The following is a 113976-nucleotide window of genomic DNA, read 5'->3' as shown; positions in this document are numbered from 1 at the left end:
GCGGCCGGACGCCCGCGGCGTCATCGCCGGTCTCACCCGCTACGTCACCAAGGCGCACATCGCCCGTGCCGTGCTGGAGGCCACCGCCTGGCAGACCCGCGAGATCAGCGACGCCATGACGAAGGACTCCGGCGTCGAGCTGACCGCGCTCAAGGTCGACGGCGGCATGACCTCCAACAACCTGCTGATGCAGACCCTCGCCGACTTCCTGGACGCACCCGTGGTGCGGCCCATGGTCGCCGAGACCACCTGCCTCGGCGCCGCCTACGCCGCCGGCCTCGCCGTCGGCTTCTGGCCGGACACCGACGCGCTGCGCGCCAACTGGCGCCGGGCCGCCGAGTGGACCCCCCGCATGGACGCGGACACCCGCGACCGTGAGTACAAGAGCTGGCTCAAGGCCGTGGAACGCACCATGGGCTGGCTCGAGGACGAGGAGTAGAAAGACAATGACCACCCTGCAGAGCGTCCCCGCCCTCGGGACGCATCCGGCCTCCGGCTCCCTTCCGAGCCGCGCCGAGACCCGGGAGCAGCTTTCCAAGGCGACGTACGACCTCCTGGTGATCGGCGGCGGAATCCTGGGCATCTCCACCGCCTGGCATGCCGCGCAGTCCGGACTGCGGGTGGCCCTGGTGGATGCCGGTGACTTCGCCGGCGCCACCTCCTCCGCCTCCTCCAAGCTGCTCCACGGCGGTCTGCGCTACCTGCAGACCGGCGCGGTGAAGCTGGTCGCGGAGAACCACTTCGAGCGGCGTGCGGTGTCCCGTCAGGTGGCCCCGCACCTGGCCAACCCGCTCACCTTCTACCTGCCGGTCTACAAGGGCGGGCCGCACGGCGCCGCCAAGCTCGGCGCGGGCGTGTTCGCGTACTCGGCGCTGTCCGCCTTCGGCGACGGCGTCGGCCATGTGATCAGCCCGGCGAAGGCACAGCGCGACGTGCCGGAGCTGCGTACGGACAACCTGAAGGCCGTCGCGGTCTACGGCGACGACCAGATGAACGACGCCCGGATGGCGCTGATGACGGTCCGTGCGGCCGTCGAGGCGGGGGCGACCGTCCTCAACCACGCGGCGGTGACCGGACTGCGGTTCACCCGGGGCAGGGTGACCGGCGCCGAGCTCCAGGACCGCACGGACGGCACGGAGTTCGGCGTCACCGCCCGGCTGGTGCTCAACGCCACCGGGCCGTGGGTCGACCACCTGCGGAAGATGGAGAACCCGGACGCGGCTCCGTCGATCCGGCTGTCCAAGGGCGCGCACCTGGTGCTCAGGCGCACCCGCCCCTGGAAGGCCGCGCTGGCCACACCGATCGACAAGTACCGCATCACGTTCGCCCTGCCGTGGGAGGACATGCTGCTGCTCGGCACGACGGACGAGGAGTACGAGGGCGATCCGGCGGATGTCGCGGTGACCGAGAAGGACACCGCGCAGATCCTGGACGAGGCGGCGTTCTCCATCCGGGACCAGCAGTTGTCGCGCGATCTGATCACGTACTCCTTCGCGGGGCTGCGGGTGCTGCCGGGCGGGCCCGGTGACACCTCGAAGGCGAAGCGCGAGACGGTGGTGACGGAGGGCCGCGGCGGGATGCTGTCGGTCGCGGGCGGCAAGTGGACGACGTTCCGCCACATCGGCCGCACGGTGATGAACAAGCTGGCCACGCTCCCCGGGCACCCGCTCGGCGAGGACATGGAGCCGGTCTCGCGGCTGCCGAGGAAGCTCCCGCTGCCCGGTATCGCCAACCCGAACGCGGTGGCGCACCGTCTGCTGATCGATGGCGGTACGCCGGGTCCGCGGATGTCGGCCGACACGGCACGGCACCTGGCCACGCACTACGGTTCGCTGTCGTTCGACATCGCGCGGCTGGCCAACGAGAGCCCCGCGCTCGCCGAGCGCATCCACCCCGACGCCCCGGAGATCTGGGCCCAGGTCGCCTACGCGCGCGACCACGAGTGGGCCGAGACCGCGGACGACGTGCTGCGCCGGCGGACCACGCTGACGATCCGGGGACTGGCCACGGACGAGATCCGGGCCGGTGTGGAGTCGGTGCTCGGCGACCGGAAGAGCTGACCTGTCACAAGGCCGGGGGCGGCGTCCGGGGGGACGCCGCCCCCGGCCTTGTGTGCCGATTCCGCCGATGGGCGCACGGGCCGTCGCCGGGGACGCATAATGGTGCGATACATCGGATGTCTGGAGGTCGCCCATGGCTGTCACTGACGAGGCCATCGAGAAGATCAAGGGAATGATCGTCTCGGGTGCGCTACGGCCCGGCGATCGTCTCCCCAAGGAGAGCGAACTCGCCGCGGAGCTCGGCCTGTCCCGCAACTCGCTGCGGGAAGCGGTGCGCGCCCTGTCGCTGATCCGCATTCTCGATGTGCGCCAGGGCGACGGCACGTATGTCACGAGCCTCGATCCGCAGCTGCTGCTGGAGGCGCTCAGCTTCGTCGTGGACTTCCACCGCGACGACACGGTGCTGGAGTTCCTGGCGGTCCGCCGGATCCTGGAGCCGGCCGCGACGGCGATGGCGGCGAGCCGGATCAGCGAGGAGCAGCTGGACGTGCTCAGCGCCCAGCTGGACGCGCTGGGCGAGCGCCCGTCGGTCGAGGAACTGGTCGCCTGCGACCTGGAGTTCCACCGCGGGATCGTCCAGTCCTCCGGCAATTCGGTGCTCTGCTCGCTGCTCGACGGGCTGTCGGGCCCGACGACCCGGGCCCGGGTCTGGCGCGGTCTGACGCAGGAGGACGCGGTGAGCCGCACCCTCCATGAGCACCGGGCGATCCTCTCGGCGCTGCGGGACGGCGACGCGGAGGCCGCGCGGGCGTGGGCGACGGTGCATGTGGCCAGCGTGGAGCAGTGGCTGCGCTCGACGCTCTAGCCGCGGGCGCGGGGCCTGCCGGGGCCCCGCCCCGCCCCGGACCGAGAACGCCGGACGGGCTGATGGGCCCGTCCGGCGTCCTGGGTGCGATGCGGCTGTCAGTCCTGTTCCTCGCGGCTGGCATAGCGCGAGGCGACCAGGGCGATGATGATGATGGCGCCGTTGAGGAACTTCTCCCACTGGCCCGGAACACCGGCCAGGGTCATCACATTGACGACCAGCCGAAGGGTGAGTACGCCGGTGAGCGCGCCGAATATGGTGCCGCGGCCCCCCTTCAGACCGATCCCGCCGATCACGGCGGCCGCCATGACGTCGAAGATCATGTCCTTGCCCTGCGTGGCCCCGACCGAACCGTAGTGGCCGGTGTAGAGGATGCCGGCGAAGGCGGCGAGCAGCCCGCCGACCGCCAGGACGATCCAGGTGACGCGGTCGACGCGGATACCCGCGGCGCGGGCGGCCTCCGGGTTGCCGCCGATCGCGTAGAGCGAGCGCCCGTGCCGCGTCCAGGCCAGCACCGCGCCGCCGACGGCGAACAGCGCCAGGCAGATCCAGACGGCCGCCGGCGCGCCGAGCCAGGAGGCCTTGCCCAGGTAGCTGAAGGAGGACGGGACGTCGATGATCGACTTGCCCTCGGTGATGCCGTTGTGGAGACCCCGCAGCATCATCAGCATGCCGAGCGTCGCGATGAACCCGTTGACGCGCAGTTTCAGCATCAGGAAGCCGTTGAAGGCGCCGATCACCACGCCCGCCAGCAGGCAGAGCGGGACCGCTGTCCAGCCCGGCATCACCCCGAGACCGGCGAACCGGTCGCCTCCGCCGGGCAGCACCAGCCACAGCGCGATGACCGGTGCGATACCGATCGTCGACTCCAGCGACAGGTCCATCCGTCCGCAGATCAGGATGAAGGCCTGGGCGAGCACCAGCAGGCTGAGCTCGGAGGACTGCTGGACGACGTTGATCAGGTTCTGGGAGGTCAGGAACACCGGCGAGACGATGAATCCGACCAGCATCACCACCAGGATCACCGGCACCAGCGAGAAGTCGCTCCACCGGATCAGCTTCAGCCGGTCCAGCGGGCGGTCGCCCGCGACCGGGCCCTTCAGCGCGCTCTCGATGTCTTCGGCCGCCGGAGGCCTTACCGTGCCGGTCATTCCCTTTCCCCCACACCTTCCATGGCGGCGACGAGTTCTCCGTCGGCCCACCCGCTTGCGAATGTCTCGACCACCCGTCCGTGGAACAGGGCGAGTACGCGGTCACAGACCCGTAGGTCGTCCAGCTCGTCGGAGATGATCACTGCGGCGTTCCCCTCGTCGGCGACCTGCCGTACGACCCCGAGGAGCGAGTCCTTGGACTTGACGTCCACGCCCGCGGTGGGCCGGACCGCCACCAGCACGCTGGGCTTGCGCGCCAGCGCGCGGGCGACCACCACCTTCTGCTGGTTGCCGCCGGAGAGCCCGGAGACGGGCTGCTCGGGCCCCTGGGTCTTGATGTCCAGCGAGCTGATCATCGTCCGGGCGAACTCCCTGGTGCGGGAGGGCAGTACGGTCCCCCACGGTCCCAGCTGGTCGGTGACCGTGAGGGTGGCGTTCTCGGCGACGCTGCGCCCGAGGACGAGGCCCTGGTCGTGCCGGTCCTCGGGTATGTAGCCGATCCCGGCGTCCAGGGCGTGCGGCACGCTGCCCGAGCGCACCGCCGTGCCGTGCACCCGGACCGTGCCGCCGTCCGCCTTGCGCATGCCCGCCAGCACCTCGCCCAGCGCGGTGTTGCCGCTGGCCGCGGAACCGGCCAGGCCGAGCACCTCACCGGGGCGCACCTGGAGGTCCAGCGGCTCGAACCAGTCCTCCAGGGCGAGCCCCTGGACGCTCAGGACGGGTTCGGCCGACGGGTCGGGCGGCGTGGCCGTGCCGGCCGCGTGCCAGGCGACGGCGCCGCCGGACTTCTCCCCCGTCATCGCCGACACGAGCTCGTTCTTCTCGATGTCGGCGACCGGGGCCGTCAGTACGTGGCGGGCGTCGCGGTAGACGGTGACCGCCGTGCACAGCTCGTACACCTCCTGCAGATGGTGGGAGATGAAGAGGAACGCCACCCCCTGGCTCTGCAGTGCGCGGAGCTTGTCGAAGAGCCGGCCGATGCCGCGGGCGTCGAGCTGGGCGGTCGGCTCGTCGAGGATGATCAGCCGGGCGCCGAAGGACAGCGCGCGGGCGATCTCGACGAACTGCCGCTGCTCGACGTCGAGATCGCGCGCCCGGGTGTTCGGGTCGACCTGGACGCCGTAGTCGGCGAGGAGCTGCTCCGCGCGTCTGCGCAGCCTCCCCCAGCTGATCCAGCGGGAGTTGTCGTCGAACCGGTTGAGGAAGAGGTTCTCGGCGACGGTCAGATCGGGCACGACCATGGACTTCTGGTAGACGCAGGCGACCTTCGACTGCCAGGCCGAGGTGTCCCCGAAGGCGGGCGCGGGCTGCCCGCCGAAGGTGACCGTGCCCGCGTCCGCCTTGTGGAGTCCGGTCAGCACGCTGACCAGCGTCGACTTGCCCGCGCCGTTGCGTCCGACGAGTGCGTGCGACTCACCCGGCAGCACGGTGAGCTTCACGCCGTCGAGCGCCACGGTCGGCCCGAAGCGTTTGACGACGCCTTCCGCCTGTACGGCAGGAGGGGGTGCCTGGTCCATGGCTAGCTCTTCTTCTCCAGCTGGTTGGCCCACAGCTTCGGGTCGTCGACGTTGTCCTTCGTCACCAGGGGCGCGGGGAGCTGGTCCTCGAAGCCGTTCGGGATCTTGATGATGGTGGAGTCGTGGTCGGTCGGGCCCGCCTTGAAGGTCTTCCCGTCCAGCGCCGCCTTCGCGTAGTACAGCGCGTACTTCGCGTACAGGTCGGCGGGCTGGGAGATCGTCGCGTCGATCTTCCCGGCCTTGATGGCGTCGAACTCCTCCGGGATGCCGTCGTTGGAGATGATCGTGATGTGGCCCGGCGTGCCGGCCGGCTTCAGCAGCTTCTTCTGCTCCAGGAGCGCGAGGGTGGGCTGCAGGAAGACACCGCCGGCCTGCATGTAGATGCCGTTGATGTCGGGGTGCGCTGCCAGGGTCGACTGGAGCTTCGCGGAGGCGACGTCGCCCTTCCAGTCGGTGGCCAGCTCGAAGACCTTGATGCCCGGGTAGTCCTTGTCCATGCAGGCCTTGAAGGCCTCGGACCGGTCGCGGCCGTTGATCGAGGAGAGGTCGCCCTGGAACTCGACGACCTTGCCCTTGCCCTTCAGCTGCTCGCCGAGGTACTTGCAGGCGTTCGTGCCGTACGCCTTGTTGTCGGCGCGCACCACCATGTAGATGCTGCCCTTGTCCGGGCGGGTGTCGACGCTGATGACGGGGATCTTCTTGTCGTTCAGCGTGTTGAGCGACTCGGCTATCGCACCGGTGTCCTGCGGGGCCATCACCACGGCCTTGGCGCCCTGGTCGGTGAAGGTCTGGACGTTGGCGACCAGCTTGCCGATGTCGTTCTGGGAGTTGGTCAGCGGCAGTGCCTTGACCTCGCCGCCCTTGACGCCCTTCTCGATGTAGTTCTGGTACGAGTTCCAGAAGTCGCTGTCGCTGCGCGGCAGGTCGATGCCGACCTTGCCGCTACCCGCACCGTCGTCCGATGATTCGCGGTTGCAGCCCGCGAGGGCAGTGACGGCCAGCAGTACGGCGCAGGCCGCCGCACTCGTCGTACGCACTCTCATTGGTGTCCCGTTCCTTTGTGGAGTACCGGCTCGAAGGATCTGATGGCATTGCGGGGGTGCGTGGTGCAGGTGGTGCAGATGGTGTGAGACATGCGGGCCGGACCGTCCGAGCCGGGGCCGCACCTCCCGGGTCAGCTGTCGGCGGGGCGCAGGCGCAGGCCCTGCATCCCCCCGTCGACGGCCAGTGCCGTGCCCGTCACGGAGGCCGCGGCGGGGCTGGCGAGGTAGAGGATCGCGGCGGCCACCTCGTCGGCCGAGACCAGCCGGCCCAGCGGCTGCCGGGCGTTGAGGGCCGCGCGTTCGGCGGCCGGGTCGTCGGCCTGGCCGAGCAGCCGGCCGATCCACGGGGTGTCCGCGGTGCCCGGGTTGACGCAGTTGACCCTGACCCCCTCGCGGACGTGGTCGGCGGCCATGGCGAGCGTCAGCGAGAGGACCGCGCCCTTGCTCGCGCTGTACAGGGCGCGCTGGGGCAGCCCCGCGGTCGCGGCGATCGAGCAGGTCTGGGTGATCGAGACGGCGCCGGGCCGCTCGGCGGCGGCCCGCCGCAGGTGCGGCAGGGCGTGCCGGGCGGTGCGGACCATGCCGAGGACGTTGATGTCCAGGACCCGGGTCCACTCGTCGTCGTCGTTGTCCTCGACGGAGCCGATGGAGCCGATGCCGGCGTTGGACACCAGGGTGTGCAGGGAGCCCAGTTCGGCGGCGGCCCGGTCGACGGCCTCGCGGACGGCGCCGTCGTCCGTGACGTCCGCCTTGACGGCGAGGGTGCCCTCGGGGGCGCCCGCGGTCTCCCGGTCCAGGACCGCGACGCGGGCCCCGCGGGCCAGCAGCATGGTCGCGACGGCGGCCCCGATGCCGGATGCGCCTCCCGTCACCAGTGCGTTCATGCCCTCGAAGTCGCGTGTGCCGGTCATCGGCCGTCCTCCTCGTTCGTGCGGCGGGCCTGCCAGACGGGGCCCTCGGGATAGCGGTGTGCGGCGATCGACTCGGGGTGCATCCGGGCCGAGAAGCCCGGCGCCGCCGGAGTGGTGTAGCGGCCGTTCTCGATCACCACGGGGTCGACGAAGTGTTCGTGGAGGTGGTCGACGTACTCGATCACCCGGTCGTCCCAGCTGCCGGAGACGGCCACGTAGTCGAACATCGAGAGGTGCTGGACCAGTTCGCACAGTCCGACGCCTCCGGCGTGCGGGCAGACCGGTACGCCGAACTTGGCGGCGAGCAGCAGGATCGCCAGGTTCTCGTTGACGCCCGCGACGCGCGCGGCGTCGATCTGGACGAAGTCGACGGCCCCGGCCTGGAGCAGCTGCTTGAACACGACCCGGTTGGCGACGTGCTCGCCGGTGGCGACCTTGACGGGCTGTCCGGCGCGCACGGCCGCGTGGCCGAGGACGTCGTCGGGGCTGGTCGGCTCCTCGATCCAGTGCGGCTCGTACGGTGCGAGCGCGGTCATCCACGCGACGGCGTCGGAGACGTCCCAGCGCTGGTTGGCGTCGACGGCGATCCGTACGTCGGTGCCGACGGCCTCACGGGCGAGTGCGAGCCGGCGGACGTCGTCGCCGACGTCACCGCCGACCTTCAGCTTGATCTGGGTGAAGCCGTCGGCGACGGCCTCCTTGGCCAGCCGGACCAGCTTGTCGTCGGAGTAGCCGAGCCAGCCGGGCGAGGTGGTGTAGGCGGGGTATCCCTCGGCGCGCAGCCGCTCGGCGCGGGCGGCCCGGCCCGGCTCGGCGGCTCGCAGGATGGCGAGCGCCTCGTCGGGGGTGAGGGCGTCGGTGAGGTAACGGAAGTCGACGAGGGAGACGAGCTCCTCCGGGGTCATCCCGGCCAGGAACTCCCAGACGGGTCTGCCCGCGTGTTTGGCCGCGAGGTCCCAGGCGGCGTTGACGACCGCGCCGGCCGCCATGTGCATCACACCCTTCTCGGGCCCCAGCCAGCGCAGTTGGGAGTCGTGGGTGAGATCGCGGTAGAGCGCGCCGAGGTCGGCGGCGGTACGGGGCACCGGCCGTCCGACCAGATAGGGCCGCAGCGCCTCGATGGCGGCCGCCATCACCTCGTTGCCGCGCCCGATGGTGAAACAGAAGCCATGTCCCTCGATGCCGCCGCCGTCCTCATGGTCCGCGGCGTCGGTACGCAGTACGACATAGGCAGCCGAGTAGTCGGGATCGGGGTTCATGGCGTCCGAGCCGTCCAGTTGTTCCGAGGTCGGAAACCGGATGTCGTGGACCTCGAAATCCGTGACGGTCTGACTCATGTGCGCCCCCAGGGGAAATAACATCGGACCTCTGCTCTGGTCATCCGATGTATAGCGCCCTGAAGGCCCCAACGTCCAGAGTTGAGCGGAAACTGTCCCCACACAGCTCGGATGTATCGTCCCGCAGACGCCCTGGTCGGGCCGATGATGCACCTGGCTCGCCCGGGATCACCCGGCCGTGCGCAGGGGCTGCGGCGAGAGGGGCCGGAAGCCGTAAGGTTGTTCCGTACGCAAGGGAACTTCGGAAGGAGGCCTGGGTGATCGAGCTCGAGGGGGTTCCCGAGCTGATCGACCCGGTCATGGTGGCCGCGTTCGAGGGGTGGAACGACGCAGGTGACGCCGCCTCCACGGCGGTGGCGCACCTGGACCGGGAGTGGAAGGGCGAGGTGTTCGCGGCGCTGGACGCCGAGGACTACTACGACTTCCAGGTCAACCGCCCGACGGTCTGGCTGGACGGCGGGGTGCGCAAGGTCACCTGGCCGACGACCCGGCTCTCCGTGGTCCGCATCGGCGGGGACAAGCCCCGCGATCTCGTCCTGGTCCGGGGCATCGAGCCGTCGATGCGCTGGCGCTCGTTCTGCAACGAGATCCTGGGCTTCGCCCATGAACTGGGCGTCGAGATGGTGGTGGTGCTCGGTGCGCTGCTCGGCGACACCCCGCACACCCGTCCGGTACCGGTCAGCGGTGTCACGTCCGATCCGGACCTGGCCAGGACCATGGACCTGGAGGAGACGCGCTACGAGGGGCCGACCGGCATCGTCGGCATCCTCCAGGAGGCCTGCACGCACGCGGGCGTGCCCGCGGTGAGCCTGTGGGCGGCGGTGCCGCACTACGTGTCGCAGCCGCCCAACCCGAAGGCCACGCTGGCGCTGCTGAACCGCCTGGAGGACCTCATCGGTCTGCGCATCCCGCTGGGCGAACTGCCCGAGGACGCCCGCGCCTGGCAGCTCGGGGTGGACCAACTGGCCGCCGACGACAGCGAGGTCGCGGAGTACGTGCAGACGCTGGAGGAGGCCCGGGACACCGCGGAGCTGCCCGAGGCGAGCGGCGAGGCCATCGCCCGGGAGTTCGAGCGCTATCTGCGGCGCCGGGACCCGGGGCCGGGCGGCGCACCGGGCGGGCACGCCACGGAGAGCGGGGACGGCTCGTATCTGCGGGACACGTCGAGCGGCCGGACCAGACCGCCGAAGCCGCCCCGTCCGGAGACCGGCCCCGGGCCCGTCCCCGGGAGCGGCGGCCCGCCGCCGGATTCGTCGGATGACTCCGGGGAGGATGCTCCGGAGGACGACTGATCCGGACACCAGGGGGGCCGGGCGGGTGCACACCCGCCCGGCCCCCCTGGTGCGTCACCGGCGTTCAGGAACAGATGAAGCGCGCCGCGCCCCAGTCCCCGTGGTCACCGGTCTTGGACCCGTTGGTGTCCGTGACCTTCAGGTGCACGTGCCGCGCCCCGTCGAGCGGGACGTCGACAGGGACGGTCGCCGACGCCCCCGTCACCTTCGGCGAGGTCCACAGCACCTTGCCGTCCGCCTCGACGGAGAACGCCACCTCGCCGTAGCCGTTGATCTCGTCGTCGATCCCGGCGTCGGCGGTGAACTTCGAGCAGTGTCCGCCGAGGTAGACCTCGATGTCGGAGTCGGCGTGGGTGCCGATCCCCTTCTCGTACACCGTTCCGGCCAGGGTCAGCGGGTGGCCGTCGGCCGCGCCGGACTCGCCGTTGCTGCGGTCGCGTTCGGCGGGGCCGTACCCGTTCGTCGAGGTCAGCCACTCCAGATCCCCGGCCCACACCTCACCGGTGGGGGGCGCCGGCATCACTGAGGCGGCGAACCGCCGGACCGCCGTGCGGGACTCGCCCGCCGACCGGTAGCGCGCGAGCGCGGTGATCCGCGCCTCCCCCACCGCGGCGTCCTTCGCCGGGGTGACCTGGACCTCCACCCGCCGGGTGGTGCCCGCCGGGATCCGGGCCACGGTCGCGGCCGGGGCGGCCTGCCAGCCCTCGGGGACGTCGAGCGAGACCGCCGCGTCCGTGACGTCTGCCTTGCCCGCGGTGACGTCGACGGTGACGGTGCCCGTGGCCCCGGCGCCGATCTCCTGCCCCTGGGGAGCGGAGACGGCGGCCGTCGCCTCGGCGTTCCGTCCGCCGACCGCGCTGGTCCGCTCCAGCTTCACGGAGAACTTCTTGCCGGTGGGGAGCGGAGCGGTCTTGATCTTCACCACGCCGCCGCGGTCGTCACGGTCGTACCACCAGCCCTGCTTCGCGGCGGCATAGGCGGCCGCCGATCCGAGCCGGGGCAGCTTGCCCGCGAGCTTCACCGCGCCCGGCTCCGAACCGGTGTGCACGCTGAACTCGTACGGGCGGCTGCTCTGCTTGCCCGTGAACGTCCCCTTGCTCGCGCCGATGTCCACGGTGATGTCGCCCGCGCCCCTGGCCGGTGCCCGGACGTCGGCCCGCTGCGTGGCGTACGCGCCGTCGCGGTGCTGACGGGTCACGCCGTCGTCCTCGTACAGGGTGAACGAGGACCTGCCCTGCGGGTAGATGTCCCAGGCGAGCGGGGAGGCGGCGGTGCGGTCCTTGTAGGAACGGATGCCCGGCCACATCGGCACACTGGCACCGGCCCTGACGAAGAGCGGCAGGGTGTCGAGCGGGGCGCTGTAGTCGTCGACCGTGACCGGCCCCTCGTACGTCCGCCCGCTCCAGTAGTCCGTCCAGGTGCCCTTCGGCAGGTAGATGCCGTCGCGCTCGGTGGTGTCCTGGTAGACGGGGGCGACGAGGAAGTCCTCGCCGGACATGAACTCGTACTTCGCCGCGTCCGTTGCAGCCTTCGGGTCGTCCGGGTACTCCAGCGCCAGCGGGCGGACCATGCCGACACCGGTCTCGGTGGCCTCGTGCGCGTAGGAGTACTGGTAGGGCAGCAGCGACTCCTTCAGCTTGAGGTAGTCGCGGTTGATGGAGGTGTACGGCTCCCCGTAGCGGAAGGGCTGCTTGTCGCTGGCCGCCCAGCCGTCCATGGTCATCGTGGTCCCGAGGAACATCTTCCACTGGAGGTCACGGGTGTACGTCTTGGCGCTGCCGCCGAAGATGCCGTCGACGTCGCCGGTGGTGTAGGCGAGTCCGGACATCGTGGCGCCGGCGTAGGTCGGGATCTGCCAGCGGATGTAGTCCCAGGTGCCGTACTGGTCGCCGGACCACTGGACCCCGCAGCGCTGCGCGCCCGACCAGCTCTCGGGGGCGTAGGTGAAGCCGCGGGCGTCGCTGTTGTCCTCGATGCCCTTGTAGGCGTCCTTGCAGCCGTCCAGGGCGAACTTGTAGCCCTCGCCGATCCAGGCGACGTCGAGCTTGGCGACGCGCTGGCCGGCCTTGACCTGGTCGGCGATCTTCTCGATGCCGTCCTGGGTCCAGAGGCCGAGCTGCATGTCGCGGTCCCGGAGCCCCTGGGAGGTCTCCGCGAGGTCCTCGTAGCCGCAGCCGTAGCCGTCGTTGACGAGCATCCAGCCGTTGGGCATGTCGTTCTCGACGTAGCCGTCGGCGACCTTCAGCGCGTCCAGGGTGTGGCGCTCGCCGCGGTTGGCGTTGTGCAGGTAGCAGTCGGCGTCGCCGATCTCCATGCCGTACACCGGCGGCAGGAAGGGCTTGCCGGTGAGCCGGGTGTACTGGCCGATGACGTCCTTGGCGCTGTCGCCCGCGAAGTAGTAGGCGTCGAAGCGCCGTTCCTGCTCGGTGGTGGTCACCGGGTCGGTGAAGGCGTAGGTGCCCGGCGCGAAGGTGTTGCGGAAGACGCCGTAGCCGGCCGACGAGAGGTAGAACGGCACCGAGTTGGGGTGGCCGCCGTCGTCCCAGTTGTAGTCGACGCCGACCTCGACGGTCTTGTCCCGGTGCGAGGTGTTGCCGCGGCCGTTCTGCATCCCGGCGCCGTAGAACTGCTCGTCGGCGCCGCGGGCCAGGGTCTGGGTGGTCTTGTCGGCGTCCCAGCTCAGCCCCTTCGCCTCGGACCAGACCTGGCTGCCGTCGGCCCGGTACAGGGCGAACCGCAGCGGCGACTTGTAGGCACGCAGCGTGACGCTCTTGGTGGAGAGCTCGTAGCGGTCGCTCCGCTCCTTCCACCGGGTGCGGGGCGGGGCGCCCTGCGGCAGGACGATGGCATCGCCCGCCGGGTCCTCGAACGTGCCGTCGGGGGCGAGTTCGATACGGAAGGTGTCCTCGGACACGAAGCTGACCCGGGCCTTCGCGGCCCCGGCACTCAGGCCGTAGACGGGTCCGTCGGCCGTGAAGCCAGTGAGATCGCCGACCGTCGTGCCGGCGGGTCCGGCCGGGTCGGCGGCCTGTGCGCTGCCCGGCCCCGAGAGCGCGGCGAGCAGTCCCAGCAGCGCTGCAACTACTGCCCCTCTGATGCGCGTTGATGATTGCATAGAGCGCTTTTAGCGCAGTACCGAGCATTTGACCATGGACAAAACGGAACCGGCCCCGAACTTCATCAAGAAGTTCGGGGCCGGTGAACGGACGTAATACGGCGGGCAGTTACAGCGCGACACCGAGCAGGGCGTCGACGGTGCGCGAGACGAGTCCCGGCGCCCCCTCGTCCGTCCCGCCCCCGGCGGTCTGCCGCTCGGCCCAGCGGTCCACGGCGGCCAGGGCCGCCGGAGCGTCCAGGTCGTCGGCGAGGGCCGCGCGGACCTCCTCGACCAGGGCGTCGGCTGACAGCCCGTCCGGCCGCGAGACGGCGGCGCGCCAGCGCGCGAGACGCGCCACGGCGTCGGCGAGCACCTGGTCGGTCCACTCCCAGTCGGCGCGGTAGTGGTGCGAGAGCAGGGCGAGCCGGATCGCCGCCGCGTCCACTCCGTCGCGGCGCAGCGCCGAGACGAAGACCAGGTTGCCCCGGGACTTGGACATCTTCTCGCCGTCCAGGCCGACCATGCCGGCGTGCACGTACGCCTGGGCGAACGGGTGCTCGCCGGTCAGCACCTGGGCGTGCGAGGCGCCCATCTCGTGGTGCGGGAAGGCGAGGTCGGAGCCGCCTCCCTGGACGTCGAAGCCCATGCCGAGGTGGTCCAGGGCGATGGCGACGCACTCGATGTGCCAGCCGGGCCGGCCGGCGCCGAGCGAGGCCCCGTCCCAGCTCGGCTCGCCCTCGCGGGCGGCCATCCAGAGCATCGGGTCGAGCGGGTTCTTCTTGCCCGGGCGCTCCGGGTCGCCGCCTCGTTCGGCGGAGAGCAGCCGCATCGCCTCGGTGTCGAGGTTCGACACCTCGCCGAAGTGCGGGTCGGTGTCGACGGAGAAGTACACATCGCCGTCGAGTTCGTAGGCGGCGCCCGCGTCCCGGAGCCGTTCGACGAGCGGCACGATGCCGGGTATCGCCTCGACGGCTCCGATGTAGTGCTGCGGCGGGAGCATGCGCAGGGCAGTCATGTCCTCGCGGAACAGGGCCGTCTCGCGCTCGGCGAGCTCGGTCCAGTCCTGACCGTCGCGCACGGCCCGCTCCAGCAGCGGGTCGTCCACGTCGGTCACGTTCTGGACATAGTGAACCTGCCGCTTGGTGTCGAGCCACACGCGCTGGACGAGGTCGAACGCGTTGTAGGTCGCCGCATGACCCATATGGGTCGCGTCGTACGGCGTGATGCCGCAGACATAGATGCGGGCGACGGGACCGGGGTCAAGGGTGATCCGTCCGCCGGTCGCGGTGTCGTGGATCCGAAGGTCGCGGCCCTTGCCAGGCAGGGCGGGGACCTCAGAAGCGGGCCAGGCATGCATGTCACGAGCGTAACCGGACGCGGCTTCCGGATACGAACCGGAGGGGGGATCCTGTCCGAAGAGGCGCTCTTGCGCCCGGGCCGGGAAGATGCAGGCCCCGGCGCATCCCCGGCCGCCGCGGCGGCCGGGGTGGCCTGATCACACCGGCGGCCACGGGATCGACGGCCACTCACCGCTCGGCTCCCGGTGCAGCCCGGTGCCCCGCAATCCGGCCACCCTGGCCCGCAGGGCCTCGATCTCGGCCGCGGTGATCAGTTCCCCCAGCCGGGTGACCAGCGGGGCCCCCGGCTCCAGCTCCGCGGCCAGCCGGTCCAGCACCTCGACGGCCTCGGCCGGCAGCGGTTCCCCGGCCCAGCCCCACAGCAGGGTGCGCAGCTTGTCGTCCGCGTTGAAGGTCACACCGTGGTCGATGCCGTAGAGCCGGCCGTCGGGTGCGGGCAGCAGATGGCCGCCCTTGCGGTCGCCGTTGTTGATCACCGCGTCGAGGACGGCGAGCCGGCGCAGCCGGGGGTCGTCCGCGTGCACCAGCAGGGCCGTCCTGCCCTCGCCCACCTCGGCGCGGACCACGGGTTTCCAGCCCTCGCCCGGCTCCTCGTCCTCGACGAGCGCGAGCAGCCCGGGGTCGTCCCCGTCCGTCCCGGCGGCCTCGATCCAGAGCTGGCACATGCCCTGGCCGTACGGCCCGTCCCGCAGCACGGTCGGGGGCACCAGGCCCCATCCCGTCGCCTCGGACACCTCGTAGGCGGCCACCTCGCGCTGGGCGAGGGTGCCGTCGGGGAAGTCCCACAGCGGCTGCTCGCCGGCCACCGGCTTGTAGACGCAGTGGACCTGGTCGCCCTCGTGGGCGACCGAGCAGTAGAGCACCGCGTTGGACGCGCCGCGGACCTGCCCGAGCACGGTGAGCTGCCCCTTGCCGAGCAGCGTGATGAGCTCGGCGTCGGTCAGGCGCCGCGTCGGTATCCGTTCTGGCGCGGGCATACGTGTCCTTCCGGATCGAGCGGCAGGCTGCACAGGGGGCAGGGCGGGCGGCCGGCGTTCACGACGTCCAGGGCACGCTTGGCGAAGGCCCTGGCCTGTGCGCCGCTGAGCCGGACCCGGAGCATCGGCGGGCCGTTCTCCTCGTCCTGGAGCAGCCGCTCCTCGGCCTCCGCGAGGTCCTCGACGGAGTCCGCGTCCAGCTCGACGAGGGCCTGCGCCTCGACGATCATGCGCTGTTCCTCACCGTCCCAGGCGAGCGCCATGGTGCCGACGCGGAACTCCTCCTCGACGGGGACGTCGAGCGGGGCGGTGTCGGTGACGTCCATCGGGGCCACGGCCGGCACCGGGGAGTTGCCGCCGGTGCGGCGGACCACCTCGTCGAGCAGTTCGTCGACCCGCTCGGCGAGCGCGGCGACTTGAGTCTTCTCCAGGGCCACGCTGGTGACACGTCCGCCTGAGGAAGCCTGCAGGAAGAACGTACGACGTCCAGGCAGCCCGACCGTACCGGCCACGAAACGGTCCGGGGGGTCGTAGAGGAACACCTGACGGGACACGTCCTGTCTCCCTTGAGAATTGACAGTGGATGAGGGTCGGCCGGGCCGGCCCGGGAGAGTCCCCCGGAAAGGCTCCTACGGCGCGTCCACCCTACTGCGCGGAGCGATCACGGCGCCCCAGCGCCGCCCCCGACCGCCGCGTCCCCTGCGCCGCCGGGCTCCGCGCCCGTCCCGGCGCTCGCGTCCGGGGCCGGTTCGCGGGGCGCCAGCGAGGCCAGGTCGCCGGTGTCCCCGAGCCGCAGCAGGAACGGACGCAGCCTGGTGTAGCGGATCGCGGTGACCGAACACGGGTCGGCCTGGACCCGCTGGAACAGGTCCAGATGCATGCCGAGCGCGTCGGCGACCAGGGACTTGATGATGTCCCCGTGGGAGCACATCACGTAGACGGCGCCCTCGCCGTGCTCCGCCTCGATCCGCGCGTTCCAGTCCCGTACCGCGTCGACGGCGCGTGCCTGCATCGCCCGCATCGACTCGCCGCCGGGGAACGCCGCAGCGGACGGGTGCTGCTGCACGACCGTCATCAGCGGCTCTCCGGTGAGCTCGGCGAGTTTGCGCCCCGACCAGTCGCCGTAGTCGCACTCGCTGATCCGGTCCTCGGTGTGCAGCGGGAGCTCCGGCCGGGCTTCGAGCAGCGGTGCCAGGGTCTCGTGGCACCGCTGCAGCGGGCTGCTGACGGCGGCGACGAGGGGCAGTGCGGCCAGCCGTCCGGGCAGCGCGGCGGCCTGCTCGGCGCCGCGCTCGTCGAGCGCGACACCCGGGGTGCGGCCGGCGAGTACTCCGGAGGTGTTGGCGGTGGAGCGTCCATGGCGTACGAGGATCAGGGTGGGCATGACGGCCAGCGTAGGCCGACACCCCCGCGAAGGTGCGCCAGGGCCCCGGGCAGGGGAGAATGCGCGCGTGATCGTGGACTGCGCCATTTACCGGGACGGACGCCGCACCGACGGCCCCGCCGACTTCTCCGACGCCCTCGACGAGGCGCGGGCCAGCGGCGACGCGTTCCTGTGGATCGGCCTGCACGAGCCCACGGAGAAGGAGTTCGCGCTGGTCAGCAGCGAGTTCGGACTGCACCCGCTGGCGGTCGAGGACGCGCTGGCCGCGCACCAGCGGCCCAAGCTGGAGGTGTACGACGACTCGCTCTTCGCGGTGATCAAACCGATCGTGTACGAGCACGAGAGCGACACGGTCAGCGCGGACGAGCTGATGGTGTTCATAGGCGACTCGTTCGTGGTGACGGTCCGCCACGGCGAGGGAGCTCCACTGGCCGCGGTCCGCCGCCGGCTGGAGGCCGAGGCCGATGTGCTCAAGCACGGACCCACGGCGGTCCTGTACGCGATCAGCGACGCCATCGTGGACCACTACATCGATGTCGCGGGCGAGCTCCAGGTCGACCTGGAGGAGCTGGAGACCCAGGTCTTCGCGCCGAACGGGGTGGGCAACTCCAAGAACACCGCGGCCCGCATCTACACCTTCAAGCGCCAGGTGCTGGAGTTCCGCCGGGCGGCGGTCCCGCTGGCGGCGCCGATGGCCCGGCTGGCGAGCGCCGGGGTGCCGTTCGTCCACGAGCACGCGCAGCCGTTCTTCCGGGACGTGCAGGACCACCTGACGCGCGCCACCGAGCAGGTGGAGGGCCTGGACCGGCTGCTGTCCGACATCCTGTCCGCGCATCTCGCGCAGATGGGGGTGCGGCAGAACGACGACATGCGCAAGATCTCGGCCTGGGCGGCGATGGCCGCCGTACCGACGATGGTCGCGGGCATCTACGGCATGAACTTCGACCACATGCCGGAGCTGCGCTGGGTCTGGGCCTATCCGGCGGTCGTGCTGCTGATGGCGGGGGCCGTCGTCGGCCTGTACCGCCAGTTCAAGCGCCGCGGCTGGCTCTGACAGCGGGCGGGGATCGCCCGCCCTCAGGCGAACTCGGGCGCCGGCACGGCGGGCCCGCCCAGCGCGTCACGCCGCTCGGGAGGCGCCAGGCCGACCATGCGCCGCCAGCCGACGAGCCGCTCGTACGCGTACACGGCGTGGATCCCCGCCGCCAGCGCCGCGGCCCTGGCCCGGGACCAGCCCAGCACCCGGCCCATGTGGTCCATCACGGCGAGGCTGACGTCGCGGTAGACCCGGATCTCGGCGAGCGCGCACTCGCGCAGGATGTGCTGGATCGTCCGGCCGTGCCCGGCGGCGGCGAAGCGCAGCAGCTCCTCGTGGCAGTAGGCGAGGTGGTTGTCCTCGTCGTTCGAGATCATCTTCACCGCGCGGCCCAGGTCGGGGTGGTCGGCGAAGTACTTGCGCAGGAGCCGCATCTGCTCGGACGCGCGCTGTTCGGTCACCCGGCTGTGGGCCAGGTACGTGATGATGTCGCGCTCGGTGAGCGGCTCCTCGCGCCCCAGCTGCTCATGGGCGAGGCCGATGCCGTGCTTCTCCAGCAGCATCGTGTAGTCGGTCTCGTGCGGGACCGGGACCGGCGTCAGACCGCGCTTCCTCAGCAGGGCGTTGAAGATCCGCCCGTGCTTGTCCTCGTCGGCGCCGTGCCGGGCGATCTTCGGGGCCAGCGCACGCTGGCTCGCGGGCACGAGGGCCGCGATACGGCCGTTCTCCCAGCCGCCCTGGGACTCCCCGCTGGCGGCGATGGAGCAGAACAGCCGGAACGACTCGTCGTCGTCGAGAATCTCCTGGAACAGGTTCCTTGCCGAGAGCATCACTGCCACCTCCGTGCCGGCGTTCGCCGAAGGACAGTCAAGTGCGCCGTTCCGGCAGGGGCAACAGGAGGGCTGCGGGACTGGGCCGAACGGGCGTCCGCCCGGGGCCCCGGCGAACCGTTTCCGCTCAGCCCCCGTAACCCGGCCGCCCCGCACGCGTTGTTCCGCGTGACGGCCGTGGCGGGGAGGACCCCCCGAGCCCCCACCACGGCCGCAGATCCTTACGCGAGTCCGGACCGCTCCAGCGCGTCCGTGCCGGCCCGCAGGGCGGCGATCCGCTCGTCGAGCGTGAAACCGGCCGGGGCCAGGGTCAGGGTGGTGACGCCGACGGCCGCGTAGGCCTGCATCCGCTCGGCGATCCGCTCCACCGAGCCCAGCAGGGTGGTCCGGTCGATCAGGTCGTGCGGGACGGCGGCGGCCGCCCCGGTCTTGTCGCCGGAGAGGTACTTCTCCTGGATCTCGGCGGCTTCCTTCTCGTAGCCCATGCGCTGGGCCAGCTGGTTGTAGAAGTTCTGCTTGGGGCTGCCCATGCCGCCGACGTACAGGGCGGTGTAGGGCCGGAACATGTCGGCGAGGCCCTTGATGTCGTCGCCGACGGCGAGCGGCAGCGTCGGGCAGACGTCGAAGCCCTCCATGGTCCGGCCGGCCTTCTCGCGGCCCGCCCGCAGGTACTTCATCGCGGTGTCCTCGAGGTGGTCGGCCGACGGGAAGATCAGCAGGGCGCCGTCGGCGATCTCACCGGTCTGCTCCAGGTTCTTCGGCCCGATCGCGGCGATGTACAGCGGGATGTGCTCGCGCTGCGGGTGCACGGTCAGCTTGATCGGCTTGCCCGGGCCGTCCGGCAGCGGGAGCGTCCAGTGCTGCCCCTCGTACGACAGCCGCTCCCGGGCCATCGCCTTGCGGACGATCTCGACGTACTCCCGGGTGCGGGCCAGCGGCTTGTCGAACTTGACGCCGTACCAGCCCTCGGAGACCTGCGGTCCCGACACCCCGAGGCCGAGACGGAAACGCCCGCCGGAGAGCGAGTCGAGGGTGGCCGCGGTCATCGCCGTCATGGCGGGCTGACGGGCCGGGATCTGCATGATGGCCGAGCCGACGTCGATGGACTCGGTCTGCGCGGCGACCCAGGACAGCACGGTCGGCGCGTCGGAGCCGTACGCCTCGGCCGCCCAGCAGACGTCGTAGCCGAGCCGGTCGGCCTCCTGCGCGACGGCGAGGTTGTCCCCGTCCATACCCGCGCCCCAGTAACCGAGATTGATGCCGAGCCGCATAGCCGCTCCCCTTACTGATCAGTAACGTCCCTGTGCTCCGGACTCTAGCGCGCGGGAACGCGATCCGGCAGGGGCCACCCGGGCCCCGGTTGTCCACAGGGCTGCACCGAGTGGAGCCATGGCCAGTAATCTCAGCGCCCATGGAGCAGAGGCATCTCGGCCGCACCGGCCTTCGAGTGTCCCGGATCGGGCTCGGCACCCTCACCTGGGGCCGGGACACCGACGAGCACGACGCTGCCGCGCAGTTGAAGGCCTTCTGGGAGGTGGGCGGCACCCTGGTCGACACCGCCGACGTCTACGGCGGGGGCGAGTCCGAGTACCTCCTCGGGCGCCTGGTCGAGGGTCTGGTGCCGCGGCGCGATCTGGTCATCGCGACCAAGGCCGGCAGCGTGGCCGATCCGTACCGCCGGTTCAACGGCTCCCGCGGGCATCTGCTGGCCGCCCTGGACGCCTCGCTGGAACGGCTCGGCACGGACTACGTGGACCTGTGGCAGGTCCACGCCTTCGACCCCATGACCCCGCTGGACGAGACCCTCCAGGCCCTGGACCTGGCGGTGGCCAGCGGACGCGCCCGCTACGCGGGGGTGGCCGGCTTCTGCGGCTGGCAGCTGGCCAAGGCCGCGACCTGGCAGCTCGCCTCGCCCGGGGTGCGTACCCGGCTGGCGAGTACGCAGATGGAGTACTCGCTGCTGCAGCGGGGGGTGGAGCGCGAGGTGCTGCCGGCCGCGCTCGACCTCGGGGTGGGGCTGCTGCCGTCGTCGCCGCTGGGCCGCGGTGTGCTGACCGGCAAGTACCGCACCGGCACCCCGGCGGACTCGCGCGGGGCCTCCGAGCTGCTGGCCCCGTTCGTCGAGCCGTATCTCGACGACCCGGCGAGCCGCATCGTGGACGCGGTGGCGACCGCCGCCGACGGACTGGCCACCACACCCCTCCAGGTGGCCCTCGCCTGGGTCAGGGACCGGCCCGGGGTGGTGGCCCCGATCGTCGGCGCGCGCAACGCGCAGCAGCTCACGGAGGCATTGTCAGTGGAGGCGCTTAGTCTTCCTGACGAGATCTGCCAGGCGCTCGACGACGTGTCGGCGCCCGTGCACCGCTATCCGGACCAGGACTGGAGCACGCTGTGACTGCGCTTCCCCGGGGGGAATCCCCCGGCCCCTCGGCCACCGACGACGACAGCGTCGGCACGGACGAGTCCGCCACCGCACCGGCATCCGCCGAGGACGCGGACGCCGTCGCGGACGAAGGCGAGGGCGAGGACGAGGCCGGGACCGCCGAGGGCGGAACCCCGGCGGGTGATGACGACGCCGCCCCGGCCCTCTCCGAGGCCGAGGCGGAGCTGGCCGCCCAGCGCGAGCTGCGGGAGCGGATCGAGAAGCGCAAGGCCGAGAAGGAGGGCCCCATCCCCGCCGGTACGAAGCTGAGCGGCCCGGCGGCCGATCTGCTGGCTGCCGTGCGGGCCGTGGAGAGCGGCGAGAAGCCCGGCGACGCGTTCTTCGACTCCCCCGCCCCGTCCCCGGCCCGCCGGAGCGTCCCCGCACCGGCGCCGGTGCGCGAGCGCGCCGCCGAGCCCGTCCGGGTGGCCCAGGGGGCGTCCGCGGAGGCCGTGGCCGCCGTGGCGGCCGTCCTGGCCGAGGGAGGGGCTCCGGAGGCCCTGGCGGGCCCGGCGGCGGGCACCCTGGGCGCGCAGGCCGCCGAGACGCTGCGCGCGGACCCGTGGCTGCTGCTGTCCCTCCCCGGCGTCACCCCCGAGCACGCCGACGGCTTCGCCCGGGCGCTGCTGGGCGACGGCTGCGGCCCCGACGACGAGCGGCGCACCGCCGCCCTCGTCGGCTGGCTGCTGGAGCGCGCCGCCCTGCAGGGCCACACCGCGCTGGACGCGGTGCAGGTGCGCGCCGCGCTCGCCACGCGGGCGGTGACCGACCCCGAAGAGGCCGTGCAGCACGCGATCGCCGAGGGCGTCGTCCTGGTCTTCCAGGACGGTCCGGAGGACGAGGAGACCCCCGGAGCCGACGCAGCCCACGCAGCCGACGCAGCCGACGGGACGGCCGAAGACGCGGACGGGGGCGCCGAGCGGGAGCCGGTGCAGGTGCTGCTCGGGCTCGACCGGTACGCCCTGGCCGAGGAGAGCCTCGCCGACGGGCTGGCCCGCCTGGTCAACGCCTGCGAGAAGGACGCCGACTGGTCGGACGCCGCCGCCGCGGCCCCCTCCCCCTCGGCCGCCGAACTGATCCGTACGGCCGCGGCCCACGGCCTCGTCGCGCACACGGGCGGCGAGGCGGCGCGGGCCGAACCCGCCGCGCTGATCGCCGCGGCGAACGGGCTCGGACTGCGCGCCCTGGGCGCCACGCACAGCGCGGACGGCCGGCAGCGGCTGGCCGCGGCTGTGGGCGAGCACGGGGCGGCCGTCACCCTGGCCGGGCTGCTGTCCGGCTCCGAGGGCCCCGGCCGGGACGACGAGGGTGCGCTCTCCGTCGACCTGATCGTCGTGCTGGACGCCCCGCAGCTGGACGTCGAGACCGGCGCGATGCTGGTGGAGTCCCTGGCCGACGGCACCCGCCTGGTGCTGAGCGGCGATCCCGGCGTGCTGGGGTCGGCGGGCGCGGGACGGGTGTTCGCCGACGTGCTGGCCGCCCGGGCCTGCCCCCAGGTCGTCTCCCGCACCCCGGACCCCGGACCGATCGGGGAGCTGGTCTCCGGCATCGGTATCGGTGAGCTGAACCAGGTGGAGGCCCCGGGCAAGGAGGTCGTGATCGTCCCCGTGCGCGACGCGGGCGAGGCGGTGCACCGCACGGTGCAGCTGGTCGCCGACTCGGTGCCCCGTGTCATCGGGGTACCGGCATCGGACACCCAGGTCATCACCGTCGGACACGGCGGCTCCGCGGGAACGCGGGCGTTGAACGAGGCGCTGAAGCAGCGGCTCAACCCGGGCCCCGGCCGCTTCGGCGGCTTCGACCCCGGGGACCGGGTGGCCCATGTCCCGGCGCCGGGCAGGACCGTGCCCGGCGTGGTCGTCTCGGCCGACGCCGAGGGCCTGCACCTGGACTGCGCGGGGTCCCCCGTCGTCGTACCGCAGGAGCGGGTAGCCGCTTCCGTCCGGCACGCCTGGGCGCTCAGCGCCCACCAGGCGGCGGGCATGCGCTGGCCCGCGGCCGTCGTCGTGCTGCCGGGTGACGCGGCGCAGGGGCTGAGCCGCCCCTGGGTCTACACCGCGTTCAGCCGCGGCGAGCGGCATCTGTCGGTGGTGCACGGCGTCGACCAGGCCCTGCCGCGTGCGGTCGCCCAGTCCCCCGCCCAGGACCGCACCACCCGGCTGCGCGCGCTGCTGGAGGCGTCCGGGGGCTGACGGCCGGAGGGCCGGGCGGACGCTTCGCGCGTCCGCCCGGCCCTCCGGTACAGCTCCCGCGGGAGCCCCGGGATCAGCTCCTGCCCTTGGCCAGTCCGTCCAGTTCCTCGTCCAGATCGTCCTCGTCGAAGACGGCGCTGACGTCGAAGCGGCAGACCACCAGCTGCGGGTCCGCGTCGTCGAACGGGGCCCCGAGCCACTCCCCCGGCTCCGGCAGCTCGTCCACCGCCGCGACCCAGAGCGTGGAGTCACCCTCCTCCAGGCCGAACTCCGTGTGCCGGGACGCGATCTCGTCCGCCTCGTACTCCCCGAAGAGCACCCCGAGCGCCGCGTGGACGCTGCTGCCGACCACCGCGGCGCCGTCGCTGCCGCGGTCGTCCGGATCCACGTCGGCGAGCCGCTGCGCCTGCGCGAGCAGCCGCTGCGGCTCCGCCACCGCGTAGTCGCGGCGGATCAGCACACTGAGCGCGTTCGGCTCCTCGGGGCCGCTGTACGGCGGCAGGGAGTCCTCCACCCCCGGAATCTCGAACGGGGTGACCTCGTCGTGACGGTCGTAGAGGAGTTCGTCGTAGACCTCGGCCGCAGCGGCCAGTGCGTTGAACGCGTCGTAGACAGCGGGGTCGTCGTCCCCGGACCGGCGTTCGACCGCCGCGAGGTGGTGGTCGATCGCGGCTTTGACCGCATCGGCGGCGGCGCGTACCTCGGCAGCGGTGGGCTGCGCAGCATCAGACATAGGGCAGACGCTATCCGTACACGGGCTCTGCCCGCACAATAGATGCGATGCCGGAATACGAATTTGTCGACGTGTACGTGCCGCGCGGGGTGTCCCGGAAGGAGACGGCCCGGCTGTTGACCGACCATGCCGAGTACGGGCACTGGGAGTTGGACCGACTGACGCTGCGCCTGGACGGCAGCCGCCGGGTGCGGCTGCGCCGGCGGATCATCCGCCAGCTGCGGGCCACCTGGTGAGACGACGGAGCGGGCCCCGCTGCTGCGGGGCCCGCTCCCTTCGCCGTGCTGCCTGCTGCTTGCGTGTCGCTAGGCGGCGGCCTTGGAGCGGCGGTACAGCACCGTGCCCGCGCCTGCCAGCAGCAGACCCGCACTGGCCGGGACGAGCAGGTCGAGCCCGCCCGAACCGGTGTGTGCGAGCTGCGGAACGCTCGCGGGCAGGGTCTGCGGCTCGGGCGCGTTCGGGATGGTGCGCGGTCCGGGCGTCTGCGGCGGCGCCTCGTGCGTGACCGGGGTGACCGGAACGGCCGGCGGGGTGCTGTCGTTCTCGCACGAGTTGCCGAGCGAGGGGTTCAGCAGGCCGATGATGGTCACGCTGTTCCCGCAGGCGTTCACGGGGATGTCGATGGGGACCTGGACCTGGTTGCCCGAGAGCAGACCGGGCGAGCCCTGCGCGGTGCCCCGGGCCGTTGCCCCGCCCCCGTCGTCGCTGCGGACGGCCCGGTGCTTGCCGGTGCCCGCCCGCATCCCCTGGGCGTGGCTGTCCGACGTCCGGCCCCTGTCCGACGCGTGGCTGCCCGAGGACCCGGCGGTCGCACCGTGACGGCCCGCGGCCGCACCGTCCGAACCGTTTCCGCAGGCGTTGCCCGCGGCCGGGTTGAGCAGTCCCACGACGCTCACGGAGTTACCGCAGACGTTCACCGGTACCTCGACCGGAATCTGTACCGAATTCCCTGAAAGCACCCCCGGGGAATTCGATGCGCCGCCGGACGCTCCCGCGTCGGCGTGCGCGTAACCGCCACTGAGCGCGAGCACGCCGCCCGCAGCCGCCATGGTGATCAGGCCTTTACGCGTGACCTGTCGCATAGGTTGTTTCCTGCCTTCTACCTTCCGGAATACCCCCGGACTTGACCGTGCGGAGGCAAAGGACCCGACGGCCCCGGAGCACATGGGGTGCGCTCCGGGGCCGAGCGGGCTCAAACCCTTACGGGTTGACGCGCAACGTCAGGCGTTGACGCAGGTGTTGCCGAAGGCCGGGTTCAGCAGCCCGATCACGGAGATCGTGTTGCCGCACACGTTCACGGGAACGTGGACGGGGACCTGAACGACGTTGCCCGAGAGCACGCCGGGGCTGCCGACAGCGGCACCCTGGGCGCCGGAGTCGGCGACGGCCATGCCGGCGCCCGCGAGCACCAGACCACCGGTGACAGCCGCAGCGGCGACGATCTTCTTGATCATTATTCCTCCTAGTTGGCAAATGCGGTCCCAGCCGCGGACCGCACCACCTGTAACGAGGAAGAAGTAATCGGGCTACGAGCGATCCTTCCCTTTCACTCGTTCCGGTTAGATGCGCACAAGCTGGCGATTAAGGCGACAGGACGACGGGACACCGGCTTTCAGCTGTTGTCGATGAAGCGGTCGAGCACGCGCGCACCGAACTTCAGCCCCTCGACCGGCACCCGCTCGTCCACCCCGTGGAACATGCCCGCGAAGTCGAGCTCCGGCGGGAGCTTGAGCGGGGCGAACCCGAAGCAGCGGATCCCCAGGTCGTCGAAGGACTTCGCGTCCGTACCGCCGGAGAGCATGTACGGGACCGCCCGGGCGATCGGGTCCTCCGCCTTGAGCGCGATCTGCATCGCGTCCACGAGCGAGCCGTCGAAGTCGGTCTCCAGCGCCTTGTCGCCGTGCACGTCCTCGCGCTTGACGCGCGGGCCGAGAATCCGGTCGAGGTCGGCCAGGAACTCCTGCTCGTACCCCGGCAGGAAGCGGCCGTCGACGTGCGCGGTCGCCTGCCCCGGGATCACGTTCACCTTGTAGCCGGCGCCGAGCATGGTGGGCGCCGCGGAGTTGCGCAGGGTCGCGCCGACCATCTTGGCGATGCCGCCGAGCTTGGCCAGCGTGGCGTCCATGTCCTCGGGGTCGAGCGGGGTGCCGAGCGCGTCGGACAGCTCGTCCAGGAACGAGCGCACGGTCTTGGTCACCCGCACCGGCCACTTGTGCCGCCCGAGCCGGCCGACCGCCTCGCACAGCTCGGTGATCGCGTTGTCGTCGTTGGTCATCGAACCGTGGCCGGCCGTGCCGTCCACGGTCAGCCGCATCCAGTGCATGCCCTTCTGGGCCGTCTCGACGAGATACAGCCGCAGGTTCTCGTTGACCGTGAAGGAGAAGCCGCCGACCTCGCCGATGGCCTCGGTGACGCCCTCGAAGAGGTCCGGGTGCTTGTCGACGAGATAGCGGGCGCCGTACGTCCCGCCCGCCTCCTCGTCCGCGAGGAAGGCCAGCACGATGTCGCGCGGGGGCTTGCGGCCACTGCGCATCCGGTCACGCACGACCGCGAGGGTCATGGCGTCCATGTCCTTCATGTCGACCGCGCCCCGGCCCCACACGCAGTCGTCCGCGATCTCCCCGGAGAAGGGGTGGTGGGTCCAGTCGTGGGCGTTCGCCGGGACGACGTCGGTGTGCCCGTGGATCAGCAGGGCCGGCTTGGACGGGTCCTCGCCCTCGATCCGCGCCACCGTGGAGGCGCGGCCCTTGTGGGACTCGAAGATCTTCGGCTCGAGACCGACCTCCGCGAGCTTCTCCGCCACGTACTCCGCGGCCAGCCGCTCGCCGGGCCCGGAGTGGTCTCCGTAGTTGCTGGTATCGATCCGGATCAGGTCACGACAGAGATCCACGACCTCGTTCTCGGCGGTCTCACCCGGGCCGGGCCTGGCCGCTTTGGTCTCGCTCACGCTGGTTCCTTCCACTGTCGCTGTGGTGCTCCCCCTCATCCTCCCGCGCCCGGCCCGCGTACCCAAGGCCGCCCACCCCTCGTCACACGCCCGTCACACCGACCGGGGCGTGATCGAGCACCCCCCAATGTTTGCTATGGTTTTCCACGTCGGAACGGGCCGGGCCCGCGAGACAGACACCTTGTCCGGGTGGCGGAATGGCAGACGCGCTAGCTTGAGGTGCTAGTGCCCTTTATCGGGCGTGGGGGTTCAAGTCCCCCCTCGGACACAGAGCAGATGCCGATCAGGAGAGATCCTGGTCGGCATTTCGCGTTACCCGGGCTTCGGTCCGGGAGGCGGCGCCGACCCCTTGTTGAAACGGTTCATTCGTAGTTAACGTCCTTCCGGAGAAGGGCGTTTCCTAGCGAGGAGAAGCATGAGCCGCACCGACACCGACACGCTGCCCTGGTACGAGGACCCCGCCCCGGGTACCGGCGGGCTCGCGCCCCGGGCCTGGTTCGCGGCCTCCGACGCCGGGCGCGTGTCCCTGAACGGCGAGTGGGCCTTCCGGCTCTCGCCCGCGGCCGGCACCGAGGACGAGTCGTTCGCCCGGCCGGGGTTCGACGCCTCGGCGTGGGGGACGGTCGCGGTGCCCGGGCACTGGGTGCTCCAGGGAGCGGGCGGCGCTCCCGCGTACACGAACGTCGTCTATCCCTTCCCCGTCGATCCGCCCCGGGTGCCGGACGAGAACCCGACGGGCGACCATCTGCGCACGTTCACCCTGCCGGAGGACCGGCCGGAGGGCGGGGAGACGGTGCTCCGCTTCGACGGGGTGGAGTCCTGCGCCCGGGTCTGGCTCAACGGGGAGGTGCTGGGCGACTTCAAGGGGTCCAGGCTGCCGCACGAGTTCGCCGTGGGACATCTGCTGCGGTCCGGCGAGAACGTCCTGGCCGTACGGGTGCACGCGTGGTCGTCGGGAAGCTATCTGGAGGACCAGGACCAGTGGTGGCTGCCGGGCATCTTCCGTGATGTCACGCTGCTGCACCGGCCGCGGGCCGCCGCCCGCGACTTCTTCGTGCACGCCGGGTACGACCACCGGGACGGCTCCGGAACCCTGCGCGTGGAGTGCGAGGGGGCGCAGGGGCGGGTCCTCGTACCCGAGCTGGGTGTCGATGCCGCCGCCGGCGAACCGGTGACGCTGCCCGTCGAACCGTGGACCGCGGAGACACCGCGGCTGTACGACGCGGAGCTGGTGACCCCCGGCGAGCGGATTCCGCTGCGGATCGGCTTCCGTACCGTCGTCGTCGAGGACGGTGTCGTCAAGGTCAACGGCCGGCGGCTGCTGTTCCGCGGCGTGAACCGGCACGAGTTCGACCCGGAGACGGGACGGGCCGTCGACCTGCCGGCCATGCGGCGCGATCTCGTCCTGATGAAGCAGCACAACATCAACGCCGTACGGACCAGCCACTATCCGCCGCACCCCGCCTTCCTCGACCTGTGCGACGAGCTCGGTCTCTGGGTGATCGACGAGTGCGATCTGGAGACACATGGCTTTGTCGACCTGGAGTGGCGCAACAACCCGGTGGACGACGACCGGTGGACCCCGGCGCTGCTCGACCGGGCGGCCAGGATGGTCGAGCGGGACAAGAACCACGCCTCGGTGATCATCTGGTCGCTGGGCAACGAGTGCGGTTCGGGCCGCGGCCTGACCGCGATGGCCGGGTGGATCCGGGGGCGGGACCCGGAGCGGCTGGTGCACTACGAGGGCGACCTCTCCTGCAAGGACGTCGATGTGTACTCCCGGATGTATCCGACCCACGCCGAGGTCGAGCTCATCGGCAAGCGGTCGGAGGAGCCCCTGGGCGACCCGGAGCTCGACGCCCGGCGGCGCGCGATGCCGTTCGTCATGTGCGAGTACGGGCACGCCATGGGCAACGGGCCGGGGGGTCTGAGCGAGTACCAGCGGCTCTTCGAGCGGTACGAGCGCTGCCAGGGCGGCTTCGTCTGGGAGTGGATCGACCACGGCTTCGCCCACCCCGAGCACGGTTTCGCCTACGGCGGGGACTTCGGCGAGGAGCTGCACGACGGCAACTTCGTCTGCGACGGGCTGCTCTTCCCGGACCGCACGCCCTCCCCGGGGCTCGTCGAGTACAAGAAGGTCATCGAGCCGGTGCGGATCGGCCCCGGCGAGGCGGCCGGTTCGTTCACCGTCACCAACGGCCACGACTTCACCGGTCTGGAGCACCTGGAGTTCGTCTGGACCCGCGAGGTGGACGGCGCGGTCGTCGCCTCGGGCACCCTGGCGGTGCCGGAGCTGGCGCCGGGCGCCTCGGCCGAGGTGACGCCCGACGCCGCCGGCGACGGCCTGTGGACGGTACGGGCGGTGCTCGCCGCGGACACCGCCTGGGCCGGGCGCGGGCACGTGGTGGCGTGGGGGCAGCGGGAGACGGGCGCCGCGCCCGCCGCCGCCCCGGCGGCCGGTGAACGGCCGGTGCGGTCCGGTGGCGTGATCACGCTCGGCCCCGGCGTCTTCGACGCGGCGACCGGTGCGCCGGTGCGTGTGGGCGGCGTCCCGGTGGAGGGGCTGCGGCTGGACGTGTGGCGGGCGCCCACCGACAACGACAACGGTGCGGCCTGGCAGCCGGACGAACGGTACGGGCTGCGCTGGCGGGAGCTGGGGCTGCACCGGATGCGGCACCGCGTCGACGCGGTCGAGACGGGCGAGGACGCGCTGACCGTACGGACCCGGGTGGCGCCGGCCGGCTGGGACCTGGGGCTGCGCACCACCTACCGGTGGACGGCCGCCGGGGACCGGCTCGGGCTGACGGTGTCCGTGGTGCCGGAGGGCGACTGGCCGGTGCCGCTGCCCCGGCTCGGCATCCGGTTCGCCCTGCCCGCCGCGTACGGCGGTGCGCGCTGGTCCGGCGGTGGGCCGGGCGAGGCGTATCCCGACACCCGGGCGGCCGCGATGCTCGGGACGTGGGAGAGGGAGGTGGACGCGCTCCAGACGCCGTACGTCAGGCCCCAGGAGAACGGCGCCCGGGTGGACGTCCGGTGGGCCGAGCTGACGGACCCGGCCGGAGCGGGGCTGCGGGCGGAGGGCGGCACGCCGTTCTGGTTCACCGCCAGGCGCTGGACGAGCGAACAGCTGGACGCGGCGGAGCACCTGCCGGATCTGGTGGCCGGGGGCCGTGTGTGGGTCAACCTGGACCACGCGCTGCAGGGCATCGGTTCGCAGTCCTGCGGGCCGGGCGTGCTGCCCGAGTACCGGCTCGGCGTGGCGCCGGCGGAGTTCTCGTTCGTGTTCTCGGCGACGGGCTGATTCCGCACCCTCCTCCGCCCCGGCGGCTGCCGGGGCGGAGGAGGCTCGGGTCAGCGGAACAGGCGGCCCGGCAGCAGGTGCTGCTCGCGCAGCGCGTCGCGGACCATGGCCGCGTACTCCGTCGCCCCGCGCTCGGAGGTGTGCGTGTTGTCGCGCTTCTCGTCGGTGAGGTAGAGCGCCTTCGAGGCGTCCGGTCCCAGTTCCTCGACGCGTCGCCGGGTGAGCGCGGTCAGGTCGACGAGCGGCACGCCGTGCTCGGCGGCCAGGAGGCGGATCTGCGCGGGCAGGTCGACGCCGAGGCCGTTGACCAGCAGGGCGGTGCCGTTGTCCAGCGTGCCGTCGGTGTTGAACCAGCGGCGGACGATCGGGGTGACCAGCACCGGCCGGCCGCCCTCGGCCCGGATCGCGTCGATCATGGTGGTGAGGCTGGCCCGGTAGTCGGCCTCGGTCGTCTGCTTGTCGTTGTGGGCGAGCTGGATGAGCACGGTGTCGCCGCGGCGGATCAGCGGGCGGACGGCGGGGAAGAGCTGGGGCTGGTCGAGGTAGGTCTGTGAACTCTCCCCGGAGTCGGCGTGGTTCGACACCGATATGCCCGCCCGGAGGTACTGCGGAAGCTCTTGGCCCCACCCTGTGTAGGGGCTGCCGAGCTGGTCGCAGACGGTCGAGTCGCCGATCAGGAACAGCTGCGGGGTGCGGGCGGCCGGGGTCACGCGCAGTCCCGCGAGGAGCGGGGCCGGGCCGCCGAAGGCGAGGTCGAGCCCGGGGCTGCCGCTCGCTCCGGTGGGTTCACCCTCGGGCTCGCGCACGTCGACCGTGAAGGAGCGGATCACCTGCCGCCCGGCGGCGGTCGCGGTCTCCCCCAGCACGGTGCGCCGCGTCTCGGCCGTGACCGTCGTCCGGCCTTCGGCCGCGCCGCCGATGCGTGCGGTGACGCGGTAGGTGCCGGGGGCCACGTCGAAGTGACAGACCACCGGGGCGCTTCCGGTGCACCCGGCGGGGGCGCCCGCGCCGGATGCCGGGGCGGACGACACAGCGACGGCGGGCGCGGCGAGGGCGGTCACGGCCGCCAGGGCCGTCAGCAGGGCTGGTGCGGTTCTGCGTGCAGTGAGCACGGCGGGGCTCCTTCGGGGCTGCGGGTGCGGGTGCCCGGACGGACCATCCCCATACGGGCGCAAGCGCTTTCTACCCCTGGAAGCCATGCATTGAATCCTTTCAGAACCGAGAGAACCGATACGGCGAAGCCGGCGTCCCGCCCGGCCGGAGTCCGCTGCCGCCTGCCGGGCCCCGCCCCTGTGGGAGGATTCCCGGCACCATGAGAACCAGCTCCACCGCTTCCGGCGGGTCCCGATGAGGGGGCGCGCGAAGCCCCCGCCGTCACCGCTGGCCCAGCGCGACGGAGTCGATCCGGTGCGGGTGCGGCTGCCGGAGGATCCGGACGGGCGGTGGCCGACGGTCCGTGACCATCTGCTGGCCCGGTTCGGCGACGCGATCGGTGCGGAGCGGGTCGATGCCATGCTGGCCGGGGGCCGGTTCGTCTTCGCCCGAGGCGCGGTGACGGGCGACGAGCCGTACACAACGGGCCGGTACCTCTGGTTCCACCGGGACTTCGCCCCGGAGGAGCCGGTGCCGTTCCCGGTCGGAGTGGTGTACCGGGACGCGCACCTGGTCGTCGCGGACAAGCCGCACTTCCTGGCGACGACCCCGCGCGGCCGGCACATCACCGAGACGGCGGTGGCCCGGCTCCGCCGCGAGCTGGAGCTGCCCCGGCTGCAGCCCGCCCACCGGCTGGACCGGCTGACCGCGGGCCTCGTGCTGTTCGTCGTGCGGCCCGAGGAGCGGGGCGCGTACCAGACGCTGTTCCGGGACCGGCTCGTGCGCAAGGAGTACGAGGCGGTGGCACCGTACGATCCGGCGCTGGTCCTCCCCCGTACGGTGCGCAGCCGCATCGTGAAGGAGCGCGGGGTGATCGCCGCCCGCGAGGAGCCGGGCGAGCCGAACAGCGAGAGCCGGATCGAGCTGCTGGAGCACCGGGGCGGGCTCGGCCGCTACCGGCTGCTGCCCGCCACCGGGCGCACCCATCAGCTGCGGGTCCACATGAACGGCCTGGGGCTGCCGCTGGTCCACGACCCCGTCTATCCCCGGGTCGAGGCCGACCCCGCCCCCGACGACTTCTCGCACCCGCTGCAACTGCTCGCCAGGGTGCTGGAGTTCACCGATCCGGTCACGGGAGGGCCGCGCCGCTTCGAGAGCGGGCTGCGGCTCTCCGCGTGGCCGGAGGGGTGAGTCCCGGCCTCAGTGACCGCGGGTGATCCACTCCTCCAGGTGCGGGGCCTCCGCGCCGATGGTGGTGGAGTCGCCGTGTCCCGTACGGACGGCGGTCGCCGGGTCCAGGGCGAGCAGCCGGTCCCTGATCGAGGCGACGATCGTCGGGAAGTGCGAGAAGGAACGGCCGGTGGCGCCGGGCCCGCCCTGGAAGAGCGTGTCACCGGTGAAGACGGTGGACAGCTCGGGGGCGTACAGGCAGACGGCGCCCGGGGCGTGGCCGGGGGTGTGCAGGACGGTGAGGGTGGTGCCCGCGACCCGGATCTCCTGGCCGTCGGCCAGTTCGCCGTCGGGGGCCCGGTCGGGATGGGTCTGCTTCCACAGCGGCAGGTCGTCGGGGTGGAGCAGGACGGGTGCGCCGGTGGCCGCGGCGAGCGCCGGGGCCGCGTCGATGTGGTCGTTGTGCGCGTGGGTGCAGATGATGGCGCGCAGCGTACGGCCGCCGAGCGCGGCCTCGATGGCGGCGGCGTCGTGGGCGGCGTCGATGACGACGGCCTCGGTGTCGTCGCCGACGATCCAGACGTTGTTGTCGACGTCCCACTCGCCGCCGTCGAGGGCGAAGGTGCCGGAGGTGACGAGGTGGTCGATGCGGGCGGTCATCAGAAGACCACCACCGAGCGCAGGACGTCGCCGTCGTGCATCCGGGCGAAGGCCTGCTCGATGTCGCCGATGCCGATGGTCTCGGTGACGAACGCGCCGAGGTCGATGCGGCCCTGCTGGTGCAGGTCGATGAGCATCGGGAAGTCGCGCGAGGGCAGGCAGTCGCCGTACCAGGACGACTTGAGCGAGCCGCCGCGGCCGAAGACGTCCAGGAGCGGGAGTTCGAGCTGCATCTCCGGGGTGGGGACGCCGACCAGGACGACGGTGCCGGCGAGGTCCCGGGCGTAGAAGGCCTGCTTGTACGTCTCCGGGCGGCCGACCGCCTCGATGACGACGTCGGCGCCGTTGCCGCCGGTGAGCGCGCGGATGGCTTCGACCGGGTCCTGGGTGCGGGAGTTGACGGAGTGCGTGGCACCCATCTTCTTCGCCGTCTCCAGCTTGCGGTCGTCGATGTCCACCGCGATGATCTTCGCCGCGCCGGCGAGCCGGGCGCCGGCGATCGCCGCGTCGCCGACGCCGCCGCAGCCGATGACGGCGACCGAGTCGCCGCGGCCGACCTGGCCGGTGTTGATGGCGGCACCGATGCCGGCCATCACACCGCAGCCCAGGAGTCCGGCGACGGCCGGCGAGACCTCGGGGTCGACCTTGGTGCACTGGCCGGCGGCGACGAGGGTCTTCTCGGCGAAGGCGCCGATGCCGAGGGCCGGGGAGAGCTCGGTGCCGTCCAGCAGGGTCATCTTCTGCTTGGCGTTGTGCGTGTCGAAGCAGTACCAGGGGCGGCCGCGCAGACAGGCACGGCACTGTCCGCACACGGCACGCCAGTTGAGGACGACGAAGTCGCCCGGTGCGACGTCGGTGACGCCGTCGCCCACGGACTCCACGACGCCCGCCGCCTCGTGGCCGAGGAGGAAGGGGAACTCGTCGTTGATGCCGCCCTGCTTGTAGTGCAGGTCGGTGTGGCAGACGCCGCACGCCTGGATCTTCACCACGGCCTCACCGGGGCCGGGGTCCGGAATCACGATCGTCTCGACCCGTACCGGCTCGTTCTTTCCCGGTGCGATGACCCCTTGTACGTGCTGCGCCATTCCCGTGGTCTCCCTTTTCCCGACTCTTCGCGAGATCGATTCAGGACTTTTCCCGAGATCGATCGGAACAACCGTACGCGGTGCGGGTGGGCCGCGGGAGCGCGCCGCGTGGCCGCACCACCGTAACTCCGGGGCGGACCCCGCGCCGTCAGTCCCCGAACACCCGGCGGCCGCCCACGTACGTCGCCAGGACCCGGGCTTCGGCGATCTCCTCGGGCGGTGCGGCGTACGGGTCGCGGTCCAGGATCACCAGGTCGGCGAGGGCGCCGGCGCGGATGCTGCCGGTGTCGTCCAGGTGGTTCACGTACGCCGAGCCGGCCGTGTACGCGGCGAGCGCCTCGGTCAGGGAGATGCGCTGCTCCGGGAGGAAGACCGGGCCGGCGGCGCCGGGTGCGACGCGGTTGACCGCGGTGTGGATGCCGTGCAGCGGATCGGCGCTGCTGACGGGCCAGTCGGAGCCGGCCGCCACGGTGGCGCCGGAGCGCAGCAGTGCGGCGAACGGGTACTGGAGGGCGGCTCGTTCGCCGCCGAGGAAGGGGATGGTCAGCTCGTCCATCTGGGGTTCGTGGGCGGCCCAGAGCGGCTGGATGTTGGCGGTGGCGCCGAGGGCGCGGAAGCGGGGGATGTCGTCGGGGTGGACGATCTGGAGGTGGGCGAGGTGGGGCCGGGTGTCGGTGTGTCCGTTGGCGGTGCGGGCGGCCTCGACGGCGTCCAGGGCCTCGCGCACCGCCCGGTCGCCCAGGGCGTGGAAGTGGGCCTGGAAGCCGAGGGCGTCCAGTTCGGTGACGTACCGGCGCAGCTCCACGGGGTCGACGAAGCTGGTGCCGGTGTTGGCGGTGGCGCAGCCGCAGGCGTCGAGGTACGGGGCGAGAAGCGCCGCGGTGCCGGTCTCGGCGACCCCGTCCTGCATGATCTTCACCGTGCCGGCGCGGAAGTTCCGGCCGGTCAGCGCCTCGCGCCGGGCGACGAGTCCGGGGATCTGCTCGATGCCGTGTTCGCGGTCCCACCACAGGGCTCCGGTGACGCGGGCGGTGAGCGTGCCGTCGCGGTCCGCCGTGAGGTACGCGTCGGCCACGTCGTCCATCGAGCCGTACGTGCCGACGATGGCGTCCTGCCAGGCGGTGATGCCGAGCGCGTGGAGGTGGCGCTGGGCGCGGAGCAGGCCGGCGAGCCGGTCGGCAGCGGTGGAGCGCGGGGCGTGGCGGGCGACCAGGTCCATGGCGCCCTCCTGGAGGAGGCCGGTGGGTTCGCCGCGTTCGTCGCGTTCGATGCGGCCGTCGGCCGGGTCGGGGGTCCGTGCGGTGATCCCGGCGAGCGCGAGGGCCCGGCTGTTGGCCCAGGCGCCGTGGTGGTCGCGGTTGAGCAGACAGGCGGGGCGGTCCGGTACGGCGGTGTCGAGCTGCTGCCGGGTGGGGGCGCCGCCCTCGAACGCGTCCATGGACCAGCCGCCGCCGGTGATCCACTCGCGTTGCGGGTTCGCGTCGGCGTAGGCCCGTACGGCGGCGATGGTGGCGGTGGCGTCGCCGGCGCCCGTGAGGTCGCACTGCGCGAGTTCCTGCCCGGCGGTGACCGGGTGGACATGGGCGTCCTGGAAGCCGGGGAGCAGGAGGCGTCCGGCGAGATCGACCACCTCGGTGCGCGGGCCGATGAGTTCGCGTACCTCGTCGTGGCCGACGGCGGTGATGCGGTCGCCGGTGACGGCGACGGTGGTGGCGCGGGTGCGGGCGGCGTCCGTGGTGTGGACCGGGCCGCCGGTGAGGACGAGATCGGCGGGGGTGCGGGTCATGGTGGTTCCGTTCCGTGGGGGGTGGCGGGGTCGGCGGGTACGGGGGGTCAGGCGGGGTCGGGGGCGGGGACGGGTTCCGCGGGCGCGTCCGGGGCGACGGACCGGCCGGTGACGAAGTAGGGGGATTTCCTCGCCCACTTGGCCCAGGCGGCCGCGACGACGCCGGTCAGCAGCATGACGGCCGGGCAGAAGAGCATGAACCACCCGTTGTCGGGGCTGACCTCGAAGTGGTCGGCGGAGGTGTAGAACGTCCAGCAGAGGTAGCCGCCGAGGCCGAGCAGGACGGCGGCGCTGGCCACGGGGAGCACCACCGCGCGCAACGCCTGGGTCCAGCCCTCGCGCAGGGCGCCGCGGAAGCGCATGGCCGCGGCCAGCGCGGTGAGGGCGTAGTAGAGCGAGACGACGACGCCGATCGCGTTGACGGAGGCCAGGATCAGGTCGCCGACCTTCGGGATGACGAGCGAGAGCACGGCGATGGCGGCGGCGACGCAGCCGATCACGACGGTTCCGGCGGCGGGCGTTCCGTACCGCGGGCTGACCTTGGCCCACAGCGGCCCGAGCGTGCGGTCCCGGCTCATCGCGAACATCCCGCGCACGGTGGGGATCACCCCGGACTGCAGCGAGGCGATGGCCGAGAAGGTGAGCGCGATCAGCGGCAGCGCGGCGAGCGGCTGGTCGGCCAGCCGGTCGCCGAAGTAGGTGAGCCCCTGGGCGCCGTGACCGGTCAGCTCGTCGAGCGACAGGACGCGCTGGAAGGCGAAGGCGCCGAGCAGGAACAGGCCCAGCATCGTGAACAGCGTGAGGAACCCGGCCTTGGAGGCGTCCTGCGGGTCACGGATCTCCTCGGTGACGCTGAACGTGGACTCGAAGCCCCAGAAGCAGAAGACGGAGAGCAGGAGCCCCTGGGCGAGCTGCTGTCCGGAGGGGATGGTGAAGGGGTTGATCCAGTCCAGGCTGAACGGGTGCGGCCCGGCGAACAGCCCGTAGCCGCAGAAGCCGAGCAGGACGACGTACTCGAAGACGAGCAGGTACTTCTGGAAGGTGGCGGCCGAGCGGAGGCCGGTGATCGCGGTGAAGGTGACGGCGACCAGGACGACGATGCCGAGCGCGGTCGCCTGGGCGGTGGAGTCCGGGTCGAGCCGGAGCCCGGCCACCCGGTGCAGCCCGCCCTCGACCGCGAGCTGGAGCAGCGCGGAGCCGGTGACGGTGGTGGTGTAGGCGAGGAACACCACGGTGGAGACGATGCCGATCCAGCCGACGAGGAAGCCGAGCCAGGGGTTGAGGGAGCGGCCGGCCCAGACGTAGCCGCTGCCCATGTTGGGCTCGACCCGGTTGAGCCGGGAGTAGGCGCTCGCGATGCCCAGGATCGGCAGGAAGGCGAGCAGCATGATGATCGGCAGGTGCAGTCCGACGGCGCCGGCGGTGACGCCGAGTCCGATGCCGATGCTGGTGGTGGCCGCGGTCGACGAGGCGGCGATGGCGAAGCCGTCGACCACGCCGAGGCTCTTGCGCAGGGCCGCGGGTGCCGGGTCCGCCGCGGGTGGTTCGTCGCGGTAGGGCGTACGAGAGGACGTCACGGTCGCTCCTTCACCGAGGGGCGCTTTTCGGCCCCGATGGCGGCACATCGAACTCCTCGGGGGTTCCACACGTCAACGCTGTTGTCATAAGGTGCCCGCATGAACGCGAGCGAGCGGGTGGTGCCGGAGGGCGCGCGGCGCCGCAGGCGTCCCACCAAGCAGGGCACGGTGCTGTCCGAGGAGCTGATCGTGGAGACGGCCCTGCGGCTGATCGGCGAGCACGGGGCGGCGGCGCTCACCGTGCGCCGGCTCGGCGCCGCGCTGGGCTGCGATCCGAGCGCGCTCTACCGGTACTTCCGGGACACGGACGAGCTGCTGCTGGCGGTGGCCGACGAGTTGATCGGGCGTACGCTGCGCACCTGGCGGCAGACGGGCGACTGGCGGGCGGATCTGCGGGCGCTCGGGCTGCGGATGCACGCGGACTATCTGGCCCATCCGCAGGCGGCGTTGCTGACGTGTGCGCGGGTGACCGGGCGGACGCACGAGATCCGTTCGGTGGAGGCGATCCTCGGGGTGCTGCGGGGCGCCGGGTTCCCGGACGCCGAGGCGGTGCGGATCTACCACGTCTTCGTCGACCAGACGCTGTCGTTCGCGGCGCTGGACGCGTCGACGCTGGCGCTCCCGGAGCGGGCGAGGGCGCTGGAGGTGCAGGCCTGGCCGGATGTCTACGCCCGGCAGCCGGCGGACACCCACCCGCATATCGCGGCGACCGCCCCGGTGCTGGTCGCGGAGATGAGCCGCAGCGGATATCCGGCGGCGCTGGAGATGATGCTCGCGGCGGCCGCGGCGCGCTTGCAGCACGTGAAGCCGTAGGCGAGCGGGACAGGGCGCGCGAACACGTGGAGCCTCAGCCCGTGTTCAGGGCGCGAGCACGTCCAGTTCGTGCAGGGCGCCGACCGCGATCTCCTTGGTCAGGCGCTCGGCGCCGGCCGCGTCGCCCTCGCGGACCGCCTCGGCGAGCCGGACGTGGAGGGTGACGGCCGCCGGGTCGGGGTCCTCGAACATCACCTGGTGGTGGGTGCGGCCCGCCAGGACCTCGGCGACCACGTCGCCGAGGCGGGCGAACATCTCGTTGCCGGAGGCGTCGAGGACGATCCGGTGGAACGCGATGTCGTGTTCCAGATACCCCTCCAGCTGCTGGCCGCGCGAGGTGGCGACCATGCCGAGGGCCCGTTCGGTGAGCGCGGCGCACTGGGCCGGCGTGGCGTGGCGGGCGGCGAGCGAGGCGGCGACGGGTTCGATCGCCGAGCGCAGGACGGTCAGCGAGCGCAGCTGGCGCGGGCGGTCGGCGCCGGCCAGCCGCCACCGGATGACCTGCGGATCGTAGACGTTCCACGCCTCGGTCGGCCGCACGGTCACCCCGACCCGGCGCCGGGACTCGACCAGGTGCATGGACTCCAGGACCCGGATCACCTCCCGCACGACGGTGCGCGAGACGTCGAAGCGCTGGGCGAGCTCGTCCGTACGCAGCACCTGGCCGGGCGGATGCTCACCCGCGGCGATCTCCAGGCCCAGGGTGTCCAGCACATGTGTATGCAGCCCCTGGCCCCGTGTGGTCATGGGCCAAGCGTACGGGGGCACCCTCAGGACACCTCTGCGGGACTCCGTCTCCGGAAGCCCGCCGGGAACAAAAAGTACGACGTTTATGTCACAGCGTCTTGAATAAGTCGTACGTATGCGTTTCAGTAGCGCGACGGACCGATGTCGAGGAAGACATCGACGAAGACAGCGAGGCACCGCAATGAGCACCCCCCACGTCGTCGTGGTGATGGGCGTCGCAGGGACCGGCAAGACCACGATCGGCCCCCTGCTCGCCGCCGCACTGGGCGTTCCGTACGCCGAGGGCGACGACTTCCATCCCGCGGCGAACATCGCCAAGATGTCGGCCGGAACCCCGCTGGAGGATGCCGACCGGTGGCCCTGGCTCGACGCGATCGGGCAGTGGGCGCACGGCCGGGCGGGGCTCGGCGGCGTGGTCAGCAGCTCGGCCCTGAAGCGGGCCTACCGCGACCGGCTCCGGAGCGAGGCCCCCGGTGCCGTCTTCCTGCATCTGAGCGGCGACCGGTCGCTCATCGAGGAGCGGATGGCGGGCCGCAAGGGCCACTTCATGCCGACCGCGCTCCTCGACTCTCAGTTCGCCACCCTGCAGCCGCTCCAGGACGACGAGGCCGGCGTGGCCGTGGACGTGTCCGGCACCCCCGAGGAAATCACCCAGCGAGCCGTCGCCGCGTTGCGCCGGCTCGATAACTAAGGATCATCACCGTGACCGGTCTCAGCGTCGAGATGCTGGCAGCGGACGCCGTCGAACCCATCACTTCGGCAGGCAACGCGCAGTTGGGCATCGCCGTACTGGCGGGCATCGCCGTCATCGTTCTGCTCATCACCAAGTTCAAGATGCACGCATTCCTCGCGCTGACCATCGGCTCGCTGGCGCTCGGCTCGTTCGCCGGCGCCGCGCCGGCGAAGACGATAGCGAGCTTCACCGCGGGCCTCGGCTCCACCGTCGCGGGCGTCGGTGTCCTGATCGCGCTCGGCGCGATCCTGGGCAAGCTGCTCGCCGACTCCGGCGGTGCGGACCAGATCGTCGACACCATCCTGGCGCGCGCCAGCGGCCGGGCGATGCCGTGGGCGATGGTCCTGATCGCCTCGATCATCGGGCTGCCGCTGTTCTTCGAGGTCGGGATCGTGCTGATGATCCCGGTGGTGCTGCTCGTCGCCAAGCGCGGCAACTACTCCCTGATGCGGATCGGCATCCCGGCCCTGGCCGGCCTCTCCGTGATGCACGGGCTGATCCCCCCGCACCCCGGCCCGCTCGTCGCGATCGACGCCCTGGGCGCCAACCTCGGCGTCACGCTGGCCCTCGGTGTGCTGGTCGCCGTCCCGACGGTGATCATCGCCGGTCCGGTCTTCTCCCGCTACGCCGCCCGCTGGGTGGACATCAAGGCGCCGGAGACGATGGTCCCGCAGCGCCCCGCGGAGGACCTGGACCGCCGGCCGAGCTTCGGCGCCACCCTGGCGACGATCCTGCTGCCGGTCGTCCTGATGCTGATCAAGGCCCTCGTCGAGATCGTGGTCGACGACCCCGAGCAGGGGCTTCAGCGGGTCACCGACGTGATCGGCTCCCCGCTCATCGCGCTGCTCGCGGCCGTCATCGTCGGCATGTTCACGCTGGGCCGGGCCGCCGGGTTCACCAAGGCACGGCTCTCCACCACCGTGGAGAAGTCCCTCGCCCCTATCGCCGGTGTGCTGCTCATCGTGGGCGCGGGCGGCGGCTTCAAGCAGACCCTCATCGACGCCGGTGTGGGCCAGATGATCCTGGACTTCTCCGAGAACTGGTCGATCCCCGCGCTGCTGCTCGGCTGGCTGATCGCCGTCACGATCCGGCTCGCGACCGGTTCGGCGACCGTGGCCACCATCTCGGCGGCCGGTCTGGTCGCCCCCCTGGCGGCCGGCATGTCGACCTCGCACGTGGCCCTGCTGGTCCTCGCCGTCGGCGCGGGATCGCTCTTCTTCAGCCACGTCAACGACGCCGGGTTCTGGCTGGTGAAGGAGTACTTCGGGATGGACGTCGGCCAGACGGTGAAGACCTGGTCGGTGATGGAGACGATCATCTCCGTGGTCTCGCTGGCCTTCATCATGCTGCTGTCACTGATCCTCTAGCCGCTCCCCCGGCTCCCGCCACAGCGGGTGCTCGCGACGGGCCCAACGGCGCTCGACCGATCCGGTGCGCATGCCACGGCGTGCCTCCGGGTCGGCGAGCGCCATCGCGATGTGTCCGCCCAGCACGATGCCGATCGCGAGCGCCAGCCAGTCGTGGACGAACGTCGCGCCGGTCCGCCACATCAGCGGGGCGATTCCGGTGAACCACATCAGCAGCCCGGTGCCCGCCATGACGAGCACCGCTCCCGCGATCCAGGCCGCGTACAGCTTCTGTCCGGCGTTGAACTTCCCGGCCGGCCGGGCGGAGGGCCGGTGGTCACGGCGGCGCACCGCCCGCAGCCACTGCCGGTCGTGCGGCCCGAAGCGGTTGAGCCGGCCCAGATCGGCCCGCAGGGACCGCGCGAGGAGTCCCGCGAGCAGCGGTACGGGGATGAGCAGCCCGGACCATTCGTGCACGGTGACCACGAGGTGGCGGCGTCCGACGAGTTCGGCGAGCTGCGGCACGTACAGGCAGGCCGCGGTGGCCACACAGGTGAGCATCAGCGCCGACGTCGTGCGGTGCACCCACCGCACCGGCGTGCTGAACCGGCGGACCCGCCCGTCCGTCTCAGGTCGTGGGGGCATCGTCGCGGCCGTTGGACCGGCCGACCCAGGCGTCGACGTCATATCCGAGCTTCTCCCAGTAACCGGGGCGAACCGAGTCCGTGACGGTGATCCCGGAGAGCCATTTCGCCGACTTGTAGAAGTACATGGGTGCCACGTAGAGCCGGACCGGGCCGCCGTGGGAGTGGGAGACCGGCCGGTCCTGCATCCGCAGCGCGACCAGGACGTCGGCGCGGCGGGCCTGTGCGAGGGTGAGGCTCTCGCTGTAGGTGCCGTCGAAGCAGGTGAAGCGGATCGCCTTCGCCCCGGGCCTGACCCCGGCCGCGTCCAGCAGGGCGGAGAGCCGGACGCCCTCGAACGGCGTCTCGGGCACCCGCCAGCCGGTGACGCACTGGACGTCCCGCACCATCCGGGTCTGTTCCATCCCCTTCAGGGCGTCCAGGGTGTAGGTGGCCGGGCGGTCGACGAGGCCGTCGACGGTCAGCCGGTAGTCGGCCGCGCTCCGGCGCGGTACGGACGAGGCGACGGAGTAGTAGCGGAAGCCGCCGCCGTTGGGCAGCAGTCCGGTCAGTCCGGTGGGGTCCTTGTCGGAGAGCGCGCCCAGGCCCGATTCCAGCGTCCGTTGCAGGACGGGCGCGGCGACGAGTCCGGCGGCGCCGAGGCCCAGCATCGTCAGGACCAGCCGGCGGCCCACGGGGGTTCCGGTGCCGTCCGGATCGGGGCCGGAACCCCCGTGGGGCACCGGCTCGTCCTGCCCGGCGTCGGAAGAGGAACTGTTCACCCTTCGATTCGAGCACTCCGGGCGGCCGGACGCCAGGGGCGGCGGCGGTCCGTCACCGTCCCGTCAGATTCTCCCCGCTCCGGGCGGGCCGCCGGTGGCAGACTTGCGCCATGCCGAACCGTGAAGCGCTCAAGCCCTTCCTCCTCGTCTTCCCCGGTCCGCTGCGCGACCGGCTGGTCCGGGCGGTCCTCGACGGTCAGAAGGTCTCGACGACCGGACTGCTCGTGGAGTACCAGGTGGAGCAGGAGGAGCCGCCGCCCGTGGGCGAGCGGTCCGCACTCATCGACTCCGACGGGCGGGAGATCGCGGTGCTGGAGATCACGGAGGTGCGAATCCTGCGGCTCGGGGACGTCGACCTGCGGCATGTGCTCGACGAGGGCGAGGGCGACACCTCGGTGGCCGGGTGGCGTGCGGGCCACGAGCGGTTCTGGCACAGCGACGAGATGCGGGAGGCACTCGGCGACCCGGAGTTCACGGTCGACGACGACACACTGGTGGTCGCCGAACGGTTCCGGGTCGTCGAACTGATCGACCAGGACTGATCGACCGGGACTGATCCACCGGGACCGCCCGGCCGGGACCGGCCGGCCCTCCGGCAGCGCGCGGGCCGACGGCCCCGCCCCCGGTCAGCCCCGGTCCGGCTCCGCCGCCGCGTCCTTGGCGAGGCCCAGCCGGCGCCTGACCGCGAGCAGCCGGGGATGGCGCTCGTGGAGTTCGGCCGAGCGGCGGTCGAGCTCCTTGCCGAGGCGTTCCGTGCGCTTCTCGATGTCGAGCTCGTCCAGGATGCGGTCGACCTCGGCGAGCAGCGCCCCGTGCAGCTGCCACTTCCTGGGGTGTTCCTGGACCGCCGCGAGCAGCAGGTCCGCCACCCGGTCGCGGGTCGCCCGGCTGACCGTGAGCGCGTCGGCCAGCCGTGCCTCGGCCCCTTCGGCGTTCGCGGCGACCGGGGTGGTGATCAGGGTCGAGAAGCTCTCGGCGGCGTCCGCCAGCTGCCCGAACAGGTCCGTGAGCCCGGCGGCCACTTCGGCGGGGAAGAGGGGTTCGCCGGCCCGGTCCTTGGCCAGGTCCGTGAGGGTCCTGGCCAGCACTCGCAGCACCACGGCGCAGATCTCCAGGGTGTCGAGTCCGGTGCGCAGCACGACGCGGTAGAGCAGCCCCTGGCGCACCCGGGGGTTGAGCATGAGGCTCTCCTCTGCCTGCCGCAGCGAGGCGTCCACCGCCACGATGTCGTGGTCGATGCGGCGGGCCCGGTGCAGCCGTTCGGCCGCCTCCTCGACGGTGACCCGGCCGCCCAGGTCACCCCCCAGGTCACGGAAGAGGTCCCCCATCTCGCGGGCCAGGCCGTCGATCGACTGTCCCGCCGACTGCACCCACACGGGCGGGGCGAACAGCAGGTTGAACAGCAGGCCCACGCCCGCGCCGATCAGCGTCTCGAAGATGCGCTCCCACGCGGTGTCGGCGACCTGGGAGACGCCGAGGACCAGCATGGCGCTGATCGCCACCTCGGGGACGAACTCGTTCACCCGCACCAGCCGGCCGATGATCAGCGAGGTGAAGATGGTCAGCCCGAGGCTCCACCAGGACAGCCCGACCAGCGAACTGAACCCGCTCGCGATGAGGACGCCGACGACCACGGAGTTCACCCGTCGGATGCCCGTGGTAAGGGTCGCGTAGAGGGTGACCTGGACGACGAGCAGCGCGGTGAGCGGAGCGGTCAGGGGCGCGGGCTGCGACAGGGTCGCCGTGGCCACCGCATAGGCGATCACCGCCGCCCCCGTGGAGCGCAGGGTCTGGGCCCCCACGGGTTCGGTGGTGCGCCGGACGAGTTTGATCACGGGCTCGGCTACTCCTGGCATCTCCTTACCGTGCCCGGATCCGGCGCTCCCGCCCGGTTTCCCGCCCGAACCCCATCGGACGGACGCGCCCGAGGGCCGTCCCGCTACCCGACCGCCTCCGCGGCCGCCCGGCCCGCGGCCCGGCCGGAGAAGATGCAGCCGCCGAGGAAGGTGCCCTCCAGGGAGCGGTAGCCGTGCACCCCGCCGCCGCCGAACCCGGCCGCCTCACCGGCCGCGTACACCCCGGCGAGCGGGGTGCCGTCCGCGGTGAGGACCCGGGAGGACAGGTCCGTCTCCAGTCCGCCGAGCGACTTGCGGGTGAGGATGTTGAGCCGGACGGCGATCAGCGGCCCGGCCTTGGGGTCGAGGATGCGGTGCGGTGCGGCCGTACGGATCAGCTTGTCGCCGAGGTAGGTGCGGGCGCCCCTGATCGCGGTGATCTGGAGGTCCTTGGTGAACGGGTTGGCGATCTCCCGGTCGCGGGCGGTGATCTCGCGGCGCAGCTCGTCCTCGTCGATGAGCCCTTCGCCGGTCAGCGCGTTCATGCCGCGGACCAGGGCGCCGAGGTCCTTCTCGACGACGAAGTCGACGCCGTTGTCCATGAAGGCCTTCACCGGTCCGGGCACGTCCGCGCGGGCCCGGCCGATCACGTCACGGATGGACTTGCCGGTCAGATCGGGGTTCTGCTCGGAGCCGGAGAGCGCGAACTCCTTGCCGATGATCTTCTGGTCCAGGACGAACCAGGTGTAGCCGTGGCCGCTGCGCATGATGTGTTCGAGGGTGCCGAGCGTGTCGAAGCCGGGGAAGAGCGGCACGGGCAGCCGCTTGCCCCGGGCGTCCAGCCAGAGCGAGGAGGGGCCGGGGAGGATCCGGATGCCGTGCTTGGCCCAGATCGGGTTCCAGTTCTCGATGCCCTCGGTGTAGTGCCACATCCGGTCGCGGTTGATGTGGTGGGCGCCCGCGTCCTCGGTGATGCCGAGCATCAGCCCGTCGACATGGGCGGGCACGCCGGAGAGCATCTTCTCCGGCGGGGTGCCGAGCCGCTCGGGCCACTGCTTGCGGACGAGGTCGTGGTTGCCGCCGATGCCGCCGGAGGTGACGATCACCGCCTGGGCCCTGAGCTCGAAGGTGCCGGCCGTCTCCCGGCTGCTCGCGGTGCCGCGCGCCGCCGCGCTCGGCTCCAGGATCTCGCCCGTCACCGTGTCGGTCGTACCGTCGGTGCGGCCGAGTCCGGTCACCCGGTGCCGGAAGCGGAAGCTGACGAGCCCCTTGGCGACGCCCTCGCGCACCCGGCGCTCGAAGGGGGCGACGACGCCGGGGCCGGTGCCCCAGGTGATGTGGAAGCGGGGGACGGAGTTGCCGTGGCCGTTCGCGTCGTAGCCGCCGCGCTCGGCCCAGCCGACGACGGGGAAGAACCGCATGCCCTGCTGGTGCAGCCAGGAGCGCTTCTCACCGGCGGCGAAGTCGACGTACGCCTCGGCCCACTTCCGCGGCCAGTGGTCCTCCTCGCGGTCGAAGCCGGCCGTACCGAGCCAGTCCTGGAGGGCCAGCTCATGGCTGTCCTTGATCCGCATCCGGCGCTGTTCCGGCGAGTCGACGAAGAAGAGACCGCCGAAGGACCAGTGCGCCTGACCGCCGAGCGACTGCTCGGGTTCCTGGTCGAGCAGGATCACCGAACGGCCCGCGTCGACGAGTTCCGCGGTGGCGACCAGCCCCGCGAGTCCCGCCCCGATCACGATCACATCAGCGTCGTACGCCATGGGTTCCATCCTTGTCGGGGCGACCGGGCCGTTGTCCGGCGGAGGGACCGCAGGTCACCCGTGCGGCCGTTCGCGAAGTTACTCGTGCGTCAGATCTTCGGCACCGGCCGCCCCGGCGTCAACCGCCCGGTCGGCCGCACTCCGGCCGCACCGGCGGCCCCCAGGCGCTATCGTCGAAACAAATCACCCTCTTCCGGCCTGACTTGGGGTGGACAAGCGTGTCGGTGCTGGTCCTGGTGCTCGCCGTGAGCGCCGCCTGCTGCCTGGGGTTCGGCTTCGTGCTGCAACAGGCCGCCGCCAGCCACGCCCCGAGGAGCGACTACCTCTCGCCCCGGCTGCTGCTCGACCTGATGCGGGTGCGCAGCTGGCTCGCCGGTATCGGTCTGATGGTCTGCGGCATGGTGCTGGGCGCGCTGGCCCTGGGCAAGGGCGAGGTCTCCGTCGTCGAGCCGCTCCTGGCGACCAATCTGCTCTTCGCGATGGCCCTGTCCCGTCACCGCACCGGGCAGCGGCTGGGCCGGCAGGGCTGGGCCGGGCTCTGGCTGCTGGCCGGCGGGGTCGCCGCCTTCCTGGTGGCGGGCGAGCCGAAGGGCGGGCAGGCGGTGTCGAGTCCGCTGCGGCACTGGCTGGTGATCGGTGTGGTGGTGGGCTTGGCGCTGCTGCTGACCGCGTTCGCGAAGCGGTCACGGTCGGGGTTGTCCCCGGCGCTGCTCGCGGTGGCGGCGGGGCTGCTGTACGGCCTCCAGGACGCCCTCACCCGGGTCAGCGGCGAGCGGTTCTCGGACGGGGGCTGGGCCGGGCTCGTCACGGGCTGGCAGCCGTACGCGGTGCTGGTGCTGGGGGTGACGGGGCTGATCCTCGTACAGAGCGCGTTCGAAACGGGTCCATTGCGGATGTCGCTGCCGGCCCTGACCGCGGCCCAGCCGCTGGCCGGGATCGCCTGCGGGATCGGGTTCCTGGGCGACCAGGTGCGGACCGACACCGGCGCCCTGGCCTGGCAGGCGGCCGGGCTCGCGGCGATCGTGGGCGGGATCGTGCTGCTCGGGCTGCACCCGGCGATGCCGGAGGGGCCGGTGGGCGGACGCCGCTCGCAGAGCCTCCAGCCGCACTGAGCGACGCCCGGCAGACGCACCCCGCGGCCCACCGGAAGATGTCCCGTTCCTCACAGTCGTCCGCCCGGCGTAGCAATTAATAATGGCCAGCATTACATTGGCGTCATGGCGAGAACGTCGGGACAGTCGGGACAACAGACCAGGGACAAGCTGATCCGTGCGGCCGAGGAGATCTTCGCGGCGCAGGGCACGGACGGCGCGCAGCTGCGCGACATCGTCGCCCTGGCGGGTCAGAGCAACCCCTCCGCGGTGCAGTACCACTTCGGTTCCCGGGCCGGGCTGCTCGACGCCGTGATGGCCGGCCGCCAGGAGCGCACCGAGCGGGTCGTCGCACCGCTGCTGGGCTCGCTCCCCGACGACTGCGGTGTACGGGACCTGCTCACCGCGCTGGTGACGGCGGAGGCGAGCCTGCTCGCCGACGACCGGGGCCGCCGCTGTCTGCGGATCTCGGCCGGGCTCAGCCATGAGACCGGGCTGCGGACCGGCCGGCCGCACCCCGCGCTGGACGGCACGGCCTACGGCCGGCTGATCGGCCGGATCGGGGACCGCCTGAGCGCGCTGCCGGAGCCCGTCCGGCTGGAGCGGCTCGATCTGGCACTCACCCTGATCGGCGCGGCGCTGGCCGACCGGGCCCGCCAGGGTCTCGACGGCACCCGGCCGCTGACCGGCCAGGAACTCTTCCTCGCCGACCTCGTCGGCAGCACCACCGCGTTCCTGCACGCCCCCGCGCCGCACGGCGCGTGAACCACCCGCACCGCACGAAGCAAGAAGGACATGTCATGACCGACAAGAACAGCCTCACCGGCCGGACCGTCATCGTCACCGGCGCCGCCCGCGGCCTCGGCGCCGAGGCCGCCCGCCTCGCCGTGGCCGCCGGCGCCGATGTGGTGATCACCGACGTGCTGGACGAGGAGGGCGCGGCCACCGCCGCCGGGCTCGGGCCGAAGGCCCGCTTCCTCCACCACGACGTGACCTCCGAGGAGGACTGGCAGCGCGTCGCCGAGCTCACCCTCGCCGAGTTCGGACGGATCGACGGCCTGGTCAACAACGCGGGCGTCTCGACCGGCCAGCCGCTGGAGACCGAGACGGTCGAGCACTTCCGCAAGGTCATCGACATCAACCTGACGGCCGTCTTCATCGGCATGAAGACGGTGATCCCGGTGATGAAGGAGAGCGGCGGCGGTTCGATCGTCAACATCTCCTCGGCGGCCGGTCTCATGGGCCTGGCCCTGACCTCCAGCTACGGCGCGTCGAAGTGGGGCGTGCGCGGGCTGACGAAGGTCGGCGCGGTGGAGCTCGGCACCGCGCGGATACGGGTGAACTCGGTGCACCCCGGCATGGTGTACACGCCCATGACGGCCTCGGTGGGCATCCGGCAGGGCGAGGGCAACTACCCCAACACCCCGATGGGCCGGGTCGGCGAGGCCGGTGAGATCGGGGAGGCCGTCGTCTTCCTGCTCTCGGACGCCGCCTCGTACGTTACCGGTGCCGAACTCGCCGTGGACGGCGGCTGGACCACCGGCCCGACCGTCAGGTACGTCATGGGGCAGTGAGCCCCGTCGGAGGTCTGCTGTTGGATGAAGGGCATGAATCCTTCTGACGAGATCCTGGACATCGTCGACGAGAACGACGTGGTGGTGGGGCAGGCCCCGCGTGGTGAGGCGACCGCGCGGGGCCTGCGCCACCGCTGTGTGTTCATCGAGGCCCGGGACGCCGAGGGCCGGATCTTCGTGCACCGCAGGACCGCCACCAAGCTGGTCTTCCCCTCCCACTACGACATGTTCGTCGGCGGGGTCGTCGGCGCCGGTGAGTCCTACGGCGAGGCGGCGCTGCGGGAGGCCGAGGAGGAGCTGGGGGTGTCCGGACTCCCCCGGCCCGAGCCCCTGTTCAAGTTCCTCTACGAGGGCGGCGGCCACACCTGGTGGTCGTACGTCTACCGGGTACGGTGCGAGCTGCCGGTGAGTCCGCAGGTGGAGGAGGTCGCCTGGCACACCTTCCTGACGGACGCCGAGCTGGAGCGGCGCCTCGGCGAGTGGGAGTGGGTGCCGGACGGCCTGGAAGGCTACCGACGTCTCCGGGCGTTCCGGGAATCATCCTGAACCGGCCGGGGATGCTCGCCAAAGCGGCAGATAAGGTCCGTACGTGAACGATTTTGTGCAGAGTCTGCGGCTGTGGTTCGCGCCGCAGCGCATCCGTGACGAGGGCGACACCCCCGACTACCGCTTCTCGCTCGCCAACGAGCGGACCTTCCTCGCCTGGATCCGGACGGCTCTCGCACTGATCGGGGGCGGTTTCGCGGTCGACCAGTTCCTGCCGGAGCTGTCCTGGGGCGTCCGTGCGGGTCTGGCACTCGCGCTGCTGGCGGCCGGCGTGCTGTGCGCGCTGCGGGCCGTCAACCACTGGGTGCGGTGCGAGCGGGCGATGCGGCGCGGGGAGGACCTGCCGGTGTCCCGCTTCCCGACACTGCTGAGCCTGGCCGTGGCCGTGGTGGCCGTGGCGATGGTGGTGGTGGTCCTGTTCGGCTGGGAGGGCCGGTGACCGCCGCGGAGCGCGACCCGGGGCTCCAGCCCGAGCGGACGCGCCTCGCGTGGCGGCGTACGACGCTGTCCTGCACGGTGGTCGCGCTGCTGGCGGGCAAACAGGCGCTGCACGGCGGCGTCGGCACGGCCGGGGTCGTCGCCCTGTCGCTGAGCGCGCTCGCCTGGCTGGGCTTCCTGCGGGTGGCGAACCGGCGGGTGCAGGGCATGGGCACCGCGCGCCCGCGGCCGCTCGCGCCGCGGGCGGCGCTGGCGGCCGCGGCCTGCACGGTCGCGCTGGCCGTGTTCGCCGCCGCGATGCTCTTCTGAGCTCGCGCGGGCCCACGGGACAGGCCTGAGGCACCGGGCCGGTCAGCCCTCCTCCCAGTCCACGGAGACGACGATCTTGCCCCGGGTGCGGCCCTGCTCGTTGAGCCGGTAGGCGTCCGCGGCCTCCGCCAGCGGGAAGACCCGGTCGACGTGGACCGAGACGATGCCGCGCTCGGCCAGCTCCGCCAGGTGGGCCAGGTCCTTGGCGTCCGGCCGCACGAAGGCGTACTTGCCGCCGTACGAGATGACCTCGCCGTCCGCGATCGAGGCCAGCCTGCCGTCCGGCGCGAGGGTCTCGGCGGACACCCGCAGCGCTTCGCCGCCCACGGTGTCGAAGGCCGCGTCGATCCCGTCGGGGGCCAGGGCGCGCAGCCGGTCGGCGAGCCCTTCCCCGTACGCCACGGGTTCCGCTCCGAGCGCCCGCAGGTGCTCGTGGTTGCGCTCGCTCGCGGTCCCGATGACCCGGCAGCCGCCGTGCCGGGCCAGCTGGACGGCGAGCGAGCCGACACCGCCCGCCGCGGCGTGCACGAGGACGGTGTCGCCGTCGCGGATCCGCAGCGACCGGTGGAGCACCTGGTAGGCGGTGAGCCCGGCCAGGGGCAGTCCGGCGGCCTCCTCGAAGCTCAGGCTCAGCGGTTTGCGGGCGAGGGTGCGCACCGGGGCGGCGACGTACTCGGCGAACGTGCCGCGGCTCAGGAAGTCCTCCCGCACGTAGCCGATGACCTCGTCGCCGACCGCGAACTCGTCGACGGCGGCACCCGGCTGCACCACGACACCGGACACGTCCCAGCCCGGGATCACCGGGAAGACCGCTTCGAGTCCGGCGTCGAGATAGCCCTCCCGGGCCTTCCAGTCGACCGGGTTGACCGCCGCGGCCCGTACTTTCACCAGGACGGCGTCGGGGCCGACCTTGGGGTCGGGCCGCTCGCCGTACTCCATGACCTCGGCCCCGCCGTAGCTGCTGTAGCTGATCGCCTTCATCCTTCGACCATCGAGCCGGGTCAGGAGCGGCGCAAGTCAGGTCATGCGGTGGCGGCCGCGAAGGGCGGCAGCAGGGTGCGGGGGTCGTGGCCGGAGTGCCAGAGCCCGATGAGGAAGGCCGTGGTGGCCTCCAGGTACGCGGCCCGGTCGAGCCCGCCCACCGGCAGCGGCACGCAGCCCAGATCGCGGACCAGCGCCGCCACGGTCTCCAGCGCGTCCGCGTCGTCGCCGCACAGCGGCACGGAGAGCGGGCCGTCGGCGAAGGCGGGCGGGGTGAGCCGCCACACCGTGTCCGGCAGGTGGTTGAACGCCTTGACGACCCGGGCGCCGGTGGCGTCGGCGAGGGTGCGCGCGGCGCCGGGGCCGCCCTCGGTGGTCAGGACGAAGCCGGGTCCCACCGCGTTGGTGCAGTCGATCAGCACCCGGTCGCGCAGCGTCCGGTCCGCGGCGGCGAGCGCCGTGACGGTGTCGAGCGCGGCGTCGTAGGGCAGTGCGAGGAGCAGCACGGAGCCGAACGAGACGGCCTCCTCGAAGGTGCCCGAGGCGCTGTCCGTCCGGTCGGCGAGGGCGCGGGCCCGGACGGGCGAGCGGCCCGCGAAGAGGAGCTGGTGTCCGGCCCCGGCCCATTGGGTGCCGAGGGCCTGGGCCATGTTGCCCGTACCGAGAACGCCGATGCGCATATCCGTCTCCCTGGCGAGTGTCCGCGAAGTAGCGTCGTGCCGTGGAAGGTGACGGTAGGAGATCCGTTGCTGACCGTCCGGTGCCCAACGGGCGCCGCGGGGAGGGGAGAGCTGTGGAGCGGCTGCTCGCGGACTGCCGGGCGAGGCTCGGTTTCGATCTGTTCGCGCACACCTGGAACGCGGTGGTCATCCACGCGCTGGGCGGGGGACCGCGCCGGCCGGTCGACCTCCGCGCGGAGATCGGCGGGATCAGCGCGAAGGTGCTCAACGAGACGCTGCGCCGGCTGGCGGGGTACGGGCTGGTGGAGCGCCGGGCCTACGCGGAGGCGCCGCCGCGCGTCGAGTACGCGCTGACCGGGCTCGGCCGGACGCTGCTGGAGCCGATCGAGGCGCTCGGGCGGTGGTCGGCGGAGCACGGCGACGCGTTCGTGGCGGCACAGGACTGGGACGACTGAGCCCCGACGGGACGGGGCCGGTGCGGGCCCCGTCCGGTCCCTCACCAGCGCGGGATCGTGGGCGTGGCCCAGCCCGGCTCGCCCTTGCGCATCGCGGCGGCGTCGTCGCGCTCGCGCATGCCGCCGTCGTCGTCGAGCCAGCGGCGGTGCAGCACGGCCAGGCGTTCCCGGTCGAGTTCGACGCCGAGGCCGGGGGCGTCGGAGACGGTCAGCCTGCCGTCCTCGAAGACATGGCGGGTGGTGATGACGTCCTCGGTCTGCCAGGGGTAGTGGCTGTCGCAGGCGTAGTCGAGGTTGGGGACGGTGGCCGCGACGTGCGTCATCGCGGCGAGGCTGATCCCGAGGTGGGTGTTGGAGTGCATGGAGAGCCCGACGCCGTAGGTGCGGCAGATCCCGGCCAGTTCGCGGGTGCGGTGCAGTCCGCCCCAGTAGTGGTGGTCGGAGAGGACGACCTGGACGGCGTCACGGGCGAAGGCCTCGGGGACCTCGGCCAGCGTGGTGACGCACATGTTCGTGGCCAGCGGCACATCGGTGCCGGCCGCGACGGCGGCCATCAGCTCCGTGCCGCTCGCCGGGTCCTCCAGGTATTCGAGTACGTCCTTCAGCTGCTCGGCGACGTACAGCGAGGTCTCCACCGACCAGGCGCCGTTGGGATCGAGGCGCAGCGGCTGCCCGGGGAAGGCGTCGGCGAGCGCGCGGACCGCGGCGATCTCCTCCTCCGGCGGGAAGACCCCGCCCTTCAGCTTGAAGGAGCTGAAGCCGTAGGTACGGGCGAAGCGCCGGGCCTGGGCGACGACTCCGGCCGGGTCGACGGCGGCGCCCCAGTCGTCCCGCTCGCCGCCGTCCGGATGCTCGGCCCAGCGGTAGAACAGGTACGCGCTGTACTCGACGCTGTCGCGGACCTTGCCGCCGAGCAGCGCGTGCACCGGCAGGCCGAGGGTCTTGCCCAGGGCGTCCAGGCAGGCCACCTCGAAGGCGGAGACGACCGAGAGCCGCAGCTTGTCCGCGGTCTGGACGCCGCGCAGCCCGCCCGCGTCGACCCGCTCGTCGGCCGCGCGTGAGTCGCCGCACACCTCGTCGGCCAGGGCGAAGAGGCCGTTCACATCGCTGACCGGGCGTCCGGCCAGGGCGGTGGCGAGCGGCTGCGCCAGTTCGAGGTACTTGCCGTCGCCGTAGGTCTCCCCGATGCCGGTCACCCCGCCGCGCGTGACGACCTCCACGATGAGCCGCGGGGTGTACGGCTGGTGGACGCCCTGGGTGTTGAGGAGCGGCGGGTCGGCGATGAGGATCGGGGTCAGCCGGACTTCGTCGATCAACCATGCTGTGTTCATACGTGAACTCTATTCAGGGATACGACTGAAGGCCAGAGTCCGGCCACCATGCGGACCGGGATTCCGCACATTCCGTTCCCGGAGTTCACTGGACGACATACCGACTGGTCGGCATCATGAACACCGACGATTTATTCACCCCGGAGGTGCGCACGATGAGCCAAGTCCACCCGCCAGGTCTCGACCTCGACCGGTTGCGCGGACATCTCGACCGCGAGCGGCCGGGCCTGGTGAACGGACCGCTCGAGGCCCGGCTCATCGAGGGCGGACGGTCGAACCTCACCTACGTCGTCACGGTGGCGGACGGCACCGGCCGCTGGGTGGTCCGACGGCCGCCGCTGGGTCATGTGCTGGCGACCGCGCACGACATGAAGCGCGAGCACCGGGTGATCAGCGGGCTGCACCCGACGGCCGTCCCGGTCCCCGAACCGGTGCTGCTCTGCGAGGACGACTCGGTCATCGGCTCCCCCTTCTACGTCATGGAGTACGTCGAGGGCACCCCGTACCGCACCGCCGAGCAGCTCGCCCCGCTGGGCGCCGAGCGCACCCGCAAGGCCGTACTGAGCCTGGTCGACACCCTCGTGGAGCTGCACGCCGTCGACCCGCAGGCCGTCGGCCTCGGCGACTTCGGGCGCCCCGAGGGCTTCCTCGACCGTCAGCTGCGCCGCTGGGGGAAGCAGCTGGACGCCTCCCGCAACCGCGAGCTGCCGGGCATCGACGAGCTGCACGCGGCACTCGGCCGGCAGCTCCCCGGCTCCCCCGCCCCGACCGTCATCCACGGCGACTACCGCCTGGACAACGTGCTGATCGGCGCGGACGACGAGATCAAGGCCGTCCTCGACTGGGAGATGTCGACGCTCGGCGACCCGCTCACCGACCTCGGACTGCTGGTCATGTACAGCTCCGACCTGGGGCTGCCCGAATCCCCGGTCTCCACCACCAGCGGGGCCGCCGGCCACCCCTCCCCCGCCGAGCTGATCGAGCGCTACGCGGCCCGCTCCGGCCGGGACACCTCGGGCATCTCCTGGTACACGGCGTTCGCCTGGTTCAAGCTCGCCGTGATCCTGGAGGGCATCCACTACCGCTACACCCTGGGCCAGACGGTCGGCGGCGGCTTCGACCGCATCGGCGACCTCGTCCCCGTCTTCATCGAGCACGGCCTCACCACCCTCCAGGAAGGCTGATCCACCCCATGGACTTCGCATTCGACGCCCGTACCGAAGAGCTGCGCGCCAAGCTGCTCACCTTCATGGACGAGCACGTCTACCCGGCCGAGAAGACCGCGGACGAGCAGCGCGAACAGCTCGCGTCGCCGTGGGACACCCCGCAGGTGGTCGAGGACCTGAAGGCCGAGGCCCGCAGGCAGGGGTTGTGGAACCTCTTCCTGCCGGACGCCGAGTACGGCGCCGGGCTCACCAACCTCCAGTACGCCCCGCTGGCCGAGATCCTGGGCCGCTCCCCGCATCTGGCGCCGACCGCGCTGAACTGCGCGGCGCCGGACACCGGGAACATGGAGGTCCTCGCCCAGTTCGGCACCGAGGAGCAGAAGAAGCAGTGGCTGGAGCCGCTGCTGGCCGGGGAGATCCGGTCCGCGTTCGCGATGACGGAGCCGGAGGTCGCCTCCTCGGACGCGACGAACATCGAGACCCGCATCACCCGGGACGGAGGGGGTACCTCCCGTTCGAGCGGAGCCGAGAATGGGGGAGACTACGTCATCAACGGGCGCAAGTGGTACATCTCCGGGGCGATGAACCCGGACTGCGCGATCTTCATCGTGATGGGCAAGACCGACCCGGACGGCGACGACATCCGCCGCCAGCAGTCGCAGATCCTCGTCCCGCGCGACACCCCGGGCCTGACCGTGAAGCGCGCGATGCAGGTGTACGGCTACGAGGACCACTCCCACGGCGGCCACGCCGAGGTCGTCTTCGACGACGTGCGCGTGCCCGTGACGAACCTGATCGGCGAGGAGGGCGGCGGCTTCGCCATCGCCCAGGCGCGGCTGGGTCCGGGCCGCATCCACCACTGCATGCGGCTGATCGGCATGGCGGAGCGCGCCATCGAGCTGATGTGCCGGCGCGCGGTGGCCCGTACGGCCTTCGGCAAGCCGCTCGCCCAGCAGGGCGTGGTGCACAACTGGATCGCGGACGCCCGGGTCACGGTGGAGCAGCTGCGGCTGCTGGTGCTGAAGACGGCCTGGCTGATGGACACCGTCGGCAACCGCGGCGCGCACACGGAGATCCAGTCCATCAAGATCGCCACCCCGCGCGCGGTGGTCTCCATCATCGACCAGGCGGTGCAGCTGCACGGCGCGGGCGGCGTCAGCCAGGACTTCCCGCTGGCCGAGCTGTGGGCGGCGGCGCGGACGCTGCGGCTGGCGGACGGCCCGGACGAGGTGCACCAGCGGTCGCTGGCGCGGCGGGAGATCAAGAAGTACCTGTAGGGCACCGGTGTCGCGGGCCCGCACCCCGGTGCGGGCCCGCGGCGATGTCAGTAACCGCCGTACGGCACGTGGTCGGCGAGTGCCAGTTCGCGGGCGAAGGCCCGTACCCGCAGCAGGCAGCGGGCGAGGACCCGGACGACCCTCGGGCGGTGCGGCCCGTAGGCCACGTTCCACAGAGGGGGAACACGCGTCGAAACCTGGATGTGCGCCATGTATCCACCTTCACCCCGCGAACGCGTTCGGTCCAACAGATGGATTCGCTGGCTGTGATCGCTACCGTAGATGGATGGAGATTCGCCAGCTCCGCCATTTCATGGCGGTGATCACGCACGGCAGTTTCACCGCCGCCGCCCGCGCCGAGCTGATCGTGCAGTCCGCGCTGAGCACCTCCGTCCGCAACCTCGAACGGGAGCTGGGGGCCGACCTGTTCGAACGGACCGGCCGCCGGGTGGTGCTCACCGAGGCGGGCCGGGCGCTGCTGCCCTCGGCCCGTACGGTGCTGGCCGGGACGGACGCGGCGCGTGACGCGGTGGCCGCCGTGTCGGGGCTGGCCACCGGGCGGGTGCGGATCGGCACGATCCAGACGCTGACCTGCGTGGATCTGGCCGCCGAGCTGGCCCTGTTCCACCGGCTGTGGCCCGGGGTGCAGATCTCGCTGCGCGAGGCGACGACTCCGGAGCTGGTGGCGGGGGTGCGGGCGGGTGAGCTGGATCTCGCCTATCTCGCGCCGGACGCGGCCGAACTCCCGGAAGGCATCATGGCGTTCGCGTCCTGGCAGGAGGACCTGGTGCTGATCACGGCGCCCGGCCACCGGCTGGCGACGGCCGGCCGCACCCTGGTCAAGGACCTCGCCGACGAGCCGTTCGTGGACTTCCGGGCGGGCACCGGCCTGGAGACCGCGGTGCGGCGGCTGGCCGCGCACTGCGGCCTGGAGCGCCGGATCACCTGCGATGTCACCCAGATCCGGCTGCTCGTCGATCTCGTCCGGGCGGGGATCGGCGTGGCGATCGTGCCGCGCCGGATCGGCGAGGACGCCGGACTGCCGTGCGTGAGCATCCGGCAGCCGGAGCCGGGCCGGACGGTGCTGCTGGTGGGCCGGGCGCCCCGGCCGCGCAATCCGGCGGCCGAGGCCCTGCTGGGCCGGCTGGCCGGCAGCAGGGCCTGACGAGCGCCCTACGGCCGCAGCGCGCGCAGCAGCAGGTCGGCGAGGTGGTCGGCGACCTCCTGCTGGGTGAGCGGGCCGTCCGGCCGGTACCACGTCGACAGGTGGTGGACCGAGCCGAAGTGGTAGTCGACGATCAGGTCCGCCGGGGTGGCCGTGGAGAACACCCCGCTGCGCTGCCCCTCTTCCACGAGCGCCCGGAAGCGCTCGTGGTAGCGGCGCCGCTCCACCCGTACCTGCTTGTTCTTCTCCGGGCTCAGATGGTGCATGGAGCGGAAGAAGATCGAGGCGTCGTCGAGGTTCTCGATGGTGGTGACGACCACGTCGGCCGCGGCGTCGCGCAGCCGCTGCTCGACGGGTGCGTCGGCGCCAGCGAAGGCGTCGAGCCGCTCCTGCTGGAGCCGCAGCACCCGGGCGTAGACCTCCTGGAGGAGGTCCTCCTTGGAGCCGAAGTAGTGGTAGAGCGCGCCCTTGGTGACGCCGGCCGCCTCGACGATCTCCTGGACCGAGGTGCGGTCGTACCCCTGCTCGGCGAAGAGCCGCGTGGCGGCGGCCAGCAGCCGCTGCGGGACGGGGGTACCGCTCCCGTCCGTCGCCTTGGCCATAGCCGCCACCTTCCTTCCGTGCTGTGGGTCAACCGTTCTCACGGGGTGAACGCAGTTCCCGCCTGAGGATCTTCCCACTTGCGGTCTTGGGAAGTTCCGCCAGGATCTCGACTTCGCGCGGGTACTTGTACGCGGCGAGCCGTTCCTTGCAGTACGCACCCAATTCATCGGGTTCGACCGAGGCGCCGGGCCGCAGACTGACGTAGGCGCGGACCGTCTCGCCGCGGTAGGCGTCCGGGACGCCGACGACGGCGGCCTCGCGCACGGCCGGGTGGGTGTAGAGGACGTCCTCGACCTCTCGCGGCCAGACCTTGAAGCCGGACGCGTTGATCATGTCCTTCTTGCGGTCGACGACGTAGAGCCAGCCCTCGCGGTCCATGAAGCCGATGTCGCCGGTGCGCAGCTCGCCGTCCGGGAACGCGACTGCGGTTGCCTCGGGCAGCCGCCAGTAGCCGGAGACGACCTGCGGGCCGCGCACCGCGATCTCGCCCTGTTCGCCGAACGGCACGTCCGCGCCGTTCTCGTCGATGATCCGCACGACGGTGTCCGGGCCGGGCACGCCGACCGAGAGGGTGCCGGAGACCGGGTCGACGGGCGCCTCGCGCTCGGGCGGCACCGAGGCGCAGGGGGCGGTGCACTCGGTGAGGCCGTAGCCGTTGCGGATGTACGGGCCCAGGCCCGACCGGAACTTCTCGACGAGCGCGGGCGGCAGCGGCGCGCCGCCGGAGGAGATCACCTGGAAGGAGGCGAAGTGCCCGGGCGTGACACCGGGGGTCGCGGCGAGCGCCATGAAGGCGGTCGACGGGCCGACGGTGTACGCGGGGCGGTGCTCGGCGAAGGCGTCGAGGACGACACCGGGGTGGAAGCGGTAGGCCAGGACCAGGGTGCCCGCGTTGGTGAGGCAGGCGGCCAGCTGGCAGACCATGCCGGTGATGTGGAAGAGCGGGGCGAGCGCGAAGTAGGCGGCGCCCTCGGCGATGGGGTGGCCGGTGCGCTGGCGCTCGGCGTTGACCATGATGTTGCCGTGGGAGTTCAGGGCGCCCTTGGGGGTGCCGCTGGTCCCGGAGGTGTAGCTGATCAGCGCCACGTCGGCGGCGGTGAGTTCGCGGCCGGCGGGGGCCGGGAGGCCCTGCCGGGCGACGGTCACCAGATCGTCCGCGTCGTCGGCTGCGGGCAGCCGGTCGAAGTTCAGCACCCGCTCGTCGTTCTTCGTCTGGAGGTCGAGCTCGCAGGCGGTGACGGCGATCCGGACGGACGGGGCGGCGGCCGCGGTGTCCCGCAGATACGCCTCCCAGGCACGGTCGGAGCAGATCAGCGCCGTGACCTCGGCGTCCTTCAGTACGTGGCCGACCTCGGCGGACTTGTACATCGGGTTGAGCGGGACGACCGTCGCCCCGGCCTTCCAGGCGCCGAGCAGCGCGAGGACGAAGTGCGGGGAGTTCTGCAGCATGATCGCGACCCGGTCGCCGCGCTCCAGCCCCCGGGCGGCGAGGTGCCCGGCCACGGAGTCGGAGAGCTCGTCGGTCTCGGCGTAGCTGAGACGTCCGTCGAAGTAGGCGAGTGCCGGGTGGCCGGGGGTCCGGGCCACGGAGTCGCGGAAGGCGTGCACCAGGGTCCCGGCGGGACTGACGGGGGCCCGCTGGGCCTCGCTGAGCAGCGGGAGCCAGGGCTTGGCCGCGTAGATCGACTCGCTCATGCTCCGGTCTCCTCCCATGTGCGCTGGAGGCGGTTCATGCCGCGGAGCCAGCGATCGGTGTCCTCGGCCCTGGCCCCGTAGTAGTTGGCCACCTCGGGGTGGGGCAGAACGAGGAAGCGGTCCTCGGCCATCGCGTCGAAGAGGGCGTCGGCGACGGCCTCGGGCTCGATCGCGCCGGGGGCGAGGACGAGCTTCCCGGCCGATCCGGCGCCGGTGAGCATGTCCGTACGCACGCCCTGCGGGCAGATCGCGTGCACCTTGATGCCGCGGTGGCGGTAGGTGAGGGAGAGCCATTCGGCGAAGGCGACCGCGCCGTGCTTGGTGACGCTGTAGGGCGCCGCGCCGATCATCGTGAGGAGTCCGGCGGCGGAGGCCGTGGAGACGAACCTGCCGCTGCCGCGCTCCAGCCAGTCCGGGAGGAGCGCCCTGGCCGCACGGACGTGGGCCATCACGTTGACGTCCCAGGCGGCTGCCCAGACGTCCTCGTCGGCGAATACGTCACCGGGCGAGGCGAGGCCGGCGTTGGCGCAGTAGACGTCCACGGTGCCGTCCAGCGCGTCGCGGGCGGCGTCGACGATCTGTGAGGCGTCCCCGGCGACCGCGGTGCCGCCGATCTCCTCGGCGAGCGCCTTGATCCGGCTCTCGTCGAGGTCGTTGACCACGACCCGCGCGCCCTCGGCGGCGAATCTGCGGGCCAGCGCGGCGCCGATGCCGCCTCCGGCCCCCGTGACCACTACGCCAGCGCCCTGCACCGTACTCATCGTCCCGCCTCTCTCAGCCGACTGCACCGGCAGACTAACCGGTCGGTATGTCGCCGGGGAAGGGGTCGGGCCGTCTCATCCGCCACTCCGGGCACAGCCGCCCCGTCCAGCTCGTTCCCTGCGGCCCGTACCCGCGCTAGCGTGCGTGACCATGACAGACGTCGCGATCATGGAGGTAGCCGAATGAGCCTGTCCAGGCGTGGATTGCTGGCCGCCGGCGGTGCGGTCGGAGCCCTCGCGGCGACCGCCGCATCGGCAGGACCCGCGGCCGCCCTCCCCTCGCACGGCAAGGGGCACGGCGGCGGACACGGCCGGGTCCGCACCGGCTTCGACCGGCTGGCGGCGGACGGTTACGCCCTGCTGAAGGGGCAGCGGGTCGGTGTGGTCACGAACCCGACCGGGATCACGTCCGGCGTGGAGCACATCGTCGATGTGATGCACCCCGACGGCCGGGTGAACCTGACCGCCGTCTTCGGCCCCGAGCACGGCTTCCGCGGCACCGCGCAGGCGGGCGGCTCCGAGGGGCGCTACGACGACCCGGCGACCGGACTGCCGGTCTACGACACGTACCTCAAGAACGGGCAGGCCCTCGCCGACGTGTTCACGGCGTCCGGCGTGGACACGGTCGTCTTCGACATCCAGGACGCGGGCGCCCGTTTCTACACGTACATCTGGACGCTGTACGACTGCATGGAGGCGGCGGCCCTCGCGGGGAAGAGGTTCGTGGTGCTGGACCGGCCGAACCCGGTGACCGGGCGGGCCGCGCTCGGCCCGGTGCTCGATCCCGCGTTCGGCACCTTCGTGGGGCGCCGGGAGATCTCGCAGGCGCACGGCATGACCGTCACCGAACTGGCACTGCTGTTCAACGGGGAGTTCCTCGCGGACCGTCCGGCCGACCTGGAGATTGTGAAGATGTCGGGGTGGTCGCGCTCGGACTTCTTCGACGCGACCGGGCTGCCGTGGGTGCCGCCGAGCCCCAACATGCCGACGCCGGACACCGCGCTCGTCTACTCGGGCACCTGCCTCTTCGAGGGCACCAACCTCTCCGAGGGGCGCGGCACCACCCGCCCGTTCGAACTGCTCGGCGCCGAGGGGATCGACCACACCTGGGCGGCCGCGGCGAACGCGCTCGGCCTGCCCGGAGTGGCGTTCCGCGAGGCGTACTTCGCGCCGACGTTCTCCAAGTTCCAGGGCAAGACGGTGGGCGGCGTCCAGCTGCACGTCCAGGACCGCGAGGTCTTCGACCCGGTCCGCACCGGGATCGCGCTGCTGGTGACGGCGAAGCAGACCTGGAGCGGGTTCGCCTGGCGCTCCGACAACTGGATCGACAAGCTCACCGGCAACACCCGGGTCCGCACGATGATCGACGCGGGGGCGGACACCGATGAGGTGGTGGGGGCGTGGGCGGATGACCTCGCCGCGTTCCGGGCGGTGCGGAAGCGGTACCTGCAGTACCGGTGAGCCCGTGTCGCCGGGCGGGCCGTCGTGTGCGGGCCCGCCCGGCGAACCGGTTCCGTCCTCGGTCGCCGGACGGGCCTGATGTGCCCGGCGCGCCGGTTCAGCGGTGTGCCGGGAACTCCACCACCTGCTGGTAGGTCGGGCGGTTCTGCCAGTGGATCGCCTTCTGCGCGATCCCGCCGAGCGCCCGGTGGATGATCGAGTCGGTGCACCACTGCTCGCCGGCCTTGCAGTTGTCGTCGGCCGGGTACACCTCCGCCGCCGGGACCGCCGCCGCCTGCTTCAGCGAGGACAGCAGCGCCGCGCGGCAGCTGCTCAGATCGCCGTTGCCGCAGTAGGACCTGGCCAGCGGGCCCTTGACCTGCTGTCCGAGCACCTGGCGCAGGTCCTTGTCGGCGAAGCCCCACCAGCCGTACTGGAACGCCGAACCGCTGTGCGCGCCGCTCGGCCCGTGGCTGGCGGCCGGGGACTCGTCGGTGGCGAGGTTCGCGGTCAGCGCCCCGTACAGATCGTCACCGAGCCCGGGCTTGAACTCGGCCTCGACCAGCTTCGGCCACCACGCGTCCATGATCCGTACCGCGTCGGCGTGGGTGTACGTGTGCGAGCCGGGGCTGCTCTCCTTGCGCTGGGCACCGGCCGCCCGCCAGGAGTCCAGTTGCTGGACCACCGCGTTGAGTTCCGGGTCGGTGACCGGCTGGGAGCGGATCACCTTCAGCAGCTCGGGCAGCAGTTGCTCACCGCGCAGATCGGTGAGCGCGGCGTCCGCCATCGCGCGGGTGAGGGAGGCGCGGGTGACGCCGCCCTCCTCGACCAGCTTCGCGACCCGGTCGTCGAGCAGATCGGCCCGGTGCACGGCACTGAGGCCGAAGCCGGCGGAGGCGTACCCCTCGGCCTGCTTGTTGTTCCAGGAGACGTAGTAGTCCTGGCCGCTGGAGTGCGGGTGCTCGGCGAAGGGGGTGTGCTCCGCGGTGTTGGCCGCCGGGTCGTAGCCCTTCCACTCGTACGCCTTCTCTGCCTTGACCGGCAGCGCCGGGTCGACGCCCGGGGCGCGCACCGGGTTCATGCCGCTGTTGTAGTAGGCGGCGGTGCGGGAGTCGGCGTAGAACCAGTTGAAGGCGTAGTCGATGTTGCTCGCCGCCTGCTGGAAGGAGGCGGCGTCGGTGACGTACGACGGGTCGTTGAGCATCTGGAAGCCGATGATCGAGTCGGCCTCGTGGCGGTAGGTGGTGCGCAGCGAGGTGTACGCGACCGGCTTGCCGCCCACCGTGGCGCGGTGGGTGACGATGCCGTAGCCGGTGCGCCACACCTGCATCCGGTAGGAGCCCTTGGCCGTGGAGTCGGCGACGGTCGGCTTCCAGGAGTTGGACTTCTCCAGCTTCTCCATGGCGGTGCAGTCGCCGCGGTAGAGGTAGTGCGTGGAGTCCTTGGTGGGGGCGGAGCCGTCGGGCTCGCACAGGTCGACGGCGTAGGTGTCGGTGATGTCCTGGCCCGCCGATGTGGCGCTCCAGGCGTAGTCCTGGCCGCGGCCCATCTGGATGTACATGCCGACGCCGGCGAAGGAGACGCCGCGGGCGCTGATGCCGGGGCCCTGGAGCTCCTGGAGCATCATCAGCTGGGGGGCGAAGTAGCCGGTCTGCGGGCCGAAGACCGCGATCGGGTTTCCGCTCGCGGTGCTCTTGCCGGAGACCAGCAGGGCGTTGGACATGCCGCGCTTCTGGGCGCCGGAGCCCGAACCGGGCAGCGAGCCCTCGGGGATGACTCCGTCGTCGTAGATGCCCTGGGCCTTCTTGAGCGCGGCCGGGGCCTTGACGGGGGTCTTGGCGTCCGTGCCCGCGGAGCCGGTGCGGTCGTGGATCAGCGGCTCGGCGGTGACGGAGCCGGGGTCGGGAAGAGCCGTTCCGACGGCGTTGCCGGGCTTGTTCGCGTACGGGAACGAGGTGCCGTCGTGGACGGTCAGCACGGCCTCGGGGTCGTTGCGCTGCCGGAACGACTCCCAGACCTTCGTGCCCTCGGCGACCCCGTACTTCTGCTGGGCGGAGAGCAGGGACAGCGCCGCCTGCACCTCGCCGCCGCCACCGCCGCCGAACTGGCCGCCGACGACCGAGGCGATCGAGATCAGGTCGGTCAGCTGGAACGGCTGGATCTCGCCGATGTTGGTGATCGCGTCGATCTTGCCGGTGAGGACGTACTCGCCGGGGAAGTAGCGGCCCTTCTTCGACTTCTCGCGGTAGGAGTTGATGCCGTCGACGTACGCCTGCGCGTCGGCCATGGCCTGTTCGCCGCGGGGGCCCTCATGGGTCCTGATGTACTCGACCTGCGCCTGCAGGTCGGCCTCGGTGTACGGGGCCTGCGGCCAGAACTGCTGCTCCAGGCCCTGGTTGGCCAGTGCGCCGCCGGCGAACGAGGTCAGTTCCCCGCGGCCGATGTGGCGGAAGAGGTCCATCAGCCAGAGCCGGTCCTGCCCGGCCGCGAATCCGGCGCCGAACTCGGTCCCGTAGCGGGTGGTGCCCTTGATGTGCGGGACGCCGGAGACCTTGTCACGGGTGATGGTGACGTCGTCGCGCGGCGAGGTGACGGACTCGACCTGGTCCTTCGCGACGCCGAAGGAGGCGTCGTTGAAGAAGTCGGTCAGCTTCTGGTCGGTGAGGCCGGTGTGCCCGGCCACGAGTCCGTCGTAGCGGTCGAGCTGGTCGTCGCTGTGCGCGGGGTGGGTGCCGAACGCCTTGTTGCCGAGGATCTCGACGAGCGTGGCGTTGCCGTTCTCACCGGGCGGCAGGATGTCGTCGCACTGCCCCTGGCAGTAGTCGACGACGGGTACGGGGTCCGCCTCGCTGGCGCCCGCATGAGGTGCGGAGGCCAGCAGGGACGTGCCGAGGGCGAGAACGGCCGCTACGGTGGCGGCTCTTGTCCTGCCGGTGCGTACGGACATGCGGGTGCGTGGGGGCATGCGTGCTCCTCGAAGAGGCCGATGCGCCGGACGTTACCGACGGTATGACCCGTCGGTAAGGTGAACATCGGTCACCTTTTCCGAATCGACACATCCCGTCACATGACGATCCGTCATCTCACTGAGTGGACGGAACCACCCTTGGATGGAGCCGATCGGGGCAGTCGTACGTCCACTCACTGACGCCGAAGTGCGGGCGACGGAGTACGAGCGACGGAGGTGGCGGCGCAATGGCCGGTTTCCGGAGTCTTGCGAGACAGGTCCGCGATCCGCGGAGCGATCTGGCGCTGCGGCGGTACTCGCTGCGCAAATGCCTGGAGCGCTTCGCACCGTACGGCCACCGGGCGACCTGGGATCACCTGTGTGCCCGGCACGGGATAGGGCCCGAGGACCGGGCACCCGACCCGGCGCGGCTGATGCGCGCGCTGGAGGAACTGGAGACGGCGCGGGCGGTCTGGCTCGGGTACGAGGCCGGGTTCGCCGAGCGCCGCAGGCGCGAGAAGCACGACGGGCTGCGCCGTCCCGGCGCGTTCGACGACTGGCACCGGTGCACCTGGGGCGGGAACGGGGTCGCGCGGTGCGAGGACCCGGCGGTCCACCCGGCGGCACCGCTCGCGGACGTCCTGCTCCGGCTGATCTCGGCGCTGGAGTCGGAACCGGGCACCGGCTGCCCGGTGTGCGCCCAGGCCCGCATCGTCTGGCGGCAGGACCTGGACAGCGAGCCGTGGTCCGGTCCGGTGTGCACCGGGTGCGGCATCGTGGTGCCGCAGCCCGTCCTCACCCCCGATGCCCTGGAGAAGGCCCGGCGCACCCGGTTCGGCGACCTGGCGACGATCGCGTAGGACGTCCCTCCCCGATCAGGGCCGGGCGGGCCTGCCCTCCGGCATCAGACGCGAACCGCTGATCCGGTCACCGGAGATGTCGTCCGGGTTGGAGAGCACGCATGTCTCCAGCGACAGGCAGCCGCAGCCGATGCAGTCGGTCAGGTGGTCGCGCAGCCGCGCCAGCTGCCGGATCCGCTCGTCCAGCTCGGAGCGCCAGGTCTCGGAGAGCCGGGCCCAGTCGTCGCGGTTCGGCGTGCGCTCCTCCGGGAGTTCGGCCAGGGCGTCGCGGATGGTGGCCAGCGGGATGCCGACCCGCTGCGCGGCACGGACGAAGGCGACCCGGCGCAGCGCGTCCCTGCTGTAGCGGCGCTGGTTGCCGCTGGTGCGACGGCTGCTGATCAGGCCCTTGGTCTCGTAGAAGTGCAGGGCCGACACCGCGGCGCCGCTGCGCGCGGAGAGCTGGCCGACCGTGAGCTCATGGAGTGTCTGTGGAATCTGGGGCACTCATCGAACCCTACGTGCCGCGTTCCCGGCCGGTCCGTCGTTGACAGGAACGCACCCGCCAACCATGCTGAGCAAGCGCTTAGACAGGCGATGGATGACGGTCGAGAGCGGGAAGGCAGGGACCAGGGACATGGCAGAGCCGAGGATCTTCACGTCCGCGCAGGAGCTGCGTGACGGCGTGGGCGAGCAGCTGGGGCACAGCGACTGGCTGGAGGTGGAGCAGAAGCGGATCGACCTGTTCGCCGAGGCCACCGGGGACCACCAGTGGATCCATGTGGACCCGGAGCGCGCCGCGGCCGGGCCGTTCGGCACGACGATCGCGCACGGCTACCTCACGCTGTCCCTGCTGCCGGCCCTCGTACCGCAGGTCATGCAGGTCGAGGGCGCGAAGATGGGCATCAACTACGGGACCAACAAGGTCCGTTTCCCCTCCCCCGTGCCGGTGGGCTCCAGGCTGCGGGCGACCGCCGCCCTGAAGAGCGTCGAGGAGGCGGGCGGCGGTGTGCAGGTCACCGCGGTCGTCACCATCGAGCGCGAGGGCGGCGACAAGCCGGCGTGCGTCGCGGAGTCGGTGTCGCGGTACTACTTCTGAGCCGCTCGGCGGTGTGGGGCCGGTCCCGGCGGGACCGGCCCCACACCGCCGCGACGGTCAGTGCTTGGCCGCGACCATCCGCAGCACGAGGCCGGCGTACAGCTCGCCCACCTCGTCCGGCGTCCGGCTGCCCTGGGCGTTGAACCACCGCGCCACGTCGATGCAGAGCGAGAGCACCGCGAGCGTGGTGCCCGGCACGTCGGGGACGTCGAACTCGCCGGCCGCCACGCCCTCGCCGATGATCCGGCGCACCACCGCGTCGCTCCTGCGGCGCAGTTCGACGATCTCGGTGCGGTGCTCCTCGCCGAGCGCGTCCAGTTCGTACTGGACCACGCGCGCGGTGGTGTGGCGCTGGGCGTGCCAGCGGACGAAGGAGCGGACCGCGGCGGCGAGCCGCTCGGCGGCCGTGCCCTCGCGGCCGGCCGCCGCCTCCAGGAGCGTCAGGGCCCGGTCGTGACCGATCCTGCTGATCCGGTGGAGCAGCTCTTCCTTCGTCTTGTAGTGGATGTAGAGCGCCGCGGGGCTCATTCCGGCACGGCCGGCGATGTCCCGGGTGGTCGTCGCGTGGTACCCGCGCTCGGCGAAGGCGTCGACGGCCGCGACGAGAAGCCGCCGGGCGGCCTCGGGGGTCACTTCCTCCCACGGCGTCTCGCCGTCGGTCTCCTCCGCCGTGCTCATCGTCGGTCGCCCCTCTCAGTCACCAGGACGCACACCATACCCCGATCCTGAGCAAGCGCTTAGGGCCTTGCGCCGGGCGGGATCGTCAGAGCTTCTGGAAGGGGTCGTGCTCCGCGAGGATCTTCTCCAGCCTGGCCTGGTCGACCCGGCTGACGATCTGGCCCGCCTCCTGCCTGTCCCTGATCACCTTGGCCAGGGTGAAGGCGGAGGTGACGAGGTAGAGCACGCCGATGGCGAGGAAGCCGCGGACCCAGGCGTCGGCGTCCAGGAAGTAGATCCCGAGCGCCACCGCCCCCATCGCGATCCCGAAGGACGCGACGGCCTGTCCGTAGAAGGCGGCGGTGCTCTGCTGCTTGACCGATGTCGTCTCACTCATGACGCACAGCATCCGGCGATGTGGCACACACCACATCCGCGTTCGTACTCAGACAGGTACTCAGACGCCCGTTCGACGCGCGGAGCGCGGCCGGGGTCAGAACGCCGATACGCCCGTCAGCGCGCGGCCGATGATCAGCTTCTGGATCTGGCTGGTGCCCTCGTAGAGCGTCATCACCCGGGCGTCGCGCAGCAGCTTGCCGACCGGGTACTCGTCGATGTAGCCGTAGCCGCCGAAGACCTGGAGCGCGTTGTTCGCGGCGCGGACGGCGGCCTCGGAGGCGAAGAGCTTCGCCTGGGAGGCGGCGGTGGCGAAGGCCTCGCCCCGGTCGATCAGGTCGGCCACCCGCCAGGTCAGCAGCCTGGCCGCGTCGACGTCCACGGCGATGTCGCTGATCAGCTCCTGGACGAGCTGGTAGCTCGCGATGGACTTGCCGAACTGCTCGCGCTCGGCGGCGTAGCCCACGGCTGCGTCCAGGGCGGCCTGGGCGATGCCGACGCAGCCGGCGGCGACCGACATGCGCCCCTTCGCCAGCGCGGACATCGCGATGGAGAAGCCCTTGCCCTCGGGTCCCATGAGGGCCGCGGCGGGGACGCGGACGTCCTCCAGCACCAGTTCGGCGGTCGCCTGGCCGCGCAGGCCGAGCTTGCCGTGGATGGTGCGGCGAGTGAGGCCGGGGGTGTCGGCGGGCACCAGGAAGGCCGAGACGCCCTTGTGGCCGGGGGTGTCGTTGGTGCGGGCGAACAGGAGCACCACATCGGCCCAGGTGCCGTTGGTGATGAACATCTTGCTGCCGTTGATGACGTAGTCGTCGCCGTCCCGCACGGCCCTCGTCGTCAGGCTGCCCGCGTCGGACCCCGTGCCGGGCTCGGTGAGACCGAAACAGCCGACCGCGTCCCCGGCGGTCAGCCGCGGCAGCCACTGCCGCTTCTGGTCCTCGTCGCCCCAGGCGGCGATGGTCTTGGCGACCAGGCCCAGGGAGACCGAGACGATGCCCCGGACCGAGGAGTCGCCGCGGCCGAGCTCCTCGGTCACCAGGCAGTACGCGAGGTGGTCACCGCCCGAGCCGCCGTACTCCTCGGGGACGGTCAGCCCGAGGAAGCCGAGCGAGCCGAGCTTCTTCACGATCGACTTGTCGACGTTCTCGGCCCGGTCCCACTCGACGACGTACGGGGCGACATCGCGGGCGACGAAGTCCTTGGCGAGCTGCCGGACCGCTTCCTGCTCCTCGCTGAGCTCCAGATTCATCCTTCGACTCTCCACTTTAATTAGCACTGCTAGTTTTACCGGGGCAGGCCCTACTATGTGCCGCATGGCCCGCCCGCGCAAGCCCCTCCTCAGCAGAGACCGCATCGTCGAGACGGCGAGCGCCCTCGTGGACGCCGAGGGGCTCGACGCCGTCTCGACCCGCCGCCTGGCGGCCGAGCTGGGGGTCAGCGGGCCGTCGCTCTACAACCACTTCCGCAACAAGGACGAGATCCTGGACGCGGTCGCCGACGCCGTCTCCGCACAGGTCGACCTGTCGATGTTCGACGAGTCGGACAGCCGTGACTGGCGGGCCGCCCTGCACGACTGGGCGCTCTCCTACCGTGCGGCCCTCGCCGCGCATCCGCACATCGTCCCGGTGCTCGCCCAGGGCCCGGGACGCCGCCCGGCCGGCCTGCGGGTCGCCGACGCGGTGTTCGGCGCCATGGTCCGCGCGGGCTGGCCGCCCGCCCAGGCCACGTACATCGGCGCCCTGATGCGCTACTTCATCACCGGCTCGGCCCTCGGCTCGTTCGCCCGGGGCTTCGTGGACGACGAGACGGCGTACGACCCGGCCGACTACCCGCACCTGGGCCAGGCCCACCTGCTCGCGGAGCGCCGCCAGAAGGTCGACGAGGGTGCCTTCGAGACCGGGCTGCGGGCGCTGGTCGACGGACTCGCCCTGCAGTACGCACCACCGGCGCACGAGGTGCGGTAGCGCCCGCGGCAACTATTCGGTGGGCACCGAACGGTCCTGGCCCTACGGTCGGCACCATGACGCCCCTCTCCTCCCCCGCCGCCCCTGCCGCACCCCGAGACCGGCGGGCCGCGGCGGCCGCCTGCACGACCGTGGTGCTATGGGCCTCCGCCTTCGTCTCCATCCGCAGCGCGGGCGACGCCTACTCCCCCGGCGCGCTGGCCCTCGGCCGGCTGCTCGCCGGTTCCCTGGCGCTCGGCGCCCTGCTGCTCGTCCGGCGCGAGGGACTGCCGTCACGGGCCGCCTGGCCGGGCATCCTGTGGTCCGGGCTGCTGTGGTTCGGCCTGTACATGGTGGTGCTCAACTGGGGCGAGCAGGAGGTGGACGCGGGCACCGCCGCAATGGTGGTGAACATCGGGCCGCTGCTGATCGCCCTGCTCGGCGCCCGGCTGCTGGGCGAGGGGCTGCCGCGCCGGCTGCTGCTGGGCATGGCGGTGTCCTTCGCGGGCGCCGCGGTGGTCGGGCTCTCCATGTCCGGGCACGGGGGGTCCTCGGTGCTGGGCGTGCTGCTGTGCCTGCTGGCGGCGGTGGCGTACGCGGGCGGGGTGGTCGGCCAGAAGCCGGCGCTGCGGCACGGCTCGGCGCTCCAGATCACCACGTTCGGCTGCCTCGTCGGCACGGTGGCGTGTCTGCCGTTCGCCGGTGCGCTGGTGTCCGAGGCCGCCGACGCACCCCTGTCCGCGACCCTGAACATGGTCTATCTGGGCATCTTCCCGACCGCACTGGCCTTCACCACCTGGGCCTACGCGCTCGCCCGCACCACGGCCGGCCGGATGGGCGCCACCACCTACGCGGTTCCCGCGCTCGTGGTGCTGATGTCGTGGCTGCTGCTGGACGAGGTGCCCGCGCTGCTCACCGTGGGCGGCGGGCTGCTCTGTCTGGCCGGGGTGGCGGTCTCCCGGACGCGTCCGCAGACTGGTGCGACGCGGAAGAATCCGGCCCCGCCGGTGGAAGGACCCCGTCATGACGCGGAACACCGAGCAGCAGAACGGCCGTAGGAAGGCGAAGGTGAAGCCCGCGAAGGGCGAGGGATCGGCGCTGGTGACACCCCGGGGCCCGGCCGGCGACGCCTGGCGCGAGGACTACCCGTACGGCGAGAAGCTCGGCCGCAAGGCGTACGAGAAGTCCAAGCGCGCGCTGCAGATCGAGCTGCTCAAGCTCCAGCACTGGGTCAAGGAGCACGACGAACGGCTGGTCATCCTCTTCGAGGGGCGCGACGCCGCGGGCAAGGGCGGCACCATCAAACGGTTCACCGAGCACCTCAACCCGCGTGGCGCGCGGGTGGTGGCGCTGGAGAAGCCGACCGAACGCGAGCGTTCCCAGTGGTACTTCCAGCGGTACGTGGCCCACCTGCCGGCCGCCGGCGAGATCGTGCTGTTCGACCGGTCCTGGTACAACCGGGCCGGTGTGGAGCGGGTGATGGGGTTCTGCTCGACCCGCGAGTACCTCGAGTTCATGCACCAGACACCGGGGTTCGAGCGGATGCTCGCCCGCGACGGCATCCACCTGGTGAAGTTCTGGTTCTCCGTCTCGCGCGAGGAGCAGCGCAACCGGTTCATGACGCGGCAGACCGACCCGGTGCGGCAGTGGAAGCTCAGTCCGGTCGACCTCGCCTCGCTGGACAAGTGGGACGCGTACACCGAGGCCAAGGAGCTGATGCTGTTCCACACCGACACCGCGGACGCGCCGTGGACCGTGGTGAAGAGCAACGACAAGAAGCGGGCCCGGCTGGAGGCGATCCGGCACGTCCTGCACCGCTTCGACTACCCGGACAAGGACGCGGCGGTGGCCGGGGAGCCGGACCCACTGATCGTGGGTCCGGCGTCCCGGCTCTTCGAACGGGGCGAGATGGCGGCCCGGCTGCTCACCACCGGCGGCCCGGAGACCTTCCCCGGGGGTTAGAAGACGACCAGGGCCCGGCCGCCCTTGCCCGCGATCATGTTGTCGAAGGCCGCCGGGATGCCGTCCAGCGCGATCCGTTCGGTGACCATCATGGAGAGGTCGAAGCGGCCGGCCCTGATGTGGTCGGCCAGCACCGGCAGATCGCGGGCCGGGTCGCTGTTGCCGTACACGCAGCCCGTCAGCGACCTGCCCCAGTGGAAGATCTCCAGCGCGTTGAACGTCACCTGCTGGTCCTTGCCGCCGATGCCGACGACCGTGGTGCGGCCGCCGCGGCGGGTGGACTCCCAGGCGGTACGGATGGTGGCGGCCCGGCCGACGCACTCGACCGCCACGTCCGCACCCTGGCCGCCGGTCAGCGCGCGGATCTCGCGGGGCGTGGTGGCGGTGGCGGTCACGTAGTCCGTGGCGCCCGCCCGGCGGGCCAGTTCCTCCTTCTCCGGGGAGACGTCCACCGCGATGATCTTCGACGCACCGGCGATCCGGGCGGCCTGGAGCACGGCGAGACCGACGCCGCCGATGCCGAGGACGACGACGGACTCGCCCGCCACGACCCGGGCGCTGTGGTGGATGGCGCCGTACCCGGTCAGGACCGCGCAGCCGAGCAGCGCCGCGTCGGTGAGCGGGATGCCGTCCGGGGCGGGCAGGACGCAGTTCGCGGCGACCACGGTCTCCTGGGCGAAGGCGGCGACGTTGAGCCCGGGGTGGAGCTGCGTGCCGTCGGCGGTGCGGGCGTGCAGGTTCGCCGCACCGGCCAGGGCGTTGGCGCAGAGCCAGACCTCGCCGATGCCGCAGTGGTGGCAGTTCCCGCAGGACGGCGCCCAGTTGAGGACGACGGCGTCGCCCGGGGCGACCTCGCTGACGCCCTCGCCCACCGAGACGACGGTGCCCGCGCCCTCGTGGCCGAGGACGGCGGGGACGGGTACCCGCATCGTGCCGTTGGACAGCGAGAGGTCGGAGTGGCAGACCCCGGCGGCGGCGAGGCGGACCCGCACCTGGCCGGGGCCGGGTTCCGGGAGGGTGATGTCGGTGATCTCCAGCGGAGCTCCGACGGCGGACAGTACGGCGGCGCGGACCACGGACTGGCTCCTTGACGGGGGAAGCGGATGACGGGCGGTGGATTCGGTGAACCGGCTCAGAACTGGAGGGACTTGGTCTGGAGGTACTCGGCGAGGCCGTGCGCACCGAGCTCGCGGCCGACGCCGGACTGCTTGTAGCCGCCGAAGGGAGCGAGCGGGTTGAAACGGCCGCCGTTGATGTCGACCTGGCCGGTGTCCATCCGGCGGGCGAAGGCCACGGCCTCGGACTCGTCGGCCGCCCAGACGGCACCCGCCAGCCCGTACACGGTGCCGTTGGCGATGCGCAGCGCGTCCGCCTCGTCCTCGTACTTCAGGATCGAGACGACCGGGCCGAAGATCTCCTCCTGGGCGATGGTCATCTCCAGGGTGACGTCGGCGAACACGGTGGGGCTGACGTAGTAGCCCGTGGGCAGCGGGGCGTCGGGGCCGCCGGCCACGAGGCGGGCGCCCTCGGCGACGCCCTTCTCGATGTAACCGCGCACCCGGGCCTGCTGCTTGGCGTTGACGAGCGGACCGACCCGCTCGCCGGGTACGTACTTGGCCACGGCGGCGGCGGCGAGTGCGACGGCCTCCTCGTACCGCTCGGCGTCCACCAGCATCCGGGTCCAGGCGCTGCACGTCTGGCCGGAGTTGGACATCACGTTGGCGATGCCGACGTTGACCGCCTTCGCCAGATCGGCCGAGGGCAGGATGACGTTGGCCGACTTGCCGCCGAGTTCCAGCGCGACGCGCTTGACGGCGCCGCCCGCCGTGGCGCCGATCCGCCTGCCGACGGCGGTGGAGCCGGTGAAGGAGACGAGATCGACGTCCTCGTGCTCGGCGAGGGCCTGTCCGGCGACCGGGCCGAGGCCGGTGACCAGGTTGAAGACACCGGCGGGCAGCCCGGCCTCCTCGGTGGCCTCGGCGAAGAGCTGCGCGGTGAGCGGGGTGTCCTCGGCGGGCTTGAGGACGACGGTGCAGCCGGCGGCCAGCGCGGGGGCGACCTTGGCGACGACCTGGTGCAGCGGGTAGTTCCACGGGGTGATCGCGCCGACCACGCCGACGGGCTCCAGGAACACGGTGGAGTTGCCGTGCCGCTCCTCGAAGGCGTACGTCGCGGCCAGTTCGGCGTACGAACCGGCGACCAGGACCGGGACGCCCGCGTGCACCATCTGCGACAGCGGCAGCGGCGAGCCCAGTTCGGCGGTGACCGTCTCGGCGATCTCGTCCTTGCGGGCGGCCAGCACATCGCGCAGGGCGCCGATGAGGGCGGCCCGCTCGGCGGGCGGGGTCGCGGCCCAGCCGGGGAAGGCGGCGCGCGCGGCGCGGACCGCGGCGTCGACGTCCTCGGCCGTACCGGCCGGGACGTGGGCGATGACCTGCTCGTCGGCCGGATTGACCACCGCGATGGTGTCCGCTCCGGCGGCGGGCCGCCACGCGCCGCCGATGTACATACCGTCGTGAGCCTTCATGGCTGTTCCTCCCGGGCGCGGTGACGGACGGAGTCGTCCGCGCCCCAAACTAGCGCTGTTAGTTTTCAGGCGCCAGAGACGCCGGTCACGCTCGGCGGGGCACGGGCCCGCTCCACCCTGCCGGGCGGCCCGGTAATGCGCCAGTAACGACGTTCCCCTAGCGTCCTGCCCCGGCCGGTCCCGCCCGCACTTCCCCCCGTGACTGCGGACCGGGGCCGGCCCCTTGACTCCCGGCCCCGCACGGACCTGGGCGAACGACGGCCGCAGACCTCCCGAGCACGGGCTCGGGGGGCCTGTGGCATGGCCGAATCCGCGCGTTACAGTGGCGCCCTGATGGGCACAGACGCGACGAACCACAGCACACACATCACTCCCCCGGTGCTGCGTCTGCACCTTTTCGGCGGGTTCCGGGTGACTCGCGACGACGGCCCCTCCCTCGCCGAGCGGTGGCCCCGGCCGAGCGCCCGTGCCCTGGTCAAGCTCCTCGCGGTCTCCCCCGGGCACAGCCTCCACCGCGAACAGGCGATGGAGATCTGCTGGCCGGACTCCGACCCGCAGGCGGCGCTCGGCAGCCTCCGGGTCGCCCTGCACGCCGCCCGCCGCGCCATCGAGCCCGAACTCGCCCCCCGCGCCTCCTCGTCCTATCTCACCGGCGAGGGCACCCTGCTGCGGCTCGATCCGCACACCGTCGTGATCGACGCGGACGAGGCGGAGGCCCTGGCCGAGCGCGCCCTGGCCGACGGCGGCACCGCGCCGCTCGCCGCCGCGCTCGCCGCGTTCACCGGGGAGCTGCTGCCCGAGGACCGCTACGCCGCCTGGGCCGAGGCCCGGCGCACCCATCTCGACGCGCTGCGCGACCGGGTCCGGCTCGCGCTGGCCGAGGCCCATCTCACGGACGGCGAGAACGAGTCGGCGAGCGAGGTGGCGCTGCGCGCCCTGGCCGCCGCGCCGGCCGAGGAGCGGGCCCACCGGGTCGTCATCGAGGCCTGTCTGCGCCAGGGGCTGCGCCGGCAGGCGGTGCGCCAGTACCACCTGTGCCGGGAGGCGCTCGACGCCGAACTCGGTGTACGGCCGGGGCCCGCGACCGAGCGGCTGCACCTGCTGGCGCTGGACGCCACCACGACCGTGCTGCCCGCCTCCGCGTCCCCGGTGCTGCCCGCCGCGATCCGCACCCCGGCGGGCCCCCCGCTGCGCGGCCGCGACGGGGCGCTGCGGTCGCTGCTGGCCGCGGACGGCCCGCCGGTGCGGCTGGTCGGCGGTGAGGCGGGGGTGGGCAAGACCCGGCTGACGACCGAGGTGGCCCGGGCGGCCGCCGCGTCCGGGACGACCGTCCTGTGGGGCGCGGGACACGACGCGGAGGGCCACACCCCGTACGGCGTCTTCGTGGAGGCGCTGGACGCGTGGCTGGCCGACCGGCCGCCGGTGGAGCGGGCCAGGATCGGCGGCGAGTACCCCGAACTGGCCGCCCTGCTGCCGTCCCTGGGGCAGATCGGGGCGGGCCGGGACCGCAGCCCCGAGGAGGAGCGCGACCGGTTCTTCCGGGCCACCGCCGGACTGCTCGGCGATCTCGCGGCGGGCGCGCCGGTGCTGCTGGTCCTGGACGATCTGCATGCCGCGGACGCGGGGTCGTACCAGCTGCTGAGCCATCTCGCCCGGCGGGCGGCGACCACCGGTGCGGGGTGGCGCTTCGTGGTCACCTACCGGGCGGAGGAGTTCGACGCCGACGACCCGCGCCGCACCGCCCTGGAGACCCTGGTGCACGCCCGGCTCGCGGAACCCGTCGAGCTGGGGCGGCTGGACCGGGACGAGTGCCTGGCCGTCGCCCGGGACGCGGGGGCGCTCACCGGTCTCGACCGGGTGTGGGAACTCTCCCTGGGCAACCCCCTCTTCGCCCTGGAGCTGGCCCGTACGGTCCACGAGGGCGCCGACCCGGGCGCACCGGGCGCGCCGGAGGGAGTCCGTCAGCTGGTGGCCGCGCGTCTGGCCCGGCTGGGTCCGGCGGCCCGGCGGGTGGTCGAGGCGATCTCCGTGACCGGCGGCGGCGCGGCCCTCACCGAGATCCTCGACGTGGCCGGGCAGGGCCTCCACCCGCCGCTCTCCCCGGCCGAGGCGACGGACGCCGTCGACGCGGCGGTGACGGCGTCGGTGGTGACCGAACGGCCGGTGGTGGTCGGCGGGCGCTCGCTGCCCGGCCTCGCCTTCCGGCATCCGCTGGTGCGGCTGACCTGTTACGACGGCCTGTCCACGGCCAGGCGCCGCCAGCTGCACTCGGCGTACGCGGAGGCCGTGCTGCGCCACCGTCCGGACGCGGTCGACACCCTGGCCACCCAGCTGACCCGCGCCGACGACCCGCGGGCCACCGGCTATCTGCGGCAGGCCGCCGAACGTGCCGCCGCGCTCTGCGCCAACGACACCGCGGACCGCTACTACGCCGAGCTGACGGCGCGGCTCGACGCGTCGGCCGCCGACGCCGCCCGGGCCCGCATCGACCGGGGGGCCGTACTGCGCAGGATGGCCCGCTACCGGGACGCGGCCACCGTGCTGCGCGAGGCACTGGAGGACATGGTGCGCCGGGGCGACGAGGACGGGCAGGTGCTGGCGGCGGCCCGGCTGAGCGAGATCCTGATGAAGTACCGCGGGACGGAGGAGGGCGAGGAGCTGCTGCGCACCCACCGGCCCGGCCCGCGGACCCCGGCGCTGGCCGTGGCGACGCACCATCTGGCCGCGGGAGGACTGCGGTTCGTGACCGGCCGGTACGAAGAGGCGCACACCTCGGCCCGTATCGCGCAGGAGGCCGCGGACACCGTCGGCGGCGGCGAGCGCAGGGGGCTGCTCGCCCGGGCACTGGGGATGCAGGCGACCTCGCTGGCCCTGGCCGGCCGGTTCGACCGGGCCAGGCCCGCGGCGGAGGCGGCCCTCCCGCACGCGGAGGCGTACGGGGACCAGGAGCTCCTGGTGACCACGCTCTCGGTGCTGCGGGAACACGCCCGCAGGTCCGGCCGGCTCGGCGAGGCCGTCTCCATCGGGCAGCGGGCGCTGAAGCTCGCCGAGCACACCGGCGACCCCACGGCGGTCGCGTTCGAGCGCGCCAACCTGGCCGAACTGCATCTGCTGCGCTGCGAGTTCAGCGAGGCGCGGGAACACGCGCAGGCCGCGGTCCAGGAGGGTGAGGCACAGAGCAGCTGGTGCACCCCCTACGCCCTCGCGGCGCTGGCCCGCGTCCGGATCCGGACCGGCGAGCCGGGCGCCGGCGAGCTGCTGGAGCGGGCCGGACGGGCCGCCGAGGCGCAGGCCGACCGCCAGGCACTCCACGAGGTGCGGACGGCGCAGGCCGAACTCCTGGTCCGCGAGGGCAGTCCGGCCGAGGCCCTCGCGCTGCTGGGCCGCGACCACGGACCGGGCACCGCGCACCTGGTCGCGTGGGCGGAGCTGTACGCGGGCAGCCCGCGGGCGGCGGTCCGGATCGCGACGGAGGAGACGGCACGGGCGCAGCAGGTCGGCGAGCGGCTCGCGGAGACCGAGGCGCGCACGGTGCTCGGGGCGGCGCTCGCGGCGTGCGGGCAGCGGGAGGCGGCCCGCGAGGAGTTCGGCCGGGCCGCGGCCCTGGCGGCCGAACTCCCCTATCCGGCGGGCACGCACCGCGTCGAGCAGGCCCGCGGCACGGCGGGACCGGCCGCGCGCTGAGCGACCTGCCGTAAGCCGAGCGACCCGTAGGCCGAGCGACCGGCCGCGGGCTGAGGGACCGGCCCCGGGCGGGACCGGTCCCGGGCGGGACCGGTCCCGCGTCCTGCACGTCGACCGGTCCCGCGGTTCCTAGACGTCCAGCCCCGGAACGTCCCTCGGCAGCGGGCAGATCCGGTGCCCCTGGTGGTCGAAGACGTAGAGGTGCGCCAGGTCGACCAGGAGCGGGACCTGACCCCCGGTGCGCAGCCGCATGTCGGGGCCGGTGCGCACGACGAGGTCGCTGGAGGTGACCGCGGGGCGGTCGGGGCTGCGGAAGCCCGGCTGGAGCGCGTCGGGCTCCGGTTCGTCGAGGACGGCGACCGGCCCGCTGACATGACCGGTGGCGCGTTCCTTCAGGCGCTCCAGCACACCGACTCCGCCCTGGGCGCTGCGGCGTCTGCGCTGGGTGCCGCGGTCCGGGCGGGCCGACTCCAGGTCCGGCACCATGGCGGGCTGCGAACCGGTGTTGAGGTGGACCAGCGCCTCGTGCCCCTGGTACTCGACGTGCTCGACGATGCCGCTGAGCGCGACCTCGCCCGGGCGGGCCTGGCTGGGCGGAGCGATCCGGACCGCCTCGGAGCGCAGTCCGACGATGATCCGGCGGCCCTGCTGGATGCGCAGCAACTGGTGGTCGGGGCTGAGGGGTTCGGGCAGCGGGAGCCGCTGGCGGCCGAGGTCGATCGACATCCGCCCCTCCAGCGGCGCGTGCACGACGGCCTGGAGCAGGTTGATCCGCGGGGTGCCGATGAACGCCGCGACGAACACGTTCTCCGGCAGGGCGTACACCTCGCGCGGCGGGCTGACCTGCTGGAGCACGCCGCCGCGCATCACGGCGACCCGGTGGCCCAGCGACATCGCCTCGGCCTGGTCGTGCGTCACGTAGACCGTGGTGACCCCGAGTTCCTTGGTGAGCTGGGATATCTCGGCCCGCAGATGGTTGCGGAGCTTCGCGTCGAGGTTGGAGAGCGGCTCGTCCATCAGGAAGGCCGAGGGCTGGCGCGAGATGGCCCGGCCCATGGCGACGCGCTGGCGCTCGCCGCCGGAGAGCTGGCCGGGGAAGCGGTCCAGGACGCTCTCGATGCCGAGCATCCTGGCCGTGTTCTCGATGCGTTCGGTGTGGTCGTGGCGCGGGTTCTCCAGCTTCAGCGGGAAGCCGATGTTGGCCCGGTTGGTCATGGTCGGGTACAGCGCGAAGTTCTGGAAGACCATGGCCATGCCGCGTTCGCGGGGTGTGAGGTGGTTGGCGGGTTCACCGTCGAGGAGGATCTCGCCCTCGGTGACGTCCTCCAGGCCGGCGATCATGCGGAGCACGGTCGACTTGCCGCAGCCCGATGGGCCCAGCAGGACGACGAACTCGCCCGGGTCGATGGAGAGCGAGAGGCGGTCGACGGCACGCGAGGACCGTCCGTACGCCTTGCTGACATTGTTCAGGGTGATGGCGCGAGTCATGTGGTTCCGCCCGGGAGGATGAAGGTGGAGCGGTGGGGAGCGGCAGCAGTGGCCTGAAATTAACCCACTGCGCAGGGTGAGGGAATGACTCGCGCAAAGGTTGCGCCCCACGGGGCGTGCGACGCCGGAAGTGTCAGGTGGGATTCCGGTTCAGACCGGCTCGCGCGGGACCGTCGGCGGGCTTGGCCGGATCCGGTCCGGGTGCCGGGCGCGGGCTCCGGCCGGCTCCGCCGCGTGCGCCCAGGCCCGCCGCCGCGAGCAGCAGCACGCCCAGCATGACGAACGGCGCCGCGGTGCCCACGAATCCGGCGACGAGTCCGGCGGCCGCCGGGGCCGCGACCTGGCCGAGCCGGTTGCCGGTGAGGCGCAGGGCGAGGGCGGTGGAGCGCGCGGCGGCCGGGGCGGCCTGGACGACGGTGGTCATCGACAGGGGCTGGCCGACGCCGAGGCAGAAGCCGAGGACGGCGAGCATCAGGGCCAGGGCCCAGACGGGCACGGGCAGGGCGATGCCGGCGCAGAGGACGCCGGCCACCAGGCAGGTGGTGGCGAGGAGGGCGGCCCGGCCCAGCACCCGGAGCATCGGGGTCATCACCAGCCGGCAGGCGATGGTGGCGGCGGCGCGCAGGCTCAGCAGCAGGCCGACGGTGGCGGGCGCGATGCCGCGGTGTTCGCCGACGACGGGCAGATAGGCGGTCAGGATGTCGGTCGCGGAGAGCACGGCGAGGCTGATGAAGATTCCGGCGGGGACGCCGCGGGCGCGCAGGATCATGCCGACGGGCACCTTGGCGGCCGCGGGCTCGCGGCGGGGCGTGGGGACCGCACGGTGTTCGATGCGCCGGAGCGAGGCGAAGGAGACGGCGGCGACGGCCGCCGAGACGGTCAGGGCGAGGGCGCTGGTGCGGCCCATGGCGCCGTCGCGTTCGGAGATCAGACACCCGGCGGCGATCGGGCCGATGAGCTGGCCGAGGGAGGCGCCGATGGTGAAGTGGCCGAAGTTGCGGTCCTGTTCGGCGGGGGCGGACTGGCGGGCGACGATCGACTGGGCGCCGATCACGAAGCAGAGGTGGCCGAGCCCCATCACTCCGCTCCAGGCCGCCATCGCGGTCAGCGACTGCGCCCGGCCGCTGAGGGCGCAGCCGCCCGCGATCAGGACGACGCCCAGCGGCAGCAGCGGTGCGCAGCGGCCGTGGTCCGTCCGGCGGCCCAGGGGTACGGCGGCGAAGAGCGGGAGGAGCGCGTAGACCCCGGTGATCACACCGATGGCGCGCTCGTCCGCGCCGAGCGCGAGGGCCCGGTAGGAGACGGCGGGCCGCGCCATCGACACCGCGCCCTGCGCGAAGGCGAAGGCGATGACGAGGCGCAGCAGCCAGCTCCGGCCGGGCCCGGCGGTATCGGTCATGGCTCAGATGATCCCGAACAGGAGTCCGGCGCCGAGCACGACCAGGGAGGTGAGGGCGGCCCACTTGACGGTGAAGCGGGTGTGGTCGCCGAACTCGACCTTGGCCATGCCGACCAGGACGTAGACGGCCGGCACCAGCGGGGACGACATGTGCAGGGGCTGGCCGACCAGGGAGGCGCGGGCGATCTCCAGCGGCGAGACGCCGTGCGCGGCACCGGCCTCGGCGAGCACGGGCACGACGCCGAAGTAGAAGCCGTCGTTGGACATGAAGTAGGTGAGCGGGATGCTCAGCACGCCGGTGACGAGGGCCATGTGCGGTCCCATGCCGTCCGGGATGGCTCCGACCAGCCAGTCGGCCATGTGGTCGACCATGCCGGTGCCGGTGAGCACTCCGGTGAAGACGGCGGCGGCGAAGACCATGCCGGAGACGTTGAGGACGTTGTCGGCGTGGGCGGCGATCCTGGCCCGCTGGTCGGGCATGTGGGGGAAGTTGACCGTGAGGGCGAGGGCAGCGCCGAGGAGGAAGAGCACCGGGATCGGCATCAATTCCATGATCATCGCGGTGAGGAGGGCGATGGTGAGGGCGGCGTTGAACCAGTAGAGCCCGGGCCGCAGGGTGGCGCGGTGGGGGTCGAGCCCCTTGAATCCCTCGTCGGTACGCTCCGCGTCCTCCGTGCCCGCGCCCGTGTCGCCTGTGCCCGTGCCGCCCGCGCCCGCGCCGCCGGTGCTCCTGCCCGGCCGGTCACCGCCGCCGCCCGCGGCGACGAGGACCGTCCCGGATTCCGTGACGGGGGCGGCGCCGGTCACCAGGGCCCCGTCGAGGCTGAGAGTGCCGAGCCGCTTGCGCTCGCGCCGGCCGAGGACCACGGCGAGCAGGATCACCGCGAGCAGTCCGACGCCGAGCGCCGGGATCATGGGGACGAAGATGTCGCCCGCGTCCAGCTTCAGCGCGGTGGCGGCGCGGGCCGTGGGGCCGCCCCAGGGCAGGGTGTTCATGACGCCGTTCGCCGTGGCGGCGACCCCGGTCATCACGACCAGGCTCATCTTCAGGCGCTTGTAGAGCGGATACATCGCCGAGACGGTGATCATGAACGTGGTGGAGCCGTCGCCGTCCAGCGAGACGATCGCGGCGAGCACCGCCGTACCCACGACGATCCGCATCGGGTCGGCCTTGCAGAAGCGCAGGATGCCCCGGACGATCGGGTCGAAGAGCCCGACGTCGATCATCACGCCGAAGTAGACGATCGCGAACATCAGCATGGCCGCGGTCGGCGCCAGATTGCCGACGCCGTCGATGACGTAGTCGCCGAGGTGCGCCCCCTTCCCGACGGCCACACAGAAGAGTGCGGGGATCAGGACGAGCGCCGCGATCGGCGACATCTTCTTCATCATGATCAGGACCAGGAAGGTCGCGATCATGGCAAAGCCGAGGATTGTCAGCATGTGGATACCTATCGTTCACCCTTGAACTCCCACCGGAGCCGGCGGTTCGGATGACGTTAGGGCGCCCCACACGGCGTTAACAAGACGTTGACATGCGAGCAATACGAGCAAAACCCCAGGTCACCGCAGGGGTGCCACCGTGACCGGGATTCCGTTGAGCACGGCGGTCCCGGAGAGCGGGTCGAGGCGGCTGCCGTCGAGGAGCTGGTTGACGTTGACGCCGGGCTGCGCCGCGGCGACGGACATCCGGGTGCCGGGGCGGTCGTGCCCCCAGCCGTGCGGAAGGCTCACCACGCCGGTCCGTACGCCGTCGGTGACCTCGACCGGGACCGTCAGCGCGCCGCCGTCCGCGGTGACCGTTGCGGGGGCGCCGTCGGTCAGCCCCAGGCGCCGCGCGTCGTCGGGGTGGATCTGCAGGGTGCAGACGTTGGTGCCGCCGCGGAGCGCGGCGACGTTGTGCAGCCAGCTGTTGTTGGACCGCAGGTGGCGGCGGCCGATGAGGACGAGCGCGTCGGGGTCGGCGCGTCCGTCGAGGGCGCGGCGCAGCCGCGGCAGGTCGGCGGCGATCGGCGCGGGGAACAGTTCGACGCGTCCGCTGCGGGTGGTGAGGACCTCGGGGACGCGCGGGGCGAGGGGGCCGAGGTCGATGCCGTGCGGGTGGGCCAGCAGCCGTTCCAGGCTGAGGCCTTCGGGGTCGGTGCCGAAGCCTTCGCCGTACGGGCCCAGGCGCAGCATCAGGTCGAGGCGGCGCTCCGCCCCGGTGCGGCCCGTGAGCGAGGCGGAGACGTCGGCGGGGTTGCGGCCGTGCACGGGCGAGAGCGGGTCGGCGACCGCCTTGCCGAGGGCCCGGTCGATGACCATGGTGTCCACGGCGTCCGGCTCCGCGCCGTGCATCCCGGAGACGGCGAGGACGAGCCGGGCGAGGATCTCGGCCTCGTCCATCCGGTCGGCGTCCAGGGGCACGGCGGGACGGGTGTAGCGGACCTGGTTGCGCACGGCCAGGGTGTTGAACGCGAAGTCGAAGTGGGCGCTCTGCGAGGGCGGCGGCGGGGGCAGCACCACGTCCGCGTGGCGGGAGGTCTCGTTGAGGTAGGGGTCGACGCTCACCATGAAGTCGATCCCGTCGGCCAGTGCCGCGTCCAGCCGGTCGCCGTCGGGTGCGGAGAGCACGGGGTTGGCGGCCAGGACGATCAGTGCGCGGATCCGGCCGTCGCCCGGGGTCGCGATCTCCTCGGCCAGTGCGGAGATGGGCAGTTCGCCCTTGGCCTCGGGGTGTCCGGAGACCCGGCTCGCCCAGCGTCCGAGCGCGAAGCCCTTGCCGGGGGCGGCGGGCCGGGGGGCGCGGGCGGTCGCGGAGAGCGGGAAGAGGGCGCCGCCGGGGCGGTCGAGGTTCCCGGTGAGGGTGTTGAGGACGTCGACGAGCCAGCTGGCGAGGGTGCCGTGTTCGACGGTGCAGCTGCCGATCCGGCCGTACACGGCGGCGGTGGGGGCGGCCGCGAGTTCCCGGGCGAGCGTGCGGATGGTCTCGGCGTCCACGTCACAGGCCGCGGCGACGGCCTCCGGGGAGAAGTCCCGCACCGCCTCACCGACTTCGTCGATCCCCTGGACGTGGTCCGCCAGCGCGCCGGGGCCGGTGAGCTTCTCCTCGAACAGGACGTGTGTCATCGCGGCGAGCAGGAGGGCGTCGGTGCCGGGGCGGACGGCCACGTGCCGGTCGGCGAGGCGGGCGGTGCGGGTACGGCGCGGGTCGATGACGGTGAGGCTGCCGCCGCGGCGGCGCAGCGCCTTGAGCTTGCCGGGGAAGTCGGGGGCGGTGCAGAGGCTGCCGTTGGACTCGAGCGGGTTGGCACCGATGAGCAGCAGGTGGTCGGTGTGGTCGAGGTCCGGCACCGGGATGCTGTTCGGGTCGCCGAAGAGCAGTCCGCTGGAGACGTGCTTGGGCATCTGGTCCAGGGTGCTCGCGGTGAACAGGGCGCGGGTCCGCAGGGCCGCGAGCAGGGCGGACGGGTAGAGCGCGCCGGCCATGGTGTGCACGTTGGGGTTGCCGAGGACCACGCCGACGGCCTGCGGTCCGTGTTCCGCGACGAGGGCCGGCAGAGCTCCGGCGATCACGTCGAAGGCCTCGTCCCAACCGGCCTCGGTCAGGACGCCGTTCCTGCGGACGAGCGGGGTGCGCAGCCGGTCGGGGTCCTCGTCGAGTCCGCCGATGGACGCGCCCTTGGGGCAGATGAACCCCTTGCTGAACACGTCGTCCCGGTCCCCGCGGGCGCCGGTGACCCTGGTCCCCTCGATGGTGAGGCTGAGCCCGCAGGTGGCTTCGCAGAGGGGGCAGATGCGCAGGGCGGTACGGGAACTGCTGGGGTCGTGCGACATGGGCCCTCCCCGGGGCGGCGGCTGCGGTGGCGCGCGTACGTCGGCGAGCACGGCCGGCCATGTTCGGGCACGGCCGCACCGGAGCGAGCATACCGACCGGTACGCATGTGCGGGAGGCCCAGGAACGGTCAGGTTGTCCCGGGACGCCGCGCGTCTCAGTCCAGCACGCGGGCGAGGTAGGCCTGGAGCAGCACGCGGGTCTCCGCGACGATCGCCCGGTCGCCCGACGGGTCGGTGCGGAAGGCGAGTTGGAGGAGCGCGTCGGCCGCCTCCACGCAGACCAGGATGACCCGCAGCAGATCCTCGTCGGGTTCGCGGCCGAGATGGCCGGAGAGCAGTTCCGTGAGCCGCCCCGCGACCCGCTGGTTGGCGTCGTCGGCCGGGTCCTCGTCGGGTGCGGGGGCGCCGAAGTCGATGAGGGCGAAGCCCGGGACCGCGGTCTTCATCGCCAGGTACTCGTCGAGCACGGCGTCGATGGCGGGGCGCCAGTCGGCGGCCGGGATGCCGCTCAGCCGGTCGGTGATCCGTTCGGCGTAGCTGTCCAGGTTGCGGCGGGCGAGGGCGTCGGCGAGGGCGCGCTTGTTGGAGAAGAAGCGGTAGACGGAGCCGATGGGGACTCCGGCGCGCACGGCCACGGCCCGGGTCGAGAGCTGCTCGTAGCCGGTCTCGTCGAGGAGTTCGGCGCAGGCGTCGAGTATCCGGGCGAGGCGTTCGGCGCTGCGCTGCTGCACGGGGGCGCGACGGAGGTTCGTGTTCGCATGGGGCACGGGCTCCATGATGCCGTGGGCCTCCTCCGCCGGGCGTAAGCGTGGGCATGAGATCTCAGGCGATGAGCAGGGAGAGTCCGCCGATCGTGTACGCGATCATCAGGACGAGCAGCGGAAGCTGGCCGGCGACCGCGCGGCCGGGCGGGAAGAGCCGCACGGAGCGGTCGTGGGCGGCGACGACGCCGAGGACGTGGCCGAGGACGATCGCGAGGACCTGGAGGGCGGCGACCCCGCCCGGTCCCAGGGGCGGCTCGGGCGGGACGGGGTTGTCAGTGCCGAGTGCGACCATAACGGTGTGCGGTCCTTCGGTGACGAAGAGTGTGAAGTAGTGGGCGATCAGATAGCCGAGGGCGATCGGGACGAGGGAGTGCGCGAAGGCGGTGAGGGGGTGCGGCAGCCGGCCGGAGAGCAGCCGGGTGGCGCCGGCGCAGAGGGCGAAGAGACCGGCGACGAGGGCGACCGCCCCGAGGAGCCCGAGGGTGGCCGTGGTGGTGCGGCCCAGGGATGAGGTCTGGACGGTGCTGATCCAGGACGGCGCGTCGGAGAAGCCGTCGTACGCGGTGGAGCCGAGCATCACGCAGACGGTGGCGACGAGTCCGGGGAGCTGGGGGGTGGCGTCGAGTCCGTTGAACGGGGAGCGCAGGACGAGACGCCGGTCGGCGGGGCGGCGGCCGAGCGGGGAGAGCCGGGCGAGCAGGCCGGAGTAGACCTCGAAGGCGTCGGCGTGGTCGAACCAGCCTGCTCCGTGGCGGGCGGCGCCCGCGAGATGGACGACGGCGTAGAGGGCGAGGAACAGCAGCAGGGCGGTGGGCGACGCGGGGTCGGGGGCGACGAGTTCGAGCCAGGTGAAGGCGAGGAGTCCCGCCGCGGCGGGCCACAGCCCGAGGCGTGGGGGCAGGGGGCGGCCGGCGTCGGGGTCGCGCCCGAGCGCGCGGCAGCCGGCGAGATGAAGGGTGCGCAGCGGGTTGAACAGCTTCCAGACGGGCCCGCACAGCAGGGAAGCCGGTACGAGCCCGACCCAGAGGAGTACGTAGACGGCCCCGGGAGCCGGATTGCGGTCCGGGTCGGCCGGGCCGAGAAGGAGGTGGAGCACGACGAGGAGGCCCGCGGCCAGACCGAGCGCGCGGGCCGCGGTACGGGTGGCGCGGGCGTCGGCCGCGCGCTGGAGCGCGGCCGGCAGCGGGCGGCCCGCCCGGTCGCCGCGGAACCGGGAGGCGGACCAGAGCAGGCCGAGCGCGAGAAAGGAGACGAAGAGCGCCGCGAAGGCTCCGGCGAAGGCGTAGAAGGGCGAGAGGGGCAGGTCGTGCTGGGCCCCGATGCCGTGCGCGAGGACGCTCACGGCACCGGAGCCCACGGGGAGGCCGGGAGCGGCCGTCACCGTACGACGAGTTGGGTCAGGAGCAGGTCGGACTCGTGCGTCTCGACCTCGAAGAGCCCGGTGCGGTCGGCGGTGAAGGTGAGCGTGACGGTGCGCCCGGCGGGCAGCCGCGCCTCCTTGTCGTAGCCGTGGACGTGCAGGGTGTCGTCGCGGTCGCTGCGGACCTTCAGCCGCACGGTCCGCCCCTTCTTGACCTCGGTGCGTCCGGGGGCGGGGCTGACCCTGCCGTCGCGGACGCTGATCTCCACGGTGGTGCCGGGCGCGGGGGTGGTGGCGGGTGCCGAAGTGGCCGCGCCGAGCGTGACGGTGGCCTGGACCGGGGTGGAGCCGACCGCCCAGGCGGTGTGGTCGTCGGCGTAGAGGCGGGCGGTGAGCCGGGTGCCGCCCCCGGCGGTGCGCAGGAGCGATTCCGGGAGGTGGAACCAGGTGCCGTAGACGCGGGCGAGGGGGTGGCCGTCGAGGAAAAACCGGGCGTGGCCCCGCCCGAGGAGGGCCGCGCCGCCGACGCTGTCCGGGGTGAACCGGAAGTTGCGTACGGTCAGGTGGACGTTCCAGCCGTCCTCCGAGTCCGGCCGTACGGCGACGTCCACCTCCGGCGCGCCCTCGGCGTCGACCTGGCGCAGCCGGTGGCCGGAGCCGTCGGTCGCGGCGAGGCGGCGGCCGTTGCTGCCGGTGGCCTGCTCGTGGCTGGTGCCGGGTTTGTGGTGGGTGGTGGCCCGCCCGCCGCAGGCACCCGCGCCGAGCACGAGGGCGGCCGCGACGAGCAGGGCAGCGACGGACCTGCGCGCCCGGACCGACGCGGAGGCGTGGCGCGGGTGGCCGGCCGGGGGGCAGCTCGGGTTCCCGTTCAGGTGACAGGTCGGCTGCCCGTTCAGATGGGAGCCGGGGTGCCGGCTCACGTTCCGGTTCACGAAGGCTCCCCTTCCCGTGCGGGGGCCGGAACCGGCTCCCCGCCCGTCCCCGCCCGCTCACCGTCCGGCTCCGCCCGCTCCGCCCGCTCCCTGTGGCGGGCGGCGGCCACCACGGCCCACACCACCCAGACCAGGCCGAGCAGCCCGCGTACCCAGGCCGGGCTCAGCGGGATCCACGGGATCATGAACACGCCCTTGTCCAGGGCGTCGAGCAGCGTGAGACCCCCCAGCACCACCGTGGTCCAGCCCAGCCCCGGCCGCTCCCGCCGCAGCACCAGACCGATGCCCGTCCACCAGAGCCCGGTCAGCAGCAGCGCGAGCGCGGGCACATAGCCGGCGGCGAGCCCCGTGGTCGATCCGGCCACGTCCAGCCCGAGGCCGACGAGGCCGAGGACCGTGGCTGCCGTGCCGAGCCGGCTCGTACGCAGCCTGCGCCACCAAAGCACCCCGCCGACCAGCACCAGCACCGCCGCGATGCCGAGGGCCGCCTGCACCTCGATGCGCTCGATGCCGCGCGCCCCGTACCAGTCGCAGCCGGCCGGCAGCCGGCGCGCCTGCACGTTGTAGTCGGCGCAGACCAGCAGCTGGGCGAGTTTGACGGGTTCGCCCACCAGCCGGTCGGTGCCACCCGTGACGTCGCCGCGCCTGGACCCGCACGCGGGCAGCGAGCGCGGCGTGGACGCGCCCGTGTCCGACTGCCAGCAGTTGCCTTCGCCCTGGCCGTCCCACCAGACGTCGGTGCCGTTGGGGCGTGATCTGCCTTCCTTGTCGGTGCCCAGGTGGTTGTCCGCGTACCGGTTGTGGTGCGAGGTGTCGGTCTGCTTGCCGAGCGCGTCCTCGCCGCGGATGAACGCGGGGACGGCGCTCAGGAAGAAGGCGGCGCGCTTCTGTCCGTAGACCCAGTTGTTCTCGTAGAGGTTCCAGTTGCCGCCCGCGGTGATGATGCCGGTGCCCGGCGGCATGGAGATCTGCGGGCACACCACCCCGTCCTCGTAGCCGCGCTCGACGGGCGGCTTGGCGCAGGTGCCGTCGGCGACGTACGGGTAGTAGTCGGCGTTGTTGTCGTGGATCAGGTTGCGCTCGAAGCGGGCGTGGTTCTGCGGCAGTCCGGGGTGGCCGGGGAAGGCGCTGTCCATCGAGGCGCCGCCCATGTTGTGGTCGAACTCGTTGTCGTGGACGTAGACGGAGTCGCCCGCGGTGCCGGAGTAGCCGACCATGTTGTGGTGGCTGCGGCAGCCGGTGATCTCGATGGAGTAGCGCGGGACGTCGTAGCCGTGGGCGTCGTTGATGTCGGAGGCGCTGCCCGGGTAGATGCCGGAGTCGCCGTTGCCGTACGACTCGCAGTTCTTGTACAGGCCGTGGTCGCTGGCGAAGGTCAGGAAGCCGTACTCGTCGTTCCAGCGGGTCAGGACGTCGTCGATGACGAAGCCGTCCTGGGCCAGGACGTACAGCGAGTTGAAGGTGGTGCGCTGGGCGGTGAAGTTCTTGAAGTAGACGCCGTCGGAGCCGTCCGCGCGGATCGCGTTGAGCTTCTGGTACTTGGCGTCGATGACGACGTCCGTGCGCTCGGCGCCGGTGCCCTCGATCTGGAGGTCCTTCTTGCCGAGGATCGCCACCAGGTTCTGGTTGTGCGGGCACTTGGCCTGCTGCTCGTAGCTCAGGATCTGGTAGCCGAGCTGGGAGTTGGGGGCCTTCAGCCGGGCGCACTCCCCCTTCGGCGAGGGGAGCGAGGGCTCCTCCTCGTACAGGCCCGGCAGGATCGCGATGTTCTTCCCGGGCGTGGTGACGGCGTCGACGGCCTGCTGGAGATGGCGGTAGCCGGACTCCTGACATCGGTCGAAGAGCGTCAGGTTCCGGGTCCGCAGGGCGGCCGGGAAGCCGGATGTCCGGCGCTCGAAGTCGGCCCGGTCGCTCTTGCAGACCAGGAGGTCGGGCTCGCCGGCGCGGTGCACGGGGACGCTGCCGGTGCCGTCGGGCAGGGTGACCGGCCGCTCCTCGTGCGCCTGGGCGGCCGGGGCCGCGAGAAGGGCGGCGGCGAGCGCCGCCAGGACCACCAGAAGTCTTCGTGTCCACGACATGTGGCGGAGAGTAGAGCATTGTTCAACTTTTGGAACCCCCCTGTGCCGCACGAATGCCGTTGACTCCTTCCGGTCTGATTCCTACGGTTGTCCATAGGATTTCTTCGGCACCGGGAGCACACATGAGCGGCATCGAGCAGGCGAGGAAGACGGCGGAAGGGCTTGAGCATTCCGCCGGATTCGGTAATCAACACAGCTCGGAGGCGGTCGCGGGAGCGCTGCCGCACGGCCGCAACTCACCGCAGCGGGCGCCTCTGGGGCTCTACGCCGAGCAGCTGAGCGGTTCGGCCTTCACCGAGCCGCGCGCCCACAACCGCCGCTCGTGGCTATACCGGATCCGCCCCTCGGCAGCCCACCCGCCGTTCGTCCGCACCGGCAACGGCACCCTGCGCACCGCCCCGTTCACCGAGTCCGTCGCCGATCCCAACCGGCTGCGCTGGGACCCGCTCCCGGAGCCCGCGCCCGGCACCGACTTCCTGTCCGGCCTGTGGACACTCGGCGGCAACGGCGACGCCGCGCAGCGCAGCGGAATGGCCGTCCACCTCTACGCCGCCAACGCCGCCATGACCGACCGGGTGTTCAGCGACAGTGACGGCGAGCTCCTGATCGTCCCCGAGCACGGCGGTCTGCTGCTGCGCACCGAACTGGGCCTGCTGCGCGCCGAACCGGGCCATGTCGCCCTGATCCCGCGCGGTGTCCGCTTCCGGGTCGAGCTGCTCGACGCCACCGCCCGGGGATACGTCTGCGAGAACTACGGCCAGCCGTTCGTCCTCCCCGACCTCGGCCCGATCGGCGCCAACGGCCTGGCGAACGCCCGGGACTTCCTCGCCCCGGTCGCCGCCTACGAGGACGTGGAGCGCCCCGTCGAGGTGGTCAACAAGTACTGCGGCAACCTCTGGTCGGCGACGTACGACCACTCGCCGCTCGATGTGGTCGCCTGGCACGGCAACCACACTCCGTACGTCTACGACCTGCGCCGGTTCAATGTCATGGGCTCGGTCAGCTACGACCACCCGGACCCGTCGATCTTCACGGTGCTGACCTCGCCCACGGACACCCCCGGTCTGGCCGGGGTCGACTTCGTGGTGTTCGCACCGCGCTGGCTGGTGGGCGAGGACACCTTCCGGCCGCCGTACTTCCACCGCAACGTGATGAGCGAGTACATGGGCCTGATCGAGGGCGCGTACGACGCGAAGACGGCCGGCAAGGGGGGCTTCGTGCCCGGCGGCGGTTCCCTGCACAACATGATGTCGGCGCACGGTCCGGACCGGGAGACCTTCGAGCGGGCAAGCAGCGCGGAGCTGAAGCCGCAGAAGATCGACGACGGTCTGGCCTTCATGTTCGAGACCCGCTGGCCCGTCACCGCGACCGCGCAGGCCGCGACGGCCGGCCATCTGCAGCAGGGCTACGACGACGTGTGGCAGGGTCTGAGCCGCAGCTTCCGGCCGTAACGGGCCCCGTTCCGCAGCATCGACGAAATGCAGGTGACCCAGGTGCCGCAGCCCCCTCTGAAGCCCCCCGTGCCCCAGGGGGCCGCCTTCGCGCCCGACTCGCTGGTCCTCAACCGCAAGCTGCCGCTGTGGTACCAGGTCTCGCAGTCGCTGCGGGCCTCGATACTGGGCCGCACCCCGGACGCCACCCTGCGGCTGCCGACCGAGGAGCAGTTGGCCGCGCACTACGGCGTCAGCGTCCTCACCATGCGCCAGGCGCTCAAGGAACTGGAGGCCGAGGGGCTGATCAGCCGGCACCGGCGTCGCGGCACGTTCATCGAGCCGCGCGCCCGCCGGGTCTCGCCGGTCCGGCTGCTGGGTTCGGTCGACGCGATCGTGGCCCAGCAGTCGGGCGAGCGGACCACCGTGCTCGACCACGGCCCGTCGCCGGTGCCGGGCGAGGTCGCGGAGTACTTCCCCGACTGCCCGGAGGTGACCGGCTACCGGCGGCTGCGGTGCGACGAGGAGTCCGGCGAGCCGACCAACTGGGCGCAGAACTGGCTGCACCCCCAGGTCGCGGCCGGGCTCGACCCGGCCGACCTGGAGCGCTGGCCGATGACCAAGGTGCTGCGCGACCGCGTCGGAGTCCCCATCGCCCGGATCACCGACACGGTCGAGGCCCGGCTCGCCGACCCCGTCACCGCCGGCCTCCTCCAGGTCCCGCTGCTCAGCCCGATCCTGTACTACACGGGCGTGACCTACGACGAGAGCGGCCGGGTCGTCGATGTGGCGCAGATCCGCTACCGGGGCGACCGCTTCTCCTTCTCGGTCACGCTGGAGGCGCACTGACACCGGCCGGGGCCACGCCGTTACGATGCCGGGGAAGGCGGCGGACGTGGCGACGGGGAGGACGACACGGTGGCAGCTCCGGCAGCGGCCGGCCCCGGCGAGGGCCCGTGCGGCCCGCTCCTCGACGACCTCATGCCCTGGTCGGTACGGCCGCTCAGGACCGGGCGCCCCTGGGTGACCGCGCCGGACGCGGCGTCGCTCAGGGCCCGCTGGGAGCGGCTGGTCCGGGCCGCGGGCCCCGAGCGTGACCAGTTGTTCGGGCCGACCCGTGCGCGTACCCCGCAGACCCCGGTGGCGGCGCTGCCCGGTTTCGGCCCGTCCACGGGGACCGGCCGGTTCGCCCGGGAGCAGGGGCCGTGCCCGGAGCCGGTCCGCATCCTGCACGGGCCGTTCGACGAGCAGTGGCTGCTCCCCGACCACCGGCTGATCGACGTGGCCCGCCCCGAGCTGTGGCGGGTCGCCGACGGCCACCAGCTCTTCGTCCTCGAACACGGCCGGGTGCCGCAGGACACGGGCCCCGTCCTCTCCGTGACGGCACTGCTCCCCGACGGGCACTCCCCCGCGGGCCGGCCGGGCCGGATCCGTCCGCTGTACCGGCGCCCCGGTGGCACCGAACCCAATCTGGCCCCGGGGCTGCTCGCCCTGCTGCGGGCCCGCCACGGGGACGCGGTCACGGCCGAGTCCGTGCTGGCCTGGATCCTCGCGGCGGCCCGCCGCTCCCCGGCCGGCTGTGTGGTGCCGCTGCCCGCGGACACCGCGCGCTGGTCGGCGGGGGTGGAGCTGGGGCGGGAGCTGCTGCGGCTCCAGTTGCGCGGGGCCCGCGGCCGGCAGCGGCCCCGGCTGCCCGGCGGGCGCCGCCCGTATGTGCGGGCCGCCGTGCCGGCCGCCCCTTCGGAGCTGTCGTACGACGCCGAGGACGAGGTGCTGAGCCTCGGCTCGGGCCGCATCTCACCGGTGCCCGCCGGGGCGTGGGACTTCCGGGTGGGCGGCGTACGGATGCTGGAGCTCTGGTTCGAGCGCCGGGCGGCGGGGTCCGGGGCGGGCGGCCTGGAGGCCGTGCGCCCCCGCGTCTGGCCGCAGGAGTGGACGTCCGAGCTGCTGGAGCTGATCGCGCTGCTCGCCCTCCTCGCCGAACTGCAGCCGCGGCAGGACGAACTGGCGGACGGTCCGGAGATCGGCGTGCCCGAGCTGCGGGCGGCGGGTGTGCTGCCGGTGGCGGCACCGGCCCGGCGGCCCGCTTCCGTGCTCGACCACCAGGAGGAGGGCCCGGACGGCCAGTTCGCCCTGCTGTGACCCAGGTGGGCGGGACTTTCGGAACACGCCTACGGGCGGCCGAACCCGTCCAGCACCCGGGCGAGCGCGCGGTCGAACACGGCGTCCAGGTCGATCGGCCCCGGGTCCTCGGCGAAACCGGCCGCCATCCGCGGGTACTTCCCCGTCATGATCTGGCTGATCAGATACCGGGTGCGGACGTCCTGCTCCTGCTCCTGGGACCAGGGCAGCGAGCGGCTGCGCTCCGCCGTCGCGATCTCGTTGGCGGTGTAGGTGGTGACCACGCCGTTGACCATGGCGATGAGCTCCATCTTCTCGCCGAACCGCACGTCGACCCCGTCCAGACAGCTCAGCGCGTACTCCAGGTACCGCAGCACGTTCGGGCTGAAGCCGTACACCGGTGACATCAGCCGGGGGACCCAGGTGTGCCGGTGCATCATGGCCCGGGCCTGGTGGGCGAGGGCGAGAAGATCGGCGCGCCAGTCACCGGACGGGTCCGGGTAGTCGTATCCGGCGCTGACCGCGTCGAGCATCAGCTCGTACAGGTCCTCCTTGCGGGGCACGTAGTTGTAGAGCGACATGGTGCCGCAGCCGAGCTCGGCCGCCACCTTCCGCATCGACACCGCGTCGAGCCCCTCCGCGTCCGCGATGCGCACGGCGGCCGCCGCGATGTCCGCACGGCTGAACGCGGGCTTGGGGCCCCGGCCCGCACGCTCGGGGCGCGCCCAGATCACTTCCGGTACAGCGGGTCGCCCCACCATTGATCATCACCTCGACCACCATGGTAGTTACGTACACCGTACGTAGTGCGCTATCGTTGCGACATGACAACTACGTACGCTGTACTTAGTGAAGGTCTGGAGAAGCGCTACGGCGACGTCCACGCGCTGCGCGGTCTCGACCTGGCCGTCGCCGAAGGCACCGTCTGCGGAGTCCTGGGGCCCAACGGCGCCGGCAAGACCACCGCCGTCCGCGTCCTCACCACGTTGACCGCTCCCGACGCCGGCAGCGCCCGGATCGCCGGCCACGACCTGGTGCGCGAGGCCGCCGCCGTGCGGGCCGCGATCGGTGTCACGGGGCAGAGCACCTCCGTCGACGGCGAGCTCTCCGGCCGGCAGAACCTGCGGCTGTTCGCCAAGCTGCTCAAGTACCGGGGCGACGCGGCGCGCGGCCGGGCCGACGAGCTCCTCGAACGCTTCGAGCTGACCGGCGCGGCCGACCGGCCGGCCCGCACCTACTCGGGCGGGATGCGCCGCCGCCTGGATCTCGCCGCCAGCCTGCTGGCCCGCCCGCAGGTGCTCTTCCTGGACGAGCCGACCACCGGCCTCGACCCGCACAGCCGCAACCAGATCTGGGCGGCGGTACGGGAGCTGGCGGGCCGCGGCACCACCGTCCTGCTCACCACGCAGTATCTGGACGAGGCCGACCGGCTGGCCGACGACATCGTGCTCGTCGACAGCGGCCGGGCCGCCCACACCGGCAGTCCCGCCGAGCTGAAGGCCAGGATCGGCAGTTACGCCGAGGTCGTCGTCGCGCACGCCTCGGCGCTCGTACCGGCAGCCGCCGTACTGGACCGGCTGACGGGCACCGAGCCGGTGCTCGACCACGAGCGCCGCACGGTGGGCGCGGTCGCCACGGACCCCTCGCTCACCCTCCCCCGGATCGTCCGCGAACTGGACGCGGCGGGCGCGGCGGTGATCGACGCGAGCCTGCGCCCGCCCACGCTCGACGAGGTCTTCCTCCGCCTGACCGGCCGCACCACCCCGATCGAGGAGACGGCAGCATGAGCACCGACGCACTCGTCACAGAACCGCGGACCGCGCACCCCGCGCCGGGCACGAGCACTCCGGTCGCGGACGGCCTGGCCATGCTCGGCCGCCACCTGCAGCGGATCAAGGCGGCTCCGGGCGTCCTGATCCTGACCCAGACCATGCCGATCACGATGCTGCTGTTCTTCGGGTACGTCTTCGGCAGCGCCCTGGCCGTCCCCGGCCAGGAGTACCGCGCCTTCCTGGTGCCGGGACTGCTGGCGGCGACGGCGGCGAACGGCATCATGACCGGGATGTTCCAGTCCGCGCAGGACTGTCAGCGGGGCGTGATGGACCGGCTGCGGACACTGCCGATGAGCCGGTCCGCCGTGCCGTTCGGGCAGACCGCGGCCGATGCGCTGACCACGGCCGTCGGACTGGTCCCGCTGATCCTGGTCGGACTCGCCGTGGGCTGGCGGATCGAGGGCGGCGCGGACGCCGCGGTGGGCGCGTTCGGACTGCTGCTGCTGTTCCGGTTCGCGACGTCGTGGGTCGGCTGCTGGCTGGGGCTCCTGATCCGGAACGAGGAGGCCGCCGGGCAGCTGGGCGCGGCCACGTTCATCCTGCCGCTGCTCTCCAGCGCGTACATCCCGACCGACAACCTGCCGGGCTGGCTGCGCACACTCGCGGAGTGGAATCCGATCAGCGCCGTCGCCGCGGCCGCCCGCGACCTGTTCGGCAACGCCGCGCCGGCCGCCGACGCCGCCTGGCCGGTCGCCCATCCGGTGGCCGGGACGCTGCTCTGGTCGGCGGCGCTGCTCGCGGTCGCCGTACCCCTGTCCGTACGCCGCTACTCACGCGGCGACGCATAGCGCGGCCGGCACCGGCATCCGGCCGGGCGGTGCGGGCAGGGGCCTACGGACGCCTCAGCCGGTCAGTGCGACCGGCCGGTCCAGGGCGCCCAGCAGGGAGATGAAGCTCGACTCCAGGAACGCACCGAGCTCGACCAGGGCGTCGGGCTCCTCCAGCGGCCAGCTGGTGACCGCCTCCTCGGCGAAGGCCATCCAGGCCCGGGCGGCGACGAGCAGCCGCGGCGAATCCGGCATCCCGAGCCGCCGCTGCCCCTCCTCCACCCGCCGGGCCAGCGTGTTGCGCGTGGACTCGACGACGTCCTCCACGGCGGGATGACTGCCGCCGGCACCGCGGACCAGGACGAGATAGACCCTGCGGTGCTCCGTCACGTACGCCGCGAAACCGGCGATGAACGACCGCAGCCAGGGAACGGGCTCCAGCGAGGGGTCCGGTTCCGTGGCCGCGGCGAAGTCGTCGCACTCCTGCTGCACCACGGAGCGGTAGAAGTCGCGCTTGGAGTCGAAGTAGTGGAAGAGCAGCCCCCGGGATATCCCGGCGCGGCGCGCCACCTCGTCGGTGGAGAGCTCGTCCAGCGAGCGATCGGCGAGCATGTCCACGCCAATATCGACCAATTGCGCCCTTCGTTCGTCGGGGCTCAGGCGCGCGGCTCGCTTCTCGGGCATGCGGACAGTGTAGAAGTACTTCGGCACCGAATTACCTCGGCACCCACTCCACCAGAAAAAACGCAAGCGGACACGACCCCGGCACACACCGCACGCGGACATGGCGACGCGCCACTGCCGGCTCCGGGGATGACGGAAGAGCGGGCAGCAGCGCGATGCCGGGACCGGGGTCGTCGGTTCAGCGGCGGCTGCCGAAGAGCGAGCGTCGCAGTCGCCGCAGCGGCGCGAAGAGCGAGACCCGCGCGCTCTTGCTCCGGCGGGTGTGCGCGGCATCGCGCGAGGTGAGCTCCCGCATCAGCAGCGTCGCCTCAGCGGACTCGCGCTGCGGGACGGCGGGGCCGCCCAGCACTGCGAGATGACGGTCGAGGCGCGAACTCGTCGCACTGCTCCCGCATGTAATGGCAGGCACTCGCGCCCTGCTGCGCACCGTTATCTGTTCCATGTCACTCCCCACCCGTACGAGGGCACCCGGCCCGGGCAGGTTAACCCTATCGCCCCGCGGCGACACGCGTGTATCCCGGGCGCAGGATTGAGCACACACATACGGAGGTTGACGAACTGTCTGCGAATCCGCCCGATTCCAGGGCGAGTTGGACAGTTCGTCAACCTCCGGGCAGCTCAAGGGGTATGCGCGCCGGTCAGTCGAGGGCGTTGAGAACGGGCAGATAGCCACCGGACTGGCCGGAAGCGAAGGGGTGGTACGACTCGCCGATGTTCAGCCAGTTGAGACTGTGCAGCCAGGCGCTTCCGGAGCAGATCTCGTGCCCGGTGAACTTTCCGGCGACATCACCGAAGGTGAAGCCGTGGTCGGCGGCGCGCTTGGCGGTGGCGGCGTTGAGGTAGTCGGATGCGCCGTTGATGGCGGTGCGCACCTTGTCGCTCAGACCGACGACGCAGCTGCCGCCGATCTTGTAGAAGCGCGGGTAGCCGAGGACGACGACATGGGCGGACGGGGCCTTGGCCCTGATCGCGTCGTACACCGAGTCGAGCTTGCCGGGCAGCGTGGAGTCCACGTAACCGCGGGCGGTGGCGATCCGGCCGAGGCAGGTGGCCTCCGACTGGAGGACACAGGTCGTCATGACATCGGCGAATCCCGCGTCGTTGCCGCCGATGGAGATCGAGACGAGGTCGGTCGAGGAGGTGAGCGGTCCGAGCTGACTCGCCGTCACATCACCGGTACGGGCGCCCGAGCAGGCGGTGAAGGCGAACGAGGCGGGCGTGTTGGCGGCCGCCCAGAGCGAGGGGTAGGCGAGGGTGCTGCGCTTGCAGTCCCCGCTGGAGCCGATGTAACTGCCGGAGCCGACCCCCGAGGAGTAGGAGTCGCCCAGCGCGACGTAGTCGACGGCTTGGACGGACGATGCGGCGTTCGCGGTGGCCGCCCCGGTCAGGGCGATGACTGCGCCGAGCAGGAGCGAGGACGAGAACGCCACGAGTCTGGACATTTTCATGGAACCTCCCTGGGATCGACCGGCAGGATCTCTGCCATGTCCGTGGTAGCAGCAGCGAAGGCCATTCCGGAAGTGTCCATGCCAAGTCGATCGGATGAGCGTTTCCCGGCGGGCCGCTGAGCGCACGTCATATCGGCTCGGTGAAACCTGGGTGCGCGGGGTGCCCCCGTGCCGGATCATGGGCGGCATGTCCGCCAACCCCGAGTCCGCTCTGCCGATCCGGCTCACCGTCGACGACAGCGACTCCCCGTCCGATGTCGTCGACGCGCTGTTCCTCGGCCGCTTCGCGACGGGCGAGCAGCCGTACTCGCACAGCTCCTCCCTCGACCGGGTCCGCACCGGGGCCACCCTGCTGCCCCCGGCCGCGAAGATCCTGCGCGCCGCCCGCGACGACGACCGCAGCGCCACGCTCGCCGAGGGCGAGGGCTGGACCCTGCTCATCTCGCGGTGGAACCGCGGCGCCGACGTCACGGTCACCGCGACCACTCCCGAACTGGCCCTGAAGATCCTCGAAGCGGCCACGGACGGCGCCCAGGACGAACCGGAACCGCAGCCCGAGAACGTGACGATGGGCTTCTGGTACGTCTCACCGCGCCGCGGCCCGCACCGCACGACCCGGCAGATCGCGGCCGGCACCTGGGACGAGGTCCGGTCCAACTACACCGCTCCGGTGGCCGAGGCGATGGGCCGGCTGATGAAGGTCACCCCGGACGACATCGCGGGCCGGCTGCTCCTGCTGCACGGACCGCCCGGCACCGGCAAGACCTCCGCCCTGCGCACCCTGGCACGGTCCTGGCGGGACTGGTGCCAGGTCGACTGCGTGCTGGACCCCGAGCGGCTCTTCAACGACGTCGGCTATCTGATGGACATCGCGATCGGCGAGGACGACGGCAGCGCGAAGGGCCGCTGGCGGCTGCTGCTCCTGGAGGACTGCGACGAGCTGATCCGCGGCGAGGCCAAGCACACGGCGGGCCAGGCGCTGTCCCGGCTCCTGAACCTCACGGACGGGCTGCTGGGCCAGGGCCGCAACGTCCTGGTCGGGGTGACCACCAACGAGGATCTGGAGCGGCTGCACCCGGCGGTCGTCCGGCCCGGCCGCTGCCTCGCCCGGATCGAGGTGGGACCGCTGACCCGCGAGGAGTCCGTGGCCTGGCTCGGCACCGAGGAGGGCCTCGGCCGGGACGTGGCGCGCGAGGGAACGACCCTGGCCGAGCTGTACGCACTGCGCCGCGGCACGGGCCCCGCCTCGGTCCCCAAGCAGGACTCGGGCGCGGACGCGGGCCTGTACCTCTGAGGTCCGGGGGCGGGCCCGGTGGGTCTTCTACCTCCGGGACGCCGCGCGCGGGTTCCGGCGGGGCCTGTACCTCTGAGACCCGCGTCCGCGCCCGGCGGGTCTCTGCCTCCGGGACTCCGTGGGCGGGCCCGGCGGGATCCGCCCCGCCTCAGCCCGCGTAGACCGCCCGCACCGCGTCCTGCGCCAGCTCCAGTGCCCGCGCCCGGGACATGCCCAGCCGCCGGGCCTGTTCCGCGTACTCGCGGGCCGCGGACGCCGCGTTGCGTTCGGCCGCGTCGCCCGCTGCGGCGACGAACGTCCCGTTGCGCCCCCGTGTCTCGATCACGCCGTCCGCCTCCAGCGCCCGGTAGGCCTTGGCGACGGTGTTGGCGGCGAGGCCCAGCTCCTCGGCGAAGCCGCGTACGGTCGGGAGTCTGTAACCGACCGGCAGCGCGCCCGATCGGGCCAGTTCGGAGATCTGCGTGCGCAGCTGCTCGTACGGGGCGGTGCCGGAATCCGGGTCCACTGCGATCTTCAGGGTCACGGGCCGATTCTGCCCCACCGCCGGAAATTCGGGGGCGGACCGGCCGGACCTGCGGGTACGGTCCGGCCCATGACTGTCATCGTGCGCGATTTCCGGCCCGCCGACGCCGAGGACTGGGTCCGGGTGCGGCGCGCCGCCCTCCCGTTCATGGTCATGACGCCGGAGAGCGTGGTCTTCGAGCTGGAAGCCGCCCATCCCGACAAGCGCTACCGGATGCTGGTCGCGGAGGAGGACGGCGAGATCATCGGGACGGCCCAGGTGGGTCTGGCGCACGAGAGCCCCGAGCCGGGGCAGGCGTTCTGCAATCCGTACACCCACCCGGAGCGGACCGGACGGGGCGCGGGCTCGCTGCTGCTGCGCACCGCCGAGGAGTACCTGGACCTGGCCGGCGCGACCGCCGTCTACACCTGGGTGCTGGACACCCCCGGCGACCGGGCGTTCGCCGCGAAGCACGGCTACGCGCCGAGCCGGCCCGCGCACTTCTTCCGTCTCGACCTGGCGGGCGGCACACTGCCGCCCCGCCAGGAGCTCCCGGCCGGTGTCGAACTGCGTACCGCCGCCGACTTCGCCGACGACCCGCGCCCGCTCTTCGAGGCGGACGCCGAGACCACCGCGGACGAGCCCAGCGACACGCCGGCCCAGCTCTCGGACTACGAGGAGTGGCTGGGCGAGACCTGGCGCAATCCCTGCCTCGACCACCACCTCACCTCGGTCGTCGTGGCCGACGGTCAGGTGGCCGCGTTCAGCGCGGCGCAGACCGACGGTGCGAGCCGCTACTGGTCGGGGATGACCGGCACCCGCCGTGCCTACCGCGGCCGCGGCCTCGCGAAGCTCGCGAAGAACGACTCGCTGCACCGGGCGCGCGCCGCCGGGTACACCGACGCGTTCACCGGCAACGACGCCGACAACGGTCCGATGCTGGCGGTCAACCGCTGGTTCGGCTACGAACTCTGTGCCACGGAGGTGCGCCATGTCCGCAGGCTCGGCTGAGTCCGGACTGACGGTCGTCCTGGTCAAGGCCGGAAAGACCAAGATCAGCTACCCCGCCGCCCTGGTCGCCGACGACGGCAACCGGGTCACGGTCCTGGCACCCTGGGCCGCGCCCGGGGTCCGTGACTTCGGCTTCGTACGGTTCGAGCCGGGTGACGTCTTCACCGAGTACTACTGGCGTGACGCGTGGTTCGCGGTGAAGGAGGTCCGCACGGGTGCGGGTGAGCTCAAGGGCTGGTACTGCGATGTGACCCGTCCGGCCGTGCTGCGGGACGGTGAGCTGCTCGTCGAGGACCTGGATCTCGATCTGTGGGTGCCGGCGGACCGCTCCGGCGTACTGCGGCTGGACGAGGACGAGTTCGAGGAGAGCGGCCTGGCCGGGCGCGACCCGGAGGCGGCGAAGGCCGCGGTCGCGGCACTCGACGAGCTGGAGCGGCTGGCCCGCACGGAGGAGGGGTTCGCCGGACTGCTGGGCTGAGAAGCCCGGCCGGGGCCCGTCCGGCTTGATCAGGGCCGGCCGCGACCCCGGCCAAGGTCCGCCGGACGGGCCCCGAGCCCCTCAGCCCGCCACCAGTTCCACCTCGTACCCCGCCGCGTCCTCCAGATAGGCGGCGACGTGCCCGTCGCCGCCCGCATGCGGATGGCGGTCCGCGAACAGCAGCCGCCAGCCGTGGTCGGGGGCCCGGGCCACCAGGGCGTCGAGCGTGGCCCGGTCCTCGACGTGGAACGCCAGGTGGTTGAGGCCGGGGCGGCGTCGCTCGTGCGCCCCCGGTGCCAGATCGGGCGACTGCTCGACCACCACATAGCTGTCCCCCCGCCGCCAGCTGCGCCCGTGCGCCCACTGCTGGTACGGGAGATGGCCGAGCTCGCCGAGGAGCCAGCCCCAGCCGGCCGCGGCCGCCGTCAGATCGGGCACCCACAGCTCGATGTGGTGCAGCCGCCCGGTGCGGGCCCCGCCGGCCGGCAGGGACACGGCCCGGCGGACACCCCGGGGCGCGAACGCGACCGTGTCGCCGTCCTCGTGCCAGTGGATCAGGAACGGGTCCCCCGCCCGGTAGCCGTCGAGACCGGCGCGGCAGTAGGCGACCATGTCGTCCGGCAGGGCGTCCAGCGGATACCACGCCAGCTCGGAGCATTTGTCCGGTTCGCGGTTGTACGGCGGCCGGTCCGGGTCGTACGCCGCCTCGAAGAACCAGCCGGTGCGGGGGCTGCCGCCCGGCCCCCGGTGCTGCATGACCAGCGCCACCCGCAGTTCATCCGATTCGAGCGCGACGCCGATCTCCTCGGCCGTCTCGCGGATCATCGCCTCGCGGACGTCCTCGCCGTCCTCCACGTGCCCGGACGGGGCGTGCAGCAGCCCGTCCGCGTATCCCGTGCCGGCCCGGCGGGCGAGCAGGACGTCGGAGCCGCGGCGCAGGATCAGGTGCACGTCGACGACCTCGGTGTGCCGGCGCGGGGGTTCGGCCCGGGCCACCAGGGCGTAGCGCTCGTCGTCGACGTCCTTGCCCCACAGGTCCCGGTCGCCGGAGAGCCGCTCGTGGTGGACGCGCTCGGTGAACGGGGCGAGCAGCGCGGTGAGTTCGGCGGCGGATAGACCGACCCCGTTCCACACGCCCTCGACCAGGACCAGTCTGCCGCCGGGCCGCAGCAGGCCGAACCAGTGGCGCAGGGCGGCCGCCGGGTCGGGGAGCAGCCACACCACGTGCCGGGCGAGGATCACGTCGAACCGCTGCTTGCCGACGGGTGGCGCGGAGGCGTCCCCGGTCAGCACCTCGGTGCCCGTACCGGCCAGTTTGGCGCGCGCCTGCTCCACCATGCGCGGCGAGCGGTCCACCGCGGTGACCCGGTGGCCCTGTCCGGCGACGAGCAGCGACAGGCTGCCGGTGCCGCACCCCAGGTCGAGCACCTCGGAACGCCCGGAGGGCAGCCAGCTCTCCAGCCGCTGGGCCCAGGCGTGCCGGACCACGGGATCGAGCAGACCGTGGTCCGGCTCCTCGTCGAAGGAACCGGCGGCTGAATCCCAGTCGATCGTCGTCATGGACCGATCGTGCCAGCTGTCACTGACAGCGGCGGCCCTCTCCCCGGAAGCGCGCTCGGTCCTGGGCCGCGGGCCGCCGGTCTTAAGCGTCCGTGAGCGGCCCCTTAAGCCCGTCATAACGATCGCCACCAGGCCCTTCACGCGGGCTTTCCGGGGCCGGCCGGAGGCTAGCTTGCTGTTCCCGGGACGCCCCGCACACAGACCTGGACCGCTGAAGGAGTACCCCGCCATGCCCGCCATCACCCCCGCCCGCCGCAGGGCCGCCGCCGTCGTCGCCCTCGGTGCGACGCCGCTCGTCCTCACCGCTCTGGCCGCGGCTCCGGCCTCGGCGCACGGCTCGCTGACGGACCCGGTCAGCCGGGTCTCGGCCTGTTTCGCCGAGGGTCCCGAGCACCCGGAGTCCGCCGCGTGCGTGGCCGCGGTCGCGGCGGGCGGCACTCAGGCGCTGTACGACTGGAACGGTGTGAACATCGCCGACGCGGCGGGGAACCACCGGCAGCTGATCCCGGACGGCAAGCTGTGCAGTGCGGGCAACGACAAGTTCAAGGGGCTGGATCTGCCGCGCGCGGACTGGCCGGCCACCGATCTGAAGGCGGGGCCGCACACCTTCCGCTTCCGGGCCACCGCGCCGCACAGGGGTTCCTTCGCGCTCTACCTCACCACGGCCTCCTACGACCCGGCGAAGCCGCTGAAGTGGTCGGACCTGGAGGCGAAGCCGTTCGCCGAGGCCACCGACCCGCGGCTGGTGGACGGTTCGTACGTCTTCGACGGCACCGTTCCCGAGCGTTCGGGGCGTCAGCTGATCTACACGGTCTGGCAGCGCTCGGACTCCCCGGAGGCGTTCTACGCCTGCTCCGACGTGGTCTTCGGCGGTTCGGGCGGCGGCGCCGCGAGCGGCAGCGGATCGGTCGCCGCCGTCCCCGCACCGGCCGCGTCGGCGCCCTCCGAGCAGGAGATCACCGAGGGCGAGGGGAAGTCCTCGGTCGAGCACGGCGGCCATGGTGACGACGACGCCGGTACGGGCGCGGCCGTCACCGAGGCCACGGGTGCGACGGCCCCGGCCAACGCCCCGGAACCGGACAGCGCTTCGGACGACGTCCCCGTCGCGGGCCCGGACCGGCTCGCCGAGACGGGCGGCAGCGCCGCCACGCGTCATCTGGCCATGGGCGGCGCGGCCACGATCGCTCTGGGTGCGGTCGCGCTGCTGCTCTCGGTCCGCCGCCGGGCCGCCGCAGCGGCCCGGCGCGGACTCTGACGGACGGTCCGGCCAGGGGCAGCCCCTAGCCGATGGCCGAGGCGCAGGTGGTCGGGGTGGCGCGCGCCGGGTCCAGGGCGTTCGCCACCTCGTGGTAGGCGATCCGGTCGATGGTGCCGATCGCCACGTGCTCGGAAAGGTCGACCGGGCACAGGTCCTGGAGCAGGACGTTGCGCACGTCGGGCCCGTCCAGGAACTGGGTCCGGTACGGGGTCACGACCTCGTCGTACCTGGTCGCGATGACGGTGTAGTGCACGCCGGGCACGGTGTCGGGGACCGAGTTGAGCTTGGTCACGAAGGGCGATCCGGCGACCTGGTCGGCGAGTCCGGGGGTGCCGGCGTTGAGCAGGTCCCCGACGCCGGGGAAGTACGGCAGCAGCTTGGTCAGGCCGAGGAGCGTGGTGCCGTGGTTGTCGGGCGCGATCCCGACCAGGGCGTTCACCTTGGCCGCTCCGCCGAGGAACTTCAGGTAGTAGTTCGGCATCATGCCGCCCTGGGAGTGGCCGACCAGGTCGGCCTTGGGCGCCCCGGTGGAGGCGAGCACCTTGTCGACGAAGGCGGAGAGCTGTCCGGCCGACTTGTCGATCGGGCCGAGGCCGTTGAAGACCGGCACTCCGGGGAGCTGCCCGTAGTCGAGCGAGTAGACGCAGTAGCCCCGGTTGACCAGGTAGGGGGCGAGGACGAGCCAGTTGTCGACCGAGTTCCCGAAGGTCCCGTGGACCAGGACGACGGGCCGGGGGTGGGCGGCGGAGGGCTTGCAGGAGTAGTCGTTCCAGCCACGGGAGGTGGCCGTGGCGGCGGTGGGGGCGGCTGCAGCGGCAGTAGCCGTGGGGGTGGCGACTGCGGCGACGGCGAGGAGCAGTGCGGTGAGGGCTCTGCGCGCACGTGGGGTGCGCGGCGCACGGGTCCAGGGCAGCATCGTGTGGTCTCCTTGCGGCTCAAGGGAGTTGCGATGTCTGTGCACCCTGCGGCCCGGACCACAAGTTCTGATGACGTTCTGTGTACTCAGGCCAACTTACGCATGAGTAAGGTTACCTGGGAAGTTACGCGTCGGTAAAAACTGACGCCGTATCAACGGTAGCCGCAGAACGGCCGTCTACGCGCAGGTCAGGCCGCGAGTCGCCCCGGCATCACGGCCTGCGGTCCGAATCTCTCCCGCAGCCGGTCCGCGACCTCCTCGATCCGCCGCGCCCGTTCGTCCACCGGATCGAAGGTCAGCTGGTGCGCGGCCCGGCCGGCGTCGCCGAGCCCCTCGGCGCGCAGGGCGATCCCCCGCACCCGGGCCCGCTGCAGGGCGAACGAGTCATGGATCCGGTAGGCGAGCGCGGTGAGTTCCGCGGAGTGCGCGGTGGGCTCGGGGAGCGTACGGCTGCGGGTCAGCGTCGAGTAACCGGTCCGGTCGGCGTAGCGCACGGAGACCGCGAGCGAGCGGCACACCTGTCCCTCGCCGCGCATCCTCGCCCCCAGTTCCTCGGTGAGCGACATGAGAGCGCGCCGCTGCCGCTCCCGGTCCAGTTCGTCGCGCGGGAAGGTCCGGTCGGCGGCGAGCGAGCGGGCCGCGGCGTTCGGCACGACCGTCGTGCGGTCGATGCCGTGCGCCCGCTCCCACAGCTCGCGCCCGGTCCGCACCCCGGTGATCCGTTGCAGGGTGCCGAGCGGGGCGGCCGCGATCCGGCCGACGGAGTCGAGCCCGTATCCGCACAGGGTGCGGGCCGTCGCCGCCCCGACGCCGTCCAGCGCGGCGGCCGGCCGGTCCGCGAGGAAGGCGGCGGCCCCGCCGGCCGGCACCACGAAGGTCGTCCCGGGCGCGGCCTGCCGCAGCGCCATCCGGGCCAGCATCGGGTTCTCCGCGGCCCCGATCGCGCAGTCCACCCCGTGCAGCGCCAGTGCGCGGACCCGGATCACCGAGGCCAGCCCCTTCACGTCCCGGCCGAAGTAGCGCAGCGCGCCCCGCACATCGGCGAGCGCCCCGTCGGGCGGCGCCGCCTCGACGAGCGGGGTGAACGAACCGAGCAGGGCGAGCAGCCCCGCGTAGCCCGCACCGTCCGGGGGGCCGCCGCCGATCCGCCGGAACCGCAGACAGAGAACACCCGGCTGCTCGCTCATCCCGCGCTCCCCGGGCTCTGGTGCCACAGCTTCCTTCCGGTGGGCGCCCCTTCGCCGGGCGGCTGCAGGTCGGACCAGGGGTTCATCTCGTAGCCGGTGGGCATCCGGATCCGGCGGCCGTCGTCGGCGGCCGGGGCCTCGTCGGACGCGGCGCCCTCCTCCTTCTCCGGAGCGGGCACCTCCGCCAGCCGGGCCGCGACCGCGTCGAGCCCTCCGGTGCGCCGCAGTTCGGCCAGCTCGGCCAGGTTCCAGGCCGCCGCGCCGACCACGCTCAGGCTCCGCGGCCCGCGCCGCTGCACCACTCCGCGCACCAGCAGCAGCCAGGAGTGGAAGACGGTGTACGCGCAGGCGGCGTGGCTGTCGTCGAAGAAGGCCAGGTCGACCAGGCCCGTGCCGTCGTCCAGGGTGGTGAAGACGACCCGGCGCCCGGAGCGGATCGGCGGGGTCTGGGTGGCCGCCTTGGCGCCCGCGACCAGCACGGTGTCCCCGTGCCGTGCCTCGCGCAGCCGCTTGGCCGAGACCGCGCCGAGCTCCTTCAGGAAGGCGTGGTGATCGCTCATCAGATGGCGTGAGACGTCCATGCTCAGCACGCCCAGTTCGGCGCTGAGCCGTTCCGCCTCGTTGAGGTCGGGCAGGCCGATGGAGCCGGTGCGGTGGCCGCCGCCGAGCGGCAGCTGCGCGCCGGAGCCGCCGGAGCCCGCGCCGCGCTGGGCGCGGTGGAGTTCGGACAGGTGCAGCAGCAGATCGCGGCGGTTGGCGCCGAACGCGTCCAGCGCGCCGACCTGGGCCAGCCGTTCGGCGGCGGGTTTGCCCGGGCGGGCCCGCTGCCAGAAGTCCAGCAGCGAGGTGTAGGGCTGCCCGTCCTCGATCCGGGCGACCTCGGCCGCGCTGATCCCATGGACGTCGGAGAGCGCCAGCCGCAGCCCCCAGGACTCCCCTCCCCCTCCCTCGCCGGACACCAGTTCGATTCGATGGACGGCCGCCGACCGGTTCACGTCCAGCGGCAGCACCGGCACCCCGCGCCGCCGCGCGTCCGCGAGCAGCAGCCGCTTCGGGTACATCCCGGGGTCATGGGTGAGCAGTCCGGCGTAGAAGGCCGCCGGGTGGTGCGCCTTCAGCCAGGCCGACTGGTACGTGGGCACGGCGAAGGCGACCGCGTGCGCCTTGCAGAAGCCGTAGCTGCCGAACGCCTCGATGATCTCCCAGGCGCGGGCGATCACCTCGGCGCCGTACCCGCGCGCCGCCGCGTGCTGCGCGAACCAGACCCTGATCCGGCCCTGCGACTCGGGGTCGGAGAGCCCGCGCCGGACCCGGTCGGCCTCGTCCCGGCCGCAGCCGGTCATGATGTCGACCATCTCGATGATCTGCTCGTGGAAGACCACCACGCCGTACGTGTCGCGCAGCGGCCCCTCCAGATCGGGGTGCGGATAGCGGACCGGCGCCCGGCCGTGCCGGGCCTCGATGAACGGGCGCACCATGTCGGCGGCGACCGGACCGGGCCGGAACAGCGAGATGTCGACCACCAGGTCGTGGAAGTCCGCCGGCTGGAGCCTGCCGACCAGATCGCGCTGGCCGGGCGACTCGATCTGGAAACAGCCCAGCGTCTCGGCGGTCCTGATCAGCCGGTACGTCTCCGGGTCACCCGGCGGCACACCGTCCAGGTCCACCTCCTCGCCCGATGCCCGCCGCACCTCCGCGACCGCGTGCGCCATCGCCGACTGCATCCGCACCCCGAGCACGTCGAGCTTGAGCAGCCCGAGGTCCTCCACGTCCTCCTTGTCGAACTGCGCCATCGGGAAGCCCTCGCCGCTGGTGGGCATGACGGGGGTGCGGCGCAGCAGCGAGGCGTCGGAGAGGAGGACCCCGCACGGGTGCATGGCGATGCCGCGCGGCAGTGCGTCGAGCGCCTCGACCAACTCCCACAGCCGTCCGTACTTCTCCTTCGTCCTCGCCACCTCGCGCAGCTCGGGCAGTTCCTCCATGGCCGCGAGCGCGTCACGGGCCCGGATGTGCGGGAAGGCCTTGGCGAGCCGGTCGGTCTCGGCGGGGTTCATGGAGAGGGCGGCGCCGACGTCGCGGATGGCGTGGCGCACCCGGTAGGTCTCGGGCATGGCGACGGTGGCGACCCGTTCGGCGCCGAAGCGGCCGATGATCGCGCGGTAGACGTCGAGGCGGCGGGCGGACTCGACGTCGATGTCGATGTCGGGCAGCACGAAGCGGCGCTTGGACAGGAAGCGCTCCATCAGCAGCCCGTGCTCGACCGGGTCGGCGTGGGCGATGCCGAGGAGGTGGTTGACCAGGGAGCCGGCCCCGGAACCCCGGGCGGCCACCCGGACCTTCATCTCCCGCACATCGTCGACCACCTGGGCGACCGTCAGGAAGTACGAGGCGAAGCCGTGGTGGGCGATGATGTCCAGCTCGTGGTGCATCCGGTCCCAGTAGCCGGGCCTGCGGTCGTAGCCGCGCAGCACCATGCCGGCGGCGGCGCGGGAGGCCAGCACCCGCTGGGCGGTGCGGCGGCCGGCGCCGACGAGGTGCGGTTCGGGGAAGTGGACGGAGCCGAGGCCGAGGTCGTCCTCGGGGTCGACGGCGCAGGCGTCGGCGGTGTGCCGGGTCTCGGCGAGCAGCCGCGCCCCGGCACCGGGGCCGAGCCCGGCGGCGGTGGTGATCCGCTCGGCGGTCTCCGCCATCGCGGAGGCGTCCTTGAGCCAGCGCTCGCCGCTGTCGAGCGGGGCGCGGCGCGGGTCGACGGGGACGAGCCTGCGGGCGGAGTCGAGTACGTCGGCGACCGGGCCCTGCCCCGCATCCGCGTACCGGACGGCGTTGGTCAGCACGGCCCGTATCCCCTGTTCGGCGGCGAAGCCGACGGTACGGGCGGCGAGCCTCAGCGAACCGGGTCCGGTGCCGTCCCGGCCGTGGTGGACGGCTTCGAGCCGCAGGTCGTCGCCGTACACCTCCCGCCAGGGGGCGAGCAGGACGGCGGCCCGGTCGGGGCGGCCGGCGGCCAGCGCCCTGCCCACCTCGGAGTCGGGGCCGAGCAGCACGGTGAGCCCTTCGGCGGGCAGTGCGGACCGGCCGACCAGGGGCCGGCCGCCCTCGGGCACGGCGGCGTGGGCGGCGGTGACGAGCCGGCAGAGCTCGGCCCAGCCCTGTGCGCCGTCACGGGCGAGGAAGGTGACCCGGGGGGCGGATTCATCGACAAAGGCACCGCCCCGGACCGGGGTCCGCAGCCGGTACGTACGCCCGTCGCCCTCCGCACGCCCGGCGGGGGCCACGGCGAGATCCACTCCGAAGAGCGGCCGCACCCCTTCCCGCTCGCAGGCCTTGGCGAACCGGACCGTACCCGCCAGGGTGTCCCGGTCGGTCAGCGCGAGAGCGTCCATCCCCCGCTCCGCGGCGCGCTCCGCCAGCCGCTCCGGGTGCGAGGCCCCGTACCGCAGGGAGAACCCGGAAACGGTATGCAGATGCGTGAACCCGGGCACCTGCACCTCCTGAACCGATCCGTACTCACCACCCCCTCGCTCTCCACCATAGACCACGTTCGAACATTCGTGCGATACCTGAGAGGCGGGCCACCTCTCAGCCATTCGGCCCGGCCCCGACTGCGGGGACGACGGGCACCCCGGACCGTGGGGGCATGACTTTCGTCGACGAGGTGAAGAGTGCCGTCACTCCGCGAGCCGCGCTGCTCGTCATCGGCGTACTGGCGCTGCAGCTGCTGTTCATCGCGTCCTACATCGGCGCGCTCCACAACCCGAAGCCGACCGACGTCCCCTTCGGTGTCGTCGCACCCCAGCAGGTGTCCGCCCAGCTGGTCACCGAACTGAAGAACCTCCCCGGCGGCCCCCTCGACCCCCGCACGGTCACCGACGCGGCCACCGCCCGCCGGCAGATCCTGGACCGGGACATCGACGGCGCCCTCATCGTCAGCCCCCGGGGCACCACCGACACCGTGCTGGTCGCCTCCGGCGGCGGCACCGTCCTGGCCAACTCGCTGACGGAGATCATCAAGAAGGTCGATCTCACCCAGCGCCGCACGGTGCGTTCCGTGGACGTGGCCCCGGCGTCGGACCAGGACTTCGACGGACTCTCGTCCTTCTACCTGGTCGTGGGCTGGTGCGTGGGCGGCTACCTCTGCGCCTCGATCCTGGCGATCAGCGCGGGCTCCCGCCCCGCCAACCGTCAGCGCGCGGTGATCCGGACCGGCGTCATGGCGCTGTACTCGATCGCGGGCGGGATCGGCGGCGCCGTCATCATCGGCCCGATCCTCGGAGCCCTGCCCGGATCCTTCTGGGGGCTGTCGGGCCTGGGCGCGCTGACCGTCTTCGCGGTCGGCATGATCACGCTCGCCCTGCAGGCGCTCACCGGCATCGTCGGCATCGGCCTGGCGGTCCTGATCGTGGTGATCGCGGGCAACCCGAGCGCGGGCGGCGCCTTCCCGCTCCCGATGCTGCCGGACTTCTGGCGGGCGATCGGCCCCGCACTGCCACCGGGCGCCGGCACCTGGGTGGCCCGCTCGATCGCGTACTTCAAGGGCAACGCGGTGACCGGACCGCTGCTGGTGCTGTCCGCGTGGGCGGTGGTGGGCACGGTCATCACCCTGCTGATGGCGATGCGCAGGAAGCCGGAGCCGGCGGACGCCCCGCTCGCGGGGGCGGCGGGCGGCGGCTCGACAGCGGCGTAGCGGAGAAGAACGGCGCCCCAACCCCCGGCGTCGAGTTGACACAATGACTAGGCATGGCAGGTACATGACGGCATCCTGGGGTGATCCCGCGCCTCGCACGAGAGGAGCGGGACCACACGGCTCCCCTCACCCCACGGAGGTTGTCCATGCGTCGCCATGTCGCCGCGTTACTCGGCACCGTAGCCCTGTCGCTGCCGCTCGCCCTGCTGCCCGCCGCATCCGCCTCGGCCGCCCCCGCGGACAAGCCCCAGGTGCTCAGCTCCTGGACCCAGACGAGCGCCGCCAGCTACAACACCTGGAACGCCGCCCGCAACAACCAGGGCGCCTGGGCCGCCTACGGCTTCGACTGGTCGACGGACTACTGCAGCACCTCGCCCGACAACCCGTTCGGCTTCCCCTTCCAGACGGCCTGCGCCCGGCACGACTTCGGCTACCGGAACTACAAGGCCGCCGGCACGTTCTCCGCCAACAAGGCCCGCCTCGACTCCGCGCTCTACGCGGATCTCAAGCGGGTGTGCTCCGCCTACTCCGGCGCGACGCTGACCTCGTGCAACGCGACGGCCTGGACGTACTACCACGCGGTCGACATCTTCGGTGTCGCACCCGCGAAGACGGACTCCGGCAGACCGGCCCGGGCCGCCTGACCCGCACGGCCGAGTGGCCCCCGGCACAGCCGGGGGCCACTCGTCACCGCACGGAAACGGTCCGGACAGGTCAGCCGATCTCGGCCCCGAAGGCGGACAGCGCCTCCGGCACCGGCTGGAAGAAGGTCTCGCCGCCCGAGGAGCAGTCGCCGCTGCCGCCCGAGGTCAGACCGATCGCCGTGTCACCGGCGAAGAGCGAACCGCCGCTGTCTCCGGGCTCGGCGCAGACCGTCGTCTGGATCAGCCCGTTGACGATGTCGCCGTTGCCGTAGTTGACCGTGGCGTCCAGGCCCGTCACCTCGCCGTCGTGCACCTGGGTGGTGGAGCCGCTGCGCGACACCGTCATCCCCACGGTCGCCTCGCCCGCCTTGGTGATCGGCTGGGTGGAGCCGTCGTAGAGGTCGACCTCGCTGGGGTGCGCCGTGTCCGAGGTGTACTTCACCAGGCCGTAGTCGTTGTCCGGGAACGACGAACCGGCGTTCGTACCGATCTCCGCGCCGCCCTGGGAGTCCGACCAGCTGGAGATCGCCTCGGTGCAGTGACCGGCGGTCAGGAAGTACGGTTCGCCGTCCTTGACCACGTTGAAGCCGAGCGAGCAGCGCCCGCCGTTGCCCCAGATCGCGTCGCCGCCCGCGATGAACGGCTTGAACTCCCCGGCGGACCGCTTGAGCTCGGCCTTGCCGCCCAGCCCCTCGACCACCGAGCTGAGCTTCTGCCAGGCGTCGCCCCTGACCGTGCGGTCCGCCGTGACGACCACCTTGTTGCTGACCGGGTCGACGGCCCACGAGGTTCCGGGGATCGTGGCCTTGCCGGTCAGGGTCTGCCGGGCCGACTTCAGCTCGGCCAGCGAGTTCTGCACGACTCTCGCCCTGCCGCCCGCCTGCCGCACCTGCTCCGCGGCGGCCTCGTCGACCACGTTCATCACGAGGTTCTTCGACGAGGCGTCGTAGTACGCGCCCGCCGCGTCGGTGCCCAGGTCCTTGCCGAGACCGGTGGCGAGCTTTCCGGCCGCCGCCGCGTTCAGCGTCCGGGCGGTGAACTGCGGTATGTCGTCACTCGCGTTCGCACTCTGGAACGTCACTCCTGCGGCGACCAGGGCGACCACTGCCGAGCCGGCCAGCACTGCGCGCTTCCTGGACATGCGTCGATGCTTCAACTTCGACCTCCTGTGGGGCCGCGCACGGATGATGTGGGGTCGCCCGTACACGGAGGATGGGGCGCCCACTATTCCGACCGTCCAGATAGCACACAAGGCCGACTTCAGGACGCACACACGACACCACCTGTTCGGTCGTGACACGTTCACTTACCGGTGGTCGGGCCTCGTCGGTTCCTTCTGCGAACACCCCGTGCAACCACCCGGTCGGCAGTGGGTGAGGACTAGTCCTGTCCGGTATTCGCCTCTGCGGATCCGATTCCCGGCGCATCCCCGGCGCTCCGCACCCGTCCGCTCCCCCGGAGCCTCCCGGATTCTCCCCACGCGCCATCCCGGTAACGGCTCTGATGGGTCATCATCGGATGGTGCGGGGAAAGCCGGACACGCCGTGTCCGCATGGATCGCGAGGAGGCACGTAGTGCGCAGTCGGGTGCGCGCGGCCGACGGACGTCAACTGGTGGTGGAGCGGCTGGGGGATCCCCGCGGCAGACCGGTGTTCCTGTTGCACGGGATGCCCGGCAGCAGACTCGGGCCGGCACCGCGCGGCATGGTGCTGTACCAGCGAAAGACCCAGCTGATCACCTACGACCGGCCGGGATACGGCGACTCCGACCGGCTTCCGGGCCGCTGTGTCGCCGATGCCGTCCAGGACGTACGGGCGATCGCGGACCACATCGGACTCGACCGGTTCGCCGTGGTGGGGCGGTCCGGTGGCGCCTGCCACGCCCTGGCCTGTGCGGCGCTGATGCCCGAGCGGGTCACCCGTACCGCCGCCCTGGTCGGGCTGGCGCCCCGGGACGCCGAAGGGCTCGACTGGTTCGACGGGATGGCCGCCTCCAACGTGCTGGCGTACACCACGGCGACCGCCGACCCGGACGGGCTCGCGGAATCGTTCATCTCACGGTCCGCGGTGATCAGGAAGAACCCGGTCCGGCTGATCGACGATCTGCGCCGGGAGCTGACCGACTCCGACCGGATGGTGGTCAACGACGCCGGCGTCCGCACCATGCTGCTGCGCAACTACCGTGAGGGGCTGCGCACTTCCGCGTACGGCTGGATCGACGACGCACTCGCGTTCAGCCACCCGTGGGGGTTCGACCCGGCCGACATCACCGGTCCGGTGCTGCTGTGGCACGGCGAGAAGGACGTGTTCTCACCGGTCGGGCACACCCGCTGGCTGGCGAGCCGCATCCCGGGTG

General features: G+C 72.4%; 100 protein-coding genes, 1 tRNA gene and 2 pseudogenes (2 of these 103 only partly in view). 44 read left to right on the top strand and 59 right to left on the bottom strand.

Annotation, left to right across the window (positions count from 1 at the left end; translation table 11 throughout):
* The 3 genes from glpK to OG521_31755 form a co-directional block, all read left to right on the top strand.
* Positions 1–439, top strand: partial view of a glycerol kinase GlpK gene (gene glpK / locus OG521_31765; GenBank protein ID WUW25092.1) — the 3' end only. 1103 nt of this gene lie to the left of the window's left edge; only the last 439 of its 1542 coding nucleotides appear in the window; its start codon lies off the left edge, out of view; its stop codon occupies positions 437–439.
* Between the two features lie 7 nt (positions 440–446).
* Positions 447–2060: a glycerol-3-phosphate dehydrogenase/oxidase gene (locus OG521_31760; GenBank protein ID WUW25091.1), complete on the top strand. Its 1614-nt coding sequence runs from the start codon at positions 447–449 to the stop codon at positions 2058–2060.
* Positions 2061–2193: 133 nt separating this feature from the next.
* Positions 2194–2865, top strand: a complete 672-nt coding sequence (locus OG521_31755; GenBank protein ID WUW25090.1) for a FadR family transcriptional regulator — start codon at positions 2194–2196, stop codon at positions 2863–2865.
* Positions 2866–2963: 98 nt separating this feature from the next.
* On the opposite strand, the gene OG521_31750 is transcribed toward OG521_31755, so the two are convergent.
* The 5 genes from OG521_31750 to OG521_31730 form a co-directional block, all read right to left on the bottom strand.
* On the bottom strand, positions 2964–4016 hold the full coding sequence (locus OG521_31750; protein WUW25089.1) for an ABC transporter permease: 1053 nt from the start codon (positions 4014–4016) through the stop codon (positions 2964–2966).
* The gene (locus OG521_31745; protein ID WUW25088.1) at positions 4013–5533 is read right to left on the bottom strand and encodes a sugar ABC transporter ATP-binding protein; all 1521 of its coding nucleotides are present in this window, start codon (positions 5531–5533) and stop codon (positions 4013–4015) included. The genes OG521_31750 and OG521_31745 overlap by 4 nt, the downstream gene beginning before the upstream one ends.
* A gap of 2 nt (positions 5534–5535) precedes the next feature.
* Positions 5536–6576, bottom strand: a complete 1041-nt coding sequence (locus OG521_31740; protein ID WUW25087.1) for a sugar ABC transporter substrate-binding protein — start codon at positions 6574–6576, stop codon at positions 5536–5538.
* Between the two features lie 131 nt (positions 6577–6707).
* A complete protein-coding gene (locus tag OG521_31735) occupies positions 6708–7487 on the bottom strand; it encodes an SDR family oxidoreductase (GenBank protein WUW25086.1) in 780 nt (259 codons plus the stop codon).
* Positions 7484–8824 carry a fuconate dehydratase gene (locus tag OG521_31730; protein ID WUW25085.1) on the bottom strand — a complete coding sequence of 447 codons (1341 nt, stop codon included), beginning with the start codon at positions 8822–8824 and terminating at the stop codon, positions 7484–7486. Before OG521_31730 ends, OG521_31735 begins: the two co-directional genes overlap by 4 nt.
* Before the next feature lie 257 nt (positions 8825–9081).
* Between OG521_31730 and OG521_31725 the strand changes: the two genes are divergently transcribed.
* Positions 9082–10116: a PAC2 family protein gene (locus tag OG521_31725; protein WUW25084.1), complete on the top strand. Its 1035-nt coding sequence runs from the start codon at positions 9082–9084 to the stop codon at positions 10114–10116.
* A gap of 64 nt (positions 10117–10180) precedes the next feature.
* On the opposite strand, the gene OG521_31720 is transcribed toward OG521_31725, so the two are convergent.
* The 5 genes from OG521_31720 to OG521_31700 all read right to left on the bottom strand — a co-directional run bounded on the left by OG521_31720 (position 10181) and on the right by OG521_31700 (position 16932).
* Positions 10181–13231: an NPCBM/NEW2 domain-containing protein gene (locus OG521_31720; GenBank protein WUW25083.1), complete on the bottom strand. Its 3051-nt coding sequence runs from the start codon at positions 13229–13231 to the stop codon at positions 10181–10183.
* Positions 13232–13340: 109 nt separating this feature from the next.
* Positions 13341–14570 carry a cysteine--1-D-myo-inosityl 2-amino-2-deoxy-alpha-D-glucopyranoside ligase gene (gene mshC, locus OG521_31715; GenBank protein WUW25082.1) on the bottom strand — a complete coding sequence of 410 codons (1230 nt, stop codon included), beginning with the start codon at positions 14568–14570 and terminating at the stop codon, positions 13341–13343.
* A gap of 138 nt (positions 14571–14708) precedes the next feature.
* Positions 14709–15548, bottom strand: a complete 840-nt coding sequence (locus tag OG521_31710; GenBank protein WUW25081.1) for an SCO1664 family protein — start codon at positions 15546–15548, stop codon at positions 14709–14711.
* Complete coding sequence (locus OG521_31705) at positions 15512–16102, bottom strand: DUF3090 domain-containing protein (protein WUW25080.1); 591 nt, start codon at positions 16100–16102, stop codon at positions 15512–15514. The genes OG521_31710 and OG521_31705 overlap by 37 nt, the downstream gene beginning before the upstream one ends.
* Positions 16103–16209: 107 nt before the next feature.
* Positions 16210–16932 carry an MSMEG_4193 family putative phosphomutase gene (locus OG521_31700; GenBank protein WUW25079.1) on the bottom strand — a complete coding sequence of 241 codons (723 nt, stop codon included), beginning with the start codon at positions 16930–16932 and terminating at the stop codon, positions 16210–16212.
* 67 nt (positions 16933–16999) lie between these two features.
* Between OG521_31700 and corA the strand changes: the two genes are divergently transcribed.
* Positions 17000–17986: a magnesium/cobalt transporter CorA gene (gene corA / locus OG521_31695; protein WUW25078.1), complete on the top strand. Its 987-nt coding sequence runs from the start codon at positions 17000–17002 to the stop codon at positions 17984–17986.
* Between the two features lie 23 nt (positions 17987–18009).
* Here the strand turns inward: corA and OG521_31690 are convergent, their stop codons facing one another.
* Positions 18010–18798 (bottom strand): ferritin-like domain-containing protein, encoded by a 789-nt coding sequence (locus OG521_31690; protein WUW25077.1) that lies wholly within the window; start codon positions 18796–18798, stop codon positions 18010–18012.
* A gap of 221 nt (positions 18799–19019) precedes the next feature.
* Positions 19020–20069 carry an LLM class F420-dependent oxidoreductase gene (locus OG521_31685; GenBank protein WUW25076.1) on the bottom strand — a complete coding sequence of 350 codons (1050 nt, stop codon included), beginning with the start codon at positions 20067–20069 and terminating at the stop codon, positions 19020–19022.
* Between the two features lie 140 nt (positions 20070–20209).
* Here OG521_31685 and OG521_31680 point away from each other — a divergent pair, with 140 nt between their 5' ends.
* Positions 20210–21193, top strand: a complete 984-nt coding sequence (locus OG521_31680) for an aldo/keto reductase (GenBank protein ID WUW25075.1) — start codon at positions 20210–20212, stop codon at positions 21191–21193.
* The gene (locus OG521_31675; protein WUW25074.1) at positions 21190–23412 is read left to right on the top strand and encodes an ATP-binding domain-containing protein; all 2223 of its coding nucleotides are present in this window, start codon (positions 21190–21192) and stop codon (positions 23410–23412) included. Before OG521_31680 ends, OG521_31675 begins: the two co-directional genes overlap by 4 nt.
* A 73-nt stretch (positions 23413–23485) precedes the next feature.
* On the opposite strand, the gene OG521_31670 is transcribed toward OG521_31675, so the two are convergent.
* A complete protein-coding gene (locus tag OG521_31670; protein WUW25073.1) occupies positions 23486–24145 on the bottom strand; it encodes a hypothetical protein in 660 nt (219 codons plus the stop codon).
* A 47-nt stretch (positions 24146–24192) separates the two neighbouring features.
* Between OG521_31670 and OG521_31665 the strand changes: the two genes are divergently transcribed.
* Positions 24193–24381: a DUF5703 family protein gene (locus OG521_31665; GenBank protein WUW25072.1), complete on the top strand. Its 189-nt coding sequence runs from the start codon at positions 24193–24195 to the stop codon at positions 24379–24381.
* 303 nt (positions 24382–24684) lie between these two features.
* Here the strand turns inward: OG521_31665 and OG521_31660 are convergent.
* The 4 genes and pseudogenes from OG521_31660 to OG521_31645 form a co-directional block, all read right to left on the bottom strand.
* A pseudogene (locus tag OG521_31660) lies at positions 24685–24834 on the bottom strand (chaplin).
* Positions 24835–24990: 156 nt separating this feature from the next.
* Positions 24991–25227, bottom strand: a pseudogene (locus tag OG521_31655) (chaplin).
* Positions 25228–25365: 138 nt separating this feature from the next.
* Positions 25366–25599, bottom strand: a complete 234-nt coding sequence (gene chpH / locus OG521_31650; GenBank protein WUW25071.1) for a chaplin ChpH — start codon at positions 25597–25599, stop codon at positions 25366–25368.
* A 158-nt stretch (positions 25600–25757) separates the two neighbouring features.
* Positions 25758–27092: a M20/M25/M40 family metallo-hydrolase gene (locus OG521_31645; GenBank protein ID WUW25070.1), complete on the bottom strand. Its 1335-nt coding sequence runs from the start codon at positions 27090–27092 to the stop codon at positions 25758–25760.
* Between the two features lie 183 nt (positions 27093–27275).
* Between OG521_31645 and OG521_31640 the strand changes: the two genes are divergently transcribed.
* Together OG521_31640 and OG521_31635 are read left to right on the top strand one after the other, a co-directional pair.
* Positions 27276–27360, top strand: a tRNA-Leu gene (locus OG521_31640).
* A gap of 147 nt (positions 27361–27507) precedes the next feature.
* Positions 27508–30393, top strand: coding sequence for a DUF4981 domain-containing protein (locus tag OG521_31635; protein ID WUW25069.1), 2886 nt, complete (start codon positions 27508–27510; stop codon positions 30391–30393).
* A gap of 50 nt (positions 30394–30443) precedes the next feature.
* Here OG521_31635 and OG521_31630 read toward each other — a convergent pair whose 3' ends face one another.
* Entirely contained in the window at positions 30444–31505 is a 1062-nt protein-coding gene (locus OG521_31630) for a rhamnogalacturonan acetylesterase (GenBank protein ID WUW25068.1), read from the bottom strand.
* 235 nt (positions 31506–31740) lie between these two features.
* On the opposite strand from OG521_31630, the gene OG521_31625 reads away from it, so the two are divergent.
* Positions 31741–32676: a pseudouridine synthase gene (locus OG521_31625; protein ID WUW25067.1), complete on the top strand. Its 936-nt coding sequence runs from the start codon at positions 31741–31743 to the stop codon at positions 32674–32676.
* A 9-nt stretch (positions 32677–32685) separates the two neighbouring features.
* Here the strand turns inward: OG521_31625 and OG521_31620 are convergent, their stop codons facing one another.
* The 4 genes from OG521_31620 to OG521_31605 all read right to left on the bottom strand — a co-directional run bounded on the left by OG521_31620 (position 32686) and on the right by OG521_31605 (position 37763).
* Entirely contained in the window at positions 32686–33315 is a 630-nt protein-coding gene (locus OG521_31620; GenBank protein ID WUW25066.1) for an MBL fold metallo-hydrolase, read from the bottom strand.
* A complete protein-coding gene (locus OG521_31615) occupies positions 33315–34400 on the bottom strand; it encodes an S-(hydroxymethyl)mycothiol dehydrogenase (protein ID WUW25065.1) in 1086 nt (361 codons plus the stop codon). The genes OG521_31620 and OG521_31615 overlap by 1 nt, the downstream gene beginning before the upstream one ends.
* 148 nt (positions 34401–34548) lie before the next feature.
* Positions 34549–36186, bottom strand: coding sequence for an amidohydrolase (locus OG521_31610; protein ID WUW25064.1), 1638 nt, complete (start codon positions 36184–36186; stop codon positions 34549–34551).
* Between the two features lie 47 nt (positions 36187–36233).
* A complete protein-coding gene (locus tag OG521_31605) occupies positions 36234–37763 on the bottom strand; it encodes an APC family permease (protein ID WUW25063.1) in 1530 nt (509 codons plus the stop codon).
* 99 nt (positions 37764–37862) lie between these two features.
* Here OG521_31605 and OG521_31600 point away from each other — a divergent pair, with 99 nt between their 5' ends.
* Positions 37863–38576, top strand: a complete 714-nt coding sequence (locus OG521_31600; protein WUW25062.1) for a TetR/AcrR family transcriptional regulator — start codon at positions 37863–37865, stop codon at positions 38574–38576.
* A gap of 45 nt (positions 38577–38621) precedes the next feature.
* On the opposite strand, the gene OG521_31595 is transcribed toward OG521_31600, so the two are convergent.
* Positions 38622–39323, bottom strand: a complete 702-nt coding sequence (locus OG521_31595) for a FadR family transcriptional regulator (GenBank protein WUW25061.1) — start codon at positions 39321–39323, stop codon at positions 38622–38624.
* Positions 39324–39504: 181 nt separating this feature from the next.
* Between OG521_31595 and OG521_31590 the strand changes: the two genes are divergently transcribed.
* Together OG521_31590 and OG521_31585 are read left to right on the top strand one after the other, a co-directional pair.
* On the top strand, positions 39505–40014 hold the full coding sequence (locus tag OG521_31590; GenBank protein WUW25060.1) for a gluconokinase: 510 nt from the start codon (positions 39505–39507) through the stop codon (positions 40012–40014).
* Between the two features lie 11 nt (positions 40015–40025).
* The gene (locus tag OG521_31585) at positions 40026–41423 is read left to right on the top strand and encodes a GntP family permease (GenBank protein WUW25059.1); all 1398 of its coding nucleotides are present in this window, start codon (positions 40026–40028) and stop codon (positions 41421–41423) included.
* On the opposite strand, the gene OG521_31580 is transcribed toward OG521_31585, so the two are convergent.
* Together OG521_31580 and OG521_31575 are read right to left on the bottom strand one after the other, a co-directional pair.
* Positions 41409–42047 (bottom strand): cytochrome b/b6 domain-containing protein, encoded by a 639-nt coding sequence (locus OG521_31580; GenBank protein ID WUW25058.1) that lies wholly within the window; start codon positions 42045–42047, stop codon positions 41409–41411. The two genes, OG521_31585 and OG521_31580, sit on opposite strands and share 15 nt — an antisense overlap.
* Positions 42031–42696 (bottom strand): molybdopterin-dependent oxidoreductase, encoded by a 666-nt coding sequence (locus tag OG521_31575; GenBank protein WUW26871.1) that lies wholly within the window; start codon positions 42694–42696, stop codon positions 42031–42033. Before OG521_31575 ends, OG521_31580 begins: the two co-directional genes overlap by 17 nt.
* A gap of 221 nt (positions 42697–42917) precedes the next feature.
* Here OG521_31575 and OG521_31570 point away from each other — a divergent pair, with 221 nt between their 5' ends.
* Complete coding sequence (locus tag OG521_31570; protein ID WUW25057.1) at positions 42918–43349, top strand: ASCH domain-containing protein; 432 nt, start codon at positions 42918–42920, stop codon at positions 43347–43349.
* 84 nt (positions 43350–43433) lie between these two features.
* Here OG521_31570 and OG521_31565 read toward each other — a convergent pair whose 3' ends face one another.
* The gene (locus OG521_31565; GenBank protein WUW25056.1) at positions 43434–44663 is read right to left on the bottom strand and encodes an aromatic acid exporter family protein; all 1230 of its coding nucleotides are present in this window, start codon (positions 44661–44663) and stop codon (positions 43434–43436) included.
* Between the two features lie 83 nt (positions 44664–44746).
* Positions 44747–46402, bottom strand: a complete 1656-nt coding sequence (locus tag OG521_31560) for an FAD-binding dehydrogenase (protein ID WUW25055.1) — start codon at positions 46400–46402, stop codon at positions 44747–44749.
* A gap of 218 nt (positions 46403–46620) precedes the next feature.
* Here OG521_31560 and OG521_31555 point away from each other — a divergent pair, with 218 nt between their 5' ends.
* The 6 genes from OG521_31555 to OG521_31530 all read left to right on the top strand — a co-directional run bounded on the left by OG521_31555 (position 46621) and on the right by OG521_31530 (position 50360).
* Entirely contained in the window at positions 46621–47514 is an 894-nt protein-coding gene (locus OG521_31555) for a DMT family transporter (protein ID WUW25054.1), read from the top strand.
* Positions 47515–47619: 105 nt separating this feature from the next.
* Positions 47620–48258 carry a TetR family transcriptional regulator gene (locus OG521_31550; GenBank protein WUW25053.1) on the top strand — a complete coding sequence of 213 codons (639 nt, stop codon included), beginning with the start codon at positions 47620–47622 and terminating at the stop codon, positions 48256–48258.
* Positions 48259–48293: 35 nt separating this feature from the next.
* On the top strand, positions 48294–49067 hold the full coding sequence (locus tag OG521_31545; protein ID WUW25052.1) for a glucose 1-dehydrogenase: 774 nt from the start codon (positions 48294–48296) through the stop codon (positions 49065–49067).
* 33 nt (positions 49068–49100) lie between these two features.
* A complete protein-coding gene (locus OG521_31540; GenBank protein WUW25051.1) occupies positions 49101–49613 on the top strand; it encodes an NUDIX domain-containing protein in 513 nt (170 codons plus the stop codon).
* A 43-nt stretch (positions 49614–49656) separates the two neighbouring features.
* Entirely contained in the window at positions 49657–50052 is a 396-nt protein-coding gene (locus tag OG521_31535; GenBank protein WUW25050.1) for a DUF202 domain-containing protein, read from the top strand.
* The gene (locus OG521_31530; protein WUW25049.1) at positions 50049–50360 is read left to right on the top strand and encodes a DUF202 domain-containing protein; all 312 of its coding nucleotides are present in this window, start codon (positions 50049–50051) and stop codon (positions 50358–50360) included. The genes OG521_31535 and OG521_31530 overlap by 4 nt, the downstream gene beginning before the upstream one ends.
* 42 nt (positions 50361–50402) lie before the next feature.
* Here OG521_31530 and OG521_31525 read toward each other — a convergent pair whose 3' ends face one another.
* Both OG521_31525 and OG521_31520 read right to left on the bottom strand, forming a co-directional pair.
* Positions 50403–51341, bottom strand: coding sequence for an NADP-dependent oxidoreductase (locus OG521_31525; GenBank protein WUW25048.1), 939 nt, complete (start codon positions 51339–51341; stop codon positions 50403–50405).
* Positions 51342–51382: 41 nt separating this feature from the next.
* Positions 51383–52021, bottom strand: a complete 639-nt coding sequence (locus OG521_31520) for an NAD(P)-binding domain-containing protein (GenBank protein ID WUW25047.1) — start codon at positions 52019–52021, stop codon at positions 51383–51385.
* A gap of 113 nt (positions 52022–52134) precedes the next feature.
* On the opposite strand from OG521_31520, the gene OG521_31515 reads away from it, so the two are divergent.
* Positions 52135–52476 (top strand): helix-turn-helix transcriptional regulator, encoded by a 342-nt coding sequence (locus OG521_31515; protein ID WUW25046.1) that lies wholly within the window; start codon positions 52135–52137, stop codon positions 52474–52476.
* 41 nt (positions 52477–52517) lie between these two features.
* Here OG521_31515 and OG521_31510 read toward each other — a convergent pair whose 3' ends face one another.
* On the bottom strand, positions 52518–53807 hold the full coding sequence (locus tag OG521_31510) for a glucarate dehydratase family protein (GenBank protein ID WUW25045.1): 1290 nt from the start codon (positions 53805–53807) through the stop codon (positions 52518–52520).
* A 155-nt stretch (positions 53808–53962) separates the two neighbouring features.
* Here OG521_31510 and OG521_31505 point away from each other — a divergent pair, with 155 nt between their 5' ends.
* Positions 53963–54991 carry a phosphotransferase family protein gene (locus OG521_31505; GenBank protein WUW25044.1) on the top strand — a complete coding sequence of 343 codons (1029 nt, stop codon included), beginning with the start codon at positions 53963–53965 and terminating at the stop codon, positions 54989–54991.
* An 8-nt stretch (positions 54992–54999) separates the two neighbouring features.
* Complete coding sequence (locus OG521_31500) at positions 55000–56250, top strand: acyl-CoA dehydrogenase family protein (GenBank protein WUW25043.1); 1251 nt, start codon at positions 55000–55002, stop codon at positions 56248–56250.
* Positions 56251–56297: 47 nt separating this feature from the next.
* On the opposite strand, the gene OG521_31495 is transcribed toward OG521_31500, so the two are convergent.
* Positions 56298–56462, bottom strand: a complete 165-nt coding sequence (locus OG521_31495; GenBank protein WUW25042.1) for a hypothetical protein — start codon at positions 56460–56462, stop codon at positions 56298–56300.
* A gap of 101 nt (positions 56463–56563) precedes the next feature.
* Between OG521_31495 and OG521_31490 the strand changes: the two genes are divergently transcribed.
* Entirely contained in the window at positions 56564–57415 is an 852-nt protein-coding gene (locus tag OG521_31490; GenBank protein WUW26870.1) for a LysR family transcriptional regulator, read from the top strand.
* Positions 57416–57423: 8 nt separating this feature from the next.
* Here the strand turns inward: OG521_31490 and OG521_31485 are convergent, their stop codons facing one another.
* Genes OG521_31485 through OG521_31475 form a run of 3 tightly spaced genes read right to left on the bottom strand, consistent with a single transcriptional unit; the run spans position 57424 to position 60474 of the window.
* Positions 57424–58017 carry a TetR/AcrR family transcriptional regulator gene (locus tag OG521_31485; protein WUW25041.1) on the bottom strand — a complete coding sequence of 198 codons (594 nt, stop codon included), beginning with the start codon at positions 58015–58017 and terminating at the stop codon, positions 57424–57426.
* A gap of 28 nt (positions 58018–58045) precedes the next feature.
* Positions 58046–59713: an AMP-binding protein gene (locus OG521_31480; protein ID WUW25040.1), complete on the bottom strand. Its 1668-nt coding sequence runs from the start codon at positions 59711–59713 to the stop codon at positions 58046–58048.
* Positions 59710–60474: an SDR family oxidoreductase gene (locus tag OG521_31475; GenBank protein ID WUW25039.1), complete on the bottom strand. Its 765-nt coding sequence runs from the start codon at positions 60472–60474 to the stop codon at positions 59710–59712. Before OG521_31475 ends, OG521_31480 begins: the two co-directional genes overlap by 4 nt.
* Positions 60475–60657: 183 nt before the next feature.
* Here OG521_31475 and OG521_31470 point away from each other — a divergent pair, with 183 nt between their 5' ends.
* The gene (locus tag OG521_31470; GenBank protein WUW25038.1) at positions 60658–61935 is read left to right on the top strand and encodes a DUF1343 domain-containing protein; all 1278 of its coding nucleotides are present in this window, start codon (positions 60658–60660) and stop codon (positions 61933–61935) included.
* 97 nt (positions 61936–62032) lie between these two features.
* Here OG521_31470 and OG521_31465 read toward each other — a convergent pair whose 3' ends face one another.
* Entirely contained in the window at positions 62033–64879 is a 2847-nt protein-coding gene (locus tag OG521_31465; GenBank protein ID WUW25037.1) for a penicillin acylase family protein, read from the bottom strand.
* Between the two features lie 230 nt (positions 64880–65109).
* Between OG521_31465 and OG521_31460 the strand changes: the two genes are divergently transcribed.
* The gene (locus OG521_31460) at positions 65110–65721 is read left to right on the top strand and encodes a hypothetical protein (protein ID WUW25036.1); all 612 of its coding nucleotides are present in this window, start codon (positions 65110–65112) and stop codon (positions 65719–65721) included.
* 15 nt (positions 65722–65736) lie between these two features.
* On the opposite strand, the gene soxR is transcribed toward OG521_31460, so the two are convergent.
* A complete protein-coding gene (gene soxR / locus OG521_31455; GenBank protein ID WUW25035.1) occupies positions 65737–66207 on the bottom strand; it encodes a redox-sensitive transcriptional activator SoxR in 471 nt (156 codons plus the stop codon).
* A 130-nt stretch (positions 66208–66337) separates the two neighbouring features.
* Between soxR and OG521_31450 the strand changes: the two genes are divergently transcribed.
* Positions 66338–66799: a MaoC family dehydratase gene (locus OG521_31450; GenBank protein ID WUW25034.1), complete on the top strand. Its 462-nt coding sequence runs from the start codon at positions 66338–66340 to the stop codon at positions 66797–66799.
* Between the two features lie 57 nt (positions 66800–66856).
* Here the strand turns inward: OG521_31450 and OG521_31445 are convergent, their stop codons facing one another.
* The 3 genes from OG521_31445 to OG521_31435 all read right to left on the bottom strand — a co-directional run bounded on the left by OG521_31445 (position 66857) and on the right by OG521_31435 (position 69101).
* Complete coding sequence (locus OG521_31445) at positions 66857–67477, bottom strand: TetR/AcrR family transcriptional regulator (GenBank protein ID WUW25033.1); 621 nt, start codon at positions 67475–67477, stop codon at positions 66857–66859.
* A gap of 85 nt (positions 67478–67562) precedes the next feature.
* Positions 67563–67853, bottom strand: coding sequence for a YiaA/YiaB family inner membrane protein (locus OG521_31440; GenBank protein ID WUW25032.1), 291 nt, complete (start codon positions 67851–67853; stop codon positions 67563–67565).
* A 96-nt stretch (positions 67854–67949) separates the two neighbouring features.
* Positions 67950–69101: an acyl-CoA dehydrogenase family protein gene (locus OG521_31435; protein WUW25031.1), complete on the bottom strand. Its 1152-nt coding sequence runs from the start codon at positions 69099–69101 to the stop codon at positions 67950–67952.
* A gap of 64 nt (positions 69102–69165) precedes the next feature.
* Between OG521_31435 and OG521_31430 the strand changes: the two genes are divergently transcribed.
* Genes OG521_31430 through ppk2 form a run of 3 tightly spaced genes read left to right on the top strand, consistent with a single transcriptional unit; the run spans position 69166 to position 71757 of the window.
* Positions 69166–69816 (top strand): TetR/AcrR family transcriptional regulator, encoded by a 651-nt coding sequence (locus OG521_31430; GenBank protein ID WUW25030.1) that lies wholly within the window; start codon positions 69166–69168, stop codon positions 69814–69816.
* A gap of 56 nt (positions 69817–69872) precedes the next feature.
* On the top strand, positions 69873–70853 hold the full coding sequence (locus OG521_31425; protein WUW25029.1) for a DMT family transporter: 981 nt from the start codon (positions 69873–69875) through the stop codon (positions 70851–70853).
* The gene (ppk2, locus tag OG521_31420) at positions 70819–71757 is read left to right on the top strand and encodes a polyphosphate kinase 2 (protein WUW25028.1); all 939 of its coding nucleotides are present in this window, start codon (positions 70819–70821) and stop codon (positions 71755–71757) included. The genes OG521_31425 and ppk2 overlap by 35 nt, the downstream gene beginning before the upstream one ends.
* Here ppk2 and OG521_31415 read toward each other — a convergent pair.
* Both OG521_31415 and OG521_31410 read right to left on the bottom strand, forming a co-directional pair.
* Positions 71754–72833: a Zn-dependent alcohol dehydrogenase gene (locus tag OG521_31415; GenBank protein WUW25027.1), complete on the bottom strand. Its 1080-nt coding sequence runs from the start codon at positions 72831–72833 to the stop codon at positions 71754–71756. The two genes, ppk2 and OG521_31415, sit on opposite strands and share 4 nt — an antisense overlap.
* Before the next feature lie 56 nt (positions 72834–72889).
* Entirely contained in the window at positions 72890–74284 is a 1395-nt protein-coding gene (locus OG521_31410) for an aldehyde dehydrogenase family protein (protein WUW25026.1), read from the bottom strand.
* Positions 74285–74617: 333 nt separating this feature from the next.
* On the opposite strand from OG521_31410, the gene OG521_31405 reads away from it, so the two are divergent.
* On the top strand, positions 74618–77968 hold the full coding sequence (locus OG521_31405; GenBank protein ID WUW25025.1) for an AAA family ATPase: 3351 nt from the start codon (positions 74618–74620) through the stop codon (positions 77966–77968).
* Positions 77969–78097: 129 nt separating this feature from the next.
* Here OG521_31405 and OG521_31400 read toward each other — a convergent pair whose 3' ends face one another.
* The 8 genes from OG521_31400 to OG521_31365 form a co-directional block, all read right to left on the bottom strand.
* Complete coding sequence (locus OG521_31400; protein ID WUW25024.1) at positions 78098–79456, bottom strand: ABC transporter ATP-binding protein; 1359 nt, start codon at positions 79454–79456, stop codon at positions 78098–78100.
* A gap of 133 nt (positions 79457–79589) precedes the next feature.
* Positions 79590–80855, bottom strand: a complete 1266-nt coding sequence (locus tag OG521_31395) for an MFS transporter (protein ID WUW25023.1) — start codon at positions 80853–80855, stop codon at positions 79590–79592.
* A gap of 3 nt (positions 80856–80858) precedes the next feature.
* A complete protein-coding gene (locus OG521_31390) occupies positions 80859–82298 on the bottom strand; it encodes a citrate:proton symporter (protein ID WUW25022.1) in 1440 nt (479 codons plus the stop codon).
* A gap of 120 nt (positions 82299–82418) precedes the next feature.
* On the bottom strand, positions 82419–84671 hold the full coding sequence (locus tag OG521_31385; GenBank protein ID WUW25021.1) for a molybdopterin oxidoreductase family protein: 2253 nt from the start codon (positions 84669–84671) through the stop codon (positions 82419–82421).
* Positions 84672–84826: 155 nt separating this feature from the next.
* Positions 84827–85447, bottom strand: a complete 621-nt coding sequence (locus tag OG521_31380) for a TetR family transcriptional regulator (GenBank protein ID WUW25020.1) — start codon at positions 85445–85447, stop codon at positions 84827–84829.
* A 46-nt stretch (positions 85448–85493) separates the two neighbouring features.
* Positions 85494–86777 (bottom strand): hypothetical protein, encoded by a 1284-nt coding sequence (locus OG521_31375; protein WUW25019.1) that lies wholly within the window; start codon positions 86775–86777, stop codon positions 85494–85496.
* Positions 86778–86812: 35 nt separating this feature from the next.
* Positions 86813–87583, bottom strand: coding sequence for a cupredoxin domain-containing protein (locus tag OG521_31370; GenBank protein ID WUW26869.1), 771 nt, complete (start codon positions 87581–87583; stop codon positions 86813–86815).
* A gap of 140 nt (positions 87584–87723) precedes the next feature.
* Complete coding sequence (locus OG521_31365) at positions 87724–89805, bottom strand: right-handed parallel beta-helix repeat-containing protein (protein ID WUW25018.1); 2082 nt, start codon at positions 89803–89805, stop codon at positions 87724–87726.
* A gap of 122 nt (positions 89806–89927) precedes the next feature.
* On the opposite strand from OG521_31365, the gene hmgA reads away from it, so the two are divergent.
* The 3 genes from hmgA to OG521_31350 all read left to right on the top strand — a co-directional run bounded on the left by hmgA (position 89928) and on the right by OG521_31350 (position 93377).
* Positions 89928–91256, top strand: a complete 1329-nt coding sequence (gene hmgA / locus OG521_31360; protein WUW25017.1) for a homogentisate 1,2-dioxygenase — start codon at positions 89928–89930, stop codon at positions 91254–91256.
* Between the two features lie 27 nt (positions 91257–91283).
* Positions 91284–92084 (top strand): GntR family transcriptional regulator, encoded by an 801-nt coding sequence (locus OG521_31355; GenBank protein ID WUW25016.1) that lies wholly within the window; start codon positions 91284–91286, stop codon positions 92082–92084.
* A gap of 69 nt (positions 92085–92153) precedes the next feature.
* On the top strand, positions 92154–93377 hold the full coding sequence (locus OG521_31350) for a DNA methyltransferase (GenBank protein WUW25015.1): 1224 nt from the start codon (positions 92154–92156) through the stop codon (positions 93375–93377).
* 29 nt (positions 93378–93406) lie between these two features.
* Here OG521_31350 and OG521_31345 read toward each other — a convergent pair whose 3' ends face one another.
* Positions 93407–94117 (bottom strand): TetR/AcrR family transcriptional regulator, encoded by a 711-nt coding sequence (locus OG521_31345; protein ID WUW25014.1) that lies wholly within the window; start codon positions 94115–94117, stop codon positions 93407–93409.
* 63 nt (positions 94118–94180) lie between these two features.
* Between OG521_31345 and OG521_31340 the strand changes: the two genes are divergently transcribed.
* Together OG521_31340 and OG521_31335 are read left to right on the top strand one after the other, a co-directional pair.
* Entirely contained in the window at positions 94181–95143 is a 963-nt protein-coding gene (locus OG521_31340; protein WUW25013.1) for an ATP-binding cassette domain-containing protein, read from the top strand.
* An 80-nt stretch (positions 95144–95223) separates the two neighbouring features.
* Positions 95224–95976: an ABC transporter permease gene (locus OG521_31335; protein ID WUW26868.1), complete on the top strand. Its 753-nt coding sequence runs from the start codon at positions 95224–95226 to the stop codon at positions 95974–95976.
* A gap of 54 nt (positions 95977–96030) precedes the next feature.
* On the opposite strand, the gene OG521_31330 is transcribed toward OG521_31335, so the two are convergent.
* From OG521_31330 to OG521_31320, 3 genes are all read right to left on the bottom strand, one after another.
* Positions 96031–96639 (bottom strand): TetR/AcrR family transcriptional regulator, encoded by a 609-nt coding sequence (locus OG521_31330; protein WUW25012.1) that lies wholly within the window; start codon positions 96637–96639, stop codon positions 96031–96033.
* 178 nt (positions 96640–96817) lie between these two features.
* Complete coding sequence (locus OG521_31325; GenBank protein WUW25011.1) at positions 96818–97081, bottom strand: hypothetical protein; 264 nt, start codon at positions 97079–97081, stop codon at positions 96818–96820.
* Between the two features lie 196 nt (positions 97082–97277).
* Complete coding sequence (locus OG521_31320; GenBank protein ID WUW25010.1) at positions 97278–98087, bottom strand: SGNH/GDSL hydrolase family protein; 810 nt, start codon at positions 98085–98087, stop codon at positions 97278–97280.
* A 187-nt stretch (positions 98088–98274) separates the two neighbouring features.
* Between OG521_31320 and OG521_31315 the strand changes: the two genes are divergently transcribed.
* Positions 98275–99381 carry a DUF5925 domain-containing protein gene (locus OG521_31315; GenBank protein WUW25009.1) on the top strand — a complete coding sequence of 369 codons (1107 nt, stop codon included), beginning with the start codon at positions 98275–98277 and terminating at the stop codon, positions 99379–99381.
* A gap of 148 nt (positions 99382–99529) precedes the next feature.
* Here OG521_31315 and OG521_31310 read toward each other — a convergent pair whose 3' ends face one another.
* Positions 99530–99904: a GntR family transcriptional regulator gene (locus OG521_31310; protein WUW25008.1), complete on the bottom strand. Its 375-nt coding sequence runs from the start codon at positions 99902–99904 to the stop codon at positions 99530–99532.
* Between the two features lie 69 nt (positions 99905–99973).
* On the opposite strand from OG521_31310, the gene OG521_31305 reads away from it, so the two are divergent.
* Positions 99974–100894 (top strand): GNAT family N-acetyltransferase, encoded by a 921-nt coding sequence (locus OG521_31305; GenBank protein ID WUW25007.1) that lies wholly within the window; start codon positions 99974–99976, stop codon positions 100892–100894.
* Positions 100875–101372 (top strand): DUF402 domain-containing protein, encoded by a 498-nt coding sequence (locus tag OG521_31300; GenBank protein ID WUW25006.1) that lies wholly within the window; start codon positions 100875–100877, stop codon positions 101370–101372. Before OG521_31305 ends, OG521_31300 begins: the two co-directional genes overlap by 20 nt.
* A gap of 81 nt (positions 101373–101453) precedes the next feature.
* Here OG521_31300 and OG521_31295 read toward each other — a convergent pair whose 3' ends face one another.
* Complete coding sequence (locus OG521_31295; GenBank protein ID WUW25005.1) at positions 101454–102932, bottom strand: trifunctional class I SAM-dependent methyltransferase/NUDIX hydrolase/VOC family protein; 1479 nt, start codon at positions 102930–102932, stop codon at positions 101454–101456.
* 229 nt (positions 102933–103161) lie between these two features.
* Here OG521_31295 and OG521_31290 point away from each other — a divergent pair, with 229 nt between their 5' ends.
* Positions 103162–104187 (top strand): lytic polysaccharide monooxygenase, encoded by a 1026-nt coding sequence (locus tag OG521_31290; GenBank protein WUW25004.1) that lies wholly within the window; start codon positions 103162–103164, stop codon positions 104185–104187.
* 25 nt (positions 104188–104212) lie between these two features.
* Here OG521_31290 and OG521_31285 read toward each other — a convergent pair whose 3' ends face one another.
* From OG521_31285 to dnaE, 3 genes are all read right to left on the bottom strand, one after another.
* Entirely contained in the window at positions 104213–105106 is an 894-nt protein-coding gene (locus tag OG521_31285) for a lipase family protein (GenBank protein WUW25003.1), read from the bottom strand.
* Between the two features lie 188 nt (positions 105107–105294).
* A complete protein-coding gene (locus OG521_31280; protein WUW25002.1) occupies positions 105295–106293 on the bottom strand; it encodes a hypothetical protein in 999 nt (332 codons plus the stop codon).
* Positions 106290–109775, bottom strand: a complete 3486-nt coding sequence (dnaE, locus tag OG521_31275; protein WUW25001.1) for a DNA polymerase III subunit alpha — start codon at positions 109773–109775, stop codon at positions 106290–106292. Before dnaE ends, OG521_31280 begins: the two co-directional genes overlap by 4 nt.
* A 155-nt stretch (positions 109776–109930) precedes the next feature.
* On the opposite strand from dnaE, the gene OG521_31270 reads away from it, so the two are divergent.
* Positions 109931–110977, top strand: coding sequence for a DUF3533 domain-containing protein (locus OG521_31270; protein ID WUW25000.1), 1047 nt, complete (start codon positions 109931–109933; stop codon positions 110975–110977).
* A 146-nt stretch (positions 110978–111123) separates the two neighbouring features.
* Positions 111124–111621, top strand: a complete 498-nt coding sequence (locus OG521_31265; GenBank protein ID WUW24999.1) for a phospholipase — start codon at positions 111124–111126, stop codon at positions 111619–111621.
* Positions 111622–111691: 70 nt separating this feature from the next.
* Here OG521_31265 and OG521_31260 read toward each other — a convergent pair whose 3' ends face one another.
* Complete coding sequence (locus OG521_31260; protein ID WUW24998.1) at positions 111692–112777, bottom strand: S1 family peptidase; 1086 nt, start codon at positions 112775–112777, stop codon at positions 111692–111694.
* A gap of 418 nt (positions 112778–113195) precedes the next feature.
* On the opposite strand from OG521_31260, the gene OG521_31255 reads away from it, so the two are divergent.
* Positions 113196–113976, top strand: the 5' portion of a protein-coding gene (locus OG521_31255) for an alpha/beta hydrolase (protein ID WUW24997.1). Its footprint extends 95 nt past the window's final position; 781 of the gene's 876 nt are visible here — the first part of the coding sequence; the start codon lies at positions 113196–113198; its stop codon lies off the right edge, out of view.

The sequence above is a fragment of the Streptomyces sp. NBC_01463 genome (assembly GCA_036227345.1).
In the GTDB taxonomy this organism is placed as follows: Bacteria; Actinomycetota; Actinomycetes; order Streptomycetales; family Streptomycetaceae; genus Streptomyces.
The sequence above is the reverse complement of the archived record's forward strand: the minus strand, read 5'-3'. Positions and strand labels throughout refer to the sequence as shown.

Bases quoted from the DNA above. Each gene is read 5' to 3' on its own strand.
- OG521_31760 (WUW25091.1), top strand. From the start codon at position 447: ATGACCACCCTGCAGAGCGTCCCCGCCCTCGGGACGCATCCGGCCTCC.
- OG521_31755 (WUW25090.1), top strand. From the start codon at position 2,194: ATGGCTGTCACTGACGAGGCCATCGAGAAGATCAAGGGAATGATCGTC.
- OG521_31750 (WUW25089.1), bottom strand. From the start codon at position 4,016: ATGACCGGCACGGTAAGGCCTCCGGCGGCCGAAGACATCGAGAGCGCG.
- OG521_31745 (WUW25088.1), bottom strand. From the start codon at position 5,533: ATGGACCAGGCACCCCCTCCTGCCGTACAGGCGGAAGGCGTCGTCAAA.
- OG521_31740 (WUW25087.1), bottom strand. From the start codon at position 6,576: ATGAGAGTGCGTACGACGAGTGCGGCGGCCTGCGCCGTACTGCTGGCC.
- OG521_31735 (WUW25086.1), bottom strand. From the start codon at position 7,487: ATGACCGGCACACGCGACTTCGAGGGCATGAACGCACTGGTGACGGGA.
- OG521_31730 (WUW25085.1), bottom strand. From the start codon at position 8,824: ATGAGTCAGACCGTCACGGATTTCGAGGTCCACGACATCCGGTTTCCG.
- OG521_31720 (WUW25083.1), bottom strand. From the start codon at position 13,231: ATGCAATCATCAACGCGCATCAGAGGGGCAGTAGTTGCAGCGCTGCTG.
- mshC (WUW25082.1), bottom strand. From the start codon at position 14,570: ATGCATGCCTGGCCCGCTTCTGAGGTCCCCGCCCTGCCTGGCAAGGGC.
- OG521_31710 (WUW25081.1), bottom strand. From the start codon at position 15,548: ATGCCCGCGCCAGAACGGATACCGACGCGGCGCCTGACCGACGCCGAG.
- OG521_31700 (WUW25079.1), bottom strand. From the start codon at position 16,932: ATGCCCACCCTGATCCTCGTACGCCATGGACGCTCCACCGCCAACACC.
- OG521_31690 (WUW25077.1), bottom strand. From the start codon at position 18,798: ATGCTCTCGGCAAGGAACCTGTTCCAGGAGATTCTCGACGACGACGAG.
- OG521_31685 (WUW25076.1), bottom strand. From the start codon at position 20,069: ATGCGGCTCGGCATCAATCTCGGTTACTGGGGCGCGGGTATGGACGGG.
- OG521_31680 (WUW25075.1), top strand. From the start codon at position 20,210: ATGGAGCAGAGGCATCTCGGCCGCACCGGCCTTCGAGTGTCCCGGATC.
- OG521_31670 (WUW25073.1), bottom strand. From the start codon at position 24,145: ATGTCTGATGCTGCGCAGCCCACCGCTGCCGAGGTACGCGCCGCCGCC.
- OG521_31665 (WUW25072.1), top strand. From the start codon at position 24,193: ATGCCGGAATACGAATTTGTCGACGTGTACGTGCCGCGCGGGGTGTCC.
- chpH (WUW25071.1), bottom strand. From the start codon at position 25,599: ATGATCAAGAAGATCGTCGCCGCTGCGGCTGTCACCGGTGGTCTGGTG.
- OG521_31635 (WUW25069.1), top strand. From the start codon at position 27,508: ATGAGCCGCACCGACACCGACACGCTGCCCTGGTACGAGGACCCCGCC.
- OG521_31625 (WUW25067.1), top strand. From the start codon at position 31,741: ATGAGGGGGCGCGCGAAGCCCCCGCCGTCACCGCTGGCCCAGCGCGAC.
- OG521_31620 (WUW25066.1), bottom strand. From the start codon at position 33,315: ATGACCGCCCGCATCGACCACCTCGTCACCTCCGGCACCTTCGCCCTC.
- OG521_31615 (WUW25065.1), bottom strand. From the start codon at position 34,400: ATGGCGCAGCACGTACAAGGGGTCATCGCACCGGGAAAGAACGAGCCG.
- OG521_31610 (WUW25064.1), bottom strand. From the start codon at position 36,186: ATGACCCGCACCCCCGCCGATCTCGTCCTCACCGGCGGCCCGGTCCAC.
- OG521_31600 (WUW25062.1), top strand. From the start codon at position 37,863: ATGAACGCGAGCGAGCGGGTGGTGCCGGAGGGCGCGCGGCGCCGCAGG.
- OG521_31595 (WUW25061.1), bottom strand. From the start codon at position 39,323: ATGACCACACGGGGCCAGGGGCTGCATACACATGTGCTGGACACCCTG.
- OG521_31590 (WUW25060.1), top strand. From the start codon at position 39,505: ATGAGCACCCCCCACGTCGTCGTGGTGATGGGCGTCGCAGGGACCGGC.
- OG521_31580 (WUW25058.1), bottom strand. From the start codon at position 42,047: ATGCCCCCACGACCTGAGACGGACGGGCGGGTCCGCCGGTTCAGCACG.
- OG521_31575 (WUW26871.1), bottom strand. From the start codon at position 42,696: ATGCTGGGCCTCGGCGCCGCCGGACTCGTCGCCGCGCCCGTCCTGCAA.
- OG521_31570 (WUW25057.1), top strand. From the start codon at position 42,918: ATGCCGAACCGTGAAGCGCTCAAGCCCTTCCTCCTCGTCTTCCCCGGT.
- OG521_31565 (WUW25056.1), bottom strand. From the start codon at position 44,663: ATGCCAGGAGTAGCCGAGCCCGTGATCAAACTCGTCCGGCGCACCACC.
- OG521_31560 (WUW25055.1), bottom strand. From the start codon at position 46,402: ATGGCGTACGACGCTGATGTGATCGTGATCGGGGCGGGACTCGCGGGG.
- OG521_31550 (WUW25053.1), top strand. From the start codon at position 47,620: ATGGCGAGAACGTCGGGACAGTCGGGACAACAGACCAGGGACAAGCTG.
- OG521_31545 (WUW25052.1), top strand. From the start codon at position 48,294: ATGACCGACAAGAACAGCCTCACCGGCCGGACCGTCATCGTCACCGGC.
- OG521_31540 (WUW25051.1), top strand. From the start codon at position 49,101: ATGAATCCTTCTGACGAGATCCTGGACATCGTCGACGAGAACGACGTG.
- OG521_31525 (WUW25048.1), bottom strand. From the start codon at position 51,341: ATGAAGGCGATCAGCTACAGCAGCTACGGCGGGGCCGAGGTCATGGAG.
- OG521_31520 (WUW25047.1), bottom strand. From the start codon at position 52,021: ATGCGCATCGGCGTTCTCGGTACGGGCAACATGGCCCAGGCCCTCGGC.
- OG521_31510 (WUW25045.1), bottom strand. From the start codon at position 53,807: ATGAACACAGCATGGTTGATCGACGAAGTCCGGCTGACCCCGATCCTC.
- OG521_31505 (WUW25044.1), top strand. From the start codon at position 53,963: ATGAGCCAAGTCCACCCGCCAGGTCTCGACCTCGACCGGTTGCGCGGA.
- OG521_31500 (WUW25043.1), top strand. From the start codon at position 55,000: ATGGACTTCGCATTCGACGCCCGTACCGAAGAGCTGCGCGCCAAGCTG.
- OG521_31495 (WUW25042.1), bottom strand. From the start codon at position 56,462: ATGGCGCACATCCAGGTTTCGACGCGTGTTCCCCCTCTGTGGAACGTG.
- OG521_31490 (WUW26870.1), top strand. From the start codon at position 56,564: ATGGCGGTGATCACGCACGGCAGTTTCACCGCCGCCGCCCGCGCCGAG.
- OG521_31485 (WUW25041.1), bottom strand. From the start codon at position 58,017: ATGGCCAAGGCGACGGACGGGAGCGGTACCCCCGTCCCGCAGCGGCTG.
- OG521_31480 (WUW25040.1), bottom strand. From the start codon at position 59,713: ATGAGCGAGTCGATCTACGCGGCCAAGCCCTGGCTCCCGCTGCTCAGC.
- OG521_31475 (WUW25039.1), bottom strand. From the start codon at position 60,474: ATGAGTACGGTGCAGGGCGCTGGCGTAGTGGTCACGGGGGCCGGAGGC.
- OG521_31470 (WUW25038.1), top strand. From the start codon at position 60,658: ATGAGCCTGTCCAGGCGTGGATTGCTGGCCGCCGGCGGTGCGGTCGGA.
- OG521_31465 (WUW25037.1), bottom strand. From the start codon at position 64,879: ATGCCCCCACGCACCCGCATGTCCGTACGCACCGGCAGGACAAGAGCC.
- OG521_31460 (WUW25036.1), top strand. From the start codon at position 65,110: ATGGCCGGTTTCCGGAGTCTTGCGAGACAGGTCCGCGATCCGCGGAGC.
- OG521_31450 (WUW25034.1), top strand. From the start codon at position 66,338: ATGGCAGAGCCGAGGATCTTCACGTCCGCGCAGGAGCTGCGTGACGGC.
- OG521_31445 (WUW25033.1), bottom strand. From the start codon at position 67,477: ATGAGCACGGCGGAGGAGACCGACGGCGAGACGCCGTGGGAGGAAGTG.
- OG521_31440 (WUW25032.1), bottom strand. From the start codon at position 67,853: ATGAGTGAGACGACATCGGTCAAGCAGCAGAGCACCGCCGCCTTCTAC.
- OG521_31435 (WUW25031.1), bottom strand. From the start codon at position 69,101: ATGAATCTGGAGCTCAGCGAGGAGCAGGAAGCGGTCCGGCAGCTCGCC.
- OG521_31430 (WUW25030.1), top strand. From the start codon at position 69,166: ATGGCCCGCCCGCGCAAGCCCCTCCTCAGCAGAGACCGCATCGTCGAG.
- OG521_31425 (WUW25029.1), top strand. From the start codon at position 69,873: ATGACGCCCCTCTCCTCCCCCGCCGCCCCTGCCGCACCCCGAGACCGG.
- ppk2 (WUW25028.1), top strand. From the start codon at position 70,819: ATGACGCGGAACACCGAGCAGCAGAACGGCCGTAGGAAGGCGAAGGTG.
- OG521_31410 (WUW25026.1), bottom strand. From the start codon at position 74,284: ATGAAGGCTCACGACGGTATGTACATCGGCGGCGCGTGGCGGCCCGCC.
- OG521_31405 (WUW25025.1), top strand. From the start codon at position 74,618: ATGGGCACAGACGCGACGAACCACAGCACACACATCACTCCCCCGGTG.
- OG521_31400 (WUW25024.1), bottom strand. From the start codon at position 79,456: ATGACTCGCGCCATCACCCTGAACAATGTCAGCAAGGCGTACGGACGG.
- OG521_31395 (WUW25023.1), bottom strand. From the start codon at position 80,855: ATGACCGATACCGCCGGGCCCGGCCGGAGCTGGCTGCTGCGCCTCGTC.
- OG521_31390 (WUW25022.1), bottom strand. From the start codon at position 82,298: ATGCTGACAATCCTCGGCTTTGCCATGATCGCGACCTTCCTGGTCCTG.
- OG521_31385 (WUW25021.1), bottom strand. From the start codon at position 84,671: ATGTCGCACGACCCCAGCAGTTCCCGTACCGCCCTGCGCATCTGCCCC.
- OG521_31380 (WUW25020.1), bottom strand. From the start codon at position 85,447: ATGGAGCCCGTGCCCCATGCGAACACGAACCTCCGTCGCGCCCCCGTG.
- OG521_31365 (WUW25018.1), bottom strand. From the start codon at position 89,805: ATGTCGTGGACACGAAGACTTCTGGTGGTCCTGGCGGCGCTCGCCGCC.
- hmgA (WUW25017.1), top strand. From the start codon at position 89,928: ATGAGCGGCATCGAGCAGGCGAGGAAGACGGCGGAAGGGCTTGAGCAT.
- OG521_31355 (WUW25016.1), top strand. From the start codon at position 91,284: ATGCAGGTGACCCAGGTGCCGCAGCCCCCTCTGAAGCCCCCCGTGCCC.
- OG521_31345 (WUW25014.1), bottom strand. From the start codon at position 94,117: ATGGTGGGGCGACCCGCTGTACCGGAAGTGATCTGGGCGCGCCCCGAG.
- OG521_31340 (WUW25013.1), top strand. From the start codon at position 94,181: ATGACAACTACGTACGCTGTACTTAGTGAAGGTCTGGAGAAGCGCTAC.
- OG521_31335 (WUW26868.1), top strand. From the start codon at position 95,224: ATGCTCGGCCGCCACCTGCAGCGGATCAAGGCGGCTCCGGGCGTCCTG.
- OG521_31330 (WUW25012.1), bottom strand. From the start codon at position 96,639: ATGCCCGAGAAGCGAGCCGCGCGCCTGAGCCCCGACGAACGAAGGGCG.
- OG521_31325 (WUW25011.1), bottom strand. From the start codon at position 97,081: ATGGAACAGATAACGGTGCGCAGCAGGGCGCGAGTGCCTGCCATTACA.
- OG521_31320 (WUW25010.1), bottom strand. From the start codon at position 98,087: ATGAAAATGTCCAGACTCGTGGCGTTCTCGTCCTCGCTCCTGCTCGGC.
- OG521_31315 (WUW25009.1), top strand. From the start codon at position 98,275: ATGTCCGCCAACCCCGAGTCCGCTCTGCCGATCCGGCTCACCGTCGAC.
- OG521_31305 (WUW25007.1), top strand. From the start codon at position 99,974: ATGACTGTCATCGTGCGCGATTTCCGGCCCGCCGACGCCGAGGACTGG.
- OG521_31300 (WUW25006.1), top strand. From the start codon at position 100,875: ATGTCCGCAGGCTCGGCTGAGTCCGGACTGACGGTCGTCCTGGTCAAG.
- OG521_31295 (WUW25005.1), bottom strand. From the start codon at position 102,932: ATGACGACGATCGACTGGGATTCAGCCGCCGGTTCCTTCGACGAGGAG.
- OG521_31290 (WUW25004.1), top strand. From the start codon at position 103,162: ATGCCCGCCATCACCCCCGCCCGCCGCAGGGCCGCCGCCGTCGTCGCC.
- OG521_31285 (WUW25003.1), bottom strand. From the start codon at position 105,106: ATGCTGCCCTGGACCCGTGCGCCGCGCACCCCACGTGCGCGCAGAGCC.
- OG521_31280 (WUW25002.1), bottom strand. From the start codon at position 106,293: ATGAGCGAGCAGCCGGGTGTTCTCTGTCTGCGGTTCCGGCGGATCGGC.
- OG521_31270 (WUW25000.1), top strand. From the start codon at position 109,931: ATGACTTTCGTCGACGAGGTGAAGAGTGCCGTCACTCCGCGAGCCGCG.
- OG521_31265 (WUW24999.1), top strand. From the start codon at position 111,124: ATGCGTCGCCATGTCGCCGCGTTACTCGGCACCGTAGCCCTGTCGCTG.